At 71.7% G+C, this 115068-nt stretch carries 102 protein-coding genes and 1 pseudogene (1 of these 103 running past the window's edge); 48 read left to right on the forward strand and 55 right to left on the reverse strand.

All coding sequences use genetic code 11. The features are described 5' to 3' along the window. Positions 1-328 precede the first annotated feature (328 nt). From BLR04_RS10090 to BLR04_RS10100, 3 genes are all read left to right on the forward strand, one after another. Positions 329-724: a hypothetical protein gene (locus BLR04_RS10090; protein ID WP_090762011.1), complete on the forward strand. Its 396-nt coding sequence runs from the start codon at positions 329-331 to the stop codon at positions 722-724. 317 nt (positions 725-1041) lie between these two features. Further along, complete coding sequence (locus BLR04_RS10095; protein ID WP_090762013.1) at positions 1042-2091, forward strand: sulfite oxidase; 1050 nt, start codon at positions 1042-1044, stop codon at positions 2089-2091. A 142-nt stretch (positions 2092-2233) separates the two neighbouring features. Continuing rightward, complete coding sequence (locus tag BLR04_RS10100) at positions 2234-4042, forward strand: wax ester/triacylglycerol synthase domain-containing protein (protein WP_090762014.1); 1809 nt, start codon at positions 2234-2236, stop codon at positions 4040-4042. Here the strand turns inward: BLR04_RS10100 and BLR04_RS10105 are convergent. Together BLR04_RS10105 and BLR04_RS10110 are read right to left on the reverse strand one after the other, a co-directional pair. Then, on the reverse strand, positions 3980-4525 hold the full coding sequence (locus BLR04_RS10105; RefSeq protein WP_245740149.1) for a TetR/AcrR family transcriptional regulator: 546 nt from the start codon (positions 4523-4525) through the stop codon (positions 3980-3982). The two genes, BLR04_RS10100 and BLR04_RS10105, sit on opposite strands and share 63 nt — an antisense overlap. Before the next feature lie 83 nt (positions 4526-4608). After that, the gene (locus BLR04_RS10110) at positions 4609-5037 is read right to left on the reverse strand and encodes a helix-turn-helix domain-containing protein (protein WP_090762019.1); all 429 of its coding nucleotides are present in this window, start codon (positions 5035-5037) and stop codon (positions 4609-4611) included. A gap of 142 nt (positions 5038-5179) precedes the next feature. Between BLR04_RS10110 and BLR04_RS10115 the strand changes: the two are divergent. Continuing rightward, positions 5180-5515, forward strand: a pseudogene (locus BLR04_RS10115) (STAS domain-containing protein); the annotation flags it as partial. A 180-nt stretch (positions 5516-5695) separates the two neighbouring features. On the opposite strand, the gene BLR04_RS10120 reads toward BLR04_RS10115, so the two are convergent. Further along, positions 5696-6625 (reverse strand): aldo/keto reductase, encoded by a 930-nt coding sequence (locus tag BLR04_RS10120; protein WP_090762023.1) that lies wholly within the window; start codon positions 6623-6625, stop codon positions 5696-5698. Between the two features lie 38 nt (positions 6626-6663). Further along, positions 6664-7641: a polyprenyl synthetase family protein gene (locus tag BLR04_RS10125; protein ID WP_245740150.1), complete on the reverse strand. Its 978-nt coding sequence runs from the start codon at positions 7639-7641 to the stop codon at positions 6664-6666. A 161-nt stretch (positions 7642-7802) separates the two neighbouring features. Here BLR04_RS10125 and BLR04_RS10130 point away from each other — a divergent pair, with 161 nt between their 5' ends. The 7 genes from BLR04_RS10130 to BLR04_RS10160 all read left to right on the forward strand — a co-directional run bounded on the left by BLR04_RS10130 (position 7803) and on the right by BLR04_RS10160 (position 15387). Further along, the gene (locus tag BLR04_RS10130; RefSeq protein WP_176903017.1) at positions 7803-9137 is read left to right on the forward strand and encodes a cytochrome P450; all 1335 of its coding nucleotides are present in this window, start codon (positions 7803-7805) and stop codon (positions 9135-9137) included. Next, on the forward strand, positions 9134-9982 hold the full coding sequence (locus BLR04_RS10135) for a terpene synthase family protein (protein ID WP_090762027.1): 849 nt from the start codon (positions 9134-9136) through the stop codon (positions 9980-9982). The genes BLR04_RS10130 and BLR04_RS10135 overlap by 4 nt, the downstream gene beginning before the upstream one ends. Further along, on the forward strand, positions 9979-11490 hold the full coding sequence (locus tag BLR04_RS10140) for a prenyltransferase/squalene oxidase repeat-containing protein (protein WP_245740151.1): 1512 nt from the start codon (positions 9979-9981) through the stop codon (positions 11488-11490). The genes BLR04_RS10135 and BLR04_RS10140 overlap by 4 nt, the downstream gene beginning before the upstream one ends. Before the next feature lie 145 nt (positions 11491-11635). Further along, positions 11636-14023, forward strand: coding sequence for a sensor histidine kinase (locus tag BLR04_RS10145; RefSeq protein ID WP_090762301.1), 2388 nt, complete (start codon positions 11636-11638; stop codon positions 14021-14023). Beyond that, positions 14020-14445 carry a roadblock/LC7 domain-containing protein gene (locus BLR04_RS10150; RefSeq protein ID WP_090762029.1) on the forward strand — a complete coding sequence of 142 codons (426 nt, stop codon included), beginning with the start codon at positions 14020-14022 and terminating at the stop codon, positions 14443-14445. The genes BLR04_RS10145 and BLR04_RS10150 overlap by 4 nt, the downstream gene beginning before the upstream one ends. Then, positions 14442-14819 carry a DUF742 domain-containing protein gene (locus tag BLR04_RS10155; RefSeq protein ID WP_090762031.1) on the forward strand — a complete coding sequence of 126 codons (378 nt, stop codon included), beginning with the start codon at positions 14442-14444 and terminating at the stop codon, positions 14817-14819. Before BLR04_RS10150 ends, BLR04_RS10155 begins: the two co-directional genes overlap by 4 nt. Further along, complete coding sequence (locus tag BLR04_RS10160; RefSeq protein WP_090762033.1) at positions 14800-15387, forward strand: GTP-binding protein; 588 nt, start codon at positions 14800-14802, stop codon at positions 15385-15387. Before BLR04_RS10155 ends, BLR04_RS10160 begins: the two co-directional genes overlap by 20 nt. Before the next feature lie 14 nt (positions 15388-15401). On the opposite strand, the gene BLR04_RS10165 is transcribed toward BLR04_RS10160, so the two are convergent. From BLR04_RS10165 to BLR04_RS10235, 16 genes are all read right to left on the reverse strand, one after another. Continuing rightward, the gene (locus BLR04_RS10165; protein WP_090762035.1) at positions 15402-15992 is read right to left on the reverse strand and encodes a DinB family protein; all 591 of its coding nucleotides are present in this window, start codon (positions 15990-15992) and stop codon (positions 15402-15404) included. A gap of 7 nt (positions 15993-15999) precedes the next feature. Beyond that, positions 16000-17715 carry an alpha-amylase family protein gene (locus tag BLR04_RS10170; RefSeq protein ID WP_090762037.1) on the reverse strand — a complete coding sequence of 572 codons (1716 nt, stop codon included), beginning with the start codon at positions 17713-17715 and terminating at the stop codon, positions 16000-16002. Positions 17716-17857: 142 nt separating this feature from the next. Next, positions 17858-19456: a solute symporter family protein gene (locus tag BLR04_RS10175; protein WP_090762039.1), complete on the reverse strand. Its 1599-nt coding sequence runs from the start codon at positions 19454-19456 to the stop codon at positions 17858-17860. Between the two features lie 17 nt (positions 19457-19473). Further along, positions 19474-19803 (reverse strand): DUF485 domain-containing protein, encoded by a 330-nt coding sequence (locus BLR04_RS10180; RefSeq protein WP_245740152.1) that lies wholly within the window; start codon positions 19801-19803, stop codon positions 19474-19476. A 201-nt stretch (positions 19804-20004) separates the two neighbouring features. Further along, a complete protein-coding gene (locus BLR04_RS10185; protein ID WP_090762043.1) occupies positions 20005-21162 on the reverse strand; it encodes a trans-sulfuration enzyme family protein in 1158 nt (385 codons plus the stop codon). 37 nt (positions 21163-21199) lie between these two features. Further along, positions 21200-22687 carry a sodium/solute symporter gene (locus BLR04_RS10190; protein ID WP_090762045.1) on the reverse strand — a complete coding sequence of 496 codons (1488 nt, stop codon included), beginning with the start codon at positions 22685-22687 and terminating at the stop codon, positions 21200-21202. Then, entirely contained in the window at positions 22684-23124 is a 441-nt protein-coding gene (locus BLR04_RS10195) for a hypothetical protein (RefSeq protein ID WP_245740153.1), read from the reverse strand. Before BLR04_RS10195 ends, BLR04_RS10190 begins: the two co-directional genes overlap by 4 nt. Then, positions 23121-23870, reverse strand: a complete 750-nt coding sequence (locus BLR04_RS10200) for a LytR/AlgR family response regulator transcription factor (RefSeq protein ID WP_090762046.1) — start codon at positions 23868-23870, stop codon at positions 23121-23123. The genes BLR04_RS10195 and BLR04_RS10200 overlap by 4 nt, the downstream gene beginning before the upstream one ends. A gap of 33 nt (positions 23871-23903) precedes the next feature. Beyond that, entirely contained in the window at positions 23904-25082 is a 1179-nt protein-coding gene (locus BLR04_RS10205; RefSeq protein ID WP_090762048.1) for a sensor histidine kinase, read from the reverse strand. 136 nt (positions 25083-25218) lie between these two features. Further along, entirely contained in the window at positions 25219-25629 is a 411-nt protein-coding gene (locus BLR04_RS10210; protein ID WP_090762050.1) for an HIT family protein, read from the reverse strand. Then, positions 25626-26357, reverse strand: coding sequence for a DUF1838 family protein (locus BLR04_RS10215; protein ID WP_218128801.1), 732 nt, complete (start codon positions 26355-26357; stop codon positions 25626-25628). The genes BLR04_RS10210 and BLR04_RS10215 overlap by 4 nt, the downstream gene beginning before the upstream one ends. Before the next feature lie 17 nt (positions 26358-26374). After that, a complete protein-coding gene (locus tag BLR04_RS10220; protein WP_090762054.1) occupies positions 26375-26758 on the reverse strand; it encodes a protease inhibitor I42 family protein in 384 nt (127 codons plus the stop codon). A gap of 74 nt (positions 26759-26832) precedes the next feature. After that, on the reverse strand, positions 26833-27993 hold the full coding sequence (locus BLR04_RS10225) for a DUF3618 domain-containing protein (RefSeq protein WP_090762057.1): 1161 nt from the start codon (positions 27991-27993) through the stop codon (positions 26833-26835). Continuing rightward, entirely contained in the window at positions 27990-28370 is a 381-nt protein-coding gene (locus BLR04_RS10230; RefSeq protein ID WP_090762059.1) for a phage holin family protein, read from the reverse strand. The genes BLR04_RS10225 and BLR04_RS10230 overlap by 4 nt, the downstream gene beginning before the upstream one ends. Before the next feature lie 78 nt (positions 28371-28448). Further along, positions 28449-28604, reverse strand: a complete 156-nt coding sequence (locus tag BLR04_RS40515) for a hypothetical protein (RefSeq protein WP_176903018.1) — start codon at positions 28602-28604, stop codon at positions 28449-28451. A gap of 23 nt (positions 28605-28627) precedes the next feature. Next, positions 28628-30202 carry an MFS transporter gene (locus BLR04_RS10235; RefSeq protein ID WP_090762061.1) on the reverse strand — a complete coding sequence of 525 codons (1575 nt, stop codon included), beginning with the start codon at positions 30200-30202 and terminating at the stop codon, positions 28628-28630. Between the two features lie 266 nt (positions 30203-30468). Between BLR04_RS10235 and BLR04_RS10240 the strand changes: the two genes are divergently transcribed. The 4 genes from BLR04_RS10240 (at position 30469) to BLR04_RS10255 (ending at position 36079) form a co-directional block, all read left to right on the forward strand. Beyond that, positions 30469-31074, forward strand: coding sequence for an XRE family transcriptional regulator (locus BLR04_RS10240; protein ID WP_176903019.1), 606 nt, complete (start codon positions 30469-30471; stop codon positions 31072-31074). Between the two features lie 108 nt (positions 31075-31182). After that, positions 31183-32076 (forward strand): class I SAM-dependent methyltransferase, encoded by an 894-nt coding sequence (locus BLR04_RS10245; RefSeq protein WP_090762062.1) that lies wholly within the window; start codon positions 31183-31185, stop codon positions 32074-32076. Between the two features lie 361 nt (positions 32077-32437). After that, complete coding sequence (locus tag BLR04_RS10250; RefSeq protein ID WP_245740154.1) at positions 32438-35308, forward strand: DEAD/DEAH box helicase; 2871 nt, start codon at positions 32438-32440, stop codon at positions 35306-35308. 3 nt (positions 35309-35311) lie between these two features. Continuing rightward, positions 35312-36079 carry an SWIM zinc finger family protein gene (locus BLR04_RS10255; RefSeq protein WP_090762066.1) on the forward strand — a complete coding sequence of 256 codons (768 nt, stop codon included), beginning with the start codon at positions 35312-35314 and terminating at the stop codon, positions 36077-36079. Positions 36080-36086: 7 nt separating this feature from the next. Here the strand turns inward: BLR04_RS10255 and BLR04_RS10260 are convergent, their stop codons facing one another. The 3 genes from BLR04_RS10260 to ctaD all read right to left on the reverse strand — a co-directional run bounded on the left by BLR04_RS10260 (position 36087) and on the right by ctaD (position 41793). Continuing rightward, positions 36087-37025 (reverse strand): diacylglycerol/lipid kinase family protein, encoded by a 939-nt coding sequence (locus BLR04_RS10260; protein ID WP_090762069.1) that lies wholly within the window; start codon positions 37023-37025, stop codon positions 36087-36089. Positions 37026-37160: 135 nt separating this feature from the next. Next, positions 37161-39881 (reverse strand): immune inhibitor A domain-containing protein, encoded by a 2721-nt coding sequence (locus tag BLR04_RS10265; protein ID WP_245740155.1) that lies wholly within the window; start codon positions 39879-39881, stop codon positions 37161-37163. Positions 39882-40104: 223 nt separating this feature from the next. Continuing rightward, on the reverse strand, positions 40105-41793 hold the full coding sequence (gene ctaD / locus BLR04_RS10270) for an aa3-type cytochrome oxidase subunit I (RefSeq protein ID WP_245740156.1): 1689 nt from the start codon (positions 41791-41793) through the stop codon (positions 40105-40107). A 190-nt stretch (positions 41794-41983) separates the two neighbouring features. Between ctaD and BLR04_RS10275 the strand changes: the two genes are divergently transcribed. Then, positions 41984-43189: an aspartate aminotransferase type Ic gene (locus BLR04_RS10275; protein ID WP_176903020.1), complete on the forward strand. Its 1206-nt coding sequence runs from the start codon at positions 41984-41986 to the stop codon at positions 43187-43189. A gap of 55 nt (positions 43190-43244) precedes the next feature. On the opposite strand, the gene BLR04_RS10280 is transcribed toward BLR04_RS10275, so the two are convergent. Continuing rightward, positions 43245-43841, reverse strand: coding sequence for a hypothetical protein (locus BLR04_RS10280; RefSeq protein ID WP_143022002.1), 597 nt, complete (start codon positions 43839-43841; stop codon positions 43245-43247). Positions 43842-43893: 52 nt separating this feature from the next. On the opposite strand from BLR04_RS10280, the gene BLR04_RS10285 reads away from it, so the two are divergent. The 7 genes from BLR04_RS10285 to BLR04_RS10315 all read left to right on the forward strand — a co-directional run bounded on the left by BLR04_RS10285 (position 43894) and on the right by BLR04_RS10315 (position 51092). Continuing rightward, complete coding sequence (locus BLR04_RS10285; RefSeq protein WP_245740157.1) at positions 43894-45255, forward strand: FAD-binding oxidoreductase; 1362 nt, start codon at positions 43894-43896, stop codon at positions 45253-45255. Between the two features lie 166 nt (positions 45256-45421). After that, positions 45422-47566, forward strand: a complete 2145-nt coding sequence (locus BLR04_RS42270) for a serine/threonine protein kinase (RefSeq protein ID WP_143022003.1) — start codon at positions 45422-45424, stop codon at positions 47564-47566. 94 nt (positions 47567-47660) lie between these two features. Continuing rightward, on the forward strand, positions 47661-48422 hold the full coding sequence (locus BLR04_RS10295) for an enoyl-CoA hydratase-related protein (protein WP_090762079.1): 762 nt from the start codon (positions 47661-47663) through the stop codon (positions 48420-48422). A gap of 78 nt (positions 48423-48500) precedes the next feature. Further along, positions 48501-49514 carry a phosphotransferase family protein gene (locus BLR04_RS10300; protein ID WP_090762081.1) on the forward strand — a complete coding sequence of 338 codons (1014 nt, stop codon included), beginning with the start codon at positions 48501-48503 and terminating at the stop codon, positions 49512-49514. Positions 49515-49607: 93 nt separating this feature from the next. After that, a complete protein-coding gene (locus BLR04_RS10305; protein ID WP_090762083.1) occupies positions 49608-49847 on the forward strand; it encodes a hypothetical protein in 240 nt (79 codons plus the stop codon). Positions 49848-49905: 58 nt separating this feature from the next. After that, entirely contained in the window at positions 49906-50757 is an 852-nt protein-coding gene (locus tag BLR04_RS10310; RefSeq protein WP_090762084.1) for a helix-turn-helix domain-containing protein, read from the forward strand. Positions 50758-50825: 68 nt separating this feature from the next. Continuing rightward, complete coding sequence (locus BLR04_RS10315; protein ID WP_090762086.1) at positions 50826-51092, forward strand: hypothetical protein; 267 nt, start codon at positions 50826-50828, stop codon at positions 51090-51092. Between the two features lie 4 nt (positions 51093-51096). Here the strand turns inward: BLR04_RS10315 and BLR04_RS10320 are convergent, their stop codons facing one another. The 4 genes from BLR04_RS10320 to BLR04_RS10335 all read right to left on the reverse strand — a co-directional run bounded on the left by BLR04_RS10320 (position 51097) and on the right by BLR04_RS10335 (position 55743). Further along, complete coding sequence (locus BLR04_RS10320) at positions 51097-52443, reverse strand: sensor histidine kinase (RefSeq protein WP_090762088.1); 1347 nt, start codon at positions 52441-52443, stop codon at positions 51097-51099. Beyond that, entirely contained in the window at positions 52440-53144 is a 705-nt protein-coding gene (locus tag BLR04_RS10325) for a response regulator transcription factor (protein WP_090762090.1), read from the reverse strand. The genes BLR04_RS10320 and BLR04_RS10325 overlap by 4 nt, the downstream gene beginning before the upstream one ends. A 74-nt stretch (positions 53145-53218) precedes the next feature. Further along, positions 53219-54721, reverse strand: coding sequence for a phytoene desaturase family protein (locus BLR04_RS10330; protein WP_090762092.1), 1503 nt, complete (start codon positions 54719-54721; stop codon positions 53219-53221). A 131-nt stretch (positions 54722-54852) separates the two neighbouring features. Continuing rightward, positions 54853-55743: a LysR substrate-binding domain-containing protein gene (locus BLR04_RS10335; protein ID WP_090762094.1), complete on the reverse strand. Its 891-nt coding sequence runs from the start codon at positions 55741-55743 to the stop codon at positions 54853-54855. Positions 55744-55945: 202 nt separating this feature from the next. Here BLR04_RS10335 and BLR04_RS10340 point away from each other — a divergent pair, with 202 nt between their 5' ends. The 4 genes from BLR04_RS10340 to BLR04_RS42275 all read left to right on the forward strand — a co-directional run bounded on the left by BLR04_RS10340 (position 55946) and on the right by BLR04_RS42275 (position 61582). After that, complete coding sequence (locus BLR04_RS10340) at positions 55946-56953, forward strand: YeiH family protein (protein ID WP_090762096.1); 1008 nt, start codon at positions 55946-55948, stop codon at positions 56951-56953. Positions 56954-57069: 116 nt separating this feature from the next. Continuing rightward, positions 57070-57996, forward strand: coding sequence for a pseudouridine-5'-phosphate glycosidase (locus BLR04_RS10345; protein WP_090762098.1), 927 nt, complete (start codon positions 57070-57072; stop codon positions 57994-57996). Beyond that, the gene (locus tag BLR04_RS10350) at positions 57981-58925 is read left to right on the forward strand and encodes a carbohydrate kinase family protein (protein ID WP_245740158.1); all 945 of its coding nucleotides are present in this window, start codon (positions 57981-57983) and stop codon (positions 58923-58925) included. Before BLR04_RS10345 ends, BLR04_RS10350 begins: the two co-directional genes overlap by 16 nt. An 83-nt stretch (positions 58926-59008) precedes the next feature. Further along, positions 59009-61582 (forward strand): hypothetical protein, encoded by a 2574-nt coding sequence (locus BLR04_RS42275; protein ID WP_143022004.1) that lies wholly within the window; start codon positions 59009-59011, stop codon positions 61580-61582. A 76-nt stretch (positions 61583-61658) separates the two neighbouring features. Here BLR04_RS42275 and BLR04_RS42280 read toward each other — a convergent pair whose 3' ends face one another. The 6 genes from BLR04_RS42280 to BLR04_RS10385 form a co-directional block, all read right to left on the reverse strand. After that, positions 61659-64592: a helix-turn-helix transcriptional regulator gene (locus tag BLR04_RS42280; RefSeq protein ID WP_090762102.1), complete on the reverse strand. Its 2934-nt coding sequence runs from the start codon at positions 64590-64592 to the stop codon at positions 61659-61661. A gap of 45 nt (positions 64593-64637) precedes the next feature. Next, the gene (locus BLR04_RS10365) at positions 64638-65072 is read right to left on the reverse strand and encodes a GNAT family N-acetyltransferase (protein WP_090762104.1); all 435 of its coding nucleotides are present in this window, start codon (positions 65070-65072) and stop codon (positions 64638-64640) included. A gap of 107 nt (positions 65073-65179) precedes the next feature. After that, positions 65180-66316 carry an acyl-CoA dehydrogenase family protein gene (locus BLR04_RS10370; RefSeq protein WP_090762108.1) on the reverse strand — a complete coding sequence of 379 codons (1137 nt, stop codon included), beginning with the start codon at positions 66314-66316 and terminating at the stop codon, positions 65180-65182. Position 66317: 1 nt separating this feature from the next. After that, complete coding sequence (locus tag BLR04_RS10375) at positions 66318-67223, reverse strand: hydroxymethylglutaryl-CoA lyase (RefSeq protein WP_090762110.1); 906 nt, start codon at positions 67221-67223, stop codon at positions 66318-66320. Then, positions 67223-69160, reverse strand: a complete 1938-nt coding sequence (locus BLR04_RS10380; RefSeq protein ID WP_218128802.1) for an acetyl/propionyl/methylcrotonyl-CoA carboxylase subunit alpha — start codon at positions 69158-69160, stop codon at positions 67223-67225. The genes BLR04_RS10375 and BLR04_RS10380 overlap by 1 nt, the downstream gene beginning before the upstream one ends. Positions 69161-69163: 3 nt before the next feature. Next, entirely contained in the window at positions 69164-70735 is a 1572-nt protein-coding gene (locus tag BLR04_RS10385; RefSeq protein WP_090762112.1) for a carboxyl transferase domain-containing protein, read from the reverse strand. Positions 70736-70796: 61 nt separating this feature from the next. Here BLR04_RS10385 and BLR04_RS10390 point away from each other — a divergent pair, with 61 nt between their 5' ends. Further along, positions 70797-71396, forward strand: coding sequence for an SACE_7040 family transcriptional regulator (locus BLR04_RS10390; RefSeq protein ID WP_090762114.1), 600 nt, complete (start codon positions 70797-70799; stop codon positions 71394-71396). Between the two features lie 97 nt (positions 71397-71493). Here the strand turns inward: BLR04_RS10390 and BLR04_RS10395 are convergent, their stop codons facing one another. Beyond that, positions 71494-72804, reverse strand: a complete 1311-nt coding sequence (locus BLR04_RS10395; RefSeq protein WP_143022005.1) for a hypothetical protein — start codon at positions 72802-72804, stop codon at positions 71494-71496. Between the two features lie 190 nt (positions 72805-72994). Here BLR04_RS10395 and BLR04_RS10400 point away from each other — a divergent pair, with 190 nt between their 5' ends. Then, positions 72995-75214: a thiamine pyrophosphate-dependent enzyme gene (locus BLR04_RS10400; RefSeq protein ID WP_218128803.1), complete on the forward strand. Its 2220-nt coding sequence runs from the start codon at positions 72995-72997 to the stop codon at positions 75212-75214. 4 nt (positions 75215-75218) lie between these two features. Here the strand turns inward: BLR04_RS10400 and BLR04_RS10405 are convergent, their stop codons facing one another. Then, positions 75219-75917 (reverse strand): M50 family metallopeptidase, encoded by a 699-nt coding sequence (locus BLR04_RS10405; protein ID WP_090762120.1) that lies wholly within the window; start codon positions 75915-75917, stop codon positions 75219-75221. Positions 75918-75981: 64 nt separating this feature from the next. Here BLR04_RS10405 and BLR04_RS10410 point away from each other — a divergent pair, with 64 nt between their 5' ends. Genes BLR04_RS10410 through BLR04_RS10420 form a run of 3 tightly spaced genes read left to right on the forward strand, consistent with a single transcriptional unit; the run spans position 75982 to position 78452 of the window. After that, entirely contained in the window at positions 75982-76836 is an 855-nt protein-coding gene (locus tag BLR04_RS10410) for an amidohydrolase family protein (protein ID WP_245740166.1), read from the forward strand. Positions 76837-76843: 7 nt separating this feature from the next. Beyond that, on the forward strand, positions 76844-77317 hold the full coding sequence (locus BLR04_RS10415) for a nuclear transport factor 2 family protein (protein ID WP_245740159.1): 474 nt from the start codon (positions 76844-76846) through the stop codon (positions 77315-77317). Between the two features lie 16 nt (positions 77318-77333). Beyond that, the gene (locus tag BLR04_RS10420) at positions 77334-78452 is read left to right on the forward strand and encodes a magnesium and cobalt transport protein CorA (protein WP_090762123.1); all 1119 of its coding nucleotides are present in this window, start codon (positions 77334-77336) and stop codon (positions 78450-78452) included. 74 nt (positions 78453-78526) lie between these two features. On the opposite strand, the gene BLR04_RS10425 is transcribed toward BLR04_RS10420, so the two are convergent. Next, positions 78527-79267 (reverse strand): Clp protease N-terminal domain-containing protein, encoded by a 741-nt coding sequence (locus tag BLR04_RS10425; RefSeq protein WP_090762125.1) that lies wholly within the window; start codon positions 79265-79267, stop codon positions 78527-78529. 156 nt (positions 79268-79423) lie between these two features. On the opposite strand from BLR04_RS10425, the gene BLR04_RS10430 reads away from it, so the two are divergent. From BLR04_RS10430 to BLR04_RS40520, 3 genes are all read left to right on the forward strand, one after another. Further along, positions 79424-80620, forward strand: a complete 1197-nt coding sequence (locus tag BLR04_RS10430) for a hypothetical protein (protein WP_090762127.1) — start codon at positions 79424-79426, stop codon at positions 80618-80620. Next, positions 80620-82068, forward strand: a complete 1449-nt coding sequence (locus tag BLR04_RS41685) for a hypothetical protein (RefSeq protein WP_245740160.1) — start codon at positions 80620-80622, stop codon at positions 82066-82068. The genes BLR04_RS10430 and BLR04_RS41685 overlap by 1 nt, the downstream gene beginning before the upstream one ends. 341 nt (positions 82069-82409) lie before the next feature. Then, positions 82410-85811: a coiled-coil domain-containing protein gene (locus BLR04_RS40520; protein WP_425413434.1), complete on the forward strand. Its 3402-nt coding sequence runs from the start codon at positions 82410-82412 to the stop codon at positions 85809-85811. Positions 85812-85999: 188 nt separating this feature from the next. On the opposite strand, the gene rpmF is transcribed toward BLR04_RS40520, so the two are convergent. Genes rpmF through rpmG form a run of 5 tightly spaced genes read right to left on the reverse strand, consistent with a single transcriptional unit; the run spans position 86000 to position 87096 of the window. Then, the gene (gene rpmF, locus BLR04_RS10450) at positions 86000-86161 is read right to left on the reverse strand and encodes a 50S ribosomal protein L32 (RefSeq protein ID WP_090762129.1); all 162 of its coding nucleotides are present in this window, start codon (positions 86159-86161) and stop codon (positions 86000-86002) included. Next, positions 86161-86460: a 30S ribosomal protein S14 gene (gene rpsN / locus BLR04_RS10455; protein WP_090762131.1), complete on the reverse strand. Its 300-nt coding sequence runs from the start codon at positions 86458-86460 to the stop codon at positions 86161-86163. Before rpsN ends, rpmF begins: the two co-directional genes overlap by 1 nt. After that, complete coding sequence (rpmB, locus tag BLR04_RS10460; RefSeq protein WP_090762133.1) at positions 86460-86690, reverse strand: 50S ribosomal protein L28; 231 nt, start codon at positions 86688-86690, stop codon at positions 86460-86462. The genes rpsN and rpmB overlap by 1 nt, the downstream gene beginning before the upstream one ends. After that, positions 86690-86935 carry a type B 50S ribosomal protein L31 gene (locus tag BLR04_RS10465; RefSeq protein ID WP_090762135.1) on the reverse strand — a complete coding sequence of 82 codons (246 nt, stop codon included), beginning with the start codon at positions 86933-86935 and terminating at the stop codon, positions 86690-86692. The genes rpmB and BLR04_RS10465 overlap by 1 nt, the downstream gene beginning before the upstream one ends. Next, positions 86932-87096: a 50S ribosomal protein L33 gene (gene rpmG, locus BLR04_RS10470; RefSeq protein ID WP_090762137.1), complete on the reverse strand. Its 165-nt coding sequence runs from the start codon at positions 87094-87096 to the stop codon at positions 86932-86934. The genes BLR04_RS10465 and rpmG overlap by 4 nt, the downstream gene beginning before the upstream one ends. Before the next feature lie 73 nt (positions 87097-87169). Between rpmG and BLR04_RS10475 the strand changes: the two genes are divergently transcribed. The 5 genes from BLR04_RS10475 to BLR04_RS10495 all read left to right on the forward strand — a co-directional run bounded on the left by BLR04_RS10475 (position 87170) and on the right by BLR04_RS10495 (position 91465). Then, complete coding sequence (locus BLR04_RS10475; RefSeq protein WP_090762139.1) at positions 87170-88288, forward strand: CobW family GTP-binding protein; 1119 nt, start codon at positions 87170-87172, stop codon at positions 88286-88288. After that, complete coding sequence (gene rpsR, locus BLR04_RS10480) at positions 88285-88512, forward strand: 30S ribosomal protein S18 (protein ID WP_090762141.1); 228 nt, start codon at positions 88285-88287, stop codon at positions 88510-88512. The genes BLR04_RS10475 and rpsR overlap by 4 nt, the downstream gene beginning before the upstream one ends. A gap of 124 nt (positions 88513-88636) precedes the next feature. Beyond that, the gene (locus BLR04_RS10485; protein WP_090762143.1) at positions 88637-89239 is read left to right on the forward strand and encodes a hypothetical protein; all 603 of its coding nucleotides are present in this window, start codon (positions 88637-88639) and stop codon (positions 89237-89239) included. 238 nt (positions 89240-89477) lie between these two features. Next, positions 89478-90149: a response regulator transcription factor gene (locus tag BLR04_RS10490; protein ID WP_090762145.1), complete on the forward strand. Its 672-nt coding sequence runs from the start codon at positions 89478-89480 to the stop codon at positions 90147-90149. Continuing rightward, entirely contained in the window at positions 90146-91465 is a 1320-nt protein-coding gene (locus BLR04_RS10495) for a HAMP domain-containing sensor histidine kinase (protein WP_090762147.1), read from the forward strand. Before BLR04_RS10490 ends, BLR04_RS10495 begins: the two co-directional genes overlap by 4 nt. A gap of 47 nt (positions 91466-91512) precedes the next feature. On the opposite strand, the gene BLR04_RS41265 is transcribed toward BLR04_RS10495, so the two are convergent. Beyond that, positions 91513-92247: a GNAT family N-acetyltransferase gene (locus tag BLR04_RS41265; RefSeq protein WP_218128805.1), complete on the reverse strand. Its 735-nt coding sequence runs from the start codon at positions 92245-92247 to the stop codon at positions 91513-91515. Positions 92248-92362: 115 nt separating this feature from the next. On the opposite strand from BLR04_RS41265, the gene BLR04_RS10505 reads away from it, so the two are divergent. After that, positions 92363-92758, forward strand: a complete 396-nt coding sequence (locus BLR04_RS10505) for a GNAT family N-acetyltransferase (RefSeq protein WP_090762149.1) — start codon at positions 92363-92365, stop codon at positions 92756-92758. A 34-nt stretch (positions 92759-92792) separates the two neighbouring features. Here the strand turns inward: BLR04_RS10505 and BLR04_RS10510 are convergent, their stop codons facing one another. Genes BLR04_RS10510 through BLR04_RS10535 form a run of 6 tightly spaced genes read right to left on the reverse strand, consistent with a single transcriptional unit; the run spans position 92793 to position 101068 of the window. Then, positions 92793-93236, reverse strand: coding sequence for a hypothetical protein (locus BLR04_RS10510; RefSeq protein WP_143022006.1), 444 nt, complete (start codon positions 93234-93236; stop codon positions 92793-92795). A 12-nt stretch (positions 93237-93248) separates the two neighbouring features. Continuing rightward, positions 93249-94955: a right-handed parallel beta-helix repeat-containing protein gene (locus BLR04_RS10515; protein ID WP_090762153.1), complete on the reverse strand. Its 1707-nt coding sequence runs from the start codon at positions 94953-94955 to the stop codon at positions 93249-93251. A 49-nt stretch (positions 94956-95004) separates the two neighbouring features. Beyond that, positions 95005-96678 (reverse strand): type 2 periplasmic-binding domain-containing protein, encoded by a 1674-nt coding sequence (locus tag BLR04_RS10520; RefSeq protein ID WP_218128806.1) that lies wholly within the window; start codon positions 96676-96678, stop codon positions 95005-95007. A gap of 24 nt (positions 96679-96702) precedes the next feature. Then, entirely contained in the window at positions 96703-97620 is a 918-nt protein-coding gene (locus tag BLR04_RS10525; RefSeq protein ID WP_090762157.1) for a carbohydrate ABC transporter permease, read from the reverse strand. Then, positions 97617-98615, reverse strand: coding sequence for an ABC transporter permease (locus BLR04_RS10530; protein ID WP_218128807.1), 999 nt, complete (start codon positions 98613-98615; stop codon positions 97617-97619). Before BLR04_RS10530 ends, BLR04_RS10525 begins: the two co-directional genes overlap by 4 nt. After that, positions 98612-101068 (reverse strand): glycosyl hydrolase family 95 catalytic domain-containing protein, encoded by a 2457-nt coding sequence (locus BLR04_RS10535; RefSeq protein WP_090762159.1) that lies wholly within the window; start codon positions 101066-101068, stop codon positions 98612-98614. The genes BLR04_RS10530 and BLR04_RS10535 overlap by 4 nt, the downstream gene beginning before the upstream one ends. A 1304-nt stretch (positions 101069-102372) precedes the next feature. On the opposite strand from BLR04_RS10535, the gene BLR04_RS10540 reads away from it, so the two are divergent. Then, positions 102373-105366, forward strand: coding sequence for an alpha-mannosidase (locus tag BLR04_RS10540; protein ID WP_090762161.1), 2994 nt, complete (start codon positions 102373-102375; stop codon positions 105364-105366). 61 nt (positions 105367-105427) lie between these two features. On the opposite strand, the gene BLR04_RS10545 is transcribed toward BLR04_RS10540, so the two are convergent. Further along, positions 105428-106075: an HNH endonuclease family protein gene (locus BLR04_RS10545; protein ID WP_090762163.1), complete on the reverse strand. Its 648-nt coding sequence runs from the start codon at positions 106073-106075 to the stop codon at positions 105428-105430. A 139-nt stretch (positions 106076-106214) separates the two neighbouring features. Between BLR04_RS10545 and BLR04_RS10550 the strand changes: the two genes are divergently transcribed. After that, positions 106215-106508 carry a DUF3817 domain-containing protein gene (locus tag BLR04_RS10550; protein ID WP_090762165.1) on the forward strand — a complete coding sequence of 98 codons (294 nt, stop codon included), beginning with the start codon at positions 106215-106217 and terminating at the stop codon, positions 106506-106508. A 10-nt stretch (positions 106509-106518) separates the two neighbouring features. On the opposite strand, the gene BLR04_RS10555 is transcribed toward BLR04_RS10550, so the two are convergent. After that, a complete protein-coding gene (locus BLR04_RS10555) occupies positions 106519-107124 on the reverse strand; it encodes a CatB-related O-acetyltransferase (protein WP_090762322.1) in 606 nt (201 codons plus the stop codon). Between the two features lie 146 nt (positions 107125-107270). Between BLR04_RS10555 and BLR04_RS10560 the strand changes: the two genes are divergently transcribed. Then, the gene (locus BLR04_RS10560) at positions 107271-107897 is read left to right on the forward strand and encodes a TetR/AcrR family transcriptional regulator (RefSeq protein ID WP_090762167.1); all 627 of its coding nucleotides are present in this window, start codon (positions 107271-107273) and stop codon (positions 107895-107897) included. Here the strand turns inward: BLR04_RS10560 and BLR04_RS10565 are convergent, their stop codons facing one another. The 3 genes from BLR04_RS10565 to BLR04_RS10575 form a co-directional block, all read right to left on the reverse strand. Further along, positions 107898-108884 (reverse strand): aldo/keto reductase, encoded by a 987-nt coding sequence (locus tag BLR04_RS10565; RefSeq protein WP_090762169.1) that lies wholly within the window; start codon positions 108882-108884, stop codon positions 107898-107900. It abuts the gene before it with no gap. Positions 108885-109025: 141 nt separating this feature from the next. Continuing rightward, positions 109026-109328, reverse strand: coding sequence for a hypothetical protein (locus tag BLR04_RS10570; RefSeq protein WP_143022007.1), 303 nt, complete (start codon positions 109326-109328; stop codon positions 109026-109028). Between the two features lie 137 nt (positions 109329-109465). Further along, entirely contained in the window at positions 109466-110299 is an 834-nt protein-coding gene (locus BLR04_RS10575; protein ID WP_245740162.1) for a universal stress protein, read from the reverse strand. Positions 110300-110581: 282 nt separating this feature from the next. Here BLR04_RS10575 and BLR04_RS10580 point away from each other — a divergent pair, with 282 nt between their 5' ends. Next, complete coding sequence (locus tag BLR04_RS10580; protein ID WP_218128809.1) at positions 110582-111772, forward strand: hypothetical protein; 1191 nt, start codon at positions 110582-110584, stop codon at positions 111770-111772. A gap of 4 nt (positions 111773-111776) precedes the next feature. Here BLR04_RS10580 and BLR04_RS10585 read toward each other — a convergent pair whose 3' ends face one another. Beyond that, the gene (locus BLR04_RS10585) at positions 111777-112400 is read right to left on the reverse strand and encodes a FadR/GntR family transcriptional regulator (RefSeq protein ID WP_090762177.1); all 624 of its coding nucleotides are present in this window, start codon (positions 112398-112400) and stop codon (positions 111777-111779) included. Positions 112401-112505: 105 nt separating this feature from the next. Between BLR04_RS10585 and BLR04_RS10590 the strand changes: the two genes are divergently transcribed. The 3 genes in view from BLR04_RS10590 to BLR04_RS10600 are tightly spaced (each overlapping or abutting the next) and all read left to right on the forward strand, a layout consistent with a single transcriptional unit that may run on beyond the window. Further along, on the forward strand, positions 112506-113870 hold the full coding sequence (locus tag BLR04_RS10590) for an SLC13 family permease (RefSeq protein WP_090762179.1): 1365 nt from the start codon (positions 112506-112508) through the stop codon (positions 113868-113870). After that, entirely contained in the window at positions 113867-115042 is a 1176-nt protein-coding gene (locus BLR04_RS10595) for a CaiB/BaiF CoA transferase family protein (RefSeq protein WP_090762181.1), read from the forward strand. The genes BLR04_RS10590 and BLR04_RS10595 overlap by 4 nt, the downstream gene beginning before the upstream one ends. Then, a protein-coding gene (locus tag BLR04_RS10600; protein WP_090762184.1) for a carboxyl transferase domain-containing protein crosses the window boundary here: on the forward strand, positions 115027-115068 show its beginning. Its footprint extends 1485 nt past the window's final position; only the first 42 of its 1527 coding nucleotides appear in the window; its start codon is at positions 115027-115029; its stop codon lies off the right edge, out of view. The genes BLR04_RS10595 and BLR04_RS10600 overlap by 16 nt, the downstream gene beginning before the upstream one ends.

Genomic DNA, 115068 nt, shown 5'->3' on the forward strand with positions numbered 1-115068 from the left:
TGTCCGCATTGCACCATGCTCACCCCAAAGGGATTTCACTCCGCTGAAGTCCATATTTAGTGGCATACAGGCACTTACTTGACCAATGCGCTACCTTCCGCACCGTCCCGAGTTGCCCTGGCACGGTGGCCTGCATGGTCGAGGTGCGCCGAAATCCGTCAAGGTCGTTCCTGGCTTCCGCGAGCGACGTCGTGCGTCTGCGAGGTGCTCTCGCCAACCGGGCGTGCCGAGTGTTTGCCAGGCCATCGATTGCGTCAGATCAGCCTCATTTGTCACATGGGTATCTGCTGTATGCCGTGATCACGGCATGCACAGACAAGGAAGCAAGATGATCTCACTGAAGCGCGTGGCCGCCTTGGCCACGACGACGCTGGCCGGAGCCATGCTGGCCGCCTCGTTCCAGGCGCCGGCGTTCGCTCACAACGATCCGGAGCGCTACAAGCCCTACAGGCACGCCCAGCCGATCGCCGGGTACGAAATCGTCGAGTCGACGTTCGCTCTGCGCCCCAACGCCTTTGCCGGCGGCAGCGCCCGCTGCCCTGCCGGGAAGAGGGTTCTCGGCGGAGGCTACGCCTGGCCATCGGTGGGCCTGGGCAGCGAGCCCATCGTCACGGTCAACCGGCCCATAGCGAACGGCACCGTGTGGCAGCTCACGGTGAGGAATCCAGCAGACTCCGCGGTGACCAGCGCAATCGTGTACGCCCAGTGCGCCTTCGCACGGTAGACCTGTTCAACCCCGCGACGAAAGCCGTCCCGGACAATGATCCGGGACTGCCTCACTGAGATATAGCGGCAGGGACCACTGCCTGGATGCCCTGTGGCGGTCGCCACCGCCACAGGGCATCCAGGTTCACGGGGTCCCCCGCCCTGCGCTCGAAGCCGCACATCTCCTTCGGCGGGGCGTCTTCGTGTTGTACGGCTCCGGCGCTTGCTGCTCGGTGGTCAGGCCGTGAGTGATGGTGGCTTGCGCGGGCGTTCTCTTTATTAGATGGTTTTCAGGTAGGGAATTGACAAATACTGCGGCACCACGAGGTGAGGCCCATGAAGCAGACGACGCGGACGGCGATCGTGAAGCCGCTCCCCGAGCACCTGTTCAGAGTCCACGGCAACAGTGCCGAGATGCGGTGGGAGGCCATGTCGGGCATGGGCTACCACACCCCCAACGACCGCTTCTTCGTCCGCAACCACACCTCCACGCCTCTCATCGACGCCACCACCTGGAGTCTCCGCGTCCATGGGGACGGAGTACGCCGGGAGCGCGCGTTCGGGTACGACGACCTGCGGGCCATGCCGTCGCGTACGTACGACCTGGCGATCGAGTGCGCGGGCAACGGACGCCGCTTCTACCGCACGCAGCAGGAGAACGGCGCGCCGGGCACGCAGTGGGGTCTCGGCGGGATCGGCGTGGCGCGCTGGCGCGGCGTGCCGCTGAGGCACCTCCTCAAGGAGGCCGGCCTGCTCCCTGAGGCGGTGGACGTGCTGCCCACCGGCCTCGACGCGCCGTTCGAGGACCACGGCCACGTCCGCAGGCCGCTTCCCGTGAGCAAGGCGATGGACGACGTCCTCGTCGCCTACGAGATGAACGGCGTCCCGCTGCCTCCCGACCATGGATTCCCGGTACGCCTGGTGGTGCCGGGCTGGGTGGGAATAGCGTCCATCAAATGGCTCGGCGATCTCGAGGTCGCGACGACCAAGCTTTTTACTCCGTGGAACACGCTTTTTTACCCCGAGGTCACGACGCAACCGGTGAAGAGCGCTTTCGAACTTCCCTGGAATGCGACCGTGCCGCTTCCCGGCCCGCACGTGGTGCGCGGGCGGTCGTGGTCGGGGCGGGGCAGGATCGTCCGGGTGGAGGTCAGCCTCGACGGCGGAACGACCTGGCGGGAGGCCCTGCATCACGGAGCGCACCTGGTCAAGGCCTGGTTGCCGTGGCACGTCAACTGGGCGCCGCGACACACCGGGCCACACGTCCTGATGGCCCGCGCCACCGACGAAACGGGCACCACGCAACCCTCTGTCACCGCCCGCCACCCGTTGGGTTATCATTTTGACGCAGTCGTACGCCATCCCGTTCGTGTGGTCAGCGGATAGGAAATTGTCACTTCGCTCGGCTGAGCTGGTGATTCCCGAAACGGCCGTCCGGCGCATCCAACTTCATCTGAAAGACTCGCGCAGAAACCTTCTCGAAATCCCTCGATGTGAAGCTGCTCATGCCTAGGGAAAAGGAGAACCGATGCGCCAGCTGACCGCACTCGACGCGCAGTTCCTCCGTGTGGAGACGGCGACGACCACGGCTCACGTCGCCGGGCTGGCGATCCTCGACTCGGCCGACGGCACGGTGACGAAAGACGCGCTCGCCGACCTCCTGCTCGCCCGGCTCCACCTGTCGCCCGCGCTCTACCTGCGGGTCGCCGAGGTGCCGTTCGGGCTCGACCACCCGTACTGGGTGTCCGATCCCCACTTCGACATCGGCAACCATCTGTTCGAGACCGCGCTGCCGCTGCCGGGCGACGACCAGCAACTGGCCGACGCGGTGGCCGACATCCACTCCCGGCGGCTCGACCGGGCGCATCCCCTGTGGGAGATGCACCTGATCACGGGGCTCGCGGGCGGGCGGGTGGCCGTCTACACCAAGGTGCACCACGCCGCCATCGACGGCGTGTCGGGCGCGGAGACCCTCGCCGCCCTGCTCGACCTCACCCCTGACGGCCACCTGCGCCGCCGTGGCGGTGCAGGTGCGACGCCGACCCGGTCCGCCGCCCGCACCTCGTCCCTCCGCCGGACCGCCTCTCCCCCGACGGCTCCCCCACCCGCGGACCTTCCTCCCGCGACCGACAGCGCCCCTTCCGCGCCGGTCGTCGCGGCGATCCAACCGCCGGTCGTCACAGCGGGCCTCCAGGGCGCGGTCGACCTACCGAACGGCCAGCCGGTCGCATGCCTCGATCCGACGGCAAGCGGTGCGCCCGGCCCGCTCACCGCCGAAGCGGCTCCGCACGTCCCGGCGACGACGGAGAGCACGCCAGGCGGGCAGCACGATCTCGCCGACAAGGCGCACGGTGGTTCCTCCGGCGGCCAGCAGGCTCCCGGCCTGTTCGGGATGCTGGCGGGCGCGGCGGTACGCACGATGACGCATCCTTTCACCGCCATGCGATCCGTCGTCAGGGCGGCCGGCGACCTCGACGCCATCCCGGTGATCGCGAACGTGCCCGGCGCGAAGCGGATCGCCGAGGCGGCCCGCGTGGTGGCCGGTGAGCGGCGCGACCGTCCGGGGATGCCGCCTCTCACCGCGCCCCGCACGCCGTTCAACGGCCCGATCACCGCGCAACGGCACCTGTCGTTCGGGTCGCTGTCGCTCAAGGACGTCAAGAACGTCGCCAAGGCGCACGGCATCAGCGTCAACGACGTCATCATGACGCTGTGCACGTCGGCCCTGCGGTCGTGGTTGAGCGAACACGACGCGCTGCCGGAGGCGCCGCTGGTCGTGGCGGTCCCGGTGGCGGTACGCACGGGGTCGGCCAAGGAGGTGGTCGGCAACCAGATCTCCGCCATGGTGACGCCGCTGCCCACGAACGTCGCCGATCCCAAGGAGCGCCTGCGGGCGGTCGGCGCCGCCATGGCGCAGGCGAAGCGGCGCTTCGCGCTCGCGCCCGCGACGTGGCCGAGCGAGCTGTGCTCGGTGCTGCCCGCCCCGCTGGCGACCCTCGCGACCCCGGCGGTGTTCCGGTTGGCCGGGGTCGCGTTCCCGCCCATCAATCTGATCATCAGCAACGTGCCGGGGCCGCAGTTCCCGCTCTACCTGTGCGGGGGGCGGCTGCTGTCGTACTACCCGCTGTCGGTGGTGACCGACATGAGCGGCGGTCTGAGCATCACCTGCTTCTCGTACGACGGCATGATCGACTTCGGCCTGGTGGCCTGCCCCGAGCGGGTGGACGACGTGTGGAGCCTGATCGGCCACCTGCGGGCTGCGCTCGACGAGGTGCTAGACGAGCGAGTGGGCGATGAGTTCCGCGACGGCGTCGGGGTCGATCTGGTGGCCGGTTAGCTGGCAGAGGTTCTCCTGGTAGAGCAGGATCGCGGCGAACGTGGCCGCCGCCACCTCCAGCCTGGCCGCGTCGCCGCGCGCCCCGGGCAGGGCGAGGCCGAGCGCGAAGCGGGCCCTGCTGACGAGTTCGCCGTTGAGCCGGGTGAGTCGTTCCTTCACCGAGCCGTGGGTGTCGGCCTCGCGGAACAGGATGCGCCGCATCGACGGTGAGGCGCGCAGCGGCAGCCCGCGCGCCAGCCGGCGCAGCGTGGCGGTCAGGTCGCCGGGCACCGCGTCGACCCCACGGCTCTCCTCGATGTGGGTGCGTTCGTCGACCAGAGCGACCAGCACATCGATCTTGTGGGGGAAGTAGTCGACAATCGAATCTCTGCGTACTTTCGCCAGTTTGGCGATGACCGCGGTCGGGGTGCCCTCGAAGCCGCGGCCGGCGAACAGTTCTTCCGCCGCATCCAGGATGCGCGTGCGCACGTCACGGATCACCACGGCTCGAACCATAGCGCCACCTGCGACTTCATCGCCAGATCGGGGACGCGGGAGTGTTCGCCGGCGGGGACGTACGAGGCCGGCTAGATCCCGGCGACCTGGTCGGCCACGCGGCCGATGCGGGCCAGGCGGGCCAGGGTGGGACGCGAGAGCACCTCGCCGATGTCGTGCAGCGCGATGATCAGCTCCTCGACGCCGTCGAGCGGCATGTCGGGCTCGCGGTTGAGCAGGACGCCGCGGTAGTCCTCGGGCGAGACGGCCCCGCCGGGCAGCTCGATGCGGTCGTCGTCGACGCGGAACAGGACGGGGATCGAGGTGTCGAGGGCCAGCGCGAGCGCGGTCAGTTCGGCGGCGGTGAAGGACCGCTGGCCGCGTTCGGCCTGGTGGACGGCCTGGCGGCTCCACGGCTTGTCGAGGTGACGGCCGACGGCCTCGCCCAGCTCGGTCAGCGACAGGCGGCGTTCGGCGCGCAGGCGCGCGATCTGCCTGCCGATGGCCTCTTCCACTCGCATCGGCCGCCTCCCTTTCCAATTGTCATGCTGCACGATGACGCCGACATCCTACTATTGACAGATTGCGCGCAAGCTGCCTAGTGTAAATCTCTACATTTCCTCGTCAATGTAGCCGATGACACGGCGGAGGGTGAGGCGCGACATGCAGGGCATCCACCTGGAAGTGATCGGACCGGTCGGCGCCTGCGCCGTGGTCAAGGTCGGTGGCGAGGTCGACGTCTACACGGCTCCCAAACTGCGCGAGCAGATCGTCGCGCTCGCCGGCGACGGCGTCGTGCACATCGTCGCCGACCTGAGCGAGGTGGAGTTCCTCGACTCGACCGGGCTCGGGGTGCTCGTGGGCGCGCTCAAGCGGCTGCGTACGGCGGGCGGGTCGCTGGGGCTCGTCATGACCACGGACCGCATCGTGCGGATCTTCCGGATCACCGGGCTCACCGCCGTGTTCCCGTGCCACGGGTCGATCGCCGAGGCGATCGACGCCGAGCCGCACTGGGCCGCCGCGGCCGAGCGCGAGGCGGGCGGCATCGACGAGTGGCGCCGCGCGCACGGCGTGGCCTGACACCACAGGCGGGAACCGGCGCCACTCGTGACCCGCCACTCGTGACCCGACCGGGGCCCTCAGCGCAGGGCCGGGCCCGGTCGGGAGAGGTCGAGCGGATCAGACGTGGGAGGCCTTGTCGAGGAGGTCGAGCTCCTCGGCGGTCAGCGTCAGCGTGCCGGCGACCATGAGCGGCTCAAGCTGCTCAAGGCTGCGGGCGCTGGCCAGCGGAGCCGTGACCGTCGGCTGAGCGGCGAGCCAGGCCAGCGCCACCGCGGCCGGGGCGACCTGCCGCTCGGCGGCGACCTTCTCCAGCGCCTCCAGCGTCCGGGGCCCGTGCTCGGTGTTCAGGTACTCGGCCGCCTGCCCCGCCCGGGGGCTGTCCACGGTGACGCCAGGACGGTACTTGCCGGTCAGGAAGCCGCGCGCCAGCCCGAAGTACGGCGTGCTGCCGAGCCCCTCCCTGGACACGACGTCCCGCAGCTCGCCCTCGTAGGTGCGGTCGACCAGGTTGTAGTGCTGCTGCAGCGCGACATAGCGGGCCAGGCCCTGCTCGTCGGAGATCTTGAGGGCTTCGCCCAGCCGCGCGGCGTCGTAGTTGGACGCGCCGATGTGGCGGACCTTGCCCTCGCGGACGAGCTCGTCGAACGTGGCGAGCGTGTCCGCCAGCGGCGTGTCACGGTCGTCGCGGTGCGCCCAGTAGAGGTCGATGTAGTCGGTACGCAGCCGCCGCAGCGAGTTCTCCACCCCGGTGCGGATGGTCGCCGGGGCCAGCCCCGACAGCCCCTCCAGCGCGCCCACCTTGGTGGCGATCAGGACGGATTCACGGTTGCCGCGCGAGGCCAGCCACTCGCCGATGATGATCTCGGAGGTGGACTCGCCGGTCGCCCAGACCGGGTACACGTCCGCCGTGTCGATGAGGTTCCCACCGCCCGCCACGAACGCGTCGAGGACGGCGAAGGACGTCTCTTTGTCGGCCGTCCAGCCGAAGACGTTGGCGCCGAGCGCAAGAGGGAAGACGGACAGACTGGTTCTGGGTATCGTTCTCATGCGGCCATTATGAGCGCACCCGAAATCCGATCCGCACCTCAGGTGACGCGATTGACGAGTGACTTGCACAGGGCCCGTAGCTCGGCCGCGTCCGGCAGGCAGTCGTCGATGACCTCCAGCGCGCGGGCGAGATAACGGTCGGCCGCAGACCTGGCCGCGGCCCGCCCGCCGGCCGCCTCCACCAGTTCGGCGGCGTGCCGGGCGGCCTGCTCGTCGGTGATGCCGGCGGCCAGCACGGCCGACAGTTCCCTGGCCGCGGTGTTGCCCGCGTCGAGGGCCGCGAGCACCGGCAGGGTCTTCTTCTCGCGTTGCAGGTCGCTGTGCACCGGCTTGCCGGTGATCTGCGGCTCGCCCCAGATGCCGAGGATGTCGTCGGCGATCTGGAACGCCACGCCGAGGTCGCGGCCCGCGGCCCACATGCGCTCGCCCAGCTCGGGCGCTCCGCCGAGCACCACGCCGGTCGCCGCGGACGCGGCGAGCAGCGCGCCGGTCTTGCCCGCCGCCATCTCGGCGTACTCCGCCGCGCCGACCCGGTCGGTTCCGCGCCAGGGCCGGTTCTCGTTGACCATGTCGGCCATCTGCCCCTGGACCAGCTCCACCAGGGCCCGCGACAGGTAGCGCGACGCCTCGGGCTGACCGGCGAGCCGGCTCACGGCCAGCGCGAGCAGGCCGTCGCCGGCGAGCAGCGCGGGACCCACGCCGTACGCCTTCCACAGCGCGTCGCGGTGCCTGCGCCGCTCGTCGTTGTCGATGATGTCGTCGTGCACGAGCGAGAACACGTGCACGAGCTCCACCGCGACGGCTCCGGGCAGCGCGGAACGCGCCGGGGCCCCGACGGCCTCGGCGCTGAGCATGGCGATGGCGGGCCGCAGGCCCTTGCCGCCGTCACCGCCCTGTGGACGGCCGTCGACGTCCGACCAGCCCATCGCGAACGCTGCCATCTTGGCCCCCCATGGATGCAGGGCCGAGACGGCCTCGCGGAGGGCCGGTTCCAGCAGGTGGCGGAATCGCTCCACTGCTCCACCGTCTAAGGGATGCCTGAGAGTCACCAGGTGCTCCTACCCGAGTACGATCTTGAATGTACCGGGAGAACCATGTGATACTCCACCCACTGCCTGACATATGTCAGTAAATGTCCGCAACACGGTCAGGCAACGTCGGCGATGGAGGAAAGACCATGGCGATCGACGCCGCCCCCACCAGAACACTGCCCTTCCTCCGGAAACTGACCAGACACGCGCGCATCCCCGTCAACGCCTTCGAGGAGGCGGGCACGCAGGCCGACGGCGAGCTCGTCCGGCTGAGCATGGGGCCGTTCCGGCCCTACCTGGTGACGCACCCCGACCACGTGCAGCACGTGCTGGTCCGCAACCAGCCGAACTACGTACGTGAGGGGATGTTCTGGGATCCGCTCGCCCCGCTGCTCGGCGAGGGCATCTTCTCAGACGGCGAGAGCTGGGCCGAGAGCCGCCGGATCTTACAGCCGCTGTTCACCGCGAAATACGTGAACTCGCTGGCCGAACGCATGGCGGAGCTCATCCACGAGCTCATCGAGGAGACCGTCGTCCCGGGCCGCCCGTTCGACGTGGCCGAGGGGATCTCCGCCATCGTGCACCCGACGATCGTGCGGCTGTTCTTCGGGGCGAAGATCTCGGCGACCGACATCCAGCGACTGGTGCCCGCCTACGACGTGGCCGTGACCGCCAAGGCCATCCGCCTGGTGATGCCGTTCATGCCCGCGGCCTTCCCCATGCCGGGCGACCAGGCGTTCAGGCGGGCGATCAGGACCATCGACGACGTGGTCTACCCCCCCATCCGGCAGGCCAGGGCGGAGGACCAGGAGGGCGATGACGTCGTCTCGCGGCTGGTCCGGGCGCGCCGCGACATCGCGGGCCAGGAGGGCGAGCGGCGGATCAGGGACGACCTGGTGGCCATGCACGGCGCCTCGACGGAGACCTCGGCGACCGCGCTGACCTGGGTCTGGCCGGTGCTCCAGGCGTATCCGGAGGTCGCCGCCAAGGTGTACGAGGAGGTGGAGCGGGTGGTCGGCGACGAGCCGCTCAGCACCCGCCACCTGCCCGACCTGGTCTACCTCAGGATGTTCGTCAACGAGTTGCTGCGGCTCTACCCGCCGGGCTGGATCCTGCCCCGCAGGGCCGTCGCGACCGACGTCGTGGGCGGGGTCACCATCGAGGCCGGTTCGACGGTGCTGCTGAGCCCGTACCTGACGCACCGGCTGCCGCGGTTCTGGGACCGGCCGCTGGAGTTCGACCCCGAACGGTTCGCGCCCGGCGGGGAGGCCAAGCGCCACCGGTACGCGTACTGGCCGTTCGGCGCGGGTCCGCATGTCTGCTTCGGGCAGCACCTGTTCATGATGGAGGCGCCGCTGCTGATCGCCGGCATCCTGCGCAAGTACCGGCCGATCGTGCACCACAACGGTCAGCTCACCCCTCGCCTGGCCTCCTCGCTGCGCGCCGCCGCTGGCCTCACGATGACGCTGGTCCCGGCATGAGCGGCCCCGCCGGAACCGGTCCCTTCGGGATCGGCCGGACGTGCGCGCTGGCGGTGGCCGGCGGCCGCGACCTCACCCGCGTCGCGGCCCGCTACGACGGGCTCTTCCCGGAGAAGTCCTTCGACGCCGGCCTTTACGGCTCGCTGGCGATGGCCGGCGCGTTCGGGTCGCCCTGGTCCACGCCGGAGGAGCTGCGCGTGATCAACCGGGCCTCGCTGCTGCTGTTCGCGGTGGACCGGCTGATCGACGAGGAGGCGGACTCCCAGGACCAGGTGACCGCCGTGGTCGCCGCGTGCCTGGGTGGGGAGCGCGCGGCCTCGCCGCTCGCCGCCTTCGCCGCCGACCTGCGGGCCGAGCTCGGCGCCTCGCCCGCCATGGAGGCGGCCTGGCAGGACCAGCTCGAACGCCTGCTGATCGCCATGTCACGTGAGTGGGAGTGGAGCCGGGCCGAGCACGGGCCGGGACCCGACGAGTACCTGGCCAACGCCGACAGCTGCGGCGCCCTGTTCGTCGCCGTCTCGCACTGGATCCGCACCGGTGTGGCCGCCTCACCCGCCGACCTGCACCGCCTGCGTCCCGCGGGCGAGGCGGTGCAGCGCTACCTGCGGCTGCTCAACGACGTCGCCACCCGGCAGCGCGAGTCCGGCTCGGGCGACGTCAACGTCTTCACTCTGGGATGGGAACCGGACGCCGTGAACGACCGCATGGCCGGGCTGGCCCAGGAGGCCGCCGAACTGATCGAACCGATCCGGGCGGCCCATCCGCGGGCCGCCGAGTACCTGACCTGGCAGATCCACTACAGCGCCGGTTTCTATGGTCTGTCCGACTTCTGGGCCGCGTCGTGAACGATCTCACCCGGCGGGCGAACGACCTCGTCGCCGAGCTCATGGCCAAGCCCTGGGGCCAGGTGTCGCCCTCGGTATACGAGACGGGCCGACTGGTCACGCTCGCGCCCTGGCTGGTGGGGCAGCAGGAACGGGTGGCGTACCTGCTGGAGGAGCAGCGCGGCGACGGCAGCTGGGGCGCGCCCGACGGCTACGGGCTGGTACCCACGCTGAGCGCCACCGAGGCGCTGCTGACCGCGGCCGAGGGCGACGACGGCGACCCGGCCGTCCTCATGCCGGCCGCGCGGGCCGGGCTGGACGCGCTGCGCAAGATGCTGCACGACCCGCCCGAACTCCCTGACACGCCGGCGATCGAGCTGATCGTGCCGCACCTGATCGACCTCATCAACGAGCACGGCTGCGCAGACCCGCTGCCGCTGCCGCCCGGCATGGACATCACCCGCCTCGCCATGGTCAGGCGGCTGCTGGAGTCGGGCGGCGAGCCGCCGCAGAAGCTGCTGCACGTGCTGGAGGTGGCGGGCGCCGGGGCAGGGGCCGTCAGCCCGACCTCGATCGGCACGGTCGGCGCCTCCCCTGCCGCGACGGCTGCTTGGCTGAGGGCCCCGGCGCCGCACGACTCCGCCGACAGCGCCCGGCGGCACCTGGAGGCCGTGGCCACCCGCTACGGCGGCCCGGTGCCCGTCGGTCTGCCGATCACCGTGTTCGAGCGCGGATGGGTGCTGAGCTGGCTGGTCAGGGCCGGGGTCCCGGTGGAGGTGCCGGCGGAGATGGCGGCCGACCTGCGGACCGCGATCGGCCCGGCGGGCACCCCCGCCGGCGCCGGCCTGCCCGCGGACGCCGACACGACCAGCGTGGCGCTCTACGCCCTGGCGCTGCTCGGGATGCCGTGCGAGCCCGCGTCGCTGCTGGCGTTCGACTCCGGGGAGCACTTCTGCACGTGGCAGGGCGAGGACGGCTTCTCGGTCAGCGTGAACGCCCACGTGCTCGACGCCCTCGGCGCGTACGTGCGGGGCAGGCCCGCCGCAGCGGCCACGTACGAGCCGGTGATGGCGCGGGTGGCGGGCTGGCTGGCGGCCCGCCAGGAGGCCGACGGGAGCTGGAACGACCGGTGGCACGCCTCGCCGTACTACGCGACGCTGAGCTGTGTGCTGGCACTCGGCGAGTTCGGCGGCCCGCGGTACGCCGGAGCGGTGCTGGCGGCCCGGGAGTGGGTGCTGTCCACGCAGCGGGCCGACGGCTCGTGGGGCCGGTGGACGGGCAGGCCCGAGGAGACGGCGTACGCCGTGCAGGCGCTGCTGCTGTGCGGGCCGGAGCCGGACGAGCGGGCCGTGGCGGCGGCGGGGCGCGGGTACGAGTACCTCACCAAAATGGGCGATTTATCAGATTATGAACCGCTCTGGCATGACAAGGACCTTTACAGCCCGACGGCAATTGTGCGCGCCGCCCTCCTCGCGGCCATGCATGTGGCGCGGTCCCACATTCAGGGGGAATTTACTGGGAAAAAATAGGACATAGCCGTCTAATCATGGTGTTTCGTGTTGAGGGAGTAATGCTGCATTGCTAGGGTGACCCGGGTGTCAGGTTGCTGGGATGTCTATTGCTTTTTCTTGACACGGCACGTTGACCGCGCTGTTTCCTCTATGGGTGGGCTCGATGCGCTTCCGTAACGCCAGTGTCCGGGCGAAGATCACGGCACTCATCGTCTCACTCGCCTGCCTGTGGGCGTTCGCGGCCTGGGTCACGCTGCGCGAGGGCGCCAACCTGCTGTGGGCCGCGACGGTGAACAGCAGCGTGATCGAGCCGAGCGAGCCACTCGTGGTCGAGCTGCAGCGCGAGCGCCGCCTGACCCTCTCCCACCTGGGTACGGGCGCGTCCGAGGAGGACGAGCGGCTGCGCGAGCAGCGGGCCACGACCGACGCCCTGCGGGCGGAGTTCGAGACCTCCGTCTCGGGCACCGCGGCCGACTTCGCCATGGACGCCTCGCTCGCCCGCCGCGTGACGGAGGTGCGGGCCCAGCTCGCCCAGCTGAGCGCGGTGCGCGCGTGGGTCGACGACGGGAGGCCCGACCTCTCGCAGGCCGCCGGACGGTACAACGCCCTGATCGACTCGTTCTACCGCATGTACGACTCCGTGGCCGAGTTCGACGACAAGGAAGTCGCCAAGGCCGGCCGCACGCTGAACGAGATCTACCGGGCGCGGGAGATGTTCGCCCGCGAGGACGCCCTGCTCGCCGGCGTCTTCGCCAAGGGAGGTTTCACGCCAGCCGAGCACACCGAGTTCGTCGAGGTCGCGGGCGTCTTCGACTACGCGCTGAACGAGCAGCTGCCGGAGCTGCCGGCCGAGGACCGGGCCGCATTCGACGCCTGGCTCAAGACCACTCCCGTCACCCGGGTGCAGGCCATGGAGACGCAGCTGCTCCGGCACGACCCCGTCTCCGACGCGCTGCCGGTGACCGGCGAGGAGTGGCGCAAGTCGGCCGAGGCCTTGCTCGGCAGCATGCAAGCGGTGACGGTGGAGGGCGGTGACCGGCTCCTCGAACGCATCACGCCCCTCGCCGTTGGCGTCATCGTCCGGCTGATCCTCGCGGGTGGTCTGGGGCTGTTCGCCGTCATCGCCTCGATCGTGCTGTCGATCACCACCAGCCGCCAGCTGCTCGCCCAGCTCAAGAAGCTGCGGAACGCCGCCCACGAGCTGTCCGACCGGCGGCTGCCGAGCGTGGTCGAGCGCATCGGCCACGGCGAGGACGTCGACGTCGCCAAGGAGGCCCCCGCGCTCGACTTCGGCGACGACGAGATCGGGCAGGTGGGCCAGGCGTTCAACGCCGTGCAGCGCACCGCGATCAGCGTCGCCGCCGAGCAGGCGGAGCTGCGCCGCGGCATCCGCGACATCCTGCTCAGCCTGGCCCGCAGGACGCAGGGCCTGGTGCACCGGCAGCTCACCGTCCTCGACGTGATGGAGCGCCGCGAGACCGACCCCGAGGAGCTGAAGGAGCTCTTCCGGCTCGACCACCTCGCCATCCGCATGCGCCGCAACGCGGAGAACCTCATCGTGCTGTCCGGCTCCTCCCCCGCCCGTACGTGGCGGCGTTCGGTGCCGATGGTCGACGTGGTGCGCGGCGCGCTGGCCGAGGTCGAGGACTACACGCGCGTCTCGCTCATGCCGATGGGCGACGTGGTGCTCGTCGGCCGCGCCGTCGGCGACGTCATCCACCTGCTCGCCGAGCTGATCGAGAACGCCGTGTCGTTCTCGCCGCCGTACACGAACGTCCAGGTCGGCGGGCAGCTCGTGGCCAACGGCTACGTGCTCGAGATCGAGGACCGCGGGCTCGGCATGAAGCCCGAGGACCTGGACGCCGCCAACGCGCGGATCGCCGACCCGCCCGAGTTCCGCATCACCGGCACCGCCCGGCTCGGCCTCTACGTCGTCAGCCAGCTGGCCAAGCGGCACGACATCCAGGTGGTGCTCAAGTCGTCGCCGTACGGCGGCACGACCGTCGTGGTGCTGCTGCCGCAGGAGCTCGTCCAGCTCGACCCGTCGCCGGAGTCGCGCGGCTCCGACGAGCAGGATCGACTGCCGCGCCGGCAGCCCGCCGCCTCCGTGGCGGGCAGGTCCGCGCCGGCCGGGAACGTGCGCTCGCTGCGGCGGGTGAACCCCGTCCCGACGGCGGACACGTCAGGAAACCCCGCGCCGCCCCCTGCACCCGTGCCCGACCCTGTGACGCGGCCCGAACGCGTCGTACGCCGGGAGCCCGGCTCCCGCCCAGCCCAGTCAGAAACGCCGGCCGAACCGGAGCAGCAGCCTGTGGCCGAGTTCACCCCGTCGGGGCTCCCCTTGCGGGTGCCCCAGGCCAACCTGGCCCCCGCGCTGCGCGACGACGCTCCCGCGCAGCCCGACCACGAGGAGGACGATGACGATCGCTCGCCGGAGGAGATCCGCGCGATGATGGGATCCCTCCAGTCAGGAACCCGTCTCGGCCGGACGCGAGCGGCCGAGTTGATCGACGACAAGCCCATGGACGACCAGCCGGGAGGTGGAGCATGACGCCCACGTCGGGAACCGACCTCAACTGGCTGCTCGACGACCTCGTACGCCGTGTCAAGGACGCCGACCACGCCATCGTGCTGTCGTCGGACGGCCTGCTGATGGCCTCCTCTGCCGGCCTGCACCGCACCGACGGCGAGCACCTGTCGGCCGTCGCGTCGGGGCTGCAGAGCCTGGCCAAGGGCGTGTCCGACCAGATCGCCGGTGGGGCCGTGCGCCAGACGGTGGTGGAGTGGAAGCACCAGTTCCTCATCGTCACCACGGCCGGCGAGCGGGCCTGCCTGGCGGTGCTGTGCCCGAGAAACTCCGACATCGGGCTGGTCGCGTACGAGATGGAGATGCTGGTGACGCGGGTGGGCCAGTATCTGACCTCCGGTGCCCGCAACGCCGCCGCCGAGGCCGCCTCCCGGGACGAGCGATGAGGGGCGCCGGCGAGCCCACCGACGAGAACTGGGTCGATCCGGAGATCATCCGCCCCTACGTCGTGACCCGCGGGCGCACCCAGCCCGCGCACGGCAAGTTCGACCTGATCTCGATGGCGCTGGCGGTCGGGCCCCTGCCGGGCCCGGACGCCGGCCTCGATCCCGAACATCTGCGGATCCTCCAGATCTGCCGCGAACCCAAGTCCGTGGCCGAGATCGCCGCCTACCTCGATCTGCCGGCCGGCACGATCCGGGTGCTGCTCGGCGACCTGTTCGACCGCGAACTCGTCTCTGCCCAGGAACCACGATCCGAGGTGGACATGCACGACATCAAGATGTACCGGGCGGTGCTCGATGGCCTTCGCTCGCTCTGAACGCCCGCGCCTGCCGACGGCGATCAAGATTCTGGTCGCCGGCGGCTTCGGGGCGGGCAAGACGACGATGGTCGGCGCGGTCTCCGAGACCCGGCCGCTGCGCACCGAGGAGGTGCTGACCGACCGAGGCATCGGCGTGGACGACATCACGTCGGTGGAGGCCAAGCGCACCACCACCGTGGCGATGGACTTCGGCCGCATCACCCTGGGCGCCGACTACGTCCTGTACCTGTTCGGCACGCCCGGGCAGGAGCGGTTCTGGTTCGTGTGGGACGAGCTTGCCGAGGGCGCGCTGGGCGCGGTCATCCTCGCCGACACCCGGCGCCTGGCCGACTGCTTCCCGTCGGTCGACTACTTCGAGCGGCGCGGCACGCCGTTCGTGGTGGCGGTCAACTGCTTCGAGGGCTCGCCCACGTTCGAGCTGGACGAGGTGCGCCTGGCGCTGCAGCTCGACCCGTCGGTGCCGATCGTGATGTGCGACGCGCGCAAGCGCGACTCCAGCCGGGAGGTGCTCGTCACCCTGGTCAAGCACTCCGCCCGGCTGCGCGCCGAACCCGTCGGCAGCTGAGTCGGGGGTTCGGCTCAGGCGTGGCGGGCGTCCTCCGCGACCTTCTGCAGCCGGGCGCGGTAGCCGTCCCACCACGCCTGGTCGCCGCCCGGCAGGTTCTCGCTGCCCTTGCGCATCCCGACGGCGCCGTCGATGAGCTCCCGGACGATGTCGGCGTGCCCGGCGTGCCGGTTGGTCTCGGCGATCAGGTGGATGAGGATCCGGTGCAGCGTCGGATGCCGGACCTCCTCCGGCCACCACGGCACCTCGCCGGTCTCCTCCAGCGGCAGCGCGGCGATCGTGGCGTCTCCGTGCGCCCACACCCTGCGGTAGAGCGCGACGACGGAGTCGCGCGACTCCTCGGCGGTCGCCCACATGTCGGCGTTGTCCTCGGCGTCCTCCTCCATCCACGGCAGGGGCTCGGGGAACGGCCGCGCGAAGCACTCGCCGAGGTAGCCGGCCTCGACGCCGGCCATGTGCTTGACGAGCCCCAGCAGGTTGGTGCCGGTGGGGGTCAGGGGGCGGCGAAGGTCGTACTCGGAGAGCCCGTCGAGCTTCCACAGCATCGCCTCACGGGCCCTGGTCAGGTAGTGGTGCAGGTCGGACTTTGCGGGGGATTCGGTCATCGGGCCATCATCGCGCGGGCCACCACCACGACGCCACGCTATTAAGGTCTGCGGCGGTGATCTCCTCTCCGGAGTTGTCGACGGCCTCGGCGTAGTAGAGCGCGGGCACGCCGTACGCCGGCTGCGCCTCGGCGTAGGCGAGCCACTCGGCCCGGCCGGGCATGGGCCACTGGTCGGTGTCGACGAGGTGGTGCGGCAGGGCGCGGCGGACGACCTCGTGGCGGTAGCGGAGCTGGTCGACGACCGGCACGGGCTCGCCTCTTGCGTCGAGCTCCAGCACGTCGTTGAGCCTGACCATGTCGCTGACGTCGGCGAAGGCGGGATGCGGCGTGTGGGTGACCATGAGGGCGTCGGGCCTGACGCGCTTGGCGGCGCCGTACAGGGCGGCGAGCAGCTCGTGCAGGAGGGCGAGGCCCCAGGTGGAGCCGTACGACTTCAGGTGGGAGCCGCTCGGGGAGCGCTGGGTGAAGTCGATCTTGAAGCCGTCGGCCCCGAGGTCGCCGAGCAGCCGTTCCATGACGGCGGTGATCCTGCGCCGGTAGGCCGGGTTCGACGGGTCGGCGGCCACGGCGCGCCCGCCCGCGTCGGTCACGCACTCCTCCGCCGGCAGCCCCTCGGCCGACCAGGCCCGCCACCACAGCAGGACGCGCTGACCGCGCGCGTGCCGGCCGGCGATCCAGGCGCGCAGGTCGGGCCACTTGGCCTCGTCGGGCCACGGGTCGCCGTACGCGAGCTGCCAGCGGTCGTCGATCACGATCGTGCCGGGCACGATGCCGTGCTCCTCCAGCCGGGCGAGCCAGCCGTCGTACAGGTCCTGGCGGGACAGCTCCACCGGGGAGACCCCGTCGGCACGCGCGCACTGGGCGCCCCAGCCGCAGAAGATCGGCTCGCTCCACCACGCGTGCCGCTCCCCCACCGGGCCCTCGGGGGCGAGGCCGTGCGCGACCAGGTCGGCCCGGTGGTGCGAGATCGCCTCCCAGGGCGACCCGGCCGCCCGCAGCACCACGGCCGGTGACGTCCAGGCGCCGCGCACCTCGGTGTGGCCCTCGTAGTCGAGGCGCAGCAGCGCCCCTCCGTCCAGCGGCTCGTACGTGACCTCGGTGAAGGTCAGATCGGGGATCCCGGCCCGTACGGACGCGCCCAGCCAGGGGCCGCCTGGCACGGCCGTGGCGCCGTCCGGCTGCTCCTTGCAGAAGGCGAGCACCAACGGCGGCGGGGAGAAGACCGCGTGCAGGCGGCCGGGCGAGGCGTCGCCGACGGCGGTGAGCGCGACGGCCGCCGCCGCGGGCCGCACCACCTGCACGGGGTGGGCGGGAGCGGGGCTGAAGACGCCGAGCGCGTGCACGCCCGAGCGGAACGTGCCCGCCGCGCCGGTGCGGAGCACGGCCCGGCCGCCGAGCAGCGTCACGTCGCCGAGCACGCCGGCGCCCTCGACCCGCACCTCCAGCGCGATCGTCTCCGGCGTGCAGGTGAGACGGACCGTCTTGGTCTCCCACGCGGTGCTGCGCTGCTGGACGTCGAAGACCGCGGTGTCGCCGCGCAGCGCGAGCACGGGCGGCAGCGTCTCGTAGGTCTCGTCACGCCCGCCGTGGGGGTGCACCGAGGCGATCAGGCTGAGGGTCGTCCAGCCTTCGAGCTCGGCGCTGGGGTCGGTACGCGAGACCGTCAGGTGGTAGGAGCCGCTGTCCAGGAAGTAGGCGGCGTCGGTGGTGGTGATCCGCATGGGCAACCGTTCGGAAAGAAGGTGCCCATATCGTACAAAAAGCGACAAAAGGGGAGGGCCCGGCCTGGGGCGGCCGGGCCCTCCGTGTGCGGGCGCCCCCGGGGCAGCGGATGGGCGCCTCGCTGTGAGAACCGTCCTTGGATCAGTGCTCCGAGGCCTTCTCGGCGCCGACGCCGGTGAGCGAGCGCACCTCGATCTCGGCGTACTTGGCGGCGTTGTACTCCTTGCTGAGCACCGTGCCGATCCAGCCGCACAGGAAGCCGAGCGGGATCGAGACGATGCCGGGGTTGCTCAGCGGGAACCAGGCGAAGTCGGCGGTCTTGAACAGTGCGGTCGGCCCGCCGGACACCACCGGCGAGAAGATCACCAGCAGCAGGGCGGAGACCAGGCCGCCGTAGATGGCCGCCACCGCGCCCGCCGTGTTGAACCGCTTCCAGAACAGGCTGTAGAGGATCGCGGGCAGGTTGCCCGAGGCCGCCACCGCGAACGCCAGCGCCACCAGGAACGCCACGTTCTGCCCCTGGGCGAGGATGCCGAGTCCGATCGCCACGGCGCCGATGACCAGGGCCGAGATCCGGGCCACGACGACCTCCTGCCGCTCGCTCGCCTGGCCGCGCTTGAAGACGTGCGCGTACAGGTCGTGGGCGAAGCTGGAGGAGGAGGCCAGCGTGAGTCCGGCGACCACGGCGAGGATGGTCGCGAAGGCGACCGAACCGATGAGGGCGAGCAGCAGCGTGCCGCCGACGTCGCCGAAGATCTCCTGGCCGATCGCCTGGGCCAGCATCGGCGCCGCCGTGTTGCCTGCCGCGTCGCCCGCGGCGATCGCCTCCCTGCCGACCAGGGCCGCCGCGCCGAAGCCGAGGACCAGGGTGAGCAGGTAGAAGACGCCGATGATGCCGATGCCCCACAGGACGGACTTGCGGGCGTCCTTGGCGGTGGGCACGGTGTAGAAGCGGATGAGGATGTGCGGCAGACCCGCCGTACCGAGCACCAGCGCGAGACCGAGGCTGATGAGGTCGATCTTGCCCGCCAGTCCCTGCGCCTCGGTGCCGTACTTCAGGCCGGGGCTGAGGAAGCTCTGCGGGTTGGCCTCGGGGCCGCTGACCGACGCCGCCTGCCCGAGCAGGGCCGAGAGGTTGAAGCCGAACTTGCCCAGCACGAGCACCGTCACCAGAGCGGCGCCGCCCATGAGCAGGACGGCCTTGACGATCTGGACCCAGGTGGTGCCCTTCATGCCGCCGAACACCACGTAGACGATCATCAGTGCGCCCACGCCGACGATGGTCCAGGCCTTGGCCGCCTCACCGGTGATGCCGAGCAGCAGGCCGACCAGGGCTCCCGCGCCGACCATCTGGGCGAGCAGGTAGAAGATGCTGACCACGATGGTGGACACGCCGGCCGCCGTGCGCACCGGGCGGGGGCTCATCCGGAACGCCAGCACGTCGGCCATGGTGAACTTGCCGGAGTTCCGCATCAGCTCGGCGACCAGCAGCAGCGCGACCAGCCACGCCACCAGGAAGCCGATCGAGTACAGGAACCCGTCGTAACCCGACAGCGCGATGATGCCCGCGATGCCGAGGAAGGAGGCGGCCGACATGTAGTCGCCGCCGATCGCCAGGCCGTTCTGCACACCGCTGAACGACCGGCCGCCCGCGTAGTAGTCGGCCGCCGTCTTGGTCTGGCGGCTGGCCCAGTAGGTGATCCCCAGCGTGGCGGCCACGAAGGTGAGGAAGAGGATCATCCCCAGAGTGGTGGAGCTCACTTGGTCTTCTCCTCGACCTGGTGGCGGAGCTTGTCGGCGATCGGGTCAAGCTTCTTCTCGGCGTGCCTGGAGTACGCCCAGGCGATGAGGAAGGTCGACACGAACTGCAACAGGCCGAGGACGAGGCCGATGTTGATGTGGCCGACGAGCTCGACGGCCATGAAGCCGCGCGCCCAGCCGGACAGCAACACGTACAGCAGGTACCACGCCAGGAACGCCACGGTCATCGGGAACGTCCAGCGGCGGAAACGCCGCTTCAGATCCTGGAACTCGCTGCTCTCCTGCATGTGTTCATAGACGGATGCGTCATGTTCTTTGGTCGTCACGGGACCTCCACTGTGATGCGGATCACGCCCAACGTAAGAGCGCAACCTACCCGTCGTGGAGGCCGGTGACGGCGTTGTTCGGCGAGCCGCAGCGGCCGGGCGATTAGTTGGAGGTGGCCTGCGATGAAAGGTCTGTATTGCGCGACGAACGGTTCGTTTTTCCCACCCGCCCTCCAGCCCTCTCCCGGCCCGCGCGGCCGCCTAGGCCAGCTCCTCCAGGGCCAGGTCGAGGTCCTTGATCAGAGTATCCGCGGGCTCCAGGCCGACCGAGAGGCGGACGAGGCCGACGGGGACGCCCATGGTGGCCCGGACGCTCTCCTCCACGGTCAGCGCGGGCGCGTTCACCAGGCTCTCGAATCCACCCCACGACACCCCGATCCTGAAATGTCGCAGCTTGGTGAGGAAGGCGCCGACCCGGTCCGCCGAGTCGGTGTCCAGCTCGAAGCTGAACAGGCTGGAGAACCCGGTCATCTGCCGCACCGCGACCGCGTGCCCCGGGTGCGAGGGAAGCCCCGGGTGGTTCACCCCGCGCACCGAGGGATGATTCTCCAGGTACGCGGCCACGGCCAGCCCCCGCTCCTGGTGCGCGGCCATCCGCACGGGCAGCGTGCGCAGCCCCTTGATCACCTTGGCCGCGTCGTGCGGCGACATGGCGGCCCCGTACAGCTGGTACTCGGTCAGCGCCAGCGGCCGGATCAGCCGCTCCGGACCCACGACCACGCCGCCCACCAGGTCGCTGTGCCCGCCGATGTACTTCGACAGCGAGTGCACCACGAGGTCGACGCCCATCGTCAGCGGCTTCTGGAACAGCGGCGTGGACCACGTGTTGTCCATCGCGGTCACCAGGCCCCGCTCCCGCGCCCACGCGGTCACCTCGGCGATGTCCACCACCCCGTACGCCATGTACGACGGCGACTCGAAGTACAGCAGGCGGGTGTTCGGCCGGACGGCCTCGGCGCAGCCCGCGAGGTCGTCGACGTGCGTGTGCGTGACGCCGTACTTCTCCAGGTAGCGCAGGAACTGCGTGGTGGGTCCGTAGATCGCGCCGAGCACGAGCACGTGGTCGCCGGCCGACACGAGCGAGGAGATCGTCGCCGAGATGGCCCCCATGCCCGACCCGAAGCACTTGGCCCGCTCACCGCGTTCCAGCGCCGCGAGCTTGCGCTGGACGAGGTCGACCGTCGGGTTGGTGCCCCGCCAGTAGACGTAGCGCTCGTCCTCGTTCCTGATAGCCGCGCCGAGCTCCTCGGCCGAGTCGAACGTGAACAGCGAGTTCTCGAAAACCGGCGGGTTGACCGCCCCCAGGATCCAGGGCTCGTCCTCACCCAACCGGCCACAGATCCAGTCGTCATCATGCATGGGGGCAGACTACGACAGAGTGGGACAACAACCCTGATCAGGACGAGCGGGGACGCCAGTCGCCGCGGTCGAGGTCGAGGTTCTCCGGGGTGTGCAGCCGTACCATGGTCCGCGCCACGCCCGCCGGCACCCGGTCGGGCGTCAGGAACGACACCGCCACCATCACGGCGAACGCGATCGGCACCGTCCAGGCCGCAGGCTGGGCCAGCAGCGCCCCCGTCACCCCCTCGTACGGCCCGCCGGTGATCGTGACGAGCACCGCGGCGCAGGCCAGCCCGCCGCCGACGAGCAGCCCCGCGAGCGCCCCCGTCGTCGACAGCCGCCGCCACCAGATGCCCAGCACCAGCAGCGGGCAGAACGACGAGGCCGCCACCGCGAACGCCAGCCCCACCACGTCGGCCACCGGCAGCGCCCGCGCCCACAGCGCCAGGGCCAGCGGCACCACCACCGCCATCAGGGTCGCCCACCGGAACGAGCGCACCCCGCCCTTCAGCAGGTCCTGCGCGATCACCCCGGCGACGGACACCGTCAGCCCGGACGACGTCGACAGGAACGCCGCGAACGCCCCCGCGGTGACCAGGGCGGTCAGCACGTCGCCCAGGGTGCCGCCGATCATCCGCGACGGCAGCGTCAGCACCACCGTGTCGGTCCGCACCAGGTCGGGGGCGTAGATCCGGCCCAGCCAGCCGTACACGGCGGGCAGCAGGTAGAACGCGCCGAGCAGCGACAGCACCACCAGCGTGGTACGGCGCGCCGCCCGCCCGTCGGGGTTGGTGTAGAAGCGCACCAGCACGTGCGGCAGCCCCATCGTGCCGAGGAACGTGGCCAGGATCAGCGAGTACGTCGAGTACAGCGCGTAGTCGCGGCCGCCGGTCAGCGGGACCTGCCAGGTGGCCGCGTCCTCCGCGCTCAGCGCGGGCGCGCCGTCGGACTGCCAGGCCATCAGCAGGAACACCAGCGGCACCGCCAGCGCGGTCAGCTTGAGCCAGTACTGGAACGCCTGCACGAACGTGATCGACCGCATGCCGCCCGACAGCACGTTCACCGCCACGACGACCGCGACGAGCAGCCCGCCCACCCACACGGGCGCGCCCGTGATGGTGCGCAGCACCAGCCCCGCGCTCTGGAACTGCGGCATGAGGTAGAGCCAGCCGATCAGCACGACGAGCACGCTCGCGGTGCGGCGCACGGTCATCGACTCGAGCCGCGCCTCGGCGAAGTCGGGCAGCGTGTAGGCCCCCGAGCGGCGCAGCGGCGCCGACACCAGCACCAGCAGCACCAGGTAGCCGCCGGTCCAGCCGACCGGGAGCCACAGCATGTCGACGCCGAACGACAGGACGAGCCCCGCCACGCCGAGGAACGACGCCGCCGACAGGTACTCGCCGCCGATGGCGGAGGCGTTCCACAGCGGGCTGACCGTACGGGAGGCCACGTAGAAGTCGGAGGTCGTGCGGGAGAAACGGATCCCGAACGCCCCGATGAGCACGGCCGCCACCACGACGACCAGCACCGCGGTCAGGCTCACCGGCGTTCGACCAGTTCGGCGAAGTGGCGCTCGTTGCGCTCGGCCTGCCGCACGTAGAACCAGGCCCCGAGGACGAAGCCCGGGTAGATGAGCCCGGCGAGCACCGCCCACGGCACCGGCACGCCCAGCAGGTCGGCCTCGCGCAGCTCGGGGATCAGCAGGAACAGCACCGGCAGCCCGCCGACGACGCCGGCCAGCACCGTGCAGACGAACAGCGCCAGCCGGAACTGGGTGCGCAGCAGCGAGCGCATGTAGACCTCGCCCACCCGCGTCTGCTCGTCGATCTCGCGGGTGGCCGGGTAGCGGGGACGCCGGGCGGCCGCCGTGCGCGGGCTCGTCACGGGGACGCGGCGCGGCGTCTCGGCGCGCGGCAGCGGCGAGCGGCGCGCCTGGCGCTGCTCCGCGCCCGCTCCTTCGCCGGCCCTTCGTGCGCTCATTCCTGCCTGCCCTTCCTGGCGCGGCGGACCAGCATGTCGCGCAGCTCGCGGGTGTGCCGGCGGCTCACCGGGATCTCGGTGTCGCCCACCCGCACCGTGCACCTGCCGGAGTCGATGTGCAACTCCTCGATGTGTTTGACGGCCACCAGGTGGCTGCGGTGCACACGGACGAACCCCGCCGACGACCACCGCTCCTCCAGGGAGGCGAGCGGGATGCGCACCAGGTGGCTGCCCGAGGCCGTGTGCAGGCGGGCGTAGTCGCCCTGCGCCTCCACGTAGACCACGTCGGAGCTGGAGACGAAGCGGGTCACCCCGCCCAGCTCGACCGGGATCGTGTCGCTCTCGCCGCCCTCCACCGGCACCTCGGCCGAGACCGCCACCCGCCTGATCGCCTCCGCCAGCCGCTCGGGCCGTACGGGCTTGAGCAGGTAGTCCTCCGCCTTGATCTCGAACGCGTCCACCGCGTGCTCCTCGTACGCGGTGACGAACACGACCCGGGGCGGGTTCGCGAAGCGCGACAGCAACCGCCCGAGCACCACCCCGTCGAGCCCGCGCATCCTGATGTCGAGGAAGACGGCGTCGATCGGCCGTCCCTCGGCGATGGAGCGGTCGAGCAGCCGCAACGCCGACGCGCCGTCCCGGGCCGTGCTCACCTCGCCGATACGGGGGTCGGCACGCAGGAGGTACGACAGGTCTTCGAGGGCGGGTAGCTCGTCGTCGACCGCGAGGACCCGGAGTAGCGCCATAGACAGTGATGAAACCGACAACGAACAACGGGGTCAACGGGCGGATACACCTGGGTGATACTTCGGCAACCTGACGTTGACCTTGGTGCCCGCGCCGGGGGCCGTCTCGACGACGAGGCCGTACTCGTCGCCGTACACCTGGCGGAGCCGTTCGTCCACGTTGGCCAGGCCGACGCCGCCCGCGGAGGGGATCTCACCTGCGAGGATGCGGCGCAGCCGCTCCGGATCCATCCCGAGGCCGTCGTCCTCGACGCTGATGCGGCATTCCGCCCCCGCGTCCTCGGCGATGATCGCGATGCGCCCGACGCCGTTCTTGCTCTCAAGGCCGTGCCGTACGGCGTTCTCGACCAGCGGCTGCAGGCACAGGAACGGCACCGCGACCGGCAGCACCTCGGGCGCGATGCGCAGCGTCATCTGAAGCTGGTCGCCGAACCTCGCACGCTCGAGGATGAGGTAGCGGTCGATCGAGCGCAGCTCCTCGGCCAGCGTGGTGAACTCGCCGTGCCGCCGGAAGGAGTAGCGGGTGAAGTCGGCGAACTCCAGCAGCAGCTCTCGCGCCCGTTCGGGATCGGTGCGGACGAACGAGGCGATCGTGGTCAGCGAGTTGTAGATGAAGTGCGGCGAGATCTGCGCCCGTAACGCGCGCACCTCGGCCTCCATGAGCAGCGTGCGCGAACGGTCGAGCTCGGCCAACTCGAGCTGCGAGTCGACCCAGCCGGCCACCTCCTCGGCGGCCCTGACCAGCCCGGCCGAGGCGCTCTGCCCGTAGGCGGCCAGCGCGCCCACCACGCGGTCGTCGGTGGTGAGCGGGACGACGACGGCCTGCCGTACGGGGCATTCGAGCAGGTCGCAGTCGATGGTGAGCACCTGCGTGCGGCCGTCCTTGAGGGTGGCCGCCGCGTGCTCGTACGCCTCGGCGGCGTGGTGCTCGCCGGCGCCGTCGTAGACGAGCAGCCGTTCGCCGTCGGTGATGGCGAGCGCCGCCGAACCGAGCAGGGCGCGCAGGTGGCGGGAGGCCCGCTCGGCGCCGTCGGCGGTCAGCCCGGCCCGCAGCGGCGGCCCGGCCAGGGACGCGGTGTGCAGGGTCTCGAACGTGGCGCGCTCGGCCGGGCTGGTGCCGAGCTCGCGGCGACCCCGCATGACGCGCCACAGCACGAACGAGGGCACGCCGACGACCACCGCGACCACGGCGGACCCGACGAGGTACTCCACGCGGGGAGCTTAGCCCGCGCGGGCCGCGCCGCGCAGGCCCCTCAACTCACAGCGCCTCGACCCACAGCGCCTTGACTCACGGGGCTTCGACCCACAGGGCTTTGACTCGCAGGGCTTTGACTCGCAGGGCTTCGACTTACAGGGCTTTGGCGACGAGGTCGGCGTACGCGGCGGCCTCGTCGTCGGACTCGTACGTCGTGCGCGGCCAGAAGAAGCCGCGCAGGCCGTCCTTCCTGACCCGGGGCACCACGTGCACGTGCAGGTGCGGGACGCTCTGGCTGACGCGGTTGTTCATCGCCACGAACGTGCCGCCGGCCTTCAGCCCCTCCTCCACGGCCCTCGCCATGGCCTGCACCCGCTCGAAGAACGGCCCCACGTCGGCCACCGGGAGGTCGGACAGCGTCTCGACGTGGGCGCGCGGCACCACGAGCACGTGGCCCTTGAAGACCGGCCGGACGTCGAGGAAGGACACCGCCACCGCGTCCGCGCCCACCACGTGGGCGGGCCGCTCGCCGGCGATGATCTCGCAGAACAGGTCGGCGTTCACGTGCCCGCCCCATCCGGGCGCTGCCGGGCCGCGAACGCCGTCCAGCTCGTCATGTTGGGCGCCGTCCACGTCTCCGGGGCGTGCAGGAAGTGCTCGCCGGCGCGCTCGCGCAGCCGTACGGGCAGCTCGGCGGCCCGCGCGAACTTGGCCCCCCTGCAGTGGTACACCAGCCCGCCGCCGCGCTGCCCCATCGCCATCCACGGCAGCCACGGCGACACCCGGCACCACGAGAACGCGGCGGGCACCCCGGGCGGCCCCGCGTCCAGGTCGCGCGCCGAGACGAAGAACTGGAACAGCTCCAGCGCCCGGTAGGTGTCGCTCGCGGAGTTGTCGGGGTAGTCGGCGACCTTGAGCGGCGAGGGGTAGGCGAGCCGGACGTCCACGTTGTAGACGACCTGGTCGCCGAGGCGCGTGACCGGCACCGCGTGGTCGCCCAGCCGCTGGTTGACCGGGTCGTTGTAGACGTGCTGCACCTCGACCCTGCGGCCGGTCAGCGGGTTGTCCCAGGAGTCGGCCACCTCGCGGGTGGCGGGGTCGAGGTAGAGGGCGACCTCCCTGGTGAGCAGCCGCCAGCCGTCGTCGGAGCGTACGGCGCGGGCCACGTTGACGCCCTCGAACCCGAACAGGTGGTGCGGCCCGCCGTCGTCCTGCCAGCCGTAGACGTCGCCGGTCCAGTACGAGAAGGTCTCGGCGCCGTCCGTGGACGCGCGTACCCGGATGAAGTCCACGTCCCGCAGCCTAACCGTCAGGGGACGGTCCGTCCCCGCTCGCGGACGGTCACGCTGAAGACCGCGTCCTCCTTGGCGGGCGGCGCCGGGCGCAGCCGGACCTCGGTCACGCCCGGCCGCTTGGCGTTGAAGACGAAGTACGCGGTGCCGCCCTCGTCGGGCTGCTCCTCGCTGATGAACGAGGCCACCTTCGGGTCGGGCACCTCCACGAGCCGCCAGTCGTCGCCCGGGGCAGGGGTGTCGGGCACGGCCAGCGAGAACCGCTGCCCCGGCTCCAGTTCCACCTGCGCGGTGGCGCCCTCACGACCCTTGACGACCGTGCCGAAGTGGCTGACCGCGGTGCCGCCGCCACAACCCGCCAGGAGCAGGGCGAGCAGGACGGCGGCGGTTGGACGCATCATTCCGGCAGGTTATCGGGCCGGGGCGGCCCTCCTGGCGGCGCACCGCCCGCTGCCGGGACACGGCGTCGCGGGTCTCACTGGAGGATCCAGCGGCGCAGGGCCCCGGCGGGACGCGCCGACGCCGTGCGGTGGCCCGGCATGCTGAGTCGTCCTGACTTCGAACGGCGGCCCATCCCCATGCGTTCCATGAGGGAGCGGCGCCGCGCCTTCATGGGCATGAGGCGCGCCATCAGGCCGGACAGCGTGCCGGTCCGCTGGCGGGCCATCGGGAAGCGGCCCATCAGCCGGCGGCCCATCGACATGCGGGGCCTGATGCCCATCCGCTCCATCATCGGACGCCCGGTCCGCCGGCGAGGAGCCTTGCTCGCCGCACCGTGCATGCTGAGCCGGGGAATCGGGGTGGCCGCGCCACCCATCCTCATCCGGGGAACCCTGGTGGCCGCGCCGTGCGTGCGCACCCGAGGAGCCTTGGTCGTCGTGCCGCCCATCCGAGAAGTCCCCCCACCTCGCATCCGCAGCCGAGGAACCTGGGTCGAGGCGCCGCCCATCCGCAGACCAGGAGCTCTGGTGGACGCGCCACCCATCCGCAGGCGGGGGGTCTTGGTCGCGTGGCGGTTCGACAGCATGCGACGCACCACGACGGCGGTCACCGCGCCAACCACGAGGAGCATCACCGGACGCTTCCCGCCGCCGACCTGGCCGGGCGTGCCCTCGCGCACCCTGTCCGCCACCTTGGAGGCCCTGCCTCTGACGGTCTCGGCCGCGTCGTGGGCCTTGCTCCTGGCCATGTCCCTGGCCATGCCGGCGGCGTGCCCCGCCCTGGCCTTCACGTCCGTCTTGGCCGCCAGGGCGCTGACGGTCTCACCCAGCTCCCTGCGGGTCTCCTCGATATCCCTGCGCACGTCGTCCTCCTCGTCGTCGGTGTGGTCGTGTCCCCTGCTTCGCCGTCCCTTGGGGCCGTTGCCGCGCGTCCTCGTTCTGGTCCCCTCCAGGGACTCCTCCTCGGGACGCCGGCTCTCCACGGCCTCCGTCCGCTCGTCCGGAATGGGGGGCTGTGGAACGAAGGTCTCGTGGGCCTTCTGGGCGGCCTCGAACCGGCGCGCGTTCTCGGCCGCGCCCGGCCTTGTCGGGGGGACGTTGATCGACTCACGCTCGGTCGGCGTGCCCACGGTCGCTCGGCGGGCCCCGAGGTTGCCGGCGTGCTGGTCACTGCGACCGGGGTCGGTCTCGCTCATCGGCGTGCCTTCTCCTTGACCATGTCGATGTCGGCCCTGACGCTCGCGATGGTCTCCGAAGGAACCGGCGGGCCGACGCGTTTGACCTGCTTCTTCCCGGTCAGCCCGAGCAACGCGGCCGCGATGAACAGCACGACCGCCACGATGGCGGCGGCCAGCCACCCCGGCATGACCAGAGCGAGGAGCATGACGACGGCCGCCACGAGGGTCGCGCCGCCGAAGAACGCGGCCATTCCCGCCGCGCCGACCAGGCCGGCGCCGACTCCCGCTCGCTTGCCCTTCTGCGTGAGCTCCAGCCGGGCGAGACGGAGCTCGTCCCGCACGAGCCGGGAAACCTGCTCGGAGAGATCGTTGACCAGCTTGTGGGTGTCGTTCACCGTTCGCCTCCTCCACTGGGGAAGGCGACTACCCACGGGGCGGAGGTTCTATCAACCCCCCACCTGCGGCGACCGCCGCTAGCGCCGCGCCGGCCCGCCGAGGAACGACAGCAGTGCGTCCTCGCCGGTCTCACACCAGCCGGCGGGCTGCTCCGGCTTGCTCCACGGCGAGGGAAGCTCACACGAGGGAGCCTGCGGCTCCGGCCGCTCACACCACGATCCGGGAGGATTCATACCTTTCACCCTACCCATCGGGGTCAACGAGCGGCGGCGCTCTCCGCGGCCGGCCGGTCGTCGGCATGCAGGGGTGCGGTGTTCCTCGGGCCGCGTACGGCGACGTGGAGGAGCAGTGCCGCCATGACGGCGGCGCCGATCCACATGGCCTGCTGCCAGCCGTCGACGAAGGAGTGCTGCGCGGCGAGGATCAGGTCCGGGGCGTGCCCGCCGGCGGCGGGTGCGGCCTCGATGGCGTTGGCGATGCCCTCGCGGGCGGTGTCCGCGGCCCCGTGAGGGATGTTGTCGAGTTCGCCGTCGATGGCGCTGCGGTAGCCGTCGGCCAGGAGCGCGCCGAGCATGGCGACGCCCAGAGCGGTGCCGAACTCACGGGTGACGTCGTTGAGGGCGGAGGCGACGCCCTGCTGGGCGTGGGGCAGTGAGCCGGTGATGGCCTCGGTGGAGGGCGTCATCGACAGACCCATGCCGGCGCCCATGGCGAGCATGCCGGCCAGGACGGACGGATAGCCCCCGTCGACGGACACGAGCAGCGCCATCAGCACCAGGCCGAGGGCGGCCAGGGCGACGCCCACGGTCATGGTGGAGCGGGCGCCGATCCTGGCGGCCAGCTTCGGGGCCAGGCCCGAGGTCGTCATCATCACGACGGCCATGGGCATCATCGCCAGGGTCGACAACAGTCCGGACCAGCCGAGCACGGCCTGGAAGAACGGGAAGAGGACGACGGCGATACCGGCCTGGACGCCGAAGACGACGAGGAGGGTGATCGAGCCGGAGGCCAGGCCGCGCTCACGGAAAAGGCGTACATCCAGGAGGGACGCGTCGCGACGGCGGAGCTCCCAGAGCACGAAGGCGAGGGCGGCGACGACGCCGGCGGCCAGGCTGATCAACGTGACGGGGGCGGTCCAACCGCGTTCGGGGCCTTCCTGCAGGACGAAGATGAGACCGATCACGGCGATGGCGGAGAGCAGCGCACCGACGGTGTCGAAGGAGTGTGTGGCGCGTTCGCGGGAGTTGGGCACCGACTTCACTGTCATCACCAGCGCTGCGACGACCAGCACCATGGGCAGCACGAACAGCCGGCGCCAGTCGGCGACGTCGACCAGCAGGGCGGAGAGGAACATCCCCAGGATGCCGCCGCCTCCGGCGACACCCGTCCACACTCCGATCGCCTTCCCGCGCTCCTGCTCGGGGAAGGTGGAGGTGATGACGGCGAGGGTGACCGGCATGATCATCGCGGCGCCGGCGCCGGCCGCCACCCGGGCGGCGATCATCACCCCGGCCGACGGGGCCAGCCCCGCGACGACGCCGGCGGCGCCGAAGACGACGAGTCCAGTGATCAGCATGGGCTTGCGACCCAGCCGGTCACCGATCGCGCCGAACGGCAGCAGCAGCGCGGCCAGGGCGAGGGTGTAGACGTTGATGATCCACAGGACGGTGGTCTGCGAGGCGCCGAACTCGACGGCCATGTGGGTCTGGGCGACGTTCAGCCCGGACACCGAGGCGATGACGGCCATCAGCGCGATCGAGACGGTGATCAGGATCGCGCGCAGCTGACGCGCGTCCGGCGCGGTCGCCTGAGGAGGCCTATGGGTGGTCATGGTTTCCTTCCGTAAAGGGCGTGCGGGATCAGCGCCGGGACAGGCGCCAGGCCGGTGGGACAGGGACGTGCTCACCCGCGCGGACCGCTGGATGACGGTCGCGCGGATCCTCAACTGAGCGGCGTACGCGTCAGCCGGTGTTCTCCTGTGCGGGGGCGAGCAGATGTGAGCACCGGCTGCGGCGCCGACCTGGGCGGTGAGGTCGAGGCGGGCCGTCTGTAGGCGACGGTAAGCCTTGCTTGCATCACGGGCATACCATCTTGCTCATGACGCAAGAAGATGAACAGCTGGACAGCCTCGTACGCAAACGGATCCGCGCGCTGCGCGTCGCGCAGGGCTGGTCGCTGGAGGAGCTGGCCGCCCGCGCCAACCTCAGCCAGTCGTCACTGAGCCGCATCGAGAACGGTCAGCGCCGCCTTGCCCTGGACCAGCTGGTCACCCTCGCCCGCGCCCTGGACACCACCTTGGACCAGCTCGTGGAGAGCGCCGCCGACGACATCGTCATCAGCCCGATGATCGACGCCGCCCACGGGTCGATGCGCTGGCCCATCAAGGGCGACCCCGGTATGAGCGTGATGCGTCAGCGCATGACCGGCCCGCCGCCCGACAACCCCTCGAAGATGCGCGCCCACCCCGGCCGCGAATGGCTGGTGGTGCTGTCGGGCACCGCCGTCCTCCTGCTCGGCCACCGGCGCTTTCGCATCGAGACCAACCAGGCCGCGGAGTTCCCCACGATGATGCCGCACGCCATCGGCGCCGAGCGCGGGCCCTGCGAGATCCTGGGCATCTTCGACCGCGACGCCCGCCGCGGCCACCAGAAGGAGGCGGGTGCCGAAGCCGACGGCGAAGGCGCACAGGGCCCGGACGCATAGGGGGCCACAGGTGGCGATATTGCGATCCGGGCAGCACACCGAGCCAATGTCTTGCGTATCCGGCAAGCAGTCGTGCGGCATGCGCATCACCGTGCTTACGGTGATGCCATGTCACGAACACACCAGCACACCCCTCACCACGGCCAAAGCGGCCACCACCCCGGCCACCACCCCGGCCACCACGACGACGACGGCGACGGCGGTCAGGCGGAGATCCTCGAGCTGGACGCCGAGGTGCTCGCCGAGCACATGGCCTCCATCACCGCCTGGCTGCCACTGAAGAGCGAGCCGCACCAGATCGTCGACCTGGGCAGCGGCACCGGCGCGGGAACCTTCGCGCTCCTGCGACGCTTCCCCGACGCGCACGTCACCGCCGTCGACACCTCCGTCGGGCACCTCCGGCTCCTGCGCGAGAAGGCATGCGCTCGCGGTGTCGACAGCCGCGTACGGACCGTGCAGGCCGACCTCGACACCGACCGCTGGCCCGACCTGGGCACGCCGGACCTGGTGTGGGCCTCGGCGTCGATGCACCACATGTCCGACCCCGTCCGCGCCCTGCGGAACGTCCGCGAACTGCTGGCCCCCGGCGGCCTGTTCGCCGTCGTAGAGCTCGCGGGCTTCCCCCGCTTCCTGCCTGCCGACGCCCCGGAGAACCGGCCCGGCCTCGAGGAGCGCGCCCACGCCGCGGCGGACGACTTCCACGCCCAGCACGTTCCGCACCGCGGTGCCGACTGGGGGCCGATGCTGGCAGCCGCCGGCTTCACCGTCGAGGACGAGCGCACCATCACGGTCGACATCCATGGTGGGCGCGACGAAGCGGTCGGCCGCTACGCCTACGCGGGCCTGCAGCGCATCCGCGGCGTCGCCGCCCCCGCACTCAGCCAGGAAGACCTCGCGGCACTCGACGACCTCCTGGACACCGACAGCCCGAACGCCCTTCTGCGCCGCGATGATCTCGCCGTACGCACCGAGCGCACCGTCTGGGCGGCCCGCCGCCCCTGACGCCAGGCCCCTATGCGCGGCCCCGGGCGATCGGGGTCGTCGATCAGTCCGGTACGGGTAGCCTGCGGGGGTGCTGGTACACGGGGTGTGGACGGAGGACGGGCTCGCCTTCTGGGCCGAAGTCAGCGGCCCCTCACCAACCACCCGGAACACCCCCGGCCCGACAGCGATCACGCGATTCCCGGAACTGCCGTCCTCCGAAGAAAGCCCTGAGCGGGCGACCGCCGAGGAGGGTCCGGAGTCCACGGCCCTCGGGACAAGGCCGGGGCCGGCGGCTTTCGAGGAGGGGGCGGAGAAGGCGGCCGTCCGGAGAGAGGTGAAACCGGCGGCTGGGAAGCGGGCCGGAAGGGCCGGCCGTTCGGTGCCTGTGCATCCGTTCGCGGTCGACGCGGCGGAGGTCGCGGCGGTGCTCGGACTCGACGACGCGCCGGCGCGCGAGCTGGAGCTGCTGCTGCCCGGATCTCCTCGGCAGCCTGTGCCCTCGCCGGAGACCGGGCGGGCCGCCGACACCACCCGGCCGCGGCTGCGGCCGTGGCGGGTGCCGGCCGTGGTGGTAGCGCCCGTGGCGGCGCTGACCGTCCCTGCCGCGCACCCGGGCACCGCGACGATGCGCCACTGGGCCGCCGTCTCCGCCTTCGCCCACGACCTGGTACGCCGGGGCCGCGTCGTCCCGCAGCTCGTCCCCGCTCTGCCGCCCGCGCCGACGGAGCGCGGGGCGGGCATGTGGGCGGTGTGGCGGCCGGTGGTCACGGGGGTCGATGCCGCGTACTTCAGGGAGTTGGCGCTCGCCATGCCGCCTGCCTGCCGGGCCTGCGGTGGCGAGCGCCCCTCGGGCGAGGTGCTGCGCGCGGCGTTGGAGGCGTTCGCCGACGCCTACGTCCGCCGGACGCTGACCGAGCCGTTGGTCGCACGGCCCCGCACGACGGCCGACCGCTGGCTCGCGGCGCTCACCGGCGACGCCCCCGCCTGTCCCGACGTGCCGGAGCTGCGCCGGCAGCTCGAGGAGTGGTACGCCGCGGTGGCCGCCTCCGAGGGGGCGACCCGGCTGTGCCTGCGGCTGCTCGAACCCACCGACACCGACGCCGACGCCGACGCCGACTCCGACTCCGGGGGCGACGGCTGGCGGGTCGAGTTGGCGTTGCAGGCCGCTGACGATCCCAGCCTGTACGTGCCCGCCGCCACCATCTGGAGCGGTGAAGCGCCGGCGGTGCTGCCGGGCAGCCCCGAACGCGACCTGCTGGCCGGGCTGGGGCGGGCGGTGCGGCTGTACCCGGAGCTCGACCGGGCCCTGCGCACCGCGCGGCCGAGCGAGCTGACGCTCGACACCGCGGGCGCGTTCGCGTTCCTGCGTCAGTCCGCACCGCTGCTGCAGGCGGCCGGGTTCGGGGTGCAGCTGCCGCGCTGGGCCGGGCGTACGCGGCTGGGCCTGAAACTCACCACCCGGACGAGGACTCAGTCGCAGGCGGCGGCGAGCCAGGGCTTCGGCCTGCGCGAGCTGGTCGATTTCCGGGTCGACCTGGCGGTGGGCGACGAGACGATCAGCGAGGAGGAGCTGGCGGAGCTGGCCCGGCTGAAGGTCCCGCTGGTCCGGGTGCGCGGTCAGTGGGTCGAGCTGGAAGACCGGCAGCTCAAGGCGGCGCTGCGGGCGGTGGAGTCGGGCCGCGTGGGCCAGGCGGCCGCCGGCGACCTGCTGCGCGCCGTGGTCGGCTCCGGCGACGACGACGAGCTGCCGCTGCTGGAGGTCGACGCCGACGGCGTGCTCGGCGACCTGCTGTCCGGCCAGGCAGAACGCCGCCTGACGCCGCTGCCCACACCCTCCGGCCTGGACGCGACGCTGCGGCCGTACCAGGAGCGGGGGCTGGCGTGGCTGAGCTTCCTGTCGGAGCTCGGGCTCGGCGGGGTGCTGGCCGACGACATGGGGCTGGGCAAGACGGTGACCACGCTGGCGCTGCTCGTCCACGAGCGGGCCGACGCGCCGACGCTGCTGGTGTGCCCGATGTCGCTGGTCGGCAACTGGCAGCGCGAGGCGGCGCGGTTCGCGCCGGGGCTGCGCGTGTACGTCCACCATGGCAGCGGGCGCGACGCCGCCGAGATCGAGCGCGCCGACCTGGTGATCACCACGTACGGCACCGCCCAGCGCGACCTCGAGACGCTGAGCCGGCACGCCTGGCGCAGGGTCGTGTGCGACGAGGCCCAGGCGATCAAGAACAGCGGCACCCTCCAGGCCAGGGCGGTCAGGTCGATCCAGGCCGGGACGAGGCTCGCGCTGACGGGCACCCCGGTCGAGAACCACCTGGCCGAGCTGTGGTCGATCATGGAGTTCGCCAACCCGGGCCTGCTCGGGCCGCGCGCCCGGTTCCGGTCCCGCTTCCAGGAGCCGATCGAGGCCCGTCAGGACGAGCAGGCGGCCGCGGCCCTGCGCAGGGCGACGGGACCGTTCATCCTCCGCCGCGTCAAGACCGACAAGTCCGTGATCTCCGACCTGCCGGAGAAGCTGGAGATCAAGGAGTGGTGCCCGCTCACCCCCGAGCAGGCCACGCTCTACCAGGCGGTCGTGGACGACATGCTGGCGAAGATCGACAGCAGCGAGGGCATCGAGCGGCGCGGCCTGGTGCTCTCGGCCATGGCCCGGCTCAAGCAGGTCTGCAACCACCCCGCCCACCTGCTCAAGGACGGCTCCCGCCTGGCCGGAAGGTCCGGCAAGCTCGCCCGATTGGAGCAACTGTCCGAAGAAATCCTGGCAGAAGGCGAAAAAGCCCTACTTTTCACGCAGTATGCAGAGTTCGGGGCCATGCTCCAGCCCTACCTCGCCGAACGGCTCGACCGGCCGGTCCTCTGGCTGCACGGCGGCCTGCCCAAGAAGACCCGTGACCGCCTGGTCGACCGGTTCCAGAACGACCCCGAGCCCATGCTGTTCGTCCTGTCGCTCAAGGCCGCCGGGGTCGGGCTCAACCTCACCGCGGCGAGCCACGTCGTCCACGTCGACCGCTGGTGGAACCCCGCCGTCGAGGACCAGGCCACCGACCGCGCGTACCGGATCGGCCAGCGCAAGAACGTGCAGGTGCGCAAGCTCATCTGCGCCGGCACCCTGGAGGAGCGCGTCGACGAGATGATCGAACGCAAGAAGGCCCTGGCCGAGCGGGTCGTCGGCACCGGCGAGGAGTGGCTGACCGACCTGTCCACCGACGAGCTGCGTGAGGTCTTCCGGCTGACGGCCGAGGGGGTGCGCTGAGGCATGCCCGACTGGTACGACAGCCCCGGCCCCATCCGCGTCGAGGGCGGCCTGAGAGCCCGCACCCAGCGCGGCAGCATCGGCTCCACCTGGTGGTCGCGCCGCTTCGTCGACATCCTCGAACGCGTCTGCGACAGGGGCCGCCTCTCGCGCGGCCGCTCCTACGCCCGCCAGGGGCAGGTCCGCACCATCGACCTCTCCCCCGGCGAGGTCGTGGCCTCCGTCCAGGGGTCGCGGCCCGACCCGTACGAGGTGGTCATCCGGATCGAGGCGTACGGCGAGAAGCGCTGGGCCGCCGTCGAGGAGTCCATCGCGCAGCAGGCCGTGCACCGGGCCAAGCTGCTGGCCGGCGAGATGCCGCCGGAGATCGAGGAGGTGTTCGCGGCGATGGGTCTCGACCTGTTCCCGCGCGACCTCGACATGGAGTGCTCCTGCCCCGACTGGGGCTTCCCGTGCAAGCACCTCTCCGCCGTGCTCTACCTGCTGGCCGAGTCGTTCGACGACGACCCGTTCCTGGTGCTGGCCTGGCGGGGCCGCACCCGCGCGCAGCTGCTCGGCTCGCTCGCCGGCGAGCCGGCGGACGACCCGCTGCACGTGCCGGACGTGCCCTTCGCCGACCGGCTGGCCGACTTCTACAGCCCCGGCGCGACCGCCCACCGTCAGGAACGCCGGCCGGCCGCGGCGACCGGGCTGCTGCTGCGCGTCTTCCCGCCGCCCGCCGGCCTGGCCTCCACCCTCGCTCCCGCCTACGAACGGCTGGCGGACGCGTGAAGGACGCTCAGCGGTCCTCGAAGGAGGCCGGGACCATGACGCGCACGCCGTTGGGCACCACGCGCAGCCGGATCGGGGTGCGCAGCCGCACCTCGCCGTCGACGTCGGCGGCCATGGGCGGGTCGGTCTCCAGCAGCATCTCGCGGCCCACCACGAACGGGCCTCCCGCGAGGCTGCGCCAGCGGCCGGTGGTGGCGCGCAGCAGCGTCTCGCCGAGCAGCCGCAGCTTCTTGCCCGAGCCCAGCTGGTAGGCCACCAGCATGCCGTTGTCGATGCTGATGTCTTTCGCCACCTGCCAGCCGCCGTGGAAGCGGCCGTTGGCGATGTTGAGCTGGTGGGTGAGCAGCTCGTGGCGCCGTCCCTCGACGGTGATGTAGGCGCGGAACGGCCGGTGGCCGGGCAGGATCGTCAGGGCCGTGAGCGGGTAGGCGGGACGGCCAAGGATGCGCTTGAGCCACGGCTTGACCGTGCCCGCCACCTCGACCGACACGCCGAAGCTGGCGAGGTTGGCGAACGGCCGGTCGTCGGCCATGCCGAGGTCGATGTCGGCGACCTTGCCGGTGTCGAACACCTTGATCGCGCCCGCCAGGTCGAGCGGCAGGCCGAGGCTGCGGGCGAAGTTGTTGGTGGTGCCGAGCGGCAGCACACCGAGCGCGACGTCGCGGTGGGCGACATGACGGACGGCCGACGACAGCGTGCCGTCGCCGCCGCCCACGACGAGCAGGTCCGGCTCGGTGGCCAGGGCCGTGTCGAGCAGGTCGCGCAGCCTCTTGGGGTTGTACACCGACAGCTCGGCCAGCGGCTCGAACCCGAGGTTGTGGATCTGCTCGATCACCTCGAAGTAGTGGCGACGGCCGCGGCGCGAGCGCGTGTTCACCACGACCGCCACCCGGCGATCCCTCCGGATCGCCTCGGTGTGCTCGGCTTTGGTGCGCAGTTGGCTCATGGTCATCAATCGTAGGTCCACGGGGCGCCGCCTGACGATGATCGCTCACGAGGAGGGCGCCCGGCTCGCGAACCGCCCCCTGACACGGCCGAGGCCGGCCGCTGGACGCGACCGGCCTCCACCTGCCTGAACCTGCTACTTCTTCGAGCCGCGGGCCGGCGGGACCACCTGGACGAGGGCGCCCAGGTTGCCCGGCAGCGGCGCCACCAGCTTGAACTGCACGCCCAGCGCCTTGCGCTCGTCGCCGGGGTTGCCGGAGCCGAGCACCGTGCCGGCGATCTGCTGGCCGTACAGCTCACGGGCGGGGGTGCCGTCCTGGTGCACGACGCGGGTCGAGTACGCCTGGTCGCCCTTCGACGGCACGACCACGGAGGCGTCGAAGTCGCGGTAGTACAGACCGCCGTCGATCACCTCGAGGCCCGGGTACCACGTCTTCGCGTCGGTGAAGGCCTTCACGCCCTTCTGCGCGGGGATCTTCGTGCAGTACGCGCTCAGCGGCTCACCCGCCGCCTCAAGGCACTCCGTGAACGGGTACGTCTTGCCGAACCCGAACGCGGCGTTGGACGACTGGACGCGTCCCTCGAGGTTCTTGTTGAGCTGCGGGTCCTTCGTGGCCGCGGCGCCGGTGCGGCGCAGCGGCTCGTAGTGGGAGTCCACGACCAGCAGGCTGCCCTTGGAGCCGATGCTGGGCTGCGCCTGGATGTTCTCGGCGACGTTGTTGTTGCTCAGCGTCGAGTCGCGGTACCAGACCAGCAGGCCGGGCGCGTTGTACTGCAGCTTCTGCACCTTCCACGCGCCGTCACGCAGGTAGTCGGTGTCGTAGGTGTACTTCAGGCCCTCGTCGAAGCCGTCGAAGTTGCGCCACTCGGCGAGGTAGAAGCGGGAGATCTCGCGCTCGCCGTTGTTGCGCGTCCAGCCCTGGCCGCTGGTGTTGGTGAACGTGCCGCCGGCGTGGAGCCAGCCGGTGTCGCTCTCGGCGTCGTCGCTCCACACGGCCGTGCCGCCCGCGGTGAGCTCGAAGTCGTCGACGTGCCAGCCGCGCTCCTGGTAGGCGGCGTCGGTGTCGTACGTCAGCCGCAGCTTGATCGTCTTACCGGCGTACGGGGTCAGGTCCACGTAGTCGTGCCGCCAGGCGCCGCCGGTGCTGCCGGTGATGCCGTACTTCTTGAAGCCGAAGGTCGCGAGGTTCCCGTTCGGGTCGGCGTAGTCGTCGGCGGTGGTGACCTCGGCGCCGGTCTCGTCGTGGAGCTTCTGCTGCGTCCACGTCTGGCCGCCGTCGGTGGAGACCTCCACGAAGCCGAAGTCCCAGTCCTGCTCGATCTGGTAGTTGTTCCACATCCAGAACTTCAGGTCGTCGCCGGCGGGCACGGCCACCTCGCGGGTCAGCGACACGTTGCCCCACTCCTGGTCGAGGTTGCTCCACCAGGCGTTCGTGCCGCTGTGCACGTCGACCATCTTCTCCGGCTCCGACTCCAGGTTCACCCGGACGCCGTCCTCGGTGAGCTTGGGCGTGCGCGAGGTCTGGCCGACCGTGACGATCTTCGACTTGTCGCCCGGCTCGAACACCTTCGGGTTCGCCCAGCCGAGCACCCACTTGTCCCACAGGCCCATGTGGCTCGGCATCGACTGGTAGATCGGGCCGGCGTGGGAGCCGCTGGACATGAGGTCCCAGAAGTCCACCGCGGAGCTGGCCTGGCCGGAGGTGTCGTACAGGTCGGGCAGGCCGAGGTCGTGGCCGTACTCGTGGGCGAAGACGCCGACGCCGGCGTCCTCCGGCTGCACGATGTAGTTGGCGATCTTCTTGTCGCTGCCGGGGATCCGGTAACCGCCGGCGACCGCGCTGGAGTGCGCCCAGATCGCGTACGGGCCCTCGGCGCCGCCGTCGGCCGACTTGTCCTTGCCCGCGTGCACCAGCACGAGGTGGTCGATCACTCCGTCGGGCTCGGCGAAGTTGCCGTCACCGTCGGCGTCGGAGATGTCCTCGACGTCGTAGTCGGCCCACGGGAAGTCGGGCCGGGCCTTGGCCAGGGCCTCGATCGTGTCGATCGGCAGCTGCTGGGCGCCGAGCGGGTTGTCGGGGTGGCCCGACATGTCCTGCGGCGCGGCGCCGCAGGCCGCGGCTCCGTACCAGGCCTCGGAGTGCGGGACCTTGATCCAGCCGACCGCCTCGCCGGTGACGGAGTAGGCGCCCTTGGACATCTCCTCGTACATCTTCTTCAGCGTGTAGCCGGAGATGTCGATGCCGCGCTTGCCGTCGCGCGGGTCCTTCAGGTCGGTACGGACGCGCTCGGTGATGCCCTTGTCGGTGTAGAGCATCTTGTTGAAGTGCGTGGTGCTGAAGTCCTTGACCCAGAAGGTGTTGTTGTCCTTCGCCGGGAGCGTGGCCGGGTCGGGGATGCTGTTGTGCAGCGGGCCGTTGATGACCGTGCCCGGCGGCTCGACGACGCAGTCGTCGGGCGCGCCGCCGACCGCACGCTGGCGGTTGAAGCCGGAGAAGTCGTCGTTGGCCTGCTCGTCGAACTCGACGAGGATCGTGAGGAGCTTGGCCGTGCGTGCCTGCTTGGACTTCTTGAAGATCCACTCGGCGGGGTTGCGGCCGGTCCTGATGGCCTCGTTCTCGCGGGCGGCGAGGACGCGGCCGGCCGCGGGGTTGCCGCTGGTGAACTTGCGGTCGAACTTCTCGGCCCGGGTCATCTTCCTGGCCGTGTCGTTGACGAGCGTGGGTTCCTGCGGGGTCCGCTCCACGGCGGGAGGGGCGTAGTTGATGTAGTAGTCCGCGGCCGTCGGCTCGTAGTGCGCGACGGACTCCGCCTCCGCGGCGGGCACGGACAGGGCGGCGCCCAGGAGGGCCGCCACCGGTAAGGCTGCTAAAAGGCGCTTCGTGCTGTGCACCAGGAACCCTCTCTGCCCAGATGTATCCGGCAATTGGCCATGAATAGTGCAATGCCGGACGTTAGAGGGTGAGTAAAGACAGCGTAAAGCAAGTTGTTGAAACGTGATCAAACTACGACATACCGATCATCATGCTCACAGCGGCCGATCTGCCGGACGAGAACTCCGCTCCTCGCGGACGCGCACGTCAGGAGCGCCTTTCCTCCAGGCCGGGGCGGGGCGGCCGGCCACCGGCGATCTCCTGCGGTTCGCGAGGGTAGTGCAGGTCGAAGGCGGGCCGCTCGGAGCGGATGGGCGGCATGCTGGTGAAGTTGTGCCGGGGCGGCGGGCAGCTCGTCGCCCACTCCAGCGAGTTTCCGTAACCCCACGGATCGTCCACCCGGACCTTGGGCGCCCGCCGCGCGGTCTTGAAGACGTTGTAGAGGAACGGCAGCGTCGAGGCGCCCAGCAGGAACGCGCCCACCGACGAGACCTGGTTGAGGAAGGTGAAGCCGTCGGAGGCGCTGTAGTCGGCATAGCGGCGCGGCATGCCGAGCTGGCCCAGCCAGTGCTGGACGAGGAACGTGGTGTGGAAGCCGACGAACAACGTCCAGAAGTGCACCTTGCCGAGGCGGTCGTCGAGCATCCGTCCGGTCATCTTCGGCCACCAGAAGTAGAAGCCGGAGAACATCGCGAACACCACCGTGCCGAAGACGACGTAGTGGAAGTGGGCGACGACGAAGTAGGTGTCGCTGATGTGGAAGTCGAGCGGCGGCGAGGCCAGGATCACCCCGGTCAACCCGCCGAGCAGGAACGTCACCAGGAAGCCCACGGCGAACAGCATCGGCGACTCGAAGCTCAGATGGCCCCGCCACATGGTGCCGATCCAGTTGAAGAACTTCACCCCGGTCGGCACCGCGATGAGGAACGTCATGAACGAGAAGAACGGCAGCAGCACCTGCCCGGTCGCGAACATGTGGTGCGCCCACACCGTCATCGACAGTCCCGCGATCGCGATCGTGGCGCCCACCAGCCCCAGGTAGCCGAAGATCGGCTTGCGGCTGAAGACCGGGATGACCTCGGTGATGATCCCGAAGAACGGCAGCGCGATGATGTAGACCTCGGGATGGCCGAAGAACCAGAACAGGTGCTGCCAGATCAGCGGCCCGCCGTTCTCGGCCTGGAACACCTGCGTGCCGAGCTTGCGGTCGGCCTCCAGCACCAGCAGCGCGGCGGCCAGCACCGGGAACGCCATCAGCACCATGGTGCTCGTCAGCAGCACGTTCCAGGTGAAGATCGGCATCCGGAACATCGTCATGCCGGGCGCCCGCATGCCGATGATCGTGGTGATGAAGTTGACCGAGCCGAGGATCGTCCCGAGCCCCGACAGCGCGAGACCCATGACCCACAGGTCTCCACCGACCTGCGGCGAGTAGATCGACGACGACAGCGGCGTGTACGCGAACCACCCGAAGTCGGCCGCGCCGCCGGGCGTGAGGAGCCCGGCCACCACCATGAGCCCGCCGAACACGAACAGCCAGTACGACACCGCGTTCAGCCGCGGGAAGGCCACGTCCGGCGCGCCGATCTGCAGCGGCATGATCACGTTGGCGAACCCGGCGAACAGCGGGGTCGCGAACAGCAGCAGCATCAGCGTGCCGTGCACGGTGAACAGCTGGTTGTACTGCAGCTGGTTGACCAGCTGCATGCCGGGCTCGGCGAGCTCGGCCCGGATGACCATGGCCATGAGGCCGGCGACGAGGAAGAAGCCGAACGAGGTGATCAGGTAGAGGTGCCCGATGACCTTGTGGTCGGTGGTCGGCAACCAGGAGGCCAGGACCGTCCCCGTACGGCGGCGCCTGACCTGTTCCCTCGCGGTCTCGCGAACGGTCGTCACGGCTGCTCCCTCGCTGCGGAGTTGTGCTCGCCCCGGTCTACCCATGCCACGCCGGCCTGCGACGCGGCGGAAGTCGTTCTTTGACATCCACGGCGGACACTTTTGCCACCGTCCACATGGCGGATGGCCACCGGTTCACGGCCTGACATCTTCTATCCTGCAGACCGGACCGGACTCGGAGGAGAAGATCGTGACCGCTCAGCGTGACTACGCCGCCCTCGTCCAGCGTGGGCTCTCGCTCGACCTCACCAGGGGCAAGCCGTCGCCGCGCCAGCTCGACCTCTCCGACGACCTGCTGCGGCTGCCGTCGTCCCACCGGGCCGCCGACGGCAGCGACGCCCGCAACTACGGCGGCCTGCAGGGCCTGCCCGAGCTGCGCGAGCTGTTCGCGCCGCTGCTGCAGGTGCCCGCCGGCCAGCTCGTCGTGGGCGGCAACGCCAGCCTCGCCCTCATGCACGACACCGTGGTGCACGCCCTGCTGAGCCCGCTGCCGGGCGCCGAGCGCCGGTGGATCGAGGAGCCGCAGATCACGTTCCTGTGCCCGGTGCCCGGCTACGACCGGCATTTCACGATCTGCGAGCAGCTGGGCATCACGATGGTCGCCGTCCCGATGACCGCCGACGGCCCCGACATGGACGTCGTCGAGCGCCTGGTCGCCTCCGACGCGAGCGTCAAGGGCATGTGGTGCGTGCCGAAGTACAGCAACCCGACCGGCGTCGTCTACAGCGACGAGACGGTCCGCGGGCTGGCCGCCATGCCCACCGCGGCGCCCGACTTCCGCATCTTCTGGGACAACGCCTACGCCGTCCACCACCTCACCGACACCCCGGCCGAGCTGGCCGACGTGCTCGCGCTGAGCGCCGAGCACGGCAACCCCGACCGGGTGTTCGTGTACGCCTCCACCTCCAAGGTCACCTTCGCCGGCTCCGGGGTGTCGTTCTTCGGCTCCTCCCCCGCGAACGTCGAGTGGTTCCTGCGCAACACCGCCAAGCAGTCCATCGGCCCCGACAAGATCAACCAGCTGCGGCACGTCGAGTTCCTGCGCGACGCCGAGGGCGTGGCCGCCCACATGCGCCGGCACGCCGAGCTCATCGGGCCGAAGTTCGAGCTGGTCGACAAGGTGCTCACCGAGCGGCTCGGCGACCTGGTGAGCTGGACGAGCCCGAAGGGCGGCTACTTCATCAGCCTCGAGGTGCCGCACGCCGCCGAGGTGGTCGCCAAGGCCAAGGCGGCCGGCATCGCGCTGACCCCGGCGGGCGCGACCCACCCGTACGGCACCGACCCCGACGACCGGACGATCCGCATCGCCCCCACCTTCCCCGAGCTGGACGAGCTCGAGCAGGCGATCGAGGGCCTGGCCGTGTGCGTGAGGCTGGTGGCCGAGGAACACGCCTGATCGGCGGCGCCTGACCCGGTCAGCACGAGCCGCCGGTGCGGCGGCTCTGGTCCGGTCAGGAGGCGACGCCGGCGCGGTGGCCGGCGGTGCCCGGCCGGAAGCCGAAGAGGTATTCGCGCGTCTCGCTCGGGTGGAACGCGACGCCGACCCCCGGCTCGAAGGCCACGTTGTCGCGGGGGCAGTAGCGCAGCCGTTCCCACACGGCCAGCGCCTGCTCCCTGGCCGGGGCCTCGGCCGCGTCCCGTCTGCGGGCGCCGTGCGCGCCGAGCACGTTGATCAGGCCCACCAGCCAGAACAGGCCCGTCAGGCAGAACGGCGCGAGCAGCACCTCGCCCCAGTTGGGGTCCTGCCCCATCGCGATCACCAGCGAGACGACCAGGTGCACCAGTGCGGCGACGAGCAGCAGTACGTACCCCTGGTTCCTGGTCCAGGGCGTGTAGTGGCGGCTGGGGAACGACAGCCAGACCGCGAGCTGGGTGCGGCTCATCACGTGCCGGGACGCGCCGAGCGTCGCCGCCATCGGCAGGTCGGCGACCTCGCGCGCGCCGGGTAAGCGGACGCGTCCGATGGTGTAGGCGGTGCCGGCGGCGACCACGCCGGGCACCGCGATGACCTGGTCGGTCTGCGTACACACCGGGCAGCTGACATCCATTCGGGCAGTTTGGCGGTAACCCCTACGCTGTGCAAACCGTAGAGTGCATGGCGTGAGACCGATTGATTCCCTGGTGAACGCATTGTCCGCTGCGCGCGTCGTGACCGACCCCGACGTGATCGACTCCTACGCCCGCGACCGCACGTTCGTGGAGCCTGGCAAGCCGCTCGGTGTCGTGCTCGCCACCTCCCGTGACGACGTGGTGACCACGATGCGGTGGGCGAGCGAGCACCGTGTGCCGGTGGTGCCGCGCGGCTCCGGCACCGGGCTGGCCGGCGGGGCGGTCGCCGGCGACGGCTCGATCGTGCTGTCGCTGGCGAAGATGACCGCTATCAGGGAGATCTCCCCCGCCGACGAGATCGCCGTCGTCGAGCCCGGCGTCATCACCGCCGACCTCGACCGGGCCGCGCGGGAGCACGGTCTCATGTACGCGCCAGACCCGTCGTCGTACGAGATCTCCACGATCGGCGGCAACCTGGCCACCAACGCGGGCGGGCTGCGGTGCGTCAAGTACGGAGTGACCCGCGACTCCGCGCTCGGCCTCGAGGTGGTGCTGGCCGACGGCCGGGTGCTCGACACCGGCCGGCGCACGATGAAGGGCGTCACCGGATACGACCTGACCGGCCTGTTCGTCGGCTCGGAGGGCACCCTCGGCGTGATCACCTCGGCGACGGTACGGCTGCGCCGCGCGCCAACCGTGCCGCCCGCGACGTTCGCCGCCGAGTTCGGCTCGCTGCGCGACGCCGGGGCCGCGGTGGCGGCGATCATGGCCGCCGGCTGCCAGCCGTCCCTCATGGAGCTGCTCGACCGCACCACGCTGCAGGCCATCGACGACTGGCGCAACATCGGGCTGGAGAGCACGACCCAGGCCATGCTGATCGGCCAGTCGGATGCCTCCGACGGGCAGGCGGTGGCCGAGCGCATGCAGCGGATCTGCGAGGACAACGGCGCGTCGTTCGTGGCCGTGTCGTCCACCCCTGCCGAGGCCGAGGAGCTGATCGGGATCAGGCGGCTGGCGTACGGCGCCAAGGAGCGGCTGGGCGCGTGCCTGGTCGAGGACGTCTGCGTGCCCCGGTCGGCGCTCCCTGCCATGATCAGCGCGATCGAGGAGGCGGCGGCGCGGCACGACGTCCTGATCGGCACGGTGGCCCATGCCGGCGACGGCAACCTGCACCCCGTCTTCATCTTCGACCACGGCACCGTCGAGCCGCCCGCGAACGTGTGGGCCGCTGCCGACGAGGTGTTCACCACCGCGCTGCGGCTCGGCGGCACCCTCACCGGCGAGCACGGGGTGGGCACGCTGAAGCGGCGCTGGCTGGCGCTGGAGGCGGGACCGGTGGCGAGCGAGGTGCAGCGCGGCATCAAGGCGGTCTTCGACCCGCTCGACATCCTGAACCCGGGCAAGGCCATCTGATCCTCGGACCCGTACCTTGACCGTGCCGGGCCCTGTCCGGTGAACGGCCGCTCACCTGCTGCAGCGCGCGAGCCGTTTTGTGCGGAACGTGAAACTTCTCCTACGTCCGTCAGGCTTCACTGGTAGCGTTTTGCCTCATCTGTTAGGTGTGCAATGGGGGTCCGACGTGAATCAGCACCAGCCGTTGGCGGCGGACGACCCGCGGCGGCTGGGGGCGTACGAGCTCGTCACCCGGCTCGGCGAGGGCGGCCAGGGCGTTGTCTACCTGGGCAGGAGCGACTCCGGCGAGCAGGTGGCGGTCAAGCTGCTGCACCACGCCCTGGTGGCCGACGCCGACGCCCGCACCCGGTTCCTGCGCGAGGTCGCCGTGGCCCAGCGGGTGGCCCGGTTCTGCACCGCGCCCGTGCTGCACGCCGACCTCGACGGGAGCCGCCCGTACATCGTCAGCGAGTACGTCCCCGGCCCGTCGCTGCGGGAGCTCGTCATCAACGAGGGGCCGCGGCGGGGCGCGGCGCTCGACCGGCTGGCGATCAGCACGGCGACGGCGCTGGCGGCCATCCACCGCGCCGGCATCCTGCACCGCGACTTCAAGCCCGCCAACGTGCTGATGGGCCCTGAGGGGCCGGTCGTGATCGACTTCGGCATCGCCCGCGCGCTCGACTCCCCGGGCGCGACCGCCACGGGGATGGCCATGGGGACGCCGTCGTACCTGGCGCCCGAGCAGCTGAGCGGGGCCCCGGTCTCCGAGGCGGCCGACGTGTTCGCGTGGGGCGTCACGATGGTGTACGCCGCCACCGGCAAGCCCGCGTTCGGCGCCGACTCCATCCCCGTCGTGATGAACCGGATCCTCAACGAGGAGCCCAACCTCGGGGGCATGGAGGGCATGCTGGCGGACCTGGTGTCCCTCTGCCTGTCCAAGAACCCGGCGCAGCGCCCGACCGCCGACGGCCTCATCGCCCACCTCACCGGCCAGCCCACCCCGTACACCACGGGCGGCCTCCCCATGGCGGGTGGCCCGCAGGTCACCGGTGCGGGGGCGGCTCAGCCCCCCGCCCAGCACCCCGGCGCGCAGCACCCCGGCGCCCAGAACGCTCCCGCGCAGCACCACCCGGGCCCCGCGGGCCCGCCGCACGGCCAGCCGTGGCCGGCGGCGCCGCACGGCGGCCGGCCGCAGGGCGGGATGCCGCCGGGGCCCGCGTCCGGGCCGTTCGCGGCACAGCAGGGCGGCCCACAGAGCGGACCGCAGAGCGGACCGCAGAGCGGACCGATGAGCGGCCCGATGGGGTCTGCGGCCGGCCCGATGGGCGGCCCGCAGCGGCACGGCATGCCCGGCGGCCCGCAGGGCCTGCCGCCGCACGGCGCACCGCACAGCGGAGGTCGTCCCCGGCCCGCCGGGCACGGCGGCCCGCAGGACGCGGGACAGGCGCAGCGCACGCGGCTCGGCTCCGGCCACGACCCGGCGGGCGACGACGTGCCGCCCAGGCAGCGGCGGACGGTGACGCTCGCCCTGTCAGGGGCCGCCGCCGCGGCGCTGCTCGTGGTCGCGGGCGCCGTCGTCGTCCAGGCGAACAGCAAGGGCGGCGAGGTCCCGATCGTGGCCGTGGACAACGCGTCCGACGGTCCTTCCGGCGGGTCAGGCGGCGGACAGCCGGAGCCGCCCGCGACCCCCGCCCCCGACGTCTCCGACGCGGACGGCACCCCCACCCTCGAGATCGAGGTGCCGGACAAGAAGACGAGGAAGCCGACCGTCCCCGCGACGATCACCAGCACGCCCCGCCACCCGGTCGCCACCCGGTCGCGGACCGTCCCGACCCCGACGCGGACCCGCACGAAGAGCGTCGAGCCCACGGTGAAGCCGTCGACCACGGCGCCGACCAAGGCCCCCACCTCGAAACCGACCACGGCCAGGCCCACCCCGACCGTGAAGGTCACGCCCAAGCCGACGGCCACCGCCAGGCCCACGGCCACCTCGCAACCGGCGGAGCCCAACACGACCACGCCCACCAGCGTCTGCGGCTCGGGCTACAGCGTCCTCAACTCGCACGCGCTGGGCTCGGACGCCACCATCTATTTGCTGTACAACGCCGGCGCGGCGAAGAACTGCGTGGTGACGATCTCGCGGCTCGTGCACCCGTCCAAGGTGTCGATGAACGCGATCCTCCAGGTCCAGGGCGGCGCCAGCGCGAGCGACCCCGGCTCGTTCACCTCGTACGCGGGGCCGGTGTCGCTGTCCGCGGCGAAGAAGTGCGTGATCTGGGGCGGTTCGTGGGGCAGCCAGAGCTGGAAGTCCGGCTGGAGCCACTGCTCCTGACCGGCCCGTGCGGGCGCTCTGAGATCATCACCGGGTAGCGTGCTGTCCCCTCGCCGCGTCCGCCCGGAGGCGGGGGCTTTCTCGGAGGTGTCTGATGAGCCTGGTCCACAAGGAGCTGACGGCGGGCGTGGCGACCATCACGCTCGACTCGCCGCACAACCGCAACGCGCTGTCGGTACGCCTGGTCGCCGACCTGGCTGACCGGCTCGCCTGGGCGCTGGCCGAGCCGGAGGCCCGGGTGATCGTGCTGACGGCCACGGGCACGGTGTTCTGCTCCGGGGCCGACCTCAAGGAGCAGCGCGACGGGGCGCCCGTCACGGCCTCGCTCCCGGACGTCCTGCGGACGCTCTGGGAGAGCCGGAAGCCGGTCGTGTGCCGGCTCAACGGCACCGCGCGGGCGGGCGGCGTGGGGCTGGTGGCGGCGTGCGACTTCGCGATCGCGCCGCTGACGGCGTCGTTCGCCTTCACCGAGGTACGGCTCGGCGTCGTACCCGCGATGATCTCCGTGCCGGTGCTGCGGCGGGTGAACGCCCGTGCGGCGGCCGACTACTTCCTCACCGGTGAGGTGTTCGACGCCGCGCGGGCGGCCGAGATCGGCCTGCTGTCGCGGGCCGTGCCGCAGGACGAGCTCGACGCGACCGTCGCCCGTTACGCCGCGATGCTGATGAAGGGCGGCCCCGAAGCTCTGGCGATCACCAAGCGCCTGGTCAGGGAGGTGCCGCAGCTGTCGTTCCAGGAAGGGCTGCGGCGGATGACCGAGCTGTCGGCCGAACGGTTCACCTCGCCGGAGGGCCAGGAGGGCATCGCGGCGTTCAGGGAGAAGCGCGCGCCGTCGTGGGTGCCGCCGCAGGCGTGACCGGCGCGTGGTTGACCGGGTAGGCGGGCTCTCGTAAGGTCAGCCGACAGAACATCCTTCTGTCGAAGGGGCTGGTTCATGACCACCACCCATATCGACGTCGGCGCCATCGATTTCGACGCCCTCGGTGCGTGGATGGACGGCGAGGGGCTGCCCGCCGGGCCGATCACGTCCGCCGCGCCCGTCCTCGGCGGCACGCAGAACGTCATGGTGCGCTTCGAGCGCGGCGGCCGTCCGTACATCCTGCGCCGCCCTCCCCTGCACGCCCGCGCCAAGAGCAACGAGGTGCTGCGCCGTGAGGCGAGGGTGCTGGCGGCGCTGCGCGACACGTCCGTGCCGGCGCCCCGGCTGGTGGCCGCGCAGACCGCCGAGGAGCCGGTCTTCTACCTCATGGAGCCGGTCGACGGGTTCAACCCCTCGACGGGGTTGCCCGAGCCGCACGCGTCCGACCCGGCGATCAGGCACCGGATGGGGCTGGAGGCCGCGGCGGCGCTGGCCGAGCTGGGCCGGGTCGACCCGGCGGTGCTGCCGGGGTTCGGCCGTCCCGACGGCTTCCTGGAACGCCAGGTGCCGCGCTGGCTGAAGGAGCTCGACTCCTACGGCGAGCTGGACGGCTATCCGGGCCCCGACATCCCCGGGCTGGAGGAGACGGCCGGCTGGCTGTCCCGGCACGTGCCGAGGTCGTTCACGCCGGGGATCATGCACGGCGACTACCACTTCGGCAACCTGATGTTCGCCTGCGACGGCCCGCGGGTGGCCGCGATCGTCGACTGGGAGATGTCCACGATCGGCGATCCGCTGCTCGACCTCGGCTGGATGGTGGCCATGTGGCCCTCGGGCAACGCCCACGTGCCGGGGCTGGCGCAGCCGAAGGAGCTGGTCGCGTACTACGCGGCGCTGTCGGAGCGCGACCTGTCGGCCGTCGACTGGTACGCGGTCATGGCCTGCTTCAAGCTCGGCATCGTGCTGGAGGGCACGCACGCGCGCGCGTTCGCCGGCAAGGCCCCGAAGGACATCGGCGACCTGCTGCACGCGACCACATTGGGACTCTTCGATCGGGCGCGCGAGTTCATGGGGGGCGCCCTGGACTAAACACGACATATCAGGATTTTCAGCAACGATCACAAACCCGGGCTGAAGATATACAATTGCGCGCAATTGCATCTGGTTCGGGGAAGGATCGTCATGCGTTTGCGGTTCCTCGGCTCCACCTCGGAGGCGGGCGCCTGCCCCACCCTGTACGAGACCGACCGCGGCACCATCGTCGTGCAGGGCCTGCACGTGACGGACGCCGAGGCGCTCGCCGACCTGCGGGACGTGCTCGACGGCGAGGCCGCGGTCGAGGTGCCCCGCGAACTTCTCACCGAGATCGCCCGCCGCGTCCTGCCCGGCACGCCGCCCCCGGACGGCTCGAACACCGGTTGATCACGATCGAGGGTGAACGCTGGCCCGGTCGCCACCGGCAGGACTACTGTCTAGCCGCGTGACGTCGTTCCAGCAGGCGCGCATCGACCTCGGCCACAGATTGCGCCAGTTGCGCGAGGCCGCCCAGCTCTCGGGCAAGGACCTCGCCGAGCGGCTGCGATGGCAGCCGTCCAAGATCTCACGCCTGGAGAACGCCCGCCAGACGGCCACCGCCGACGACGTGACGGCGTGGGCGCGGGTCGTCGGCGCCGCGCCCGACACCGCCGACGACCTCGTACGGCGGGCCGTCTCGCTGCTCGACCGGCACGACGACTGGAAGCAGCGCCACCGCAGCGGCCTCGCCGCGATCCAGGAGGACATCCGCGACCTGGAGGCCCGCACGACGCTCTTCCGCGTCTTCGAGCCCGGCATCATCGTGGGCCTGCTGCAGACCACCGAGTACGCGCGTCACATCTTCCGCAAGGTCAAGCGCCTCTACAGCGCCGACGACGAGATCGACGCCGCGGTCCGCGTGCGCATGCAGCGCCAGGAGATCCTCTACGACCGGGCGCGGACGTTCCGGTTCGTCGTGGCCGAGAGCGCGCTGCGCACCCTCATGGCGCCGCCGGAGGTGATGCGGGGCCAGCTCGACCGGCTGCTCGCCGTCAGCACGCTGCCCAACGTCGACTTCGGCGTGCTGCCGTTCGACGCCGAGCTGCCGGCCAGCCCGATCCACGGCTTCTGGATCTACGACGACTCGATGGTCGGCCTGGCAACCATGACGAAAGACCTCAATCTGCGCGATTCGGACGACATTGCCTTCTACGCGCGCGCGTTCGACGACTTCGCAGAAGTGGCCAAGTTCGGCGAATCCGGACGGCAGGTCATTATGAGAATTCTTACCGATTTCCAGCAACGAAGCTCACATTAACCACAGCAATTGCTTGCCACCCCACGCAAGATCGTGCAATTCTGTCGCGAGACGTTGCGGAGGTGGCGATGATGCTTGATACCGCGGTCAGCCTCGAGCGGTTCGCTTGGCATGCGCGCCGTCACGCTGACCTGTCCATCCAGAGCCTGGCTCTGGCCAGCGACCCCGCCTATGTGGCGGTGCGCAACCGCTTCTCGACCACCCTGGCCGAGACCGTGACGTGCTCCGACGAGGGCGCGTTCATCACCTCGTGGGGCTACCGCCTCGGCACGACCGACGACGTCGAGTCGGCCGCCGCCCGCCTCGCCTTCCTGCTCGCGGCCCTGCCGGCGTGACACTTCACAGCTGATCGCCCGAGGCGCGGTGCGGAGTGCCGGGCAGCTCCATGGTGGCGACCGCCCCGCCGTCCGGCGCGTTCCTCAGACTCACGGTGCCGCCCGTCTCCGCCACGGCCTGAGCCACGATCGCCAGCCCCAGACCCGAGCCGGGCAGGCTGCGCGCCGAAGGCGAACGCCAGAACCGCTCGAACACGTGCGGCAGCTCCTCCTCGTCGAGCCCCGGGCCGTGGTCGCGCACGGTCAGCCGGCCGTGGCTGAGCCGCACCTCCACCTGCCCGCCGGGGCTGAACTTCGCGGCGTTGTCGATGAGGTTGAGCACCGCGCGTTCGAGAGAGGCCGCGCTGCCGACCACGTACCAGGGGCTGAGCGCGGTCGAGACCTCCGCGCCGCGCAGCCGGGCCCGCTCGACGGCCGCCGTGACCACCTCGTGGAAGCCCAGCTCGACGTGCGGCTCGTGGTCGCTGTCGCCTCTGGCGAGCTGGAGCAGGTCGGCGACCAGCGTCGACAGCTCGGCGAACTGCGCCTTCACGTTGACCAGCAACCGCTCCTTCGCGGCGGGGTCGAGGCTGCGGCCGGTCTGCTCGCTGCGCAGCAGCAGGTCGATGTTGGTCCGCAGGGTCGTGAGAGGCGTGCGCAACTCGTGCCCTGCGTCGGCGACGAGCTGCTTCTGCCGGTCGCGCGAGCCGGCGAGGGCACTGGTCATCGCGTTGAACGACGACGACAGCCGGGCGATCTCGTCGGTGCCGGTGACCGGGATGCGGGTGCCGAGGTCCTCGGTCTGCGCGATGTGCTCGACCGCCTCCGTGAGCCGCCCCACCGGACGCAGCGAGGCGCGCGAGATGACGAGGCCCGCGCACGCCGCTGCCAGCACGCCCATCACCGCGACGCCGCCGAGCGCCAGCATCGCGAGGTTCAGCGTCTGCTGGATGTGGCCGAGCGAACGCGCCTCCAGGACCGCCACGCCCTTGTCGAAGTTGATGGTCACCACCCGCACCCGTTTGCCGTTGCGCGTGACGCCGTAGCGGTAGATCGGGTCGTGCCACTCCTGGGTCGCGGACATGTCCGCGCGCGTCGGCACGATCGGCGGACCGATCGAGCACGTCGTGCCGTCGGCGTACAGCAGCGTCGCCATGCCGTCGAACATGCTCTCCGTGCCGTCCGGCGTGCACTCGCGCTTGAGGTAGTCCTTGTCGCCCTGGTCCTCCGACTCGTAGATGGTGTGGTCGAGCTGCCGGATGACCAGCGTGTCCACGATGAAGTACGACAGCACCGCACAGCCCGCGACGGCGATCGCCACCGCGGCCGTCACCAGCACGGTCAGGCGGGTGCGCAGGCTGCCGAGCCTCATTGACCGTCTCTCAGCACGTATCCCACGCCGCGCACGGTGTGGATCACCCGCGGCTCGCCCCCGGCCTCGGTCTTGCGGCGCAGGTACATGACGTAGACGTCGAGCGAGTTGGACGTCGGCTCGAAGTCGAAGCCCCACACCTCGCTGAGGATCTGGTCGCGCGTCAGCACCTGACGCGGGTGGGACAGGAAGAGCTCCATCAGCAGGTATTCGGTACGGGTCAGGTCGAGCCGCCGGTCGCCGCGGGTGACCTCGCGGGTCGCCTGGTCCATGCTCAGGTCGGCGTACGCCAGCGTGTCGCCCGGGCGGGCGCCGCCCGTGGCGCTGAGCGCGCCCCTGCGCAGCAGGGCCCGCACCCTGGCCAGCAGCTCGTCGAGCTCGAACGGCTTGACGAGATAGTCGTCGGCGCCGGCGTCGAGCCCCGACACCCGGTCGCCGACCGCGTCACGGGCCGTGAGCATGAGGACGGGGACGTTGTTGCCCGCCGAACGCAGCCTGCGGCAGGCGGTCAGCCCGTCGAGCCGCGGCATCATGACGTCGAGCAGCACCGCGTCGTAGCTCTCCGCGGCCAGCGCCTCCAGCGCCTGATGCCCGTCGGCGGCCGTCACGACCTTGTAGCCCTCGAACTCGAGGCTCGACTGCAACGCCTCACGCAGCGCGGGCTCGTCGTCCACCACCAGCAACCGTACGGCCTCACTCATGCCCCAACGTTAAGGGCTCATCATGAGAAGGCGATGAACGGGCCAAGGGTCAGGCGGGTGTTTCGTGTCCGTCCTCAGGGCGTCAGCAGGGCCATGGCGGCGTTGTGGCCGCCGATCCCGCTGACGCCGCCGCCGCGCCGGGCCCCCGCGCCGCACAGCAGGATGCGCTCGTGCTCGGTCTCCACGCCCCATCCGCCCGCGTCGGCGTACGGCCAGCTGAGGTCGGTGTGGAAGATGTGGCCGCCGGGCAGGCCGGCGTCCTGCTCCAGGTCGACGGGCGTCTTCACCTCGACGCACGGCGTGCCGTCGGCGGCGGTCAGCAGGCAGTCCTGGATGGGCTCGGCGAGAACGGCGTTCATGGAGGCGAAGGTGGCGTCCAGTGCCATCTTCCTCGCCTTCTCCGGATTTTTCCGGAAAAGGCGGGCGGGCATGTGGAGGCCGAACAGCGTCATCGTCTCCGCCTTCCCCCGCAGCTCCGGCCCGAGGATGGACGGGTCGGTCAGGGAGTGGCAGTAGACCTCGGCGGGCGGCAGGCCGGGGATCTCGCCGCGGGCCGCCTGCGCGTACGCGGTGGCGAGCTGGTCGCGTCCCTCGTTGATGTGGAACGTCCCGCTGAAGGCCGCCCGGGGGTCCACCGACGTGTCCTTCAACCGGGGCAGCCGGGAGAGCACCATGTTGACCTTGAGCTGCGCCCCCTCGGGCTCCTCCGGCGTACGGCCCATCACCCGGTCGAGCACGGCGGGCGGCAGGTTGACCAGCACGTGCCGGCCGTTCACGGTGTGCTCGCCGTCGTCCGTCCTGAAGGTCACCTCGCCCGACGGGGAGATGCCGACGATCTCGGCGCCCGTCCTGATCTCGGCTCCCGCGCTCCTGGCCGCCGCCTCGAGGGCGCCGGAGACCGCTCCCATGCCGCCGACCGGGACGTTCCACTCGCCGGTGCCGTTCCCGATCACGTGGTAGAGGAAGCAGCGGTTGGCCAGCAGGTCGGTGGCCGGGTCGGCGAACGTGCCGATCAGCGCGTCGGTGAGCACGACGCCGCGTACGGTGTCGTCGCCGAAGTACTGGTCGACCGTCTCGCCGATCGGCTGGGCGAACAGGTCGCGCCACGCCTCAGGACCGACGAGGCGCTCGATCTCGGCCTCCTGGCGCAGCGGGTGGAGCAGCGTCGGAGCCAGGGTCTCGGCCACCTGCGACACCATGTTGTAGAAGCGCTTCCACGCTCGCAGGTCGGCCTCGTCGCCGGTGACGCCACGGAACGACGCCGCGGTACGCAGCTCGTCCCCGTTGTCGACCAGCAGGCCGGTGTCGCCCTTGGGGGTGTAGGAGGCGTACCGGCGGCGGCGCAGCTCGAGGTCGAGGCCGAGGTCGCGGACGATCGCGCCGGGCAGCAGGCTGACCAGGTACGAGTAGCGCGACAGGCGCACGTCGACGCCGGGGAACGGCCTCGCCGAGATCGCCAGGCCGCCCACGTGGTCGTACCGCTCAAGGACGAGGACCCGCCGTCCCGCTTTCGCCAGGTAAGCGGCCGCGACCAATCCGTTGTGCCCGCCTCCGGCCACGACCACGTCGTACGTCATTCCCGCACCCTATGACCAGATCCCATGTCCCCGTCAACGCCTCACTCCTGAACAATTCCCCCACCAGCACCGAAGTACGCCAAAGACCCAAAGACGGGCAGCCACCGACAAACTCCCGCACCCGCCGTGAGTCAGGGGCGGGTGGCCACCGACAGGAGGGTTGCGGCGGGTGGGGTCAGGGGGCGGCCGCGGCGCCAGACCGCGCGGAGGTTGCGTACCAGGTTCACGCCCGCGAGCGGCACCTCCAGAAGCCGGCCCGTCGCCACCTCGGCCTCCACCGCGTACCGGCTGAGCACCGCCGGAGCCGCGCCCGCCTGGGCCGCGCCCTTCACCGCCGAGTTCGACCCCAGCTCCAGCAGCGGGCTGGCCTGGTACAGACCGGCGAAGGCCACGTCGAGCGTCTCCCGCGTGCCCGACCCCGGTTCGCGCACCACGAGCGGCGTCGCGGCCAGCTCGGCGCCCCGCAGCGCGGTACGCCGCCGCGTCCACGGGTGTCCCGGCGCGACCACCACGACGAGCCGGTCCGTCCCCACGACCCGGCTGTCGAGGCCGGCGGGCACGCTCGGCCCCTCGACGAACCCGAGCTCCACCTCGCCCGCCAGCACGCGGGCGGCCACGTCGGCGGAGTTGACCACGTCCAGGCCGACCGGCACGCCGGGCTGACGGTCCTGGAACTCGCCGAGCCAGCGCGGCACCAGGTACTCGGCGACCGTCATGCTCGCCGCCACCCGCAGGTGCGCGGCCGCCCCGTGGCGTACGGCCTCGGCCGCGCGCACCAGCTCCTCGGCGGCGGCCAGCACCTGCGCGGCCCACCCCGCCACCATCTTCCCCTCGGCGGTGAGTGTGGAGCCGCGCGGCGTGCGTTCGAGGAGGGGCAGCCCGAGGCGGCGTTCGAGCTGGGCCATCCGCTTGCTGGCGGAAGGTTGCGCGATGCCGGACGCCCGCGCCGCCTGTCCCAGACTGCCGAGCTCGCCCACGTCCACCAGCAGCCGCAGCGAGTCGAGGTCGGGCAGCGCGCTCATCGGCCGCCTCGACCGGCGAGGGTGGGGTGGAACCTCAACGAGCGTCCTCTCGGCGGGCGACCGGCGGTGACGCGGGACGGCCGACCGGCTACAGCTGGGCCCTTTCCCCGGGTAAGGGGAGGGCAAAGTCAGAGCCACAGGCTATGACCTCCCAGACAATGCGTGTCTACCGGGTGTTTCCGGCGCTCAGAAGACTGGGATCATGCTCCTGCGCCGCCCGTCCTCCCGTACCAGAAGCCTCGCGTCCGCCGCGGGCACCCTGTGGCCCGGCCTCTGCGCCGCGGCGGTGGCGGTGGTGGTCGCACTGCTGGTCAACCGGTACGTCCCCGCGGTGAGCGCGGCCGTCGTCGCGGTCGTGGCCGGGGCCGCGCTGGCGAGCCTGGCGCGCGTGCCTGAACGCTGGAGGCCGGGGCTCGCGTTCGTGTCGCGGCGGGTGCTCCGGGTCGCCGTGGCGTTGCTCGGCCTGCAGATCGCGATGCCGCAGCTGCTCGCCCTCGGCTGGCAGACGATCGCGATCGTGGTGGCCGCGACGGGGCTGACCTTCGCCGTGACCCCGGCGATCGGCCGCCGGCTCGGCCTGTCCCCCGGCACGTCGCTCCTCGTGGCGACGGGCGTGTCCGTCTGCGGCGCGGCGGCGATCGCCGCCATGCGCGAGAGCACCGACGTCGCCGACGACGAGGACGCGGCCGGAGCGCTCGGCGTCGTCGTCCTGTACGGCACCGCCTCGCTCGCCGTCGTCCCCCTTCTCGCCTCGCTCGCGGGGCTGACGTCCGCGCAGCTCGGCGTCTGGACGGGCGCCGCCGTGCACGAGGTCGCGCAGGTGGCGGCGATCGGCGCGGCCTCGGGGGTGCTGGCCGCCGCGGTGACGGTCAAGCTGGGCCGGGTCGTGCTGCTGGCCCCGATCGTCGCGCTCACCTCCTACCGGGGCCGCCGGCCGGGCGGGACGGGCAGCCGTCCGCCGATCCTGCCGCTGTTCGTGGGGGCGTTCCTCGCGATGGTCGCCCTGCGCGCCACCGGGTGGGTGCCCACGGCGGTGACGGACGCGGCGCCCGGTGTGACGAACGTGCTCATGGCCGCGGCCCTGTTCGGCCTCGGGACGGGCATCGACGTGCGGCGGCTGGCCAAGGGCGGCCGGGTGGTGCTGCTCGGCGGGATCGCCACGGCCATCATCGGGGCCACGTCGCTGGCCGGTGTGCTGCTCCTCGTGTGATCCTCGGGTGGACGGGCGCGCCAGGGCCCCGTACCCTGCGTCATTCGGAACAAAGTTCGCAAATACCTCTGTTCCGTCCAGGGATACGCCACCACGCAAGGAGCGTCACACTCACCATGCGCAGCAGTACCGACCTCGTTCTCCGGCCCTCCGACGAAGTAGCCGAGGCCCTGGCGAACGGCGCCCCCGTCGTGGCGCTGGAGTCCACGATCATCTCCCACGGGCTGCCGCAGCCGCGCAATCTCGAGGTGGCCAGGGAACTCGAAGGCGTCGTGCGGGCCGCGGGCGCGGTCCCTGCCACGATCGCCGTGCTGGACGGCGTGCCGCGGATCGGGCTGGACGAGGCCGAGCTGGAGCGCATCGCGACCGAGCCGGGGCTGCGCAAGCTGAGCCAGCGCGACCTGCCGGTGGCGGCGGCGGTGAAGGCGAGCGGGGCGACCACCGTGTCGGCCACGTCGTTCCTGGCCGCCCGCGCGGGCATCCGGGTCTTCGCCACCGGCGGGCTCGGCGGCGTGCACCGCGGCTGGACCGAGGACCAGGACGAGTCCGCCGACCTCGACACCCTCGCGCGCACCCGCATCACCGTGGTGTGCGCGGGCGTCAAGTCGATCCTCGACGTGCCGGCGACGCTGCAGCGCCTCGAGACCCGCGGCGTCAGCGTGGTCGGCTACCGTACCGACACCTTCCCCGGCTTCTACCTGACCTCCTCGGGCCTGCCGGTCGACTGGCGGATCGAGTCGCCGCAGGAGGCCGCGGCCGTCATGCGCGGCCAGGACGCGCTGGACGGCCCGCGGACCGCGCTCATCGTGGCCAACCCCGTCCCGGAAGATCTCCAGCTCGACCCGGAGCTGCACGACCGCGTCCTCGCGGAGGCGCTCGCGGCGGCCGAGCGCGAAGGCGTCAAGGGGCAGGCGATCACGCCGTTCCTGCTCGGCTACCTGGTGGACGCCACCGGCGGCGCCTCGCTGGAGGCCAACCTCGCCGCCGTGCGCGGCAACACGGCCCTCGCGGCCCGGATCGCCCTGGCGTGGTCCGGGTCGTGACCGGCGGCGGCGCCCTCGTGGTGGTGGGTGACGTCGTCACCGACATGGTGGCGCTGCACGGCTCGCCGGTCATGCCCGGCAGCGACGCGGCCGCCGAGATCGTGCTCCGCCCCGGCGGCTCCGGCGCGAACACCGCCGCCTGGGCGGCCCGCCTCGGCGCCGAGGTGCGCCTGCTGTCGCGGCTCGGCTACGACAGCAGCGAGTGGCATCTCGGCGAGCTGGTCAGGTCGGGCGTACACCCGCACGTCGCGGTGGACACCGACGAGCCGACGGCCGTGGTGATCGCGATGGTCGACAAGAGCGGCGAGCGCACGATGCTCACCCACCGCGGCGCCGGCGGCCTCATCTCGGAGGCCGACTGGGACCCGCGCGTGCTCGACGGCGCGGGTCTCCTCCACCTGTCGGGATACGTCCTGTTCGCCCCTCGCGGGCTGGAGCTCGCCCGGCGGGCGATGGCCGACGCGGCGGCGGCGGGCGTCCCGATCAGCGTGGACCCGTCATCGACGGGGCCGCTGCGCGAGTTCGGCGTCGAGCGCTTCCTCAGGGAGACCGCCCCGGCCGGCTTGATCATCCCGAACCTGGACGAGGCCCTGCTCCTCACTGGCGCCACCACGGCGGAGCGCGCCGCCGTGGTCCTCAGCGAGATGTACGGCACGGCCGTCGTCAAGATGGGGGCCGACGGCGCGCTGGCGGCGGTCGACGGCTCTGTGGTCGCGACGGCAGCGGGCCTGACCGCCGAGGTCGTAGACTCGACCGGGGCCGGCGACGCCTTCGCCGCCGGCTTCCTCACCGCGGCCCTGCAGGGTGCCGGCGAGGCTGCCGCTCTGGAGGCGGGCTGCCGTGCTGGTGCAGAATGTGTGGCCCAGGTGGGCGGCCGTCCACGATACGGTTTGGATCTGAACCGTCTTTACCCTATTCACACTGATTGATAGCTTGCCGCGTAGGCTGCACCATTAGCCACATGCGTTACGGGGAGCCCACGCGGCTCACTGGGGAGGATAAGGGTCCGCCGATGGAAGTCGAGTCATCGATCTGCCTGAGCGACCTGGTCCCTGCGTTGCGCTGGAGCCGCCCACAGCACGTGGCCGACGCTCTCGGCGACCCCCGTCTGCCGGCGGGCTGGTGGAGTTCCCTGGCGCTGTCGAAGGCCGTCGGCGCGGCCGGTCTCGACTGGTTGTGCGACCGCCTGGCCCACCTGGCCTTCTCCCAATGGGATCACCTCCCGCTGTGCGACCTGCTGCCCGCGCTGACGGTGCACCACATCGACCCCGCGCTGCCCGGCTGGCCCGACTCGACCCGTACGGCGGTCACCGGTCTGGGCGGCTGGCAGCGGCTGCGCCGCCTGTGCCCCGGTGACCTCACCACTCCGTCGGCGACGCCCGAGGTGGTGATGGGCGCGGTCTTCCGCGAGGTGCTCGGCCGCATCCCGGCGCAGCGCGAGGCCCCCGCGTCCGAACTGCCCGCCGCCGCTGCCGCGCCTTCCTCCACCCCATCAGGGACGGCGTCCCCGACACCAGGCTCCGCTTCCCCCCTTCCCGCAGGCCAGAGAAGCCAGGCCCCGGGCCCCCAGGCCCCGGCAGTTCCGGGCAGCCAGGTCCCCGCAGCCCCGGGCCCCCAGGTCCCGGCAGGTCCGGGAAGCCAAGTCCCCGGAGCGCTGGGGAGCCAGATACCCGCAACGCCGGGGAACCAAGTTCCCGCAGCGCCGGGGAGGCCGGTTACGGCCGCACAGGTGCCTCCGGTTCCCGCCGCGCCGGCGCCCGCTGTTCCCGCGCCCGCCGCGGCGCAGGCTTCCGAGGCAGGGCGTCCCGCCGAGCAGAACGGCGTGGCCGGCGACGGCGTGCCTCGCGGCACCGGCCCGTTCCCGGCGGCGGCGCCGGAGCCCCGGCCGCAGCCCCCCGTCGGCACCGAGAGCGGCTGGTTCGCCGCGCAGAGCGGGCCGTCCGCCCGCCCTGACCAGGGCGAGTCCCAGCGTCCTGCGTTCCCGCAGGAGGGTCAGCCCCGGCAACAGGGCGCCTTCCCGCCCGGACAGAACCCGCGCCAGACCGGTTCCTTCCCGGCCGTCAACGGCCAGCAGCGGCACACCGGCTCCTTCCCCGCCGTCGACCAACCGCGCCAGACGGGTTCCTTCCCGGCCGTGGACGGCCAGCCGCGCCAGACCGGTTCGTTCCCCGCAGTGGACGGCCAGCAGCGGCACACCGGCTCCTTCCCCGCCGTCGACCAGCCCCGCCAGACGGGGTCCTTTCCGGCGCAGGCGCCCGGCGGGAGTCTGCCCCAGCGTCCCGTCCCCGGGCAGTCCGGTCAGCCAGAACGCCTGCCGCAGCGTCCCACCGGCCAGCAGCCCGGACGCCAGGACGCGGGCTCCGACGGGCCGAGCACCGGCAACATCCCGCGCGTCCCGTCAGGCGGCCCCGGCACCGGCAACATCCCACGCATCCCGTCAGGCGGCCCCGGCACCGGCAACATCCCGCGCGTCCCGTCGGGCGGCCCGAGCACCGGGTCCATCCCGGCGGTCCCGTCCGAGACCGACCACGCGATGGTCCGGGTCGTGGACGGCCTGTTCCGCAGCCTGGACAAGCTGGAGCTGGCGGTGGCCGTCCACCGGCTGTTCGCCGAGGACCCGATCAGCCTCCGCACCCTCGCCCACAAACTGCTGGTCGAGCGGGACGCACTCTCGCAGGCCCAGCGCACCGCCGAGGAACGCGTCCTGCACTGGCTGCGCTCGTCCGAGTCGGCGCCCGTCACCGGCCACATGTTCCGCCTGACCGAATGGCTCGGAGCGGCGGCCACCGAGGAGCAGCTGGTCGGCGCCGACCCGGCCCACCCGGTGATGGTGCCCACGCTGCGCACGCCGCTGTGGCGCGTGCTGGTGACGCTCATGCCCGACCGCCGCCTCCAGGACGGCTGGCTCGTCGTGGGCGACCTGCACTCCCTTCAGGCACGCACCCGGCAGGTCATCGCCTCCGCCCCGGCCGACGCCGACATGGTCGAGCTGATGGCGGAGCTCGGCATCCGCGCACACTCGGCCAAGGCCTGGCTGGAGGCCCTGCCGCCGGAGAGCGCCGCGCCCGAGCGCGTGGCAGCGCAGACGGCCGCGGCCCAGCAGCCCCTGCCGCGCCGTACGCCGGGGGCCAACGGCCACCACCACCGCGGCGGCCAGCCCATCCCGCCGGCCCCGGCCGGGTCGATCGACCCGTCCGCCGCGCTGGCCGCGCTGTCGGCGCTGTCGGGCGGGCGTTCGCCGATGCTGAACGGCGGCCTCGCGGGCACTCCGTCCACGCCGCCGCCACCGCCGCCGAGCCCCTCGTCCGACCCGCGCAGGTGGCAGCGCATCGAGGTCACGCCCGAACATCTGCGGGGCGGCCCGGTGCCGGTCCCCGAGGGGTACGCCGCCCAGCTCGGCATGCGTCCCGGCACCCTGCTGTCGGTCACCGGCCCGGGCGACAACGCGATCGTCCTGGTCTGGCAGGGGCACCAGCCGGTCTTCGACTCGCTGCAGCCCGTGCTCATGCGCCTCAACGCCCGCCCGGGCGACCAGGTGTACGTCACCGTCGACGGCTACCGCCTCGAAGCCCAACTGACCGGCTGACCCCAGCCCCCCACCCCGCAGCCGGGCCTGTCGCCCGTCTCGGAGCTTGGCGAGGCAGCCGGCCGGGCGGCCGTCGTCAGGTGGCGCGGGTGAACAGGCCGAGGCGGTAGGCGGTCGCGGCGGCTTCGCCTCGGGTGGCGACACCGAGTTTGGCCAGGATGTTGGAGACGTGCACGCTCACCGTCTTGGCCGAGATGAACAGCCGGGCGGCGATCTCGCGGTTGCTGCGCCCGTCGGCGACCTCGCGCAGCACCTGGAGCTCACGGTTGGTCAGGCCGAGCGGCTGCCCGCCGCCCGGCTCGCCGGCCGCGCCGATCCCGGTCGCGCCGATGCCCGCCCGCCGTCCGAACCCGTCGAGCCGTTCCAGCATCGGCGCGGCGCCCAGGTCGGCCGCGAGCTCGCGGGCCCGCGTGAGCCGCTCCCCCGCTCCATGACGGTCACCGGCCGCGAGGGCCGCCTCGGCCGCGCCCTCCTGGCACTGCGCCTCCGCGTACGGCTGCCGCAGCGCAGCCCATGCCTCCGCCGCGACGTCCAACGCCTTGACCTGCCACGCGGCGGGGTCGGCGACCTCCTCGGGAGTGCCGGGGCCGATGAGCGCGGTGAACGTGAGCTCGTACGCCCGCTGCAGATCTCCGTCGGCGGCGAGCTCGCGCCGGACCTCCCGCACCCGCCGCAGCAGCGACGCGGCCTCCGGCCCGCCGGTCGCAGCCAGGCGGGCGCACATCACCAGCACCGGCCAGGCGTACCGCGCGTCGACGGTCGCGCGGGGATCGTCGAGGACGCGTTCCGCCGCCCGCACCGCCTCGGTCAGCAGCCCGCGGGCCGCCAGCAGCCGGACCTCTCTGCACAGGTAGGGGAACAGGTGCTGTTCGCGGGACGTCGCGCGGGAGACCACGCCGCGTGAGGACGCGAGCAGCGCCTCCGCCCGGTCGTACTGCCCGCGCGCGAGGGCGATGTCCGTCGCGAAACCCTCAAGGCTGGCCCGGTAGGGCGCGGGAGGCGCGAGGGAGACCGCCTGCTCGATCACCCGCAGCGCTTCGTCCCAGCGCCCGAGCGACACCAGCGGCTCGGCCAGGTTGATCGCGAGGAACGTGCCGGACGTGCGCGCCGATCCGTGGCGGGCGGCCTCCTCGATGCCCTCGCGGGCGACCTGCGCGGCCCGCTCGTGCCGGCCCGCGCCCTCGAGGGCGTCGGACTCGGCGATCGCGCACCGCATCAACGCGCTGTAGGCAGCACCGCGCTCGGCCGTGCGGCGCGCCTCGGCGTACACCTCCAGCTGTTGCAGCGTCGCGTAGGGCGAGCCGACGCACGCCAGGCTGATCAACGCGTGGGCCTCCACGCCGGCTTCGCCCACTTCGCGGGCGATCTCCATCGCGAGCCGGGCCGTGGCGAGTTTCTCCGGCATCTCCTCCGGCCTGTTGAGCATCCGTGCGAGCAGCTCCAGCACCTCGGCGCGGAGCTTCGGCCGGTCGGCGGGGGTGAGCTCGGCGGCTCTGCGCAGGTCGTCGACGTAACCGGGCCGGCCGAGGTCGTAGCCGGCCATACCGCGCAGCCTCAGCACCTTCGCCGCCCTGACCGGGTCGGCGTCGTGGTCGATCAGGGCGAGGGCGGCGCCGGCCAGGGCGACGCAACGTTCGTACTCGCCGGCGGAGTGCGCGACGACGGCGGTCCGGCGGAGCACGTCGATGCGGTCGGCCCCGATGCGCTCGGCGGCGTCGGGCACGAGGTCCCACAGCTCCAGCACTCTGGACAGCATCCTGAACTGCTCGCCGTACGCGGCCGACCGGCGGGCGGCGGCGGCCGCGCCCCAGGCGCTGACCAGCGCCCAGGTGGAGTCGTGGGCGCTGTGCCAGTGGTGGGCGAGCGCGATCGCGCCGCGCGGGGCGGGAAGGAGCGACAGGTCGCGTTCGAGTGCCTCGGCGTAGCGGGTGTGCAGGCGTGTGTGCTCGCCGGGCAGCAGGTCGTCGTGGACGGCCTCGCGGATGAGCGCGTGACGGAAGGAGTAACCCTCGCCGTCGACCACCAGCACGTTGCTTGCCACCGCCGGCCGCAACGCCCGGGCCAGGGCCTGCTCGTCGAGCCCGGCGACGGCGCTGAGCAGGCCGTGCTCGATGCGCTGACCGCCGACGCCGGCCACGCGCAGCAGCTCCTGGGTCTCGTCGGGGAGCCGTTCGACGCCGGCCAGCAGCAGGTCGCGCAGCGACTCGGGCAGCGCGTCGGCGCCGTCGGCCTCGCTCAGCAGCGCCTCGACGAACAGCGGGTTGCCCTCGCTGCGCGCGTAGATCAGGTCCATGTCGGCGGCGGACGGCGCACTCCGCAGGATGCTCTCGGCCAGCGCGACGGCCTCCGCACGGGTGAGCCGGTTCAGCGTGACCCTGCTGACCCACTCGACCCGGCCGAGCTCCGCGAGCAGCGGGCGCAGCGGATGGCTGCGGTGCAGCTCGTCGGTGCGGTAGGTCACCACGACAAGCAGCCGCGCGGCGGTGGGCTGGCAGCGGACCAGGAACGTCAGCAGATCGCGGGTGGACCGGTCGGCCCAGTGGGCGTCCTCCACCACGAGCACCACGGGACGCTCGTCGGCCAGCCGCTCCAGCAGGCCGAGAATCTGCTCGAACAGCCGGGCCCGAGCGTCGCCGCCGTCACTGTGGCCCTCGCCGCCGGACGCGTCGAACTCCGGCAGCAGCCGCCCGAGCGCCCGCGCGTCGCGGCCGGGCACGAGCCCGGCGACGCCGTCGCGGCCGAGCCTTCTGACGAGACCGCGCAGCACGGCGGTGAACGGCGCGAACGGCAGGCCCTCGGTGCCGAGCTCGAGGCACCCGCCGACCAGCACGAGCGCGTCATCCGCCCGCCCGGTGAACTCTTTGAGCAGCCGCGTCTTGCCGACCCCGGCCTCGCCGCCCACGAGCACGGTCGACGACGTTCCGGCGCGGGCTCTGCCGAGCGCGTCGCCGAGCACGGCGAGTTCCGTGTCACGCCCGACGAACAGGGGGCTCACAGCGTGGATCGTCACGCCAACAGCATGCCATCGGCCGCCGACACGAACGCCCCTGGCGTCCTAGCGCAGGACCTTGCGGTAGAAGGTGGCGGAGGCCTCGTAGCCGAGGGCGTGGTAGAACTCCGGCGCCCGGCGGGTCGCCATCGCCACGTAGCGGGCGTCGCGCGAGCGGGCCCAGCGTTCGAACTCCTCCAGCAGCGCCCGTCCCATGCCCTGGCGCCGGGAGCCTGACTGGACGAGGGCCTCCTCGACCCAGGCGACCGGGCCGTTGGCGAACAGCGTCAGGTGGACGAACCCCAGCAGGTAGCCGTGGACGCGCCCGCCCACGACGGCCGCGAGCAGCAGGGCGTCGTCGTCGGCGAGCAGAATGGGCAGCGCGGCGTCGAAGGCGTCGCGCTCGGGCCGGAACGTCAGGCCGAAGTCGCGGGCGAGCGCGAACACCGCGTCGGCGTCCGACTTCTCCGCCCTTCTGATGAGCAGATCATCACCCGTCATGATTGATGACACTAGATCGTCCCTAGTCGGAGACGCAAACCTCGCCCCGCATCACCGACAGCCGTCACTTATCGGCCGCGCCCCGCAGGAGGCGCGGCCAACAAGGGTCAGAGGTCGCCGAGGCCCAGTTGCCGGGCGATGAGCATGCGCTGCACCTCGCTCGTGCCCTCGCCGATCTCCAGGATCTTCGCGTCGCGGTAGAAGCGGCCGACGGGGAACTCGTTCATGAAGCCGTACCCGCCGAAGACCTGGGTGGCGTCGCGGGAGTTGTCCATGGCCGCGTTGGAGGAGACGAGCTTGGCGATGGCTGCCTCCTTCTTGAACGGCAGCCCGGCCAGCATGCGCTCGGCCGCGTGGTAGTAGGCCAGGCGGGCGGTGTGCACGCGGGCCTCCATGTCGGCGATCTTGAACTGGATGGCCTGGTAGTGGCCGATCGGGTGGCCGAACGCGCGGCGTTCCCTGACGTACTTCACGCACTCGTCGACGCAGCCCTGGGCCAGCCCCACGCTGAGGGCGGCGATCGCGATCCGGCCCTCATCGAGGATCTGCAGGAACTGGGCGTAGCCGCGGCCGCGCTCGCCGAGGAGGTTCGCGGCGGGCACCCGGCAGTCGGTGAAGGCGAGCTCGCGCGTGTCGGAGGCGTTCCAGCCGACCTTGGAGTACTTCTTCGAGACCGTGAACCCCGGCGTGCCGCTCGGGACGAGGATCGTGGAGATCTCCCGCTCGCCGGTGAGCGCGGCCACGCCGACGACGCCGGTGATGTCGGTGCCGGAGTTGGTGATGAACGCCTTCGTCCCGTTGATCACCCATTCGCCGCCGTCGAGCACCGCGGTGGTGCGCATGCCGCCCGGCACGTCGGAGCCGCCGCCCGGCTCGGTCAGGCCGAACGCGCCCAGCATCTCGCCCGAGGCCAGCTTCGGCAGCCAGGTTCTGCGCTGCTCCTCGGTGCCGAACCGGTGAACCGGCATGGCGCCCAGCGACACGCCCGCCTCCAGGGTGATCGCCACGCTGGAGTCGACCCGGGCCAGCTCCTCCAGCGCCAGGCACAGCGCGAAGTAGTCGCCGCCCATGCCGCCGTACTCCTCCGGGAACGGCAGCCCGAACAGGCCCATCGCGCCCATCTGGCGGACGATGTCGTAGGGGAACTCCTCGCGCTCGTAGTAGTCGCCGATCACGGGGGCGACGACGTCGCGGGCGAACGCCTCGACCGTCTTGCGCAACTCTGCGTACTCGTCCTTGAGCATGTCAGCCTTTCGACAGCGCCTGTACGACGCGGGATGGGCTGGGCCGGCCGAGCAGCTCCGCCAGCCAGACGCTGGTGGACACGAGCTTGCCCAGGTCGAGCCCGGTCTCGATGCCGAGTCCGCGCAGCATCCAGACCAGGTCTTCTGTGGCCAGGTTGCCGGTCGCGGATTCGGTGTACGGGCAGCCGCCGATGCCGCCCGTGGAGGCGTCGATGGTGGTGACGCCGGCCTGGAGCGCGGCGAGGGTGTTGCCGAGCGCCTGGCCATAGGTGTCGTGGAAGTGCACGGCGAGCCGCTCAGGCGAGCCGAACGCCTCGATCAGCGCGGTGACGTGTCCCGGTGTGCCCACGCCGATGGTGTCGCCGAGCGACAGCTGGTAGCAGCCGAGCCCGAGCAGGCGTTCGCCGACCTCGACGACCTGCGCGACCGGGGTGGGCCCCTCCCACGGGTCGCCGAAGCACATCGACACGTAGGCGCGCACCCTGACCCCGTTCTCGAGGGCCCTGGCGACGACCGGCTCGAACATGTCGAACTGGCTCTCCAGGCCGCGGTTGAGGTTCTTGGCGGCGAACGTCTCGGTGGCGCTGGCGAAGATCGCGATCTCGTCGACGCCCTGGGCGAGCGCCCGGTCGAGGCCGCGCTCGTTCGGCACCAGGACGGGATAGCGGACGCCCGGCCGCCTGCGCAGCCCGGTGAGCAGTTCCTCGGCGTCGGCGAGCTGCGGCACCCACCTGGGGTGGACGAAGCTGGTCGCCTCGATGACCTTGTGTCCCGCGTCGGCCAGCCGGCCGATGAACTCGGCCTTGACCTCGACCGGCACGACCGCGGACTCGTTCTGCAGCCCGTCGCGCGGCCCGACCTCGTAGATCGTGACCTGTCGCGGCAGCCCCTGCATCCGGTACGGCATCACATCTCCTCGGCGGTGACCACGGCGAGCACGGCGTCCATGTCGACCGGACGGCCGGGCTGGGCGGGCAGTTCGGACAGCACGCCGTCGCACGGGGCGGTGACCGTGTGCTCCATCTTCATGGCCTCGACGACGACCAGCGGTTGTCCGGCGTTCACCCGGTCGCCGACCTGCGCCTTGACCACCATGACGGTGCCCGGCATGGGGCTCCTGACCACGCCGTCGCCCGCGCCCGCCGCGCCGGCGCGGTCGCCTGGGTCGCCGATCAGGTGCCGGGTGAACGACCACGCCTCGCCGTCGCGGCCGAGCCAGAGCGTGTCGCCCTGGCGTACGTGCAGGTAGTGCTGAGTACGGTCGGCGAGCGTGACGGCGAGGCCTGAGCCGTCGCGGCGGACGTGCGCCGGGACCGCCTGCCCGTCGAGCCGGACCTCGGCCGACTCCTCGGGCAGCCCGCGCACCTCCACCGCGTGGACGCCGGCGCGCGACTCCAGCCGCCACGTGGTCCACGCCCGCCCGCCGACCCGCCAGCCGTCGGTGACCTGCCAGGGGTCGTCCCCCTGCGGCAGGGTGTGGACGACGAGCGCCGCGGCGGCGAGCACGTCGTCCGGCGGCGCCGCGTCGGCGGGCACCAGCTCGGGCAGGACGCGCTCCACCAGGCCGGTGTCGAGCTCACCCGCCGCGACGGCCGGGTGCGTGACCAGGGCGCGCAGGAACGGGATGTTGGTGACCACGCCGAGCACGGCCGTGCGGGCGAGCGCCCGGTCGAGCGCGCGCAGCGCGGCGGCCCGGTCGGGACCCCAGGCGACGACCTTGGACAGCATCGGGTCGAACTCGCTGCCCACGACCCCGCCCTCGACCAGCCCTGAGTCGACCCGCACGGATCCGGGCTCGCGGAGCAGCAGGACCCGACCGCCGGTGGGCAGGAAGCCGCGGGCCGGGTCCTCGGCGTACACGCGGGCCTCGACCGCGTGGCCGTCGAGGCGGACGTCGTCCTGGGTGAACGGCAGCGGCTCGCCGGCCGCTACCCGCAGCTGCAGCTCCACCAGGTCGAGCCCGGTCACCAGCTCGGTGACGGGGTGCTCGACCTGCAGGCGCGTGTTCATCTCCATGAAGTGGTAGGCGCCGGTCGAGCCGTCGACGATGAACTCGACGGTTCCCGCTCCCACGTAACCGACGGCTCGGGCGGCCTCCACCGCCGCCGCGCCCATGGCGGCGCGCGTCTCCGGCGTGAGGAACGGCGAGGGCGCCTCCTCGACGATCTTCTGATGCCGGCGCTGCAGGCTGCACTCGCGCTCGCCCAGGTGGACGACGTTGCCGTGGCCGTCGGCGAGTACCTGGATCTCGATGTGCCGGGGGCTCTCGACGTAGCGCTCGATCAGCAGCGTGCCGTCGCCGAAGGCGGCGCGCGCCGTGCGCCGGGCCGACTCCAGCGCGTCGGGCAGCTCGGCGGCCGACCGTACGAGCATCATGCCCTTGCCCCCGCCCCCGGCGGACGGCTTGATGAGCGCGGGGAAGTCGCGCCATTCCTCCAGCGCGTCGGCGGGCTCGGCCCCGCCGGGCACCACCGGGACACCGGCGGCCGACACCGTGGCCTTGGCCCTGATCTTGTCGCCCATCGCGTCGATCGCCTCGGGCGGCGGCCCGGCGAACACGAGCCCCGCCTGCGCGCAGCGCCGCGCGAAGGCGGCGTTCTCGGCGAGGAACCCGTAGCCGGGGTGGACGGCCTGCGCCCCCGTCTCCAGCGCCGCCGCCACGACGGCCTCGATGTCGAGGTAACCCGGGATCTGGACGGCGAGGTCGGCGTCACGCACGTGCCTGGCGCCGGCGTCGGACGGCGTGTGCACGGCCACCGACTCGACGCCGAGCGCGCGGAGGGTGCGGGCGATCCGTACGGCGATCTCGCCCCTGTTGGCGATGAGGACACGGTCGAACAGCATGCGTCACATCCGGAAGACGCCGTAACCGGCGGGTTCGAGCGGGGCGTTGGCCGCCGCGGACAGCGCCAGGCCGAGGACGGTGCGGGTGTCGACCGGGTCGATCACGCCGTCGTCCCACAGCCTGGCCGTGGAGTAGTACGGGTTGCCCTGGTGCTCGTACTGGGCCCTGATCGCGTCGGCGTCGGCGGTGCCGACGGTGGTGAGGACGTTGGCGGCCTGTTCGCCACCCATGACCGAGATGCGGGCGTTCGGCCACATCCACAGGAAGCGGGGAGCGTACGCCCGCCCGGCCATGGCGTAGTTGCCCGCCCCGAACGACCCGCCGATCACGACGGTGAACTTGGGCACGCGGGCGCACGAGACGGCCGTGACCATCTTGGCGCCGTGCTTGGCGATGCCGCCCGCCTCGTACGCCTTGCCGACCATGAAGCCGCTGATGTTCTGCAGGAAGACGAGCGGGATACGGCGCTGGTCGCACAGCTCGATGAAGTGGGCGCCCTTCAGTGCCGACTCGGCGAACAGGATGCCGTTGTTGGCGATGACGCCGACCGGGTGGCCGTGGATGTGGGCGAAGCCGGTGACGAGCGTGGAGCCGTACTCGGCCTTGAACTCGAGGAAGCGGGAGCCGTCGACGATGCGTGCGATGACCTCGTGGACGTCGTACGGCCGGCGGGTGTCGGCGGGGATGACGCCGTACAGGTCGCGGGGGTCGTGACGGGGCGGCTCCGGCGCGATCGTGTCCCAGGGGCGGGGCGCGCGCGGGGCGAGGGTGGAGACGATGTCGCGGACGATGGCCAGGGCGTGGGCGTCGTCCTCCGCGAGGTGGTCGGTGACGCCGCTGACCCTGGCGTGCAGTTCGCCGCCGCCGAGCTCCTCGGCGGTGACCTCTTCACCGGTGGCGGCCTTCACCAGAGGCGGACCGCCCAGGAAGATCGTGCCCTGGCCGCGTACGATGACGGCCTCGTCGCTCATCGCGGGCACGTACGCGCCGCCCGCGGTGCACGAGCCGAGCACGGCGGCGATCTGCGGGATGCCACGCGCCGACATCGTGGCCTGGTTGTAGAAGATGCGGCCGAAGTGGTCGCGGTCGGGGAAGACCTCGTCCTGCTTGGGCAGGAACGCTCCCCCGGAGTCGACGAGGTAGACGCAGGGCAGGTGGTTGTGCAGGGCCACCTCCTGCGCGCGCAGGTGCTTCTTGACGGTCATCGGGTAGTACGTGCCGCCCTTGACGGTGGCGTCGTTGGCCACGACGACGCACTCACGCCCGGAGATCCGGCCGACCCCGGTGATGATGCCGGCGGCCGGGGCCTGCTCGTCGTAGAGGCCGTTCGCGGCCAGCGGCGACAGCTCGAGGAAGCGGGAGCCGGGGTCGAGCAGGCCGTCGACGCGGTCGCGCGGCAGCAGCTTGCCGCGCTCGACGTGCCGCTGCCGCGACCGTTCCGGCCCGCCGAGTGCCGTGGCCGCGAGGCGTTCGGCCAGCTCGGCGGCGAGCCGCTCGTTGAGTTCGGCGTTGCGCTTGTGCGCCGCGCCGCCCGGATCGGCGGCCGACCTCAGCACCGGCCAGTCGCTGCTCATGCGTCCCCTCTCATGGCACGGATGTTAGTCATCATTAACATGAATCGTCTAGTATGTGCCCGTGACCACCGCCTCCGCCTCACCTACCCGCAAACGACCCAACAGGCGCGCGGAGATCCTGGAGGCGGCCGCCCGGCTGTTCGCGGTGCGCGGCTTCCACGGCGTCTCGATCGAGGACATCGGCGCCGCGGTCGGCGTCTCGGGCCCGGCCATCTACCGCCACTTCAGCGGCAAGGACGCGCTGCTGTCGGAGATGCTGCTCGACATCAGCTCGCGGCTGCGCGAGTCGGCCGTCGCGGTCGTCACCTCCGCCTCCGGGCCGGCCGAGGCGCTGGACGCGCTGCTGGCCGCGCAGATCGCGTTCGCGCTGGAGCAGCCGGCGCTGATCACCGTGCACGACCGGGAGCTGGGCAACGTGCCCGAGCGGGAGCGGCGGCAGATCAGGCGGCTGCAGCGGCTCTACGTCGAGGAGTGGGTGACCGTGCTGGCCGAGCTCCACCCGGCGTGCCCGGCGGCCCGGCTGCGGGCGGCCACGCACGCGGTGTTCGGACTGCTCAACTCGACGCCGCACAGCGCGGGCGAGCTGCCCGACCAGGACATGCGGCCGCTGCTGCACGCCATGGCCCGCGCCGCCGTCGCCGCCGCTGTTAACGGTTATTAACGTTCTGCACGGTGCGGGGCCCGGACGGCATCCCGCCCGGGCCCCGTTTCAGCGCCTGTGATCAGCGCCTGGTTCAGTGCCTGGTTCAGCGCCTGGTTCAGCGGCGCACGCGCACGTAGTCGGTACGGCTGTCGTCGCCGCGGGTTCGCGCGTCACCCGCGAACGCGAACTTCCAGTGGCCCGAGGACCACGCCCTGGTCGTCGTGGTGAGCCGGCCGCCGCCGTTCGACCAGACCCACTTCACGTGCTGCCACTTCGTGCCGCCCAGCGGCTTGAACAGCAGCGCGACCTTCCCGCGGTGTCCGCGCCACCAGCCGTCGGAGCCGGCCTGCAGCAGGCCCGTCATGGTCAGGGACCGGCCGCGCCTGACCGGCTCAGGACGGGCGTCGAACGCGACCAGCCGGGACTCGGCCCGCGCCGGGTCGACGCGCACCCGGTCGGCGGCGCTGACCGAGCCGTCGACGCCGCGTCCTCCCTGGTAGTCGGCGCGCCACCAGCCGGACACCCGGGCCTGCGCCAAGGCCCGGAAGCGGCCGTCGCGACCGGTCACGACGTCGGTGACGTGCTCCCAGCGCCGTGACCCGTCGGCCTTGAACTCGATGCTCACGCGCCGGCCGGGAACGCCGCCGCGCCGCTCGACCAGCAGCGCGCCGGTGAAGGTGAGCCGGTCGCCCCGCTCCACCCGCTGCGGCCGGGCGTCGAACCCGACGATCCGGCTGTCGAGGTCGCGGCGGACGTCCACGCGGTCGGCGTCGGCGACGGCGGCCCGCGCGGTGGCGGTGGCCGCGAACTCGGCGCGCCACCAGCCGGTGGCCTCCGCGCGCACGCGGGTGCGGAACCAGCCGCCGCGGCCGGTGGTCACCTTGGCGACCTCGCGGTAGGCGTCGGTGCCGCGCTCACGGAAGGTGATCGCGACGGTCTGTCCTGCGTAGCCCTCGCGGTCGGCCACGAGCCGGCCCGACAGCCGGACGGTGTCGCCGCGCTCGACGGAGTCGGGGCTCGCGTCGAAGTCGGGGAAGGCGGTGGTGAGCGCCCGTACGACGTCGAACGAGCCGCTGGTGGACGCCGGGCCGGTGGCCGCGACGACGGTGTGCCGGCCCACCGCGGCGGGGCCGAACGCCTTGGTGCCCGTCCACTTCAGGCCGCCGCCCGCCGGCGTGGACGTGACCGGCACGGTGGCGCCGTCGACCTTGAGCGAAGCCGTGGCGGCGTTCCTCGTGGTGAAGGTGAACGTGACGGGCACGTCGGCGTCGAAGACGACCACCGGCGCGGCGGGAGCGAGGGTGACCGGGGTGATGGTGGGAGCGGAGGCCGCCGTCGCAGAAGCCGTCGCGGGGGGCGAGGCCAGAGCGAGCGTCCCGGCGCCGAGGACGACGGCGAGGGCGGCCACACGGATGCGTTGTAACATGCGGGTTCCTTTCTGGAGACCCAGTGGTCCAACGCGGCTTGAGGGTGCCACGCGTGTCCCTCAGTAGACGGTCACGCGGTCGGTAAGGTTGAGAAATCTGACGAACGGTTATAGGTCGTCCTCATGCCGTCGCAAACATCTCCTCCCGGTCCAGCAGACGTCGGGCTCGATGACGGACATAATCAAGGGTGTGGCGCGCGACACTGTTGAGACACATTTCACCGAGGCGATCGCGAATCTGAAGGCGGGCCCCGCACGAGATCCGGGCGAACCGGTCCGCGAGGGCACGACGCTGACCGGTGAGCGGTGCAGGACGCTGTTCCGCCGACAGCTCGACAGCCGCCTCCTCGACATCGCGGCCCGCTGGCTGCGCGAGAAGGACGAGGGCTTCTACACGATCGGCTCGGCCGGCCACGAGGGCAACGCCGCCGTGGCCGCCGCCCTGCGGCCCACCGACCCCGCCCTGCTCCACTACCGCTCAGGGGCCTTCTACCTGACCCGGTCCGAGCAGGCCGGGCGGCTGCCCGAGCAGGGCATCCGCGACGTGCTGCTGGGCCTGACGACGGCGGCCGACGACCCGATCGCGGGCGGCCGGCACAAGGTCTTCGGCCATCCCGACCTGGCGGTCATCCCGCAGACGTCCACGATCGCGAGCCACCTGCCGAGGGCGGTGGGCGTCGCGTTCGCCGTCGAGCGGGCGCGGGCGCTCGACGTCCAGACGAAGTGGCCGGCGGACGCGGTCGTGGTGTGCAGCTTCGGCGACGCCTCCACCAACCACGCGAGCGCCCTGTCCGGCTTCAACACCGCGGCCTACGCCACCTACCAGGGGCAGTCGATGCCGCTGCTGTTCGTGTGCGAGGACAACGGCATCGGCATCAGCGTCCGCACCCCGAAGGGGTGGGTCGAGGCCGCGGCGCGGCGTCCGGGCATCGAGTACTTCTCCGCCGACGGCGGCGACCTGGCCGAGGCGTACGACGTCGCGGTGCGGGCCGCCGAGCACGTGCGCGAGCACCGCTCCCCCGCCTTCCTCCACCTGTCCACGGTGCGGCTCATGGGGCACGCCGGGTCCGACGTCGAGCTGGCGTACCGCACCCAGCGCGAGATCCGCGCCGACATCGAGCGCGACCCGCTGCTGCGTACGGCGAAGCTGCTCGTCGAGGCCGGGCTGGAGAACCCCGAAAACCTCCTCACGATGTACGAGTCGGCCCGCGAGCACGTCCTGCGGGTGGCCCAGGAGACCTCGCGCCGGCCGCGCCTCGGCTCGGCCAAGGAGGTCATGGCGCCGATCGCGCCACGCAACCCCGAGCTCATCGCGAAGATCAGCCCGATGGCGGCCTCCGCGCAGGTCAGAGAGCGGGCGTTCGCCGGCACGCTGCCCGAGAACGACAAGCCCATGACGCTCTCGCAGGCCATCAACCGCACCCTCGCCGACGCGCTCGCCGTCTACCCCGAGATGACCGTCTTCGGCGAGGACGTCGCCAAGAAGGGCGGCGTCTACGGCGTGACGCGGGGGCTGCAGAAGCGCTTCGGCCCAGGCCGGGTGTTCGACACGCTGCTCGACGAGCAGGCCGTCTTCGGGCTCGCGCTCGGCGCGGGCGTGTCGGGCATGCTGCCGGTGCCCGAGATCCAGTACCTCGCGTACGTGCACAACGCGCTCGACCAGATCCGCGGCGAGGCTGCGACGCTGTCGTTCTTCTCGCAGGGCGCCTACACCAACCCGATGGTCGTGCGGGTGGCCGGATACTCCTACCAGAAGGGGTTCGGCGGCCACTTCCACAACGACAACTCGGTGACGGCGCTGCGCGACATCCCGGGGGTGGTGATCGCCTCCCCGGCGCGTCCCGACGACGCGTCGGCGATGCTGCGCACGTGCCTGGCCGCCGCCCGTACGTCGGGGGCGGTGTGCGTGTTCATGGAGCCGATCGCGCTCTACAACACGCGCGACCTGTTCGAGGAGGGCGACGGCGGCTGGCTGGCCCCGTACGCGCCGCCCGGGCGCTGGTCGGAGACGCATGTGCCCATCGGGCGGGCGCGCTCCTACGGCGACGGGCGCGACCTGACGATCGTGACGTTCGGCAACGGGGTGCGGATGAGCCTGCGGGCCGCGGTGCGACTGACCCAGGAGGGGTACGGCTGCCGGGTGCTCGATCTGCGCTGGCTGGCGCCGCTGCCGATCGAGGACCTGCTGCGGGCCGCCGAGCTGACCGGCAGCGTGCTCATCGCCGACGAGACCCGCCGCACCGGCGGCGTCTCGGAGGGCGTCATGACGGAGCTGATCGACGCCGGGTTCACCGGGAGGATCGCGCGGGTGACCTCGTGCGACAGCTTCGTCCCGCTCGGCGCGGCGGCCGACCACGTGCTGCTGACGGAGGACGAGATCGAGCAGGCGGCCCGCAAGCTGCTCGGCTGACCTCTTACAGCGGGTTCATCAGGTAACCGCCGAACGCCACGGACGCCAGCGACACCAGCAGGAAGAACGACACGTAGAAGCCGCCCGGCAGGAACGTCAGCCGGGCGAGCTGGTCGGCGTCGGAGTCACGGGCCTGCCTCCGGCGCCGCTTGCGCTGCAGCTCGATGATCGGCCGGATGCCGCCGAACAGCAGGAACCACGCCGCCACCATGGCGACGACCTGCTGCGCCTCGGCGGGCGCGTACATGCTCAGGGCGAACACCGCGCCGCCCGTGACGAGCAGGATGAGCGCGCCGTAGAGGTTGCGGATCAGCAGCAGCATGCAGACCAGGAACAGCAGCACCGTCCAGATCAGCAGCGTGATGCGGCCCTGCTCGGTCAGCCAGGCGGCGGCCAGCCCGAGCAGCGGCGGCGCCAGGTAGCCGGCCATCGCCGTCAGCACCATTCCTGGCCCGGTGGGCCTGCCTCTGGTCAGCGTCACGCCGGAGGTGTCGGAGTGGAGCCGGATGCCTTCGAGCTTGCGGCGGGTGAGCAGCGCCATGAGCGCGTGGCCGCCCTCGTGGGCGATCGTGATCAACCCCCTGGAGATCTGCCAGGGCATGCGGAAGCCGACGATCACGAGTGCGGCCAGCGCCGAGACCGCGACGACCCAGGGGTCGGGATCGGGCTGGACCTCGATCAGGTGGGCCAAGAGCTTGTCCATCGAGGAGAAACACTATCCAGGTAAAGTCTTTCCCGTGGCCTCGGAACAGCTTTCTGACGCGGGGGTGCCAGGCTGGTGGCGGGCGCTCGGCCTGCCAGGGCTGATCGACCTGCACGTCCACTTCCTTCCCGAACGCATGGAACGCCGGGTCTGGCATCACTTCCACCACGGTGGCCCGCTCATGGGTGAGGGGTGGCCGATCACGTACGAGTGGCCGGTCGAGCGGCGGGTGGCGCGGCTGCGCGAGCTGGGGGTGCGGACCTTCCCCGCGCTGGCGTACGCCCATCGGCCCGGTATGGCGGCCGACCTCAACGAGTGGACGCTCGGCTTCGCCCGGCGCACGCCGGGCTGCCTGCCGTCGGCGACCTTCTATCCCGAGCCGGAGGCCGGCAAGTACGTCCGGGCCGCGCTCGACGACGGCGCCAAGATCTTCAAGGTGCACCTGCAGGTGGGCGACTTCGACCCCCGTGTGCCCGAGCTCGGCGAGGTCTGGGGGCTGCTGGCCGAGGCGGGGGTGCCGGTGGTCGTGCACGCCAGCTCGGTGCCGGTGCCCGGGGGCTACGTCGGCGAGGAGCCGATCAGCGGGGTGCTGCGGCGGCATCCGCGGCTGCGGGTGGTGATCGCGCATCTCGGGATGCCGGAGTACGACCCGTTCTTCGAGCTGGCCGCGCGCTACGAGCGGGTCGCGCTCGACACCACGATGGCGTTCACCGACTTCTCCGAGCGCGGCATGCCGTTCCCCGACCGGTTGCGGCCCGCGCTGCTCGACCTCGGTCTCGCGGGGAAGGTGGTGCTCGGCAGCGACTTCCCGACCATCCCGTACCCGTACGCCCACCAGCTGGAAGCGCTGGACCGGCTCGACCTCGGCGACGCCTGGTTGAGGGCCGTCTGCTGGACCAATGGTGCGGCCATGGTCTGATGGAGGGGTGAACGACCGGCATGTTGCGCTCATCGGCGCTTTGTTCGACGCTCTCGGTCACGGTGATCTCGCGACCGTCGAGCGTTGCTACCACCCTGAGGTCAGTTTCGGCGACCCCATCTTCCAGGAGGTCGAGGGGCGTGACAGGGTGATGAGAATGTGGCGGGTCCAACTCCGCATGCGTACCGACCTGAATCTCGCCTACCGTGACGTCTGGGCCGACGACCATTCCGGCACCGCCCGCTGGTCGGTCGACTACGTGGTGGCCGGCACCGGGCGCAGGGTCGCCGACCGGATCGAGACGTTGTTCAGGTTCGAGGACGGCCTCATCGTGCGCCACCACGACGACTTCGACTTCCGGCGATGGTCGAAGATGGCTCTGGGCAAACCGCACGGGTTGCTGTTCGGGTGGACGCCGTCCTGGCGCCAGTACATCAGGGACCGTGCGGCGCGCCAGCTCGAGGAGTTGCAGCCTTCGTAGTCGATCAGGAGGGCCGATGGCCAGGGTCAGAGGGTTCAGGCGCAACGGCGCGGTACGCGAGGAGGCGCCCGAGCACTCGATGGACCCCCGGGCGACGGAGGAGCCGTCCGACCGGCCCACGATGATCGACAACGCGATCTACCGCGACGGCGCGCGGATCGACAGTCCCGGTTCGCTCGGTGACGCGTTCGCGCGCCTGAAGGAGACGCCCGACAGCATGGCCTGGATCGGGCTCTACCGGCCGCAGGAATGGGAGCTGGCCAAGCTCGGCGAGGAGTTCCAGCTGCACGCGCTGGCCCTCGAGGACGCCGTGGTCGGCTCCCAGCGGCCGAAGGCCGAGCGCTACGGCGACACGCTGTTCGTGGTGCTGCGGCCCGCACGCTACCTCGACGACGTGGAGGAGGTCGCGTTCGGCGAGGTGCACGTCTTCGTCGGCCCCAACTTCGTGATCACCGTACGGCACGCCGAGTCGCCCGACCTCCAGAGCGTGCGCAGGCGCATGGAGTCCGATCCTGAGCTGCTGCAGCAGGGCCCGCAGGCCGTGCTGTACGCGATCCTCGACGCGGTGGTCGACGGCTACGCGCCGGTGGTGGCCGGGCTGCAGAAGGACATCGACGAGATCGAGGTCCAGGTGTTCGGCGGCGACCCCTCGGTGTCGAGGCGCGTCTACGAGCTGTCGGGCGAGGTGATCGACTTCCAGCGCGCGGTGGAGCCGCTGGTGGGCATGATCCACAGCTTCATCGCGGGGGCGCCGAAGTACGGGCTGAACGAGGAGCTGCAGAGTTACCTGCGCGACGTGGCCGACCACTCGATCACGGTGACCGAGCGGGTCTCGGCGTTCCGCCAGATGCTGCAGGACATCCTGATCGTCAACTCGACGCTGGTGACGCAGGCGCAGAACGCGGAGATGGCCCGGATGACCGAGGCCAGCATCCGGCAGGGCGAGGAGGTCAAGAAGATCTCGGCGTGGGCGGCGATCCTGTTCGCGCCCACGCTGGTCGGCACCATCTACGGGATGAACTTCGACCACATGCCCGAGACGCACTGGATCTTCGGCTATCCGTTCTCGCTGCTGCTGATGGCCGCGGTCTGCCTCGTCCTCCACACCGTCTTCAAGCGCCGTGACTGGCTCTGACGGTCACCAGGACGCGGCGATGATCACGCCGATGAGGATCATCGGGATCAGGTAGGCGAGCAGGCGCGGCCGCGTCACGTGTCGCCCAGGCGCGATTCGAGCCGGTCGAGGCGTTCGGCGAAGGGGTGGAGTTCCCGGCGCACGACCGCGGTGACCATCTCCGCGAGGGCCTCGGCAGGCGGCGCGCTCTGCGCCGCCTGGGCGCGGATGTGGACGTAGCCGGCCAGGGCCGAGGTGACGGCGCGGCGGGTGACGCGCAGGTCGGCGCCGAGCTCGCGCAGGATCGCCCCGGCCGTGCCGTCGGGCTCGGCGACGAGCCCGACGAGCAGGTGCTCGCAGCCCACGTAGTTGTGGCCCAGAGCGGTGGCCTCGGTGACCGCGAGTTCGAGCGCGGCGGCGGCGTGCGGCCCGAACGTCTCGGGCGCTCCTTGCCCGGCTTCGGCGGGGCGGTGGCGGTCGAGGGCGAGCCGCAGCCGGTTCTGGGGGATCTCCAGGGCGTCCAGCAGGCGTATGGCCAGGTTGCCGCCCTCGTCGAGGATGCCGGTGAGCAGGTGCTCGGTGCCCACGGCCGAGGCGCCGTCCTCGCGCGCCCGCCGCGTGGCGAGCTGGAGGACCGTACGGGTCCTCGCCGTCAGGTGGGCCAGGGCCCCGGTCGGCTGCTCCAGGTCGAGATCGGTCAGGACGGTCTCACGGATCATGGTGACCCGGCGTACGGCCTGCTCCAGGGCGCGCTGGCAGACCGCGGACACGGGCACCCCCGCGCTCTTGACGGCCTCGGCGAGCTCGTCGGGGAGATACACGTTGATCTTCGGCATAACCCCGAGCATAACCCCATGGGGTTATATTACCAAGACCCCTTCGGGGCCGGGGGTGTTCGCTTTGGACGATCACGAGGCGTTCGCGCTGGTGACCGTGGGGGCATTGGCGCGGACGGGACCAGAGTGTCGGTGGGAAGCCTTAACTTAGAGCGCGTGTCCGATCAGCCTCTGACGCTCGACGCCGCCCTCACCGACGAGGCGGTCCTGTCGACCTATCGCCGCATGTTCGCCGCGCTGGCCCGCGACAGCGGCGCCGTGGTCGACGACCCCGCGCTGGTCGACATCGCCGAGACGCTGTTCGCGGCGTTCGCGGAGGCGGGCGAGGAGTGGCTGACCCACGAGCAGATGCGCTTCGCCTGCCGCACCTACCCCGCCGACCAGTTCGACAACCGGCTGCGGGTGCTGAAGGGGCTCGGCGCGATCCGCGAGGTGTTCCCCAAGCCCAACCAGCTGCGCTACCGCGCGTCGTTCACCAGCGTCGTCGGGCTGATGTTCATCCGGCGGATGATGGACGACGGCGGCCAGTCCGAGATGCACCGGCTGCTCGCGCTCGAAGACCTCAACGTCGCCGACCCGCGCACCACGATGGAGGAGGCCAGGCAGAGCGCGGCCAACATGGCGCGCGCGTTCCGGCTGTGGGCGCTCGAACTTGTCACGCTCACCACCGGCACCATCGAGGAACTGCGCGAGCAGGCGCCCAAGCTGTGGGGCACCGAGGAGATCGCGCGGCGGGCGCAGGGCCTGCACGCCACGATCCTGACCCGCTGGCCCGAGCTCGACCGGGTCTGCACCGACCTGCGGGCGGCGATCTACGCCTACAGCGACGCCTCCCGGCGGGCGGCCGGGCGCCTCGCCGACTCGGCGGGCACGACCCGCAACCTGACGCTGCTGCCCACCGAGACGTGGCGGACGTTCACCCAGACGGCCTCCCCCGAGCGGCTGGCCGCGGTGCTCGACGGGTTCGTCTTCGACGCGCCCGCGCCGTGGCACGACCCGGCCGCCATCGCCCGGGCGGTCGACGAGGCCCCTCGTCCCGTGCCCGCCCAGCCCACTCCCCCGCGCTCCGCGCTCCCCGACCCGGGGCCCGGCTCCTCGCTCGACGGCTCGGCCGACGCCGCGCTCGAACGGCTGACGGCGGTCGCCGAGTCGCTGCTGGGCGAGGCGTCGCGGGTGGCGCTGGCCGACGTGCTGGGCCGCGACTGGCCGTCGGCGCGCCGCATGCTCGCCGACCTGACGACCGTCGACCTGCGGCCCGAGCTGCCCTACCGGCTGGCCTGGTCCGACGAGCTGTCGATCGACCCCGACCGCGAGCCCGCCTGGCTCTCCCACGGCTACCTGGAGCGCACCTGATGGCCCCCGCGAACGGCCCCCACCGGTCGAGCCACCCCGAACCCACCGCCACGGGCGCGGCGACCAGCGCTGCGGGCGGGACGAGCACCGCCGTGGGTGACGCGAACACCAGCGCGGGCGGGGCGGTCACCGCTGAGGGCAGGGCGACGGCCACCGCAGGTGGGGCGATCGCCGCCGCAGGTGGGGCGATCATCGGTGCGCGGGGGCCGTTGGCGGCGGCTGAGGTGGCGGTGGCTCATGTGTGGGCGCGTGCTGCGGGGCCGGTGCGGCTGGGGGCCGGGGTGGCGGCCCCCGGCGGGATGGTGCGGCTGACCCGGCCCGACTCCACCGGTGAGGCGCTGCCGGTGTGGCCCGACGGGGTGACGCCGTCCCTGCTGGAGGAGCACCAGGTGGCGCCCGTCACGGTGGAGCGTTCCGGCGAGACGCGGCGCGTGCTGGCGGCGGCGCTCAAGTGCTGCTGGAGCGATCAGCAGGCCGATCCGTGGCCGGGCGACCCGGCGCCGGTCGAGCTGGTGCTCGACACCTACCGCGCGCTGATCGGCCGTACCGACGACCTCATGCGCAACTGGGCGATCGGCGCGCTGCGCCGCCTGCACGACTCGGCGTGGGTGGTGCTCGGCGACGGGGTCGTCTCGCTCGGCCCGCGCTGCGCCCTGTGGCCGGAGGAGTCGCACGCGCAGCTGCGCGAGCTGGTGCGCCGCCTGCCCGAGCCGCAGCGTCCTGAGCTGACGGTCGTACGCGACGCCGACATCGTCGCGGCCGCGCGCCCCGCCGAACCGGCACCCGGCGCGGGTGCGGACGGCGGCGGGCGGGTCGAGGCGGCCGCGGGCGAGTTCGACGACCTGCTGGCCGGTCACGACGAGCGGCGCCGGGCCGAACTCGTCGCGGCGTTCATGGTGGTGGAGCACGCCGCCGAGCCGGTGCAGGAGGTCCGCTTTGCCGCCCTGCGCGACCCGGCGCTGCGCCGCACGCTGGCCGAGATGCTGTCCAGGCGCGGCCGTACGCTGATCCAGCATCGCGACCGCTGGACGTCCGGCTACGACGACGACGTGGCGCGGGCGGCGTACGCGAGCGGCGAGGAGCGGCTGTCGGTGAGCGAGCGTGCGGTGCTGGCGCTCGTGCTCGTGCACTCCGTGGCCATCCCGAGAGCCGAGGGCCTGCTGCCCGAAGACTCGTGGCTGTCGCCGCACCCGACGCCGGTCGAGGAGCTGCGCCGCCACACCCAGTTGCCGATCGGCGAGCTGGAGGCCGCGCTGCGCACGCTGCGCCACGCGGGGCTGCTCGGCCAGGTGAAGGCCGGCGAGGAGGCGGGCGGCTACGTACCTGGGCCGCAGTTCCACCGGCTCACGCCCGCGGCCCGCCGCCGCCTTCAGGAGGAACTCATCCTGGCCGCAGGCCCGAACACCCCGCTCGCAGCGGCGGTACTCGCCCGCAGATCGGCCCGATGACCCTCGCCGACCGCAGGGCGGAACCCCACACCACCCCTGCCGACCGTGGGGGTGGGCAAACAACACAACCCCCGCCGACCGGCGGGCTGGAGCACACAACATGACCCCCACCCGACCGGCAGGGTGGAGCCACAACCTGACCCCCACCCGACCGGCGGGGGCGAAAAGCAACACAACCCCCGCCCACCAGCGGGGGTGCAACACAACATGACCCCCGCCAACCGGCGGGGCAACACACACGACACGGCCCGGCCAACCGGTGGGGCGGCGGGGACACAACACGACCCCGCCAACCGGTGGGGTGGGGCGGCGCGACGAAGGAAGGGTTACGGGGGGCCAAGGTGTCACAAGTGGAGAACGTCGTCGGAGACCGGGTGCTGATCGCCGTGCAGGCGGTCAACATCTCGCGGTTGTCGACGCATCCGGTGCCGACGGTCCCCGGCACGCTGATCGTGGTGGCGGGCGCGGGGCCGAAGGACTCCAACGGGGCGGGCAAGTCGTCGTTCATCGCCTCGATCACGGCGCTGCTCGGCGACGAGCAGTGGCGTTTCGCCTCGGGCGCCAAGGCGGTGTCGGAGCTGCTGTTCAACGCCGAGCTCGCCAGCGGGGCGGGCGGCCGCCAGTGGGCGAGCGCTGACCACGGCTACATCGTGGGTGTCTTCGCTCCCCCGGGAATGGACGCCTTCGCCTCCCCGGGCCCGAACGCCAACGCCTCCCTCGACGGCTCCCCGGGCACCGCCCCCGGCGCCTCCCTGGGTACGGACCCGGCCACTCGCTCGGGCGTGAATGTCGTCGCCTCCCTGGGCGCTTCCACGGGCGCGGGCTCCGTCACTTCCCGGGGTGCGGACGCCGTCGCCCCTGCGGGCGCGGGCGCCTCCGAGCGTCCGTACGGGGGCTCTGGCCCGTCCTCGGAGTCTGAGGGCGGGGTGCTGATCAGTGAGACGGCGCCAGGTGAGGGCGGGGAGCTGTTCGAGGTGCCCGACACCTCGGGCGGCGCGCTCACCGTGTGGCTGAGGGTCAACCAGGAGGCGCCCCACCTGGAGATCCGCTGGCGCGAGGGCGTCCACCTGGCGGCGTCCCCGTCGGAGGCCGAACGGGTGGCGCGGGCCGACGAGATCTGGGCGTCGCTGCCCAGGTCGGCCGGCAAGCGTGACGTGGTGGCCCGCGACCTGACCAAGGTCCTCTACGGCGACCGGGTCAGGTGCGTGTCGTTCCTGTCGACGTCCGTACGCAGCAAGGTCGCCACCAACCTGCTCTCCCAGCCGCTCAACGAGATCTCCCCCGAACGCGTCTTCGAGGCCATCGCGGCGCTCACCGGGCTCGACGCCGAGCTCGAGCAGGAGCGCGAGGCCCGCCGCGACGAGCACGCCAAGCGGGTGCGCGCGGCGCAGGCCGCCGACCGGCTGGCCGAGTTCGAGGCCGAGTCGAAGGCGCTGCTGACCACGTTCGACCGCCGTGACCAGGCCAGGGAACGGCTGGCCGAGGCGCTGCGCTGCTGGCGGGGGCGGCAGACCCGCAAGCTGGCCGACGCCGCGTCCCGTGACGAGTCGCTGGCCGCCGACGTCGAACGGCACCGCGCGGCGGGTGAGACGGCGGTCGAGGCGGTCGCCATGGTCCGCGCCGAGATCGCCACCCTGCGGGAGGACACGCTCGACCGGCAGGTGGGCGAGGCGCGCAAGGAGCTGGCGGCGCTGCAGGCGCGGGCGGCCAAGCTCGATGCCGACCGCGCGGTGGCCGAGAACTCCGCCGACGAGCTGCGCGGCCTCATCCCCGCTCTGGAGGAGACCCGCCGTTTCGCCGACGGGCGCGACGTGCCGGCGGCAGAGCAGGAGCTCGCCGCCGAACGCGGGCGGCTCAACGAGGCGCTCAAGGCGCTCGGGGTGGCCGACCAGGAGGTGTCGTCGGCGCAGGCGGCGCTCGACGACGCCGAGGGCGGTCCTGCCGCGGCCCAGCTCAGCGCGCTGGCGGCGGCGGGCATCGGCGCGACGGGCCTGCTCGACGCTCTCGACGTGGCCGAACAGGCCCGCGACGCCGCCCACATCGCCGCCGCCCCCGGAGAACCAGGACGCGAGTCCGCGGCCGACGGGGACGCGGGCGGCTCCGGGCGCGGAAGCGCTGCCCTCGGTGGCGGGTCCGCTGCCGGTGGGGGCGCGGGTGGCGTGGCCGGGCGGGCGTTGGGGGAGGTGCTCAAGGCGCGCTACGGGAAGGCGGCGCAGGGGCAGCGCTTCGCGTTCGGGGAACTGCGGGGCTGGCCCGACGAGCACGCCGTGATCGTCGACGCGTCCCAGCTCGACGCCGCCGCCGCGGCGCTGACAGGGCTGCCAGGGTCCGTGCTGGTCAGCGCGGCAGGGGTGAGCGTCGTAGGGGCGTTCGACGGGGTGGCGACCGGGCGCGAGGCCCGCATCAAGGCGGCCGAGCAGCGGCTCCACCGCGCCAAGGACGCGCAGGAGACGGCCGCGCAGGCCGTCCGCGACGCCGAGGAGGCGGTCGCGGAGGCGCAGCGGCGGCTCGAAGGGGCGCGGGCCGGCGTGCGGCTGGCCGAGCTGCAGGCCAGGCTGGCCGAGCGGCGCGCGAAGCTGGCCGAGCTCCACGCGGCGGTCGAGGAGCTCGCGCCGAAGGTCGCCGAGGCCGAGCGGCTGGCGTCCGCGCTCGACTTCCGGGCCCGTACACGTGACATGGAGATCGAACGCCTGGAGGGCCGCAGGCAGCGGCACGAGGCCGAGCTGGCACAGGCCCGTGACCTGGAGGCGAAGGTCACCGCGGAACGCACGGCGCTGCGGATCGACGCGCTCGCCGCCGACTGGGGCGGGACGGTCGAGACGGCCCGCGAGTGGCTCGCTGCGCTGACCGACGACGACCGGTCGAGGACTGCCGACGAGTGGTGGCGCATCGCCGAACGTCACCTCGACCAGGCGGTGCGCGACACGTTCTCCGAGGAGGAGGCGGAGCTGCCGGAGGAGCTGCGGTTCCTGCTGAGCGAGCGCGAGGGCAGCTCGGCGCGGGAGCAGGCGACGTTCGCGGCGGTGTGCGGGTCGCTGGCGTCCTACCTGCGGGGCCAGGAGGAGTACGAACGCCACCAGCGCCGGCAGATCGAGGCGCAGGTCGTCTCACGGCAGCGCGATCTGGCGGCGGCGGCGCGCGGCGCGGAGGAGGCGGCGCAGTCGACGGCCGTGCACCGGGCGGCGCTCAGCGCGGCGATCAAGGCGCGGCTGACGCGGGTGGCCGAGGAGTTCGACAAGCTCGACACCTCGTACGGCGGTTACGGCGCGACGCTGGAGTTCCCGGTGCCGCCCGCGCCCGCCGACCCGGAGCAGCGCTGGCAGTGGCGGGTGACGCCGAAGTGGCGGCGCGGCGAGGGGCAGGGGTTCGTCCCCTACAACCGGCGGGCCAACACGGCGCTGATGGACGAGAAGGCCGTCAAGCTGGTGTGCGCCGCGGCCATCGCCTCCTCCGGAGGCGGCCACCTGTGCCTGGTGCTCGACGAGCTGGGCCGCAACCTGGGCAAGGAGCACCGCAGGGAGGCGGTGGCGCTGTTCCGGCGGATCGGCGAGACGTACGGGGTCACGGTGATCGGGGCGCTGCAGGACGACATGGAGCCGTACGCGATCGACGCCTGCGGCCAGTACATCAAGCTGCGGCGGTCGTCGGACGCGATGCCGTACAACGAGCCGCCGGTGATCGTCGGGCACGACGACCACGCCGACCGGGTCAGGGCGCTGGCCGAGTACGTCGGCCGCACGTGAGCCGCCCGCGGGGTGCGGCCAGGGTCACCGTGCTGCACCCCCGCGCGCAACGCGACCCACATGACCGTGCCGCACGCCGCGAGGCCCTCGACCCGGATGACCACACCCCGCGCGCAACGCGGCATGGATGACTTGTGCCGCGCCGGCGCCGGATGGCCACCGGGGGTAGCCCCCCGGTGGCCGGGGCTTCAGGTGATCAGGCCGCGTTGGTAGGCGCGGACAAGGCGGCGGGGCACCAGGAGCCGGCGGCCGTTCACCGTGATCGGGACGAGGTCGGGTGCGGCGGCCTTCCACTGGCTGCGGCGGTGGCGGGTGTTGCTGCGCGAGGTCTTGCGCTTGGGTACGGCCATCACCAGCTCGCCTTCCTCACGCCGGGCAGCTCGCCCCGCAGGGCCATCTCGCGGAAGCGCACCCGCGAGAGGCCGAACTTGGTGAGGTGCCCGCGAGGCCGGCCGTCGACGGAGTCGCGGTTGCGTACCCGGGTGGCGCTGGCGTCGCGCGGCTGCCGGGCGAGCTCGCGGACGGCGGCGGCCCGCTCCGCGGGAGCGCCGGTGCGGATGATCTCCTTCAGCTCGGCGCGGCGCCGCGCGTGGCGGGCGACCACGACCTTACGGCGCTCGTTCGCCGCGATCTTGCTCTTCTTGGCCATCAGACCTTCTCTCCTCTGGCGCGGATCCGGACGACGGCCGTCTCGATTCCGATCTTGTCGACGGTCTTGATCGCGCGGGCGCTGAGCGTGAGGCGGACGAAGCGTCCCTCGCTCGGCAGCCAGTAGCGACGCTGCTGGATGTTGGGGTTCCATCGCCGGCGGGTGCGGCGGTGCGAGTGGGAGACGCGGTTGCCGAAGACCGGCCCCACCCCGGTGAGCTGGCAGCGCATCACGGCCTCCCGTAACGCCGGTTGAACCGCTCGACCCGGCCGGCGGTGTCGAGGACGCGGTTGCGTCCGGTGTAGAAGGGGTGGCTCGCCGCGGACACGTCGACGTCGACCACCGGGTAGGTGTTGCCGTCGGTCCATTCGATCGTCTTGTCGCTGGTCATCGTGGACCGGGTGAGGAAGGCGAAGCCGGCGCCCGGGTCGCGGAAGACGACCGGGCGGTAGTCGGGGTGGATGCCCTTCTTCATCGTTCCTCCCTGAAGAGCACGTGCCGGCGGACGACGGGGTCGTACTTGCGAAGAGTCAGCCGGTCTGGAGTGTTCCGGCGGTTCTTCCTGGTCACGTAGGTGTATCCGGTGCCGGCCGTCGAACGGATCTTGATCACGGCGCGCACCTCATTCCTGGGCACAGCGGTTCCTTTCCATCAGGCATACTGTGCCATGATAACGACAACGATTTTCATTCTCGAACCTGGAGGCTAGGTGTCCACTCCTGTCGTCCTTGTCGCGGGCCTGCACGGCACGGCCCGCGCCGCCGCCGTCGATCGGCTGCTGGCCGCGCATCCCCGATCCGTGGCCGTCCACCATGACCTGAGCGAGGTCCGCAGCGGCCGGGTGCTGCGCACTGTTCGTGACGCGACGGGTGTCCTGTCGACGACCGACGTCCGGCTCGCGCACGGCTGCGTCACCTGCACCGTGCGCGAGGACCTGCTCCCCGAGCTGGTCAGGCTGGCGCCCGCGTACTCGGCGCTGGTCGTGGACCTGTGGGACTCGGTGGAGCCGCGTTCGGTCGCCGAGGCCCTCGACTGCGACGAAGCCCGTGACCTTCTGCGGCTCACGGCGGTGCTCACCGCGCTCGACTCCGCCGCACTGCCCGAGGACATCACCCGCGGCGAACGCCTGCGCGAGGTCGGCAAGCCCGCGGCCGCGGGCGACCAGCGCTTCCTGGCCGAGGTGCTGGCCCGGCAGCTCGAGTACGCCACCGACCTGGTGCTGCACGGCGGCGACGAGGACGACCGCGACCTGGCGCGGGCGGTGCTCTCCCATCTCGCCCCGCTCACCCCGGTCCACACCGCCGTCCTGCCCCCGGTCACCGGCGCCGCGCTGTGCACGGCCGAGCTCGGCGAACGGGTCGACCCCGCCACCGCGCAGCTGCCCTGCGACGCCCGTACCGACGACATCGTCACCACCGTGTGGCGCAGCCGCCGCCCGCTGCACCCCGGCCGCCTGTTCGAGGCCGTGGACGAGCTGGTCACCGAGTCCGTACGCTCGCGTGGCCGCTTCTGGCTGGCCGGCCGCCCCGACCGGATGCTGGCCTGGGACGCCGTGGCGGGCGTCATCTCCGTCGAGGACGTGGGGCCGTGGCTGGCCGCGCTCCCCGAAGCGGCCTGGGACCTGGTCTCTCCCGCCCGCCGCCTGGCCGCCTCGCTCGACTGGGACGGCGACTGCGGCGACCGCGTCCAGCACCTCGTCCTCACCGGTCCTGGCCTCGACGCCGACCGGCTGCACCGCCTGCTCGACTCCTGCCTGCTGGCCGACGGCGAACAGCTCGGCCGTCACGACCCGTTCGCAGCCGTTCTCGACCTGAAGGAGACCGCATGAAGATCCGCCGTGCCCCGCGCAGGAAGCGCAACCGGCTCCATGGGGTCGACCACGTCGACTACAAGGACGTCGACCTGCTGCGCACGTTCATCTCCGACCGCGGCAAGATCCGCAGCCGCCGGGTCACCGGCGTCACCGTCCAGCAGCAACGCCGGATCGCATGTGCCGTCAAGAACGCCCGCGAGATGGCACTGCTGCCCTACGTCTCACGTCCCGGCGGGTGAGGGCGCAGAACGCCGGATCTACGGTAATTCTAAGGTTTTCCGACAGTTGTGCTGAGTTACGCCTGATGTCCTGCTGCGCGGAAGGGCCGGTACAGGGCCGGCCCTCGACAGGAATGGAGCACGGATGCGCTTCAGGACTGGACTGCTCACCACCGGACTGGCGATCGGCGTGGTTGTGGGCGTCAGTGGAACGACCGCCGCCTCGGCATCGGCCGCGAGCCTGGCAGGCGGCGCGCCCGCCGTGGCCGCCGCGTGGGCGGACAAGCCGGGCTGCACGGCCAAGCTCGACAAGCGCTTCTCGATCTTCGCCAAGAAAATGGGGGTCTCCGAGAGGCGGCTGAAGGAGGCCCTGGTCGACTTCGAGCAGGACGTGCGGCTCGGGGAGATCAGCCCCGCTGAGGTCAGGCGGCTCGCCCGGAGGCTGGGTGTCAGCCCCGCCGAGACCGGCGCGAATCTCAAGAAGGTGTTCGGCAGTAACGCCAAGCCTTGTCGGCACCTCCCGCCCGCCGACCCGGCCGAAGGCAAGCGGTTCGCCGAGAAGCTGGGGGTGACGCTGGTCGAGGCGGAACGCGTGCTCGACTGGGCGACGAAGCCTGACGGGAGGATCACCGACATCAACCCGCACGACCCCAAGTGCGTCGGCTGGGCCAGGAAACTGCACGTATCGCCGAAACGGCTGGCCGCCGAGCTCGAGGACGTGAAGCTCCTCAGGGAAGCCACGCGATAGCAGGCCGAGCGAAGCCCGGCAGGCGGGGCCGCCCGCCTTGAGCGAAACCGGCACCGGCCCCGCCAGGGCCGTCGAACACGCCGTTCCCGGCCCGGTTTCCAACCGGGCCGGGGCCGTTGACCGTTGCAGGCGACATGGACGGGGGCGACCTGGCGCATCAGCCCACTTCACACTTTCGATACAACGGGCGACGGATACTGGCCATCCTTACCCCACATCCAGTAAGGCACGCCGAGACATGCGATTGCTTGTTGTCGACGATGACGACGCGGTGCGCCGCTCCTTGGCCCATGCGTTGACGCGGGACGGTTACGAGGTGTCCGCCGTCTCCGACGGGGGTTCGGCATTACAGCTGCTCGCCGGATCCCGCCATGACGCGGTGATCCTCGACATCCTGATGCCGGAGCCCAACGGTCTGGAGGTGTGCCGCCGGGTCCGCGAGCGCGGCGACCGCACCCCGATCCTCATGCTGACGGCACGCGACCTGGTGGCCGACCGGGTCGCCGGTCTGGACGCGGGCGCCGACGACTATCTCGTCAAGCCGTTCGAGCTGGCGGAGTTGCGGGCTCGCATGCGCGCCCTGCTACGACGCAGCGGCGCCGTCGAGGACGTCCTGCATTTCGCCGATCTGGAGTTGGACACCGCGGCGTGCCGCGCCCGCCGCGGCGGGCGAACCCTCGACCTCACCAAGACCGAGTACGCGCTGCTGGAGCTGTTCCTGCGCAACCCCAGGAGGGTACTGAGCCGGACGCTGATCTTCGACTCGGTCTGGGGCTACGATTTCGGCCCCTCTTCCAACGCCCTGTGGGTCTATATCAGTTATCTGCGTTCCAAGCTGGAAAGCGGAGGAGATGCCCGGCTGATCCAGACTGTGCGCGGGCTGGGATATGTCCTGCGGGAACACGAATGAGCCTGCGCAACCGAGTAGCTCTGGCCGGCGGTGCGGTGGTGTTCAGCACGCTCTTCATCGCCTCGATGGTGCTGTACCTGTGGCAGGGGGCCAACCTGAGGAGCCAGCATGACAGTGATCTGGTCGCCGCCGTCGCGCAGACACCGGAACTCCTGAAGGCGTTCAAGCAGAAGCGCTATCCTCCTTCCGCGGTGGTGAGCGTCGGCGCCATCTGGCTGCAGCTTCCGCTGAAGGGCGTCGAGGGAAACAGCAGCGGTTTCATCCCGGTTTCCAGCCGCGATGTCGCGGTGGCGGCGAGAAAGACGCCGCCCTATCTTCAGGATGTCGAGCACGACGGGGTTCGTTACCGCGTCTACACCGCCCCGTATCCGGGGCCGGACGGCTCGCTGGTGCGGGCGGCCGTACCCGTCTCGGTGATCGACGCGGCCCTGGACCGGCTGTGGACCCTCCTCAGCATGATCACTGTCGCCGGTGGCGTGCTGGCGGCGACCGGCGCACGTCTCGCGGCGGGTGCGGTGCTCCGGCCGGTGCGTCGGCTGACCGAGGCCGTGGAGCACGTCACCACGACACAGGACCTTTCCGCACGGGTCAAGGCCGACGGAAAGGACGAGATCGCTCGCCTGGCACGGTCGTTCTCCTCGATGATGGCCGCGGTCGAGGAGTCGGTCCGTACGCAGCGGCAACTGGTCGCCGACGCCTCCCATGAGCTGCGAACCCCGCTGACCAGCCTCAACACCAACCTGGAGTTGCTCAACGAGAAGGACGGGCTGACCGACCCCGATGCCCCCGCGCTGGTCGACGACGCACGCCGGCAGGCAGAGGAGCTGAAAGGACTGGTCAACGACCTCATCGACCTCGGCAGATACGGCCACACCGCGACCCACACCGAGGACACCCGGCTCGATCTGCTGGCCGAAGGCGTCCTCGCCCGCGCCGACCGCCGGGCCTCACACGTACGTTTCTCCGCCGAGCTGGCTCCATGCCTGGTGCACGCCGACCCGGACGCGGTGGAACGGGCGGTGGGCAATCTGGTGGACAACGCGGTGAAGTGGAGCCCGGCCGGCGGCCGCATCCACGTCCGGGTGGAGGCGGGCGGCACCGTCTCGGTGACCGACCAGGGGCCCGGCATCCCCGCCGCGGATCTGCCCTACATCTTCGACCGCTTCTATCGCTCTCCGGCCGCCCGCTCCATGCCCGGCTCCGGGTTGGGGCTCGCGATCGTCCGCCAGGTCGCCGAGACCCACGGCGGCACCGTCGCCGCCGAGCCGCTGGAACGTGGAGTGAGGCTGCGCATGTCCCTCCCGCCGATACGGTGAGCGATGGCGGTGCCGGGGTTCGAGGCGGCGTCCCGGCGGGTGCGGGTTCAGAACGACAGCAGTTCGAAAGCGCCGACCGGGCGGAAGCCGATGCGGCGGTAGAGCGACTCACCCGCGGGCGTCGAGGTGAGAGCGGCCGTGCGCACGCCCCGGGCGCGGGCCAGGTCGAGCGCGGCGGCGGTCATGGCGGCGCCGATGCCGCGACGGCGGTGCTCGGGCTGCGTGCCGACGAAGTACAGCGTGAGCACCTCGCGGCTGAACCAGGCGACGGCCGTGCCGGCGACGCGGCCGTCGTCGAGGCGGCCGGCCAGCCTGACGACCGTGCCGTCTGCCGCGAAGGCCTTCTCCCGTTCGAGCACGGCGGCCACGCCGTCAGGGACGACGCCCGACACCCGGGCGTAGGCAGGGACGAACTCCTCCAGGTCGGTGGTCTCCTCGACGCGCAGCCCGGCTGGCGTCGGCGGGGTGGCCGTCTCCTCGACCGCCACCGCCATGATCGGCATGCGGGCGACTCGGACGGCGCCGAGCGACACGAGCGCGTCCGCGGTGCCGGCGTCGCTGTCGGGGCCCGCCCACCAGATCCGGGGCAGGCCGTCGAGGCGGTCGCGGGCCTCGGCGAGCGCGTCCCGCGGGTCGCGCCCGCTCAGCCGCAGCACCCCGTTGAGCGACGCGTGCGGCACCTCGCTGCGGTAGGTCACCAGGTCGCCGGCCGCGCCGCTGCCGACGTCCCAGCCAAGAAGGTACGCGCGGTGCGCGGCAAGCAACGTGTCTGTAGATTCCACCCGGAAGATACTAACCAGGCATAAATCATGACACCGCGCCGGGCTTCGCCCCGCCCACGCGCGGCAGCCGATAACACGTTGCCGTTGCTGCGGGCCTCTTCCTACGGTCGCTTCCGTGACAGTTACCTACGAGTGGCGAGGCCACTTCGACAACGCGGCGATCAACGCCCTGCACGCGGAGGGCTTCGGCCATGCGCCCTTGAAGGACGACTGGTGGGCCCAGGTCAACCGGCACAGCCTCGGCTGGGTCTGCGCCACCGAGAACGGCGAACTCGTCGGCTTCGTCAACGTGGCGTGGGACGGCGCCGCCCACGCCTTCATCCTCGACACCCTCGTGGCCGACAGCGCCCGGCACCGCGGCATCGGCACCGAACTCATCGCCGTCGCCAGCAGAGAGGCCCGCGCCGCCAGGTGCGAATGGCTCCACGTCGACTTCGACAAAGACCTGAAACCCTCCTACTTCGACACCTGCGGCTTCGAGCCGACACCCGCCGGCCTCATCGCCCTGTAGCCAGGCGCAACCCTGCGACCTGAGGCAGGCAAGATCAGCCAACCACCTTCACCTGCAACTCCACCCAGGCGTCACGACACTGACAGCCCTCGTCCGTCATCGGCCGATACTCGGGAAAGGTCGCCTTTCCTCGCCCGACCTCACGCCCGGACCGATCACGGACGGCGGCTTCCATCGTCACGCGTGAATAGTCTTCAGCGCTTCCCGGCAGCGAGACGGTGAAGACCGGCGCCGCCCAGGCGCCTTCCTCGCATGGACTCCGCCCGTCGCACAGCTCATAGGTGCTCCCCGCCGCCACTGACTGGTCCGCGGTGAGTTGCACCCTGTTCCCGGGGCAGGGCCCGCACATGACGGAGGCGCCGCCGCAACCGGCGAGCAGTGCGACGGTGGCCGTGATCACCGTGAGCAGCGCGGGTGTGGAGGAGGGTGGCACGGAGATCAGGTTTGCTCCTTGCGCTGGACAGGTGGGAGTCGTCATGGCGGCCCTGGATCAGAGGGCCGCGCCGGTGTCGATGTCTGCCTCCGGGCAGGAGCGGAGGACGACGTCCGAAGTCTGCTTGCCGAGGTGGACGATGGTGTTGTCGTGGAAGTGGATTCCGCTGGTGCTTCGGGCGTCGAGGGCGGGGACGTCGTCCAGGACGAAGTGGTTGGCCTGGACGGTCACCCCGCTGTGTACGGGTTGCTCGCGGACCGCGTTGCGCGGGTCGAGGAAGATCGCCGGGCCGCCCGGCTCGATGAAGTCGTTGTCGCGGATCGTCAGGTCGCGTACCGGGCCCGACTCCCACCACTCGGCGGCGTCGCACGAGACGTAGACCCCGGCCATGCCGGTGCGTTCGAACCGGTTGCCCGCGATCTCGATCGGGCGCCGGGTCGTCACCAGGACGCCGCGCGTGGGGACGTTGCGGAAGACGTTGCCCACGATCCGCACGGCCGGCGTCCTGGTGGCGTTCTCCACGGCGGCGCGGCCGGCGAGGCCGGACGGCAGCGCGTCCTCGACCGTCACCGCCATCGTGCGCAGCGGCAGGTCGTGGTCGCGCCCGCTCGGCTGCCGCACGCTCACCACCGTGGTCGTGGCGATCACCTGGAGGGTGGCGCGGTCGACGACCTCGACCTGGTCGCCGGGCGAGAACTGCGGGAAGCCCGCCGTCTCCGCGTGCGGGTACTCGAGGGCGAGCGTACGGTCGTCCGGCTGGGCGGTGACCCGCAGGTAGCAGCCGTGCACGTTGATCGGGTCGTCGTGCGGCCCGTCGAAGAGGCAGTCGCGGACGGACACCAGCCCCGAACAGCCGGAGAACTGCAGGAAGTCAGCGAAACCGGCGCTGTGCCGTCCGGTGCCCGGGGGTGTCACGAACTCGCACTCCTCGACGGTGACGTCCCGGCTGTTCTGCCCGACCACGCCGAATCCGTGCAGGTAGCGGAACCGTACCCGCGAGAGGGTCACGTCGGAGCTGTCGAGGACGAGCCCGCCGGGGTGGTCGCGGGTGGTCTGCCGCATGGCGTAGACGAGCCCCCGGTCGGCGGGCTCCTCGGCGTGCTCGTAGTCGATCCGCAGGTCGCGCTCCCCCACCCGCCTGATCGCGTGGACGCGCTCGAACAGCGGGTTCGGGCCGCGCCACGTCCGTCCGGCGACGGGGTCGTGGATCTGCGTGTACTCCAGCGCGTCCAGCCCGGACCAGGCGAGCGCGCCGGAGCCGAGCGTCTCCCCGTGCCAGCGGACCGACGTGCCCTCGACGGAGAACAGGGTGGCCGCCGGCACCCGGAGGAGGCGGTAGGCCCGGCCCGCCTCGACGCCCACGTCCACCACGGTGGCGTCGACGACCGTCGGCACGGCGTGGTCGAACTCGAGCCCCTCGACGCGTATCCGCCGCGAGTCGATGACGGCGAAGGTCGTCTGCAGGCCGTGCAGGACGAGCCGGGCGCCCTCCCCCGAGATCACGAGGTCGGCGGCCGCCTCCACGAGCAGCCCGATCGACTTGTCGCGGTGCCGCGGGTCGTCCCCCGTGGTGTTGGAGACGTACAGCTCGCGCCGGTGCGCCGCGTCGGGCCACAGGTGGTAGTCGCCCGGCGGGAAGCGGAGCGTCACCGGCCCGGCATCGGCGCGGGCGGCGCGCAACGCCGCCCGCACCGCGGGCGCGGCGTCGGTGCCGGGCCGGTCGGGGAGCACCCCGAAGTCGGTGACGTCGAGCAGCCTGGCCACGGAAGTCCTCTCTTGGCGAGGCGCCCGGCCCCGGGGGCCGGGCGCCGCGTCACTTGCCGGCCTTGTACTTGTCGTACGCCTGCTGGTTCAGTTCCAGGTAGCGCTTCATGCCGACGCCGTCGAGCCCCTGGACGAAGGCGTCCCACTCGGTGTCGATGTTCTTCGACCCGGTGATGAAGCCCAGCTGGTACTGGGTGACGTAGCTGTCGAGGTTGGTCTTCAGGGTCGCGAGCTCGGCGGCGTTCGCCGGGTCGGTCCAGACCGACGTCGTCGGGAAGACCTGCGCCTTGTCCTCGTGGCCCTCGTACAGCTTCGTCGCCTCGAACAGCCGCCGCTCGTAGCCCGCCTCGGAGTAGACGTCCTTGGGGACGACCTGCGCGTTGCGGAAGGCGAGCGTGTTGTTGTACTGCGCGAGCGCGTCCCAGGAGGTGTTCTTCGGCTTCTCGGCGCCGGGGACCGTCTTGTACATGGGCGTGGCGTTCTCGTCCAGCGCGATGTCGCCGCTCTCGGGCTTCTTCCAGCCGACGCCCTCGGGGCCGGCCCACGTCTGGAGCTGCCCCTCGTCGGTGTAGATGTAGTCGAGCATCTTGATCGCGGCGAGCTGCGCCTCCTTGCCGGCCTTGTTGGTCAGCATGAACGCGAAGCCGTTGCCGGAGCTCGGGTACTGCAGGCCGGTGTAGCTCTTGCCGCCGGGCCCGGTCAGCGGCGGCACAGCGTCGTACTGCTTGTCACGGCCGTCCTCGGCGCCCAGGTGGCCGAAGATGCCGGGGTGCAGCACAGGTGACGAGCCGATCGTGACGGCCTTCGGGTTGTCGCCGATGGCCTGCAGCGCGTCCGCGTTCTGGGTGAACGAGGCCGGGTCGATCAGGCCGTCCTTGTAGAGGGAGGCGATGTACGTGAGACCCTCACGCCAGGCGTCCTTGTCGACCGGCGTGTCCACCTTGTCGCCGTTCAGCACCAGTAACCCTCTGACGCCGTTGTTCGTGCCGACCGGGCTGTAGGCGAACGCGCTCATCAGGTACGGCAGCAGGGTGCTGTTCGCGACGGCGGTGGTCATCGGGATCTCGTCGGCCTCGCCGTTGCCGTTCGGGTCCTGCGTCTTGAACGCCTTGAGGACGGTACGCAGGTCCTCGGTGGTCTTCGGCATCTCCAGGTTGAGCTTCTTGAGCCACGCGGTGTTGATCCAGAGCTTGTCCGGATAGGTGCAGTGGTAGCAGTCGGCCCACTGCGGCAGCGCGTAGATGTGACCGTCGGGCGCGGTCGCCATCTCCTTCAGCGCCGGGATGGAGTCGAGCGCCTTCTGGATGTTCGGCGCGTGCTCCTTGATCAGCGTCTCCAGCGGCACCGCGACGCCCTGCTGGCCCAGCTTCAGCACCTCGGCCTGGCTGAAGGAGTCGACCCACGGGATCAGGAAGAACATGTCCGGGTAGTCGCCGCTGGCGAGCGCGACCTGGCGCTTCTCCCTGGCCGGTCCGGCGTCGTACGTGGTGGTCTGCCAGCGGAACTGGATCTTGAACTTGTCGCTGACGAACTTGGTGACGGTGTTCGTGTCGAGGTTCGTGTCGGGGTCGGCCGGCGAGAACGTGTCGATGACGATCTTCCCGTCGGCGGTGAGCTCGGGCTCGGCGCCCTCGCCGTTCGTGCCGGAGCTGCAGCCCGCGACGACCATTGCCGTGGCGACCGTCAGCGCGGCCACCTTCTTCCTGGTGGAGCGCATTCTCATGGTTCCTTCCATCGTGAGTTGCGGTCAGCCCTTGACGGCGCCGACCATCACGCCCTTGGTGAAGTGGCGGGCAACGAACGGGTACATGATCAAGACGGGCAGGCTCGACACCACGATGAGCGCATATTTCAGGACGTTGGCGAGCTGCTGCTGTTCCATCTGCTGCGCCAGGTCCACGGCGCCGCCGCTGCCCTGGCCCAGGATGAGCATGTTCCTGAGGACGATCTGCAGCGGGTAGAGATCGGGGTCCTTGAGGTAGATCAGGGCGTCGAAGTACGTGTTCCACTGGGCGATCGTGTACATCAGCGCGAGCACGGCCAGCAGCGGCTTCGACAGCGGCAGCACCACCGACCAGAGGTAGCGCAGCTCGCCGGCGCCGTCGAGCGTCGCCGCCTCGTGCAGCTCATCGGGCAGGTTCGCGAAGAACGTACGGGCGATGATCACCTGCCAGACGCCGATCGCGTTGGGGATCAGCAGCGACCAGCGGGTGTTCAGCAGCCCGAGGTCCTGCACCACCATGTACGTCGGGATCAGGCCGCCCGAGAAGAGCATGGTGAAGAGCAGGCCGGTCATCAGCACGTTGCGGCCGAAGAACCGCTTGCGCGACAGCGGGTAGGCGATGGCGACCGTCAGCGTGAGGCTGATCAAGGTGCCGGCGACCGCGTAGATGAGCGAGTTGTAGTACCCCATGAGGAGCTGCGGGTTCCTCAGCGCCTCCTCGTACGCGCGCAGCGAGAAATCGACCGGCCAGAAGCTCACCTGGCCCGCGGAGACCGCGCTCGCGCTGCTGAACGAGCTCGCCACGATGTAGATCAACGGCAGGAGCACCAGCGCGAGCACGATCGCCAGCATGATCACGACGATGACGAGGAACACCCGGTCGCCGAACGGTTCGCGGATCCTCCCGCGTCGCGACGACTTGAAGAACGTCGTGGCGCTCATCCCCACAGTCCCTTCCCGGTGATCCGCTTGGCGGCGAAGTTGACGAACAGCAGCAGGCAGAGGTTGACCACCGAGTTGAACAGCCCCACGGCGGTCGCCATGCTGAAGTCGGCGTTGACCAGGCCGGTCTTGTAGACGTACGTGGCGATGATCTCCGACTGCTCCAGGTTGAGGTTGTTCTGCAGCAGGTACGCCTTCTCGAACCCGATCGCCATGAGGTTCCCGACCCCGAGGATCAGGATGATCACCGCGGTGGGCATGATCCCGGGCAGGTCGACGTGCCAGATCCGTTGCATCCGGCCGGCGCCGTCGATCTTGGCGGCCTCGTGCAGCGCCGGGTCGATGCCGGCCAGGGCGGCCATGTAGATGACCGCGGAGTAGCCCGTCGTCTGCCACACGTCGGACCAGACGTAGATGTGCCGGAAGTAGTCGGGGTCACCGAGAAAGTCGATCGCCGGGATCCCGAACAGGCCGATCGCGTCGTTCACGATGCCGAGCCGCGGCGACAGGATGAGGATCGTCATCGAGACCACCACGACGGTGGAGATGAAGTACGGCGCGTACGTGACCAGCTGCACCGTGCGCTTGAACCAGCCGCCCCGGATCTCGTTCAGCGCGAGGGCCAGCAGGATCGGGATCGGGAAGCTCGCCAGCACCAGGTAGAACGCCAGCATGAAGGTGTTCTTCAGCAGCGTGCCGAAGACCGGGTTGGCGAAGAACCGCTCGAAGTGCTCGAACCCGACCCACTCGCTGCCCCACGGCCCGTCGATGATGTTGTAGTTCTTGAACGCGATGACGGCGTTGCTGATCGGGACGTACTTGAAGATGACGAAGTACGCCACCGGCACGATCACCAGCAGGTACAGCTGCCAGTGCCGCCGCCAGGACCGCCGCGCCTCGTCCCAGCGGCCGCGCCAGAACCCCGCGGGCGCGGGACGGTCCCCGTCGGCCGGGACCGGAGCGCTCGGGCGCTCCGTGGTCGTCACCTGGCTCACGTACGGCTCCCTCGGGACGTGCGGGACCTCTCGGTCGGGACCTCTGCGGTCAGGGCCGCCTCCAGGCGGACCTCCTCGCCGGCGGCGACGGCCGTCTCGACGGTCGTCGCGCCCCAGCGGACCCGCGCGGTCCTGACGCCGGAGGTGTGGGCGCCGCGCACCGTCGCCGACGTGAGCCGGCCGCGCTCCCAGGCGAGGTCGACGATCCACCCGCCGCGGCAGCGGACCCCTCGGACGGAGCCGTCGGGCCACGTCTCGGGGAGGGCGGGGAGCAGGCGGATGACGCCGCCGTGGCTCTGCACGACCATCTCCAGGACGGCCGCCATGAGCCCGAAGTTGCCGTCCATCTGGAACGGCGGGCCGCTGCTGAAGAGGTTGGGCAGCAGCCCGCCCCACTGGGGGCCGCCGGGGTCGGGTGTGAACGGGCGGGTCGCCTCCAGCAGCAGGTCACGGGCCGTTCCCGCGTGGCCGAGCCGCGCCCGCAGCGCGATCTTCCAGGCCCACGACCAGCCCATGACGCCGTTGCCGCGTCCGTCGAGGGAGCGCGCCGCGGCCTCGGCGAGCTCGGGCGTGCGTTCTGGGTCGATCTGGTCGAGCGGGTAGAGGCCCGCCAGGTGGGAGAGGTGACGGTGGGCGGGGTCCTGCTCGGGGAGGTCCTCGGCCCATTCCAGCAGGCGGCCGTCGCGGGTCAGCCCCGGTGGTCGCAGCCGCGGCAGCGCGGCCCGGATCTCCGTGCAGACGGGGTCGTCCTGCGTTCCCAGGAGCTCGGCCGCGTCGAGGAGGTTCGTGAACAGCGCGCGGATGAGCGCGATGTCCATGGCCGTCGAGTACGTCAGGGCGGCCGTGGCGCCCTCGCCGGTGAGGAACAGGTTCTCCGGCGACGTCGACGGGATCGTCTCGAGGTGGCCGGTGCCGATGTCGACCAGCCAGTCGAGGCAGAACTCCGCGCAGCCGCGCATCAGCGGCCAGCCTCTTTCGCGCAGGAAGCCGAGGTCCTGGTCGTACTGGTAGCGGTCCCAGACGTGCTGGGTCAGCCAGACGCCGCCCATCATCCAGTTCGCCCACGACGGGTTGCCGTGCCCCATGCCGACCGGTAACGCCCATCCCCATACGTCGGTGTTGTGGTGCGTGACCCAGCCTCGCGTGCCGTAGAGCCGCAGGCTCACCTCACGGCCGTTGTCGGCGAGCCGGTCCAGCAGGTCGAACAGGGGTTCGTGGCACTCGCTGAGGCCGGCGCTCTCGGCGCCCCAGTAGTTCATCTGGGTGTTGATGTTGACCGTGTAGTTCGACGACCACGCGGGGCGCAGGTCGTCGTTCCACAGGCCCTGCAGGTTGGCGGGCGGGCCGCCGGGGCGGGAGGCGGAGGCGAGCAGGTAGCGGCCGAGCTGGAAGATCACCGTCGCGACGAGCCGCTCGTCGGCGCCGTTCAGCAGGTCGCGCTGGACGTCCACGGTGCCGGCGCGGCGGTCGCCGATCGCGAGGCGGGTGGCGCCGAGCAGGGCGCGCAGGTCGGCCTCGTGCGCCGGCAGCAGCTTGTCGGCGCCCGCGGACGCGGCGGAGGCGGCCAGGTGCGCGGCCGCGTCGAGCCGCTCCTGCCGGTCGGCGGATGCCGGGCGGCCCGCCCACGCGTCGGCCGCGCCGGTGGCGCTCGACACGGTCATCAGCGCGTACGTCGCCCCGCTGACCTGCCAGGCCTCGCCGGAGACGGTCACCTCTCCGTCGGTGTCGACATGGACGGCGGCCGCGGCGAACGGGTCGTAGCCGCCGGTCGCGCCCTGCGCGTAGCGCAGCGGCTCGGCGACGTCCTTCTCGTGCAGGGGCGCGCCGTCGACCGGAACCTCGACGCCCAGCACGAGCCCGGCACGGTCGGCCGCGCGGTGCACGACCCGCAGCTGCGAGGACATCTCCACACCGAGGTCGACCGTGCCGCCCTCGACGGTGACCCAGACGCAGAGCGCCTGCGCCGGCCTGCTCGCCCAGGTGTGCCGCTCGACGCGGCGGTCGCCGAGCGTGATCTCCTCGCTCACCACGCCCGTGTCGAGGTTCAGCGTCCTGCCCCGGTAGGCCGCCCCTGGGCCGGCGTCCAGCGACATCCACACGTCGACGAACGGTAGGTACTCCTGGCTGTAGCGGCCCTGGAACGACTTCGCGAGGGCCTCGGCCCGCCGGTGGTCGCCCGCGCGGATCGCGGTACGCAGGTCGGCGAGCCGGTCGGGGCCCGCGCCACCGGCGAGCACCTCGGCCAGACCGGCCGCCGGGCCGTCCGGGGTGCCCGACCAGACGGTCGCGTCGTTGACCTGGAAGCGGCTGCGGTCGACGCCGCCGAACACCATCGCGCCCAGCCGGCCGTTGCCGACCGCCGCCGCCTCGGACCAGCTTCCGGCCGGTCGGGGCCAGGACAGGACCAGGTCGTCGGCCCTGCGGCCGACTCGTGAGTGGGGGGTGGGAAGCATCGTCCGCACTGCTCCTTACGGGATGGATGACGCCCGGCGGCCCGCCCGCCGAAGCGTCTGCGAGAGCGTCGCGGCAACGCCCTCGCTGATGCGCAGATCACCGGCTCGGCGCGGCACACGCTCGCGCGCGTGCCCACATGGACGCCTAGGTCTTGTACGTCGTGCCGTCCTGGGCGGCGACGAGAAGTCCGATGAATCGGCCCGGCGGTCGACCGTTCGCGGGTCGACTCGCCACCGCTGCACTCATCGGGCCCCTCCTCGGATGTTGACACCAGGCATGACCGGTTTACGTGCCCGTAACCGTAGAGGTCCGGTGTTTCTGTCGTCAATAAAGAAAATCGTTCGATCAGCGCAAATATCGGCGCTCGGTCCCGTACGGACGTGACGGGCGGCGCACCGCGAGGGGTTCTGGCGAGGGGAAGAAGCCGGGTCGAGGGGGCCTGGCGGACCGTTCCGCGGCTCGCGGGCCCGGCGGCGTGACCGCGCCGACCGGCGAGGCGACGGCCGCCTTGGCAACCTTGCTGACCTCGGAGAACAGCGGAATTCCGCGGCATCTTCCCGCGCGGTCGCCGACGCCTTCGCACTATCGCGGTCGCGAGGCTCTCAGGCCCCGGCGATGCGAAATCCATCCGATGATTCGCCGAGTGGTACGGGTGCGGCGGCGGCGCAAGAACCCCGTGTCGGCAGGGGCTCCCGGCACCCGCGACGGGTCGCGGGTCACGGGCGAGCCACAGGACCGGACATCAGCGGATATATCGCCCCATAGGCCCGTAATGCAGCTTAGTGTACGCGAACGACATCTATAGGTGTTGATCAGGTCGAACCTCGCACGGCCGGGCAGATCGGCACCGAAAACAGCTACCCATAACGCCGAATTCACCCTTATAAGAAGCGATATTCAATGAGTCAACTGCATGGCCGATGCGTGGTAAAAGACTAAGTCATCAGATGATTTTTCGCCCAATTCATGCGCCTTTTAACGAACCCCTCCTTCTTTTCCGCAGATGGCATCAGAGGTGCCGTCTCTCCGCGCAGAGCGGAAGGCGTTCACGCGCCTTCACTCGGCATGAAAACCACGAACCCGACCATTGACAACGCGTCAACACGCCATACGCCCAGAAACCGGTCCCACGGCCTGTTCTCACGCGGCGGCGATGACCGAAACCCCCGGAGCGTGGCCCGGCGGGGCCGCCTGGAGCGAAGGCTCGTCGGAGGCGGTCGTTATCGTGTCAGCTCTGCCTCTTCGACGGCGCCGGGTCAGGCGCCGTCGAAGGCTGACCCTCCACCCTTGACAAGGAGCCCTGATGCATGACGACCGCGACCTCGTGGAAGCCCGCCTCCGGCGGGTGCTGGACGAGCGCATCCGCCCGGCGGTCTACCCCGAGTCCGTGCCGTTGAAGGTCGGTGTGTGGAACGCGCTGGGTGAGCCCGTACCGGTTGCCGAGGGTCTTGCGGCGACGCCCGAGCCGATAGCGGTGGGCGACGCGTGGGGCGCGCCGTGGGGCACGAGCTGGTTCACCGTCACCGGCACGGTGCCGCACGAGTGGGCGGGCAAGACCGTGGAAGCCCTGCTCGACCTTGGCTTCGACGAGAGAAAGCCGGGTTTCCAGTGCGAGGGGCTGGTCTACCTCCCCGACGGCACCCCGGTGAAGGGCCTCAACCCGCGCACGCAGTGGGTGCGCGTGGGAGCCCCCGCCGCCGGTGGCGAGCAGGTAGAGCTGCGCGTCGAGGCCGCCTCCAACCCGGAGATCTTCGGCCCGGTCCCGTGGCGGCCGACGCAGCTCGGCGACACCGAGACGGCGGGCAGCGAGCCGCAGTACCGCATCGCCCGCATGGACCTCGCGGTCTTCGACGAGACCGTCTGGCAGCTCGTGATGGACCTCGAAGTGCTGGGCGAGCTCATGGTGGAGCTGCCCGCCGACAGCGGCCGCCGCGCCGAGCTGCTGCGGGCGGTCAACCGCGCGCTCGACGCGGTCGACCTGCAGGACGTCAACGCGACGGCGGCGGCCGCCCGCGCCGAGCTCGCCGGGGTGCTCGCCGCCCCGGCGAACGCGTCGGCGCACCGCGTCAGCGCGGTCGGCCACGCGCACATCGACTCGGCCTGGCTGTGGCCGCTGCGCGAAACCGTGCGCAAGGTGGCCCGCACCGCCGCCAACATGACGGCGCTCCTCGACGACGAGCCCGACTTCGTGTTCGCGATGTCGCAGGCGCAGCAGTGGGCCTGGATCAAGGAGCACCGCCCCGAGGTGTGGGCGAAGGTCACCAAGGCGGTGGCCAGTGGCCGGTTCGTCCCGGCGGGCGGCATGTGGGTCGAGTCCGACACGAACATGCCCGGCTCCGAGGCGATGGCCCGGCAGTTCGTGCACGGCAAGCGGTTCTTCATCGACGAGTTCGGCATCGACAACGACGAGGTGTGGCTGCCCGACACGTTCGGGTTCGCGGCCGGCCTGCCGCAGATCATCAAGGCGGCCGGGTCGAGCAGGCTGCTCACCCAGAAGATCTCGTGGAGCCAGACCAACACCTTCCCGCACCACACGTTCCTGTGGGAGGGCATCGACGGCACCCGCGTCTTCACGCACTTCCCGCCGGTCGACACGTACAACTGCTCGATGACCGGACGCGAGCTCGCGCACGCGGCGCGCAACTTCAAGGACAAGGGCGTCGCGCGCCACTCGCTCGCCCCGACGGGATGGGGCGACGGCGGCGGAGGCACCACGCGCGAGATGGTCGCCAAGGCCGCGCGGGTGCGCGACCTGGAGGGCTCGCCCCAGGTCACCTGGGAGCCGCCGTCGGCCTTCTTCGCCAAGGCCGAGGCCGAACACCCCAACCCGCCGGTCTGGGTCGGCGAGCTCTACCTGGAGCTGCACCGCGCCACCCTCACCAGCCAGGCCCAGACCAAGCAGGGCAACCGCCGCAGCGAGTCGCTGCTGCGCGAGGCCGAGCTGTGGGCCGCCACCGCCGCCGTGCGCGCCGGGGCGCCCTACCCGTACGCGGAGCTCGACCGGATCTGGAAGACGGTGCTGCTGCACCAGTTCCACGACATCCTGCCCGGCTCGTCGATCGCGTGGGTGCACCGTGAGGCGCGCCGCACGTACGCGGCCGTGGCCGAAGAGCTGAACGCCGTCATCGACACCGCCCAGCGGGCCCTCGCGGGCGAGTCCACCGGCGGCGAGCTGGTCTTCAACGGGGCCCCGCACGCCCGTCACGGGGTCGCGGCCGGCGCCGCAGGACCGGCCGTCCCCGAGGCGGCGACGACCGTGCGCCCCCGCGAGGAGGGCGGCTACGAGCTCGACAACGGGCTGCTCAGGGTCGAGATCGACGCTCGCGGCCTGGTCGTCTCGGCCTACGACCTGACCGCCGGGCGCGAGACGCTGCCGCGCGGCCGGGCGGCCAACCTGCTGCAGCTCCACCCCGACCTGCCCAACCAGTGGGACGCCTGGGACGTCGACTCGTTCTACCGCAACACGGTCACCGACCTGGTGACGGCCGACGAGGTGCGCCTCGAGGGCGCGTCGGTGCGGGTCTCGCGGTCGTTCGGCGCGTCGAGCGTGACGCAGCTGCTCACCCTGTCGGGCGGGCGGCTGGAGATCGCGACGGAGGTCGACTGGCACGAGACGGAGAAGTTCCTGAAGCTGGCGTTCCCGCTCGCCGTGCACGCCGACCGGTACGCCTCCGAGAGCCAGTACGGCCACACCTTCCGCGCCACCCACACCAACACGAGCTGGGAGGCCGCCAAGTTCGAGGCGTGCAACCACCGCTTCGTCCACGTGGAGGAGCCCGGCTGGGGCGTCGCGCTGGTCAACGACTCCACCTACGGCCACGACGTCACCCGTACCGTGGGCGAGGACGGCACCACCACGGTCGTGCGCGTCTCGCTGCTGCGCGCGCCGCGCTTCCCCGACCCCGAGACCGACCAGGGCGTCCACCGCTTCCGGCACGCGCTGGTGCCGGGCGCGACGATCGGCGACGCGGTCCGCGAGGGCTACTTCATCAACCTGCCCGAGCGCCGCGTGCCGGGTTCCGCCTCGGTGGAGCCCCTGGTCAGCGTGGACGACGACGCGGTGGTGGTGACGGCGGTCAAGCTGGCCGACGACGAGAGCGGCGACGTGGTCGTGCGCTTCCACGAGTCGCGGGGCGGCCGGGCGCGGGCGACGCTGACGCCCGACTTCCCGTTCACCGAGGTCGTCACCACCGACCTGCTGGAGCGCCCGACGGGCGAGGCGAACGGCGCGGACGGTGCCGTCTCCCTGACGCTGCGCCCGTTCGAGCTGGTCACGCTGCGCTTCAGGCGCGCCTGACGGGTGCGGCGGCTGGAGTCCGGGGCGACCCGGGCTCCAGCCGCGTGTGCGCCCGTGAGGGTCAGCAGGTGCGGAGCATGTTCAGCAGGGCCACCTTCTCCTTGGGGGTCACGAAGAGCCGGTAGTGGTGCTTCACGGTGATCCACGAGACGGCGTACCTGCACCAGTGGGCGCGCCGTTGCGGACGCCAGCTCTGCGGACCCTTCCCGCCCTTGGCCATGTTGGCCGAGTGGCTGACGGTGACCAGTTCGGGGCGGGTGAGGTCGTTGGCGAACGCGCGCCTCCTGGCCTCGCTCCACCGTTTGGCTCCCGACCGCCAGGCGTAGGAGAGCGGCACGACGTGGTCGACGTCCAGGTCCTTGACGCTCTTGAACCACTTGCCGTCGTACGGGCTGTACCACAGCCCCTCGACGGGATGACAGTCGGCGTTCTTGCGCACCTTGCGCGCGTCGCGGGCCAGCACGGTCTCCCGGGTGTTGCAGCTCCCCTTGTGCGGCGCCCAGCGGGGCTGGAAGCGCTCGCGGCTGTAGCCGTTGATGGATAACGCTCTGGCGACCTTCAGCCGGCTCAGCATGCGCTGGGCGAGGGCGGCGGACTGCGATCGCTTGCGGGAGTCGGCGGCCGACGGCGGCGCGGCGAGGACGGCGGTGATCGGGATGGCCATGAGGAGGAGTACGGCGACGTTAGCTGCCCGCCTCAAGAAGATCATGACTGATCCCTTACCCAGCGGCACCCGCGCCCATGGCGGCGAACCTCCCGGAGGCCACGGATCCAAGGCGCCCGCTCCCCCGCGGGACCTGTACTCTACAGCCCGTAGAGCAAGTGGTTTCGTGGCGAAGGGATGAAGGGTGCTGCGCTGGTTCCGGGTTGTGGCGGTGGCCGAGGCGTGCTCGTGGGCGGGCCTGCTGGTCGGGATGTTCTTCAAGTACGTGACCGAGACCGGCGAACTGGGCGTGAAGGTGTTCGGCCCGATCCACGGTGCGCTGTTCGTGCTGTACGCGCTCGGCGTGATCCTTTCGGCACGCGAGGCGGGGTGGAGCCGCGGCACCGTGGTGCTGGGCCTGGCCTGCGCCGTGCCTCCGTTCACCTCGGTGTGGTTCGAGCGCCGCATGGCGGCGCGCACGGCGGCCGCGCTCGCCTGACCCCACCGCGTCACGTACGCGGGGCTGCGGCCTCCAGGTCGGCGACGCTGCCCGACATGATGGTCCGTACGTGCTCGGTGACGTGTTCGATCGGCCAGTCCCACCAGGCCACCGCCAGCAGCCGGGCGATGTCCTCGGCGCCGTACCGGGTGCGAAGGAGCCGGGCCGGGTTGCCGCCGACGATGCCGTAGTCGGGCACGTCGGAGGTGACCACGGCGCCGGAGGCGACGATCGCGCCGTGCCCGATCCGCACGCCCGGCATCACCGTCACTCCGTGACCGAACCAGACGTCGTTGCCGACCACGGTGTCGCCGCGGTTCGGCAGGCCGGTGATCAGGTCGAAGTGCTCCGCCCACGACCCGCCCATGGTGGGGAAGGGGAAGGTCGAAGGGCCGTCCATGCGGTGGTTGGCGCCGTTCATGATGAACCGCACCCCTGTGCCCAGCGCGCAGAACCTGCCGATGCGCAGCTTCTCCGGCCCGTAGTGGTACAGCACGTTGCGCGTCTCGAACGCGGTCGGGTCGTCGGGGTCGTCGTAGTACGAGTACTCGCCGACCTCGATCAACGGCGAGGTGACCAGCGGCCGCAGCAGCACCACCCGTGGGTGCTCGGGCATGGGGTGCAGCACTGTCGGGTCGGCCGGGACGAGGGGCTTCACGGACGGTTTCCTCTCGGCCGACGGCGCCTGCTCGCCGCTAATGCGACAAGTTCTACATTAAGATGTCACGGACGCCGCCCGCAGAGCAAACCGGAGACGAGACGTTGACCTCCGAGCCTCCATCGCCGCCGCCCCGGCGCCGCCCGGGCGGCCGCACCAGCCGCATCCGTACGCAGGTGCTCGACGCGGTCCGCGCCGAACTCGGCGAGCGCGGATACGACGGGCTCACCCTGGACGCCGTCGCCGCCCGTGCGGGCGTCCATCGCGCCACGGTCTACCGGCGCTGGCGCGATGTCGGCGGCCTGCTCACCGACCTGTTCGAGGCGACGGGCGACGACGACTGGCAGCCCCAGGACACCGGCTCCCTGCAGGGCGACCTGGCGGCGCTCAACCACGAGAACCAGGCGGCCATGACCGCGCGTCCGTCGACGGCCGCGGCCCTGATCGCCGCCTCGTTCCGCTCCGAGGAGGCCGCCCGCGGCCTGCGGCGCCTCTGGGAGGACCGCTACGCGCGCTGCGAGGTGATCGTCAGCCGCGCCGTCCGCCGCGGGGAGCTCCCGCCGAACACCGACGCGCGGCGGCTGCTGCTCGCCGCGACCGCCCCGCTCTACCACCAGCTCGTCCTGCTCCGCATGCCACCGGACCCCGGCCTGCCCGAGCACGCGGCCAGGGCCGCCGCCCTGGCCGCGTCCGCCGGCGCCTTCGCCACGTCCCCCGCGGACGACGCCTGATCAGACGGCGGAGTCGAGGCGGGCGCGCTGGTCGCCGGTCAGCTCCAAATCCACGGCGGCGAGGTTCTCCTCCAGCTGCGCCACCGACGAGACGCCGGCCAGCGGGATCACCGGGAAAGCGCCGCCGATCTGCCAGGCCAGCACCACCTGGTTGAGCGTGGCCCCGCACTCCCGCGCGACCTCCCGCAGGACCTCCAGCCTGGCCGGGGTGCCGGGGTGCACGTAGTCGGGGGGCAGCTCCTTGTCCTGCCTGACGTACGCGCCGGACAGCAGCGGCGTGTACGCGACCAGCGTCAGGCCCGGCTCGGCCCGCAGATAGCCGAGCAGTTCGGCGCCCGCGTGCCCGAGGCTGCCGTCGGGGAAGAGCGCGCTCGGCACGTCGGCGCGCGGCCGCAGGTAGCTGTGCTGGTACTGCAGCACCTCGTACCCGGCGACCCCGGCGGCGGAGGCCAGCGCGCGGGCGCGTTCCACCCGCCAGATCGCGTGGTTGCTCACCCCGAGCAGCCCCACCGTGCCCTGCGCGACGAGCTCGCCGAACGCCCCGACCGTCTCGGCGGCCGGCGTCGCGTGGTCCTCGATGTGCGCGTAGAGCAGGTCGATCGTGTCCACGCCGAGCCGCTCCATGCTGCGTTCGGCGGACTCGCGGATCACCTTCGCCGACAGCCCCTCGGGGTTGTCGACGTAGCCGGTGCCCGGCGCGAGCGGTCGCGCGCCCAGCTTGGTGGCGATCACGACCTCCTCGCGCACGCCCCGGCTGCGCAGCCAGCGTCCGAGGAGCTCCTCGCTCTGCCCGCCCTGGCCGCCGTCGATCCAGAAGGCGTAGTTGTTGGACGTGTCGATGAACGTCCCGCCCGCCTCGACATAGCGGTCGAGCACGGCGAAAGCCGTCGATTCATCCGTCACCGAGCCGAACAACATCGCACCGAGGGCGAGGACGCTCACCTCGCGCCGCGTCGCCGGATCGGTGCCGATCGTCCGGTATTTCATGGCGTCTCTCCCATCATGGCCACGGACTGCCCTGCCAGAACCGGAGTCTGGTTGCTGGAGTGCGGTCCAGGTCAAGCGGGAAACGGCGCTCGCCTCCGGGATCGTCCGCAGCGAGAGCCGGGCTTCAGGCCGGGGAGCGCGTCAACCGGCCTGGGTCGCGCGTTCGCGAGCGGGCGGGCCTCCGGCGGCCGCGGCCGCGGCGACGACCCGGATGCGGCCCGGCTCGCAGCGAACTAATTTGTTGATCGCGCGCAGGTTGACGGGCGTGCCGGTCACCGGGCCTGGCCCGGTGATGGTCGCGTGCCGGGGGGCCTGTCCGGCGAACGCGACCTCGAGACGCCACGCGCCCCGCCAGAGGGTGACCAGGGTGCCCGACGGCCTGGGTGCGGTCTCGACGTCCCAGCCGTGGCGACGCGCGCGGCTGAAGAGCGCATGGGGATGCATCTGTTCGCCATCCTTCGTCATCAGGGACAGTGTTCGTGAACGTTCGTGAGTGACGTCTGCTTACCTGAGACGAGTGAAGTAGGCGAATCGGAACCATCTCGCGCCGAATTCGTGACCTAAGATCTTGGAGCTCCCGATCACGTCCGCTGTCGCGCCCGTACCACCGCCACCGGGCAGCGCGCGCGGCGCAGCACCCCGTGACTGACGGAGCCGAGCACCGCGGAGGCGACGCCGGTGCGGCCGCGCGAGCCCACCACCACGAGATCGGCCGCCCTGGACGCCTCGATCAGCGCCCCCACAGCGCTCCCCGGCACGAGCGACTCGACCATCTCGACCTCGGGGGCCTTCTCCTGCCAGAGCGCGAGGCGGGCCCCGACGTCGTCCGGGTGCGGGACAGGGACGGGGCCGTACCCGACGGGATGCGGGCTGAGGGCGGGATACCGGCTGCAGTGGAGCACGCGCAGCAGGGCGGAGCGGGCGAGCGCCTGCTGCTGCCCGTACGCCATCGCCGTGTCGGCGTCCGGGGAGCCGTCGTAGCCGACCACGACCTCACCGCGTTCCCTCTGGGGAAGCATCCGGACGACCACCAGCGGGCTGTCGGTGTGCCCGGCGAGCCCGAGCGTGACCGAGCCGAGCGCCAGCCCGTGCAACCGTCCCAGCCCCCTGCCGCCCACCACCAGCGTGTCGGCCGTCTCCCCCTCGGTGCGCAGCCTCTCGACCACCGCGCCGGTGGCCACGGCGGTGGAGACGTCGATGCCCGGCGCCAGCACCCGCGCCCGCGCCGCCGACTCGGCGAGCAGCTCCGCACGCCACTCCACCATCGTCACCCGCCCGCTGCGCGCGGTCGGCTCGGTCTCGGCCGCCCAGGGTTCACGCACGTGGACGAGACGCAGCGGCAGCCTCCTGCGCGCGGCGTCCTCAGCCGCCCAGCCCAGCGCGACCCGACCCGCCTCCGACCCGTCAACCCCCACGACAACTGCTCTCTCCACCCCATCCGACCTGCCCGAACGCCTCCCGGCCGAACATGCCGCCCACTTCCGGCGGCCGATCACGGGCTTTTCCTTCGGGGGGATCGGGCGTATGAACGAAGCAGTCGTCCGTGATCTCGGAGGTGATGGTGGATGCGCCGTCGGAGCGTGGTTCTGGCCGTTCTCGCGTTGTCCGCCGTGTTGGGGGCCTCCACGTCCGCCGGGGCGGTCGCCGACAAGCGGGGGGATCGGCCGTTACCCGGGTACTCGGTGGACAATCCGCCGATGGCGCCGGCGGTCGTGGACGGGCGGGAGAGCCGGGTGCTGCAGGGGGTTCACGAGCACGCCGCGTACACCATCGAGGTGCCGCCGCGCTGGAACGGCGACCTGGTGATGTGGGCGCACGGGTTCCGCGGCGAAACGCGGGTGCTCACCGTCGACCCGCCCGGGTACGGGCTGCGGCAGCGGCTGCTCGACCAGGGGTACGCGTGGGCCGCGTCCTCGTACTACGCCAACGACTACGACGTGCGGGCCGGGGTGCTCAGCACCCGTGCCCTCACCGAGCGGTTCGGGCGCGTGGTCGGCAAGCCGAAGCGGACGTACCTCGCGGGGGTGTCCATGGGCGGGCACATCGCGGCCCGCTCGATCGAGGAGTACCCCGGCCATTACGACGCCGCCCTGCCGATGTGCGGCGCGATCGGCGACCACCAGCTGTTCGACTTCTTCCTCGACTTCCAGCTGGTGGCCCAGGACCTGGCGGACGTGCCCGCCTACCCGATCCCGGACGACTACGCGACCGCCGTGGTGCCGCGCATCCAGGAGCGACTCGGGCTGACCGGCACGGGGACGGGCAACGAGCTCGGGACGCAGTTCCGTGACGTCGTCGTCAACCTGAGCGGCGGCCCGCGTCCGGGGGGCGAGGCCGCCTTCGCGTACTGGAAGGACTTCCTGTTCGGGCTCGCCGGGCCGGACGGCGGCGGCACGCTGGCGCAGGAGCCCAGCCGGGTGGCGACGAACGTCGGCACCGACTACAGCCCCGACTCCCCCGTGAACGTCGACGCGAGCGTGCGCCGCGTACGGCCCGCGGCCCAGGCGGCGCGCAGGTCGCACGCGCTGACGCAGGTGCCCGCGGTCACCGGGCGGATCGACGTCCCCGTGCTGACGCTGCACGACCTGGGCGACAACTTCGTGCCGTTCTCCATGGAGCAGCACTACCGGGCGGACGTCTCCCGGCACGGGCGCGACAAGCTGCTCGTGCAGCGGGCGATCCGCGCGGCCGGGCACTGCGAGTTCAGCGACGCCGAGGTCGGGGCCGCCTGGGACGACCTGGTGCGCTGGCAGCGCGGCGGCCCGCGACCGGCCGGTGACGACGTGCGCGACGCCGCGACCGTGGCCGATCCGGCCTACGGCTGCCGGTTCAGCGACCCGGCCGCGTACGCCACCGGCACCCGCAGGCTCTTCCCCGCCTGCCCCTGACGGCTCACACCAGGAACAGGCCGGAGCAGGCGGAGGCGGCGGCGTCCGCGTCCCCGGCGACGACGGCGCGTGCGAGCAGCGCCAGGCGGTCGGCCTGGACGCGGTCGTCCTCCAGCGGGGCGGCCTCGGCGAGGAGGTCGTCGAGCTCCGCCAGCAGGCAGGGGCCGGTCAGCCGGCGCAGGCATCGCCAGGTGTCGGAGAAGCGGACCGGAGAGCCGTCCGCGTCGAGCAGGGCGAGCCGCAGGCTCCGGTCGGGGTGTCGCGCCGCGCTGCGCGCGAGCCCGGCCATGACGGCCTCGCGGGCGCGGGCGATCTCGACGGGATCGCGGCCCGCCCATAAAGCGGCAGGCGACGGGCCGTCGTCGGTCATCGGCTCGAGGATCACGGCCCCGTTGCCGTGCTGCACCTCGACCTTGCCCTGGACCTCGAGCGCCACGAGGGCGCGGCTGAGGGAGGAGCGGCTCACCCCGAGCTCGGCGGCGAGCAGGCGTTCCGGCGGCAGGCGGTCGCCGGGCGACAGCCCCTGTGCCTCGATGAACCGGGCGATGTGGTCGGCCAGCTGCACGTAAAGGCGGGGCCGCTGCAGGCGCTCGGGGAACGCGGAGGTCTGCGGGCGCTTCTTGGTCACGGCCGTCAGTCTATTGACATGACCTGCCAGAGGAGCAGAGGCTAGGCCAATCCGGGAATGTATCCGTAACCGGACGGTAACGACATACCCCCCCGAGGAGCTGCCATGTCAGCGGAAGTCATCGCGCTGATCGTGCTCGTACTGGTGTTCCTGATAGCGACGATCCGATCGATCAACATGGGCGCGCTCGCGCTCGTGGCCGCTTTCATCGTGGGGACCACGGTGTTCGGCGTCGAGGTCGGAGACGTGATCGGTGGCTTTCCCGGCAACCTGTTCGTCATCCTGGTGGGCGTCACGTACCTGTTCGCGCTCGCCAAGACGAACGGCACCGTGGACTGGATCGTGCACCGGGCGGTGGTCGCGGTACGCGGCCGCGTCGCGCTGATGCCGTGGGTGATGTTCCTGGTCTGCGCGGCCATCACCGCCATCGGCGCGGCCAGCCCGGCCGCGGTGGCCATCGTGGCCCCGGTGGCGATGGGCTTCGCGGCCCGTTACCGGATCAACCCCGTGATGATGGGGATGATGGTCGTGCAGGGCGCGACCGCCGGGAGCTTCTCCCCCATCGGCATCTTCGGCGCGATCACCAACGGCGTCGTCGACCAGAACCACCTGGCGGGCAGCCCGGCCGTGCTGTTCGGCGGCGCGCTGGCCGCGTGCGCGCTCATCGGCCTGGTCAGCTTCGTCTCCCTCGGCGGCCGCGAGCTCGTGCAGCGCGACCGCGAGTCGGCGAGGGCCGCCGTCGCGGCCGGTGTGCCCGCGTCCGGTGTGCCCGCGTCCGGTGTGCCCGCGTCCGGCGTGCCCGCGTCCGGCGGTGGTGGCTCGGCCGGTGGCGGCGTCCAGGACGACGTCCTGGACGAGAGCGCGCTCCGCCTCGACGCGCAGCGGACGCTCACGCTGGTCGGCCTGCTGGTGCTGGCGGTGGGCGCGCTCGTCTTCGACCTCGACATCGGTTTCCTGGCCCTCGCGGTGGCGGTCGTCCTGACGCTGATCTTCCCCTCCGCCGCCCGCGGCGCCGTGGACAAGATCAGCTGGGGTACGGTGCTGCTCGTCGGCGGCATCGTCACGTACGTCACGCTGCTGCAGGACCAGGGCACGGTGAAGTGGCTCGGCGACGGCGTCGCCCAGGTCGGCGCCCCGCTGCTGGCCGCGTTCCTGATCTGCCTCATCGGCGCGGTGGTGTCCGCGTTCGCCTCGACCACCGGCATCCTCGGCGCGCTCATCCCGCTCGCGGTGCCGTTCCTGCAGACCGGGCAGGTCGGCACGATCGGCCTGATCACGGCGCTGGCGATCTCGTCCTCGGTGGTCGACTGCAGCCCCTTCTCCACCAACGGCGCCCTGATCGTGGCCAACTCCGAGGTGGCCATCCGGGACGACGTGTTCCGGCGGCTGATGACCTGGGGCATGACGATCATGGTCGTCGCGCCCCTCGTGTGCTGGCTGGTGCTGGTCGTGCCGGGCGGCCTGTCGTGAGCGCGGGTACGGGCCCGCTGGCCGGTTACGTCGTCCTCGACCTGACCAGGGCGCTCGCCGGGCCGCACGCCGGGATGATGCTGGGCGATCTCGGGGCGCGCGTCATCAAGGTCGAGCAGCCCGGCACGGGCGACGACACCCGCGGGTGGGGGCCGCCGTTCGTCGGCTCGGAGTCGACGTACTTCCTGTCGTGCAACCGCAACAAGCAGTCCATCGCCCTCGACCTGAAGGACGGGCAGGACCGCGAGACGTTCGAGGCGCTGGTCGCCAGGGCCGACGTCCTGCTGGAGAACTTCCGCGCCGGGGTGCTCGACCGGCTCGGCTTCAGCACGGCGCGCCTGCGGGAGCTCAACCCGCGGCTGGTGGTGCTGTCCATCACCGGGTTCGGGCACGACGGGCCCGAGGGCGGGCGGGCCGGCTACGACCAGATCGCCCAGGGCGAGGCCGGGCTGATGTCGCTGACCGGCTCAGGACCGGACGACCCGCAGCGGGTCGGGGTGCCGATCGGCGACCTGCTGGCCGGCATGTACGGCGCGTTCGGCGTGGTGTCGGCGCTGCTGGAACGCGAGCGGACGGGCCGCGGGCAGGTGGTGCGCACCTCGCTGCTGGCCGGCATCGTCGGCGTGCACGCCTTCCAGGGCACCCGCTGGACCGTCGCCGGCGAGGTCGGCCGCGCGCAGGGCAACCACCACCCGTCCATCGCGCCGTACGGGCTGTTCCGCTGCAAGGACGGCCACGTGCAGATCGCGGTCGGCAGCGAGAGCCTGTGGCAGCGGTTCTGCGCGGGCTTCGGGCTCGACCCGCGGGAGCCCGGCCTGGCGCTGAACGCCGATCGCGTGGCGGCCGGGCCGCGCCTGGTCGAGCGGATCGAGGCCGTCTTCGCCGCGTACGCCGCCGAGGACCTGCTGGAGCGGCTGTCGGAGGCCGGTGTCCCCGCCGGGCGGGTACGAAACCTGCAGGAGGTGTACGACTGGCCGCAGACCCGTTCGCAGGGGCTGCTCGTCGACGTCGAGCACGAGAGCCTCGGCCCGCTCACGCTGCCCGGGCCGCCCCTGCGGTTCTTCGACCCGGCCGGGCCTGACGGCGAGGTCGAGACCACCAGGACCGAGCACGCCGCACCTCCCGTCCTGAACGCCGACGAAGAGGAGATCCGCAGGTGGCTGACAGGCTGAGCGCACGCGAACTGGTCGATCTCGTC

The organism is Nonomuraea maritima (assembly GCF_900100395.1).
GTDB classification, from domain to species: Bacteria; Actinomycetota; Actinomycetes; order Streptosporangiales; family Streptosporangiaceae; genus Nonomuraea; species Nonomuraea maritima.

Coding starts and splice junctions, on each gene's coding strand:
- BLR04_RS10145 (WP_090762301.1), top strand. CDS start 11,636: ATGCGCTTCCGTAACGCCAGTGTCCGGGCGAAGATCACGGCACTCATC.
- BLR04_RS10495 (WP_090762147.1), top strand. CDS start 90,146: ATGAGCCTGCGCAACCGAGTAGCTCTGGCCGGCGGTGCGGTGGTGTTC.
- BLR04_RS10090 (WP_090762011.1), top strand. CDS start 329: ATGATCTCACTGAAGCGCGTGGCCGCCTTGGCCACGACGACGCTGGCC.
- BLR04_RS10315 (WP_090762086.1), top strand. CDS start 50,826: ATGATGCTTGATACCGCGGTCAGCCTCGAGCGGTTCGCTTGGCATGCG.
- BLR04_RS10130 (WP_176903017.1), top strand. CDS start 7,803: ATGGCGATCGACGCCGCCCCCACCAGAACACTGCCCTTCCTCCGGAAA.
- BLR04_RS10295 (WP_090762079.1), top strand. CDS start 47,661: ATGAGCCTGGTCCACAAGGAGCTGACGGCGGGCGTGGCGACCATCACG.
- BLR04_RS10220 (WP_090762054.1), bottom strand. CDS start 26,758: ATGATGCGTCCAACCGCCGCCGTCCTGCTCGCCCTGCTCCTGGCGGGT.
- BLR04_RS10325 (WP_090762090.1), bottom strand. CDS start 53,144: ATGAGTGAGGCCGTACGGTTGCTGGTGGTGGACGACGAGCCCGCGCTG.
- BLR04_RS10590 (WP_090762179.1), top strand. CDS start 112,506: ATGTCAGCGGAAGTCATCGCGCTGATCGTGCTCGTACTGGTGTTCCTG.
- BLR04_RS10485 (WP_090762143.1), top strand. CDS start 88,637: ATGCGCTTCAGGACTGGACTGCTCACCACCGGACTGGCGATCGGCGTG.
- rpmF (WP_090762129.1), bottom strand. CDS start 86,161: ATGGCCGTACCCAAGCGCAAGACCTCGCGCAGCAACACCCGCCACCGC.
- BLR04_RS10490 (WP_090762145.1), top strand. CDS start 89,478: ATGCGATTGCTTGTTGTCGACGATGACGACGCGGTGCGCCGCTCCTTG.
- BLR04_RS10305 (WP_090762083.1), top strand. CDS start 49,608: ATGCGTTTGCGGTTCCTCGGCTCCACCTCGGAGGCGGGCGCCTGCCCC.
- BLR04_RS10535 (WP_090762159.1), bottom strand. CDS start 101,068: ATGCTTCCCACCCCCCACTCACGAGTCGGCCGCAGGGCCGACGACCTG.
- BLR04_RS10465 (WP_090762135.1), bottom strand. CDS start 86,935: ATGAAGAAGGGCATCCACCCCGACTACCGCCCGGTCGTCTTCCGCGAC.
- BLR04_RS10100 (WP_090762014.1), top strand. CDS start 2,234: ATGCGCCAGCTGACCGCACTCGACGCGCAGTTCCTCCGTGTGGAGACG.
- BLR04_RS10195 (WP_245740153.1), bottom strand. CDS start 23,124: ATGAGCGCACGAAGGGCCGGCGAAGGAGCGGGCGCGGAGCAGCGCCAG.
- BLR04_RS10110 (WP_090762019.1), bottom strand. CDS start 5,037: ATGCGAGTGGAAGAGGCCATCGGCAGGCAGATCGCGCGCCTGCGCGCC.
- BLR04_RS10510 (WP_143022006.1), bottom strand. CDS start 93,236: ATGACGACTCCCACCTGTCCAGCGCAAGGAGCAAACCTGATCTCCGTG.
- BLR04_RS10235 (WP_090762061.1), bottom strand. CDS start 30,202: ATGACCACCCATAGGCCTCCTCAGGCGACCGCGCCGGACGCGCGTCAG.
- BLR04_RS10335 (WP_090762094.1), bottom strand. CDS start 55,743: ATGAGCGCGCTGCCCGACCTCGACTCGCTGCGGCTGCTGGTGGACGTG.
- BLR04_RS10380 (WP_218128802.1), bottom strand. CDS start 69,160: ATGCTGTTCGACCGTGTCCTCATCGCCAACAGGGGCGAGATCGCCGTA.
- BLR04_RS10405 (WP_090762120.1), bottom strand. CDS start 75,917: ATGGACAAGCTCTTGGCCCACCTGATCGAGGTCCAGCCCGATCCCGAC.
- BLR04_RS10095 (WP_090762013.1), top strand. CDS start 1,042: ATGAAGCAGACGACGCGGACGGCGATCGTGAAGCCGCTCCCCGAGCAC.
- BLR04_RS10425 (WP_090762125.1), bottom strand. CDS start 79,267: ATGCCGAAGATCAACGTGTATCTCCCCGACGAGCTCGCCGAGGCCGTC.
- BLR04_RS10255 (WP_090762066.1), top strand. CDS start 35,312: ATGCCCGACTGGTACGACAGCCCCGGCCCCATCCGCGTCGAGGGCGGC.
- BLR04_RS10120 (WP_090762023.1), bottom strand. CDS start 6,625: ATGAGAACGATACCCAGAACCAGTCTGTCCGTCTTCCCTCTTGCGCTC.
- BLR04_RS10185 (WP_090762043.1), bottom strand. CDS start 21,162: ATGCATGATGACGACTGGATCTGTGGCCGGTTGGGTGAGGACGAGCCC.
- BLR04_RS10165 (WP_090762035.1), bottom strand. CDS start 15,992: ATGACCGAATCCCCCGCAAAGTCCGACCTGCACCACTACCTGACCAGG.
- BLR04_RS40515 (WP_176903018.1), bottom strand. CDS start 28,604: ATGAATCCTCCCGGATCGTGGTGTGAGCGGCCGGAGCCGCAGGCTCCC.
- rpmB (WP_090762133.1), bottom strand. CDS start 86,690: ATGCGCTGCCAGCTCACCGGGGTGGGGCCGGTCTTCGGCAACCGCGTC.
- BLR04_RS10330 (WP_090762092.1), bottom strand. CDS start 54,721: ATGACGTACGACGTGGTCGTGGCCGGAGGCGGGCACAACGGATTGGTC.
- BLR04_RS10395 (WP_143022005.1), bottom strand. CDS start 72,804: ATGTTACAACGCATCCGTGTGGCCGCCCTCGCCGTCGTCCTCGGCGCC.
- BLR04_RS10345 (WP_090762098.1), top strand. CDS start 57,070: ATGCGCAGCAGTACCGACCTCGTTCTCCGGCCCTCCGACGAAGTAGCC.
- BLR04_RS10525 (WP_090762157.1), bottom strand. CDS start 97,620: ATGAGCGCCACGACGTTCTTCAAGTCGTCGCGACGCGGGAGGATCCGC.
- BLR04_RS10565 (WP_090762169.1), bottom strand. CDS start 108,884: ATGAAATACCGGACGATCGGCACCGATCCGGCGACGCGGCGCGAGGTG.
- BLR04_RS10320 (WP_090762088.1), bottom strand. CDS start 52,443: ATGAGGCTCGGCAGCCTGCGCACCCGCCTGACCGTGCTGGTGACGGCC.
- BLR04_RS10280 (WP_143022002.1), bottom strand. CDS start 43,841: ATGGATGTCAGCTGCCCGGTGTGTACGCAGACCGACCAGGTCATCGCG.
- BLR04_RS10580 (WP_218128809.1), top strand. CDS start 110,582: ATGGCGCCGGCGGTCGTGGACGGGCGGGAGAGCCGGGTGCTGCAGGGG.
- BLR04_RS41685 (WP_245740160.1), top strand. CDS start 80,620: ATGGCCCCCGCGAACGGCCCCCACCGGTCGAGCCACCCCGAACCCACC.
- BLR04_RS10570 (WP_143022007.1), bottom strand. CDS start 109,328: ATGCATCCCCATGCGCTCTTCAGCCGCGCGCGTCGCCACGGCTGGGAC.
- BLR04_RS10385 (WP_090762112.1), bottom strand. CDS start 70,735: ATGAGCAGCGACTGGCCGGTGCTGAGGTCGGCCGCCGATCCGGGCGGC.
- BLR04_RS10300 (WP_090762081.1), top strand. CDS start 48,501: ATGACCACCACCCATATCGACGTCGGCGCCATCGATTTCGACGCCCTC.
- BLR04_RS10340 (WP_090762096.1), top strand. CDS start 55,946: ATGCTCCTGCGCCGCCCGTCCTCCCGTACCAGAAGCCTCGCGTCCGCC.
- BLR04_RS10365 (WP_090762104.1), bottom strand. CDS start 65,072: ATGACGGGTGATGATCTGCTCATCAGAAGGGCGGAGAAGTCGGACGCC.
- BLR04_RS10170 (WP_090762037.1), bottom strand. CDS start 17,715: ATGCGGATCACCACCACCGACGCCGCCTACTTCCTGGACAGCGGCTCC.
- BLR04_RS10260 (WP_090762069.1), bottom strand. CDS start 37,025: ATGAGCCAACTGCGCACCAAAGCCGAGCACACCGAGGCGATCCGGAGG.
- rpsN (WP_090762131.1), bottom strand. CDS start 86,460: ATGGCCAAGAAGAGCAAGATCGCGGCGAACGAGCGCCGTAAGGTCGTG.
- BLR04_RS10225 (WP_090762057.1), bottom strand. CDS start 27,993: ATGAGCGAGACCGACCCCGGTCGCAGTGACCAGCACGCCGGCAACCTC.
- BLR04_RS10370 (WP_090762108.1), bottom strand. CDS start 66,316: ATGCTCAAGGACGAGTACGCAGAGTTGCGCAAGACGGTCGAGGCGTTC.
- rpsR (WP_090762141.1), top strand. CDS start 88,285: ATGAAGATCCGCCGTGCCCCGCGCAGGAAGCGCAACCGGCTCCATGGG.
- BLR04_RS10245 (WP_090762062.1), top strand. CDS start 31,183: ATGTCACGAACACACCAGCACACCCCTCACCACGGCCAAAGCGGCCAC.
- BLR04_RS42275 (WP_143022004.1), top strand. CDS start 59,009: ATGGAAGTCGAGTCATCGATCTGCCTGAGCGACCTGGTCCCTGCGTTG.
- BLR04_RS10540 (WP_090762161.1), top strand. CDS start 102,373: ATGCATGACGACCGCGACCTCGTGGAAGCCCGCCTCCGGCGGGTGCTG.
- BLR04_RS10520 (WP_218128806.1), bottom strand. CDS start 96,678: ATGAGAATGCGCTCCACCAGGAAGAAGGTGGCCGCGCTGACGGTCGCC.
- BLR04_RS10175 (WP_090762039.1), bottom strand. CDS start 19,456: ATGATCCTCTTCCTCACCTTCGTGGCCGCCACGCTGGGGATCACCTAC.
- BLR04_RS10200 (WP_090762046.1), bottom strand. CDS start 23,870: ATGGCGCTACTCCGGGTCCTCGCGGTCGACGACGAGCTACCCGCCCTC.
- BLR04_RS10555 (WP_090762322.1), bottom strand. CDS start 107,124: ATGCCCGAGCACCCACGGGTGGTGCTGCTGCGGCCGCTGGTCACCTCG.
- BLR04_RS10375 (WP_090762110.1), bottom strand. CDS start 67,223: ATGCCGTACCGGATGCAGGGGCTGCCGCGACAGGTCACGATCTACGAG.
- BLR04_RS10135 (WP_090762027.1), top strand. CDS start 9,134: ATGAGCGGCCCCGCCGGAACCGGTCCCTTCGGGATCGGCCGGACGTGC.
- BLR04_RS10150 (WP_090762029.1), top strand. CDS start 14,020: ATGACGCCCACGTCGGGAACCGACCTCAACTGGCTGCTCGACGACCTC.
- BLR04_RS10420 (WP_090762123.1), top strand. CDS start 77,334: ATGGCCAGGGTCAGAGGGTTCAGGCGCAACGGCGCGGTACGCGAGGAG.
- BLR04_RS10160 (WP_090762033.1), top strand. CDS start 14,800: ATGGCCTTCGCTCGCTCTGAACGCCCGCGCCTGCCGACGGCGATCAAG.
- BLR04_RS10155 (WP_090762031.1), top strand. CDS start 14,442: ATGAGGGGCGCCGGCGAGCCCACCGACGAGAACTGGGTCGATCCGGAG.
- BLR04_RS10240 (WP_176903019.1), top strand. CDS start 30,469: ATGACGCAAGAAGATGAACAGCTGGACAGCCTCGTACGCAAACGGATC.
- BLR04_RS10545 (WP_090762163.1), bottom strand. CDS start 106,075: ATGATCTTCTTGAGGCGGGCAGCTAACGTCGCCGTACTCCTCCTCATG.